This window comes from Streptomyces sp. SCL15-4, from assembly GCF_033366695.1.
Lineage (GTDB): Bacteria > Actinomycetota > Actinomycetes > Streptomycetales > Streptomycetaceae > Streptomyces.
The window spans coordinates 5,859,572-5,971,394 of sequence record NZ_JAOBTQ010000001.1; the positions used below are offsets into that span (position 1 = coordinate 5,859,572).

The 111,823-nt window shown below is 73.0% G+C and carries 108 protein-coding genes, 1 other RNA gene and 2 pseudogenes (1 of these 111 only partly in view); 56 read left to right on the forward strand and 55 right to left on the reverse strand.

Annotation, left to right across the window (positions count from 1 at the left end; all coding sequences use genetic code 11):
• A protein-coding gene (locus SCK26_RS26200; RefSeq protein WP_318203781.1) for a hypothetical protein crosses the window boundary here: on the forward strand, positions 1-64 show its 3' end. 590 nt of this gene lie to the left of the window's left edge; the window shows 64 of its 654 coding nt (coding positions 591-654); its start codon lies beyond the left edge, outside the window; it ends in the stop codon at positions 62-64.
• Positions 65-774: 710 nt separating this feature from the next.
• Entirely contained in the window at positions 775-1,221 is a 447-nt protein-coding gene (locus SCK26_RS26205; protein ID WP_318203782.1) for a hypothetical protein, read from the forward strand.
• A gap of 78 nt (positions 1,222-1,299) precedes the next feature.
• Here SCK26_RS26205 and SCK26_RS26210 read toward each other — a convergent pair whose 3' ends face one another.
• Positions 1,300-1,731 (reverse strand): DUF1992 domain-containing protein, encoded by a 432-nt coding sequence (locus tag SCK26_RS26210; protein WP_318203783.1) that lies wholly within the window; start codon positions 1,729-1,731, stop codon positions 1,300-1,302.
• Between the two features lie 113 nt (positions 1,732-1,844).
• Between SCK26_RS26210 and SCK26_RS26215 the strand changes: the two genes are divergently transcribed.
• Positions 1,845-2,237 (forward strand): hypothetical protein, encoded by a 393-nt coding sequence (locus tag SCK26_RS26215; RefSeq protein WP_318203784.1) that lies wholly within the window; start codon positions 1,845-1,847, stop codon positions 2,235-2,237.
• 18 nt (positions 2,238-2,255) lie between these two features.
• Here SCK26_RS26215 and SCK26_RS26220 read toward each other — a convergent pair whose 3' ends face one another.
• Both SCK26_RS26220 and proP read right to left on the reverse strand, forming a co-directional pair.
• Positions 2,256-2,927 carry an O-methyltransferase gene (locus tag SCK26_RS26220; RefSeq protein ID WP_318203785.1) on the reverse strand — a complete coding sequence of 224 codons (672 nt, stop codon included), beginning with the start codon at positions 2,925-2,927 and terminating at the stop codon, positions 2,256-2,258.
• A gap of 183 nt (positions 2,928-3,110) precedes the next feature.
• Positions 3,111-4,481 carry a glycine betaine/L-proline transporter ProP gene (gene proP, locus SCK26_RS26225; protein WP_318203786.1) on the reverse strand — a complete coding sequence of 457 codons (1,371 nt, stop codon included), beginning with the start codon at positions 4,479-4,481 and terminating at the stop codon, positions 3,111-3,113.
• Positions 4,482-4,881: 400 nt separating this feature from the next.
• Here proP and SCK26_RS26230 point away from each other — a divergent pair, with 400 nt between their 5' ends.
• Both SCK26_RS26230 and SCK26_RS26235 read left to right on the forward strand, forming a co-directional pair.
• Positions 4,882-5,382, forward strand: a complete 501-nt coding sequence (locus tag SCK26_RS26230; protein ID WP_318203787.1) for an RICIN domain-containing protein — start codon at positions 4,882-4,884, stop codon at positions 5,380-5,382.
• Positions 5,383-5,535: 153 nt separating this feature from the next.
• Entirely contained in the window at positions 5,536-5,856 is a 321-nt protein-coding gene (locus SCK26_RS26235; RefSeq protein WP_318203788.1) for a hypothetical protein, read from the forward strand.
• On the opposite strand, the gene SCK26_RS26240 is transcribed toward SCK26_RS26235, so the two are convergent.
• Positions 5,846-6,217, reverse strand: coding sequence for an ATP-binding protein (locus tag SCK26_RS26240; RefSeq protein ID WP_318203789.1), 372 nt, complete (start codon positions 6,215-6,217; stop codon positions 5,846-5,848). The genes SCK26_RS26235 and SCK26_RS26240 overlap by 11 nt on opposite strands.
• A gap of 16 nt (positions 6,218-6,233) precedes the next feature.
• Between SCK26_RS26240 and SCK26_RS26245 the strand changes: the two are divergent.
• A pseudogene (locus tag SCK26_RS26245) lies at positions 6,234-6,335 on the forward strand (XRE family transcriptional regulator); the annotation flags it as partial.
• A gap of 32 nt (positions 6,336-6,367) precedes the next feature.
• Here SCK26_RS26245 and SCK26_RS26250 read toward each other — a convergent pair.
• The 8 genes and pseudogenes from SCK26_RS26250 to SCK26_RS26285 all read right to left on the reverse strand — a co-directional run.
• Positions 6,368-6,559: pseudogene (locus tag SCK26_RS26250) on the reverse strand (DUF1275 family protein); the annotation flags it as partial.
• A gap of 170 nt (positions 6,560-6,729) precedes the next feature.
• On the reverse strand, positions 6,730-7,143 hold the full coding sequence (locus SCK26_RS26255) for a transglycosylase SLT domain-containing protein (protein WP_318199306.1): 414 nt from the start codon (positions 7,141-7,143) through the stop codon (positions 6,730-6,732).
• A gap of 347 nt (positions 7,144-7,490) precedes the next feature.
• Complete coding sequence (locus tag SCK26_RS26260; RefSeq protein ID WP_318203790.1) at positions 7,491-8,321, reverse strand: ECF transporter S component; 831 nt, start codon at positions 8,319-8,321, stop codon at positions 7,491-7,493.
• Entirely contained in the window at positions 8,318-10,000 is a 1,683-nt protein-coding gene (locus tag SCK26_RS26265) for an ABC transporter ATP-binding protein (RefSeq protein WP_318203791.1), read from the reverse strand. The genes SCK26_RS26260 and SCK26_RS26265 overlap by 4 nt, the downstream gene beginning before the upstream one ends.
• Positions 9,997-11,169, reverse strand: a complete 1,173-nt coding sequence (locus tag SCK26_RS26270; protein WP_318203792.1) for an energy-coupling factor transporter transmembrane component T — start codon at positions 11,167-11,169, stop codon at positions 9,997-9,999. Before SCK26_RS26270 ends, SCK26_RS26265 begins: the two co-directional genes overlap by 4 nt.
• Positions 11,156-11,812 carry an SCO2322 family protein gene (locus SCK26_RS26275; protein WP_318203793.1) on the reverse strand — a complete coding sequence of 219 codons (657 nt, stop codon included), beginning with the start codon at positions 11,810-11,812 and terminating at the stop codon, positions 11,156-11,158. Before SCK26_RS26275 ends, SCK26_RS26270 begins: the two co-directional genes overlap by 14 nt.
• Positions 11,809-13,008, reverse strand: a complete 1,200-nt coding sequence (locus SCK26_RS26280) for a prenyltransferase/squalene oxidase repeat-containing protein (RefSeq protein ID WP_318206095.1) — start codon at positions 13,006-13,008, stop codon at positions 11,809-11,811. The genes SCK26_RS26275 and SCK26_RS26280 overlap by 4 nt, the downstream gene beginning before the upstream one ends.
• 330 nt (positions 13,009-13,338) lie before the next feature.
• Positions 13,339-14,370, reverse strand: a complete 1,032-nt coding sequence (locus SCK26_RS26285; protein WP_318203794.1) for a hypothetical protein — start codon at positions 14,368-14,370, stop codon at positions 13,339-13,341.
• Between the two features lie 242 nt (positions 14,371-14,612).
• Between SCK26_RS26285 and SCK26_RS26290 the strand changes: the two genes are divergently transcribed.
• The 5 genes from SCK26_RS26290 to SCK26_RS26310 all read left to right on the forward strand — a co-directional run bounded on the left by SCK26_RS26290 (position 14,613) and on the right by SCK26_RS26310 (position 18,775).
• A complete protein-coding gene (locus SCK26_RS26290) occupies positions 14,613-15,206 on the forward strand; it encodes a helix-turn-helix transcriptional regulator (protein ID WP_318203795.1) in 594 nt (197 codons plus the stop codon).
• On the forward strand, positions 15,199-15,828 hold the full coding sequence (locus SCK26_RS26295; RefSeq protein ID WP_318203796.1) for a hypothetical protein: 630 nt from the start codon (positions 15,199-15,201) through the stop codon (positions 15,826-15,828). Before SCK26_RS26290 ends, SCK26_RS26295 begins: the two co-directional genes overlap by 8 nt.
• The gene (locus SCK26_RS26300; protein WP_318203797.1) at positions 15,828-17,054 is read left to right on the forward strand and encodes an MAB_1171c family putative transporter; all 1,227 of its coding nucleotides are present in this window, start codon (positions 15,828-15,830) and stop codon (positions 17,052-17,054) included. Before SCK26_RS26295 ends, SCK26_RS26300 begins: the two co-directional genes overlap by 1 nt.
• Positions 17,055-17,224: 170 nt before the next feature.
• Positions 17,225-17,572 (forward strand): hypothetical protein, encoded by a 348-nt coding sequence (locus SCK26_RS26305; protein ID WP_318203798.1) that lies wholly within the window; start codon positions 17,225-17,227, stop codon positions 17,570-17,572.
• 144 nt (positions 17,573-17,716) lie between these two features.
• The gene (locus tag SCK26_RS26310) at positions 17,717-18,775 is read left to right on the forward strand and encodes an NAD(P)/FAD-dependent oxidoreductase (RefSeq protein ID WP_318203799.1); all 1,059 of its coding nucleotides are present in this window, start codon (positions 17,717-17,719) and stop codon (positions 18,773-18,775) included.
• Between the two features lie 355 nt (positions 18,776-19,130).
• On the opposite strand, the gene SCK26_RS26315 is transcribed toward SCK26_RS26310, so the two are convergent.
• Positions 19,131-19,754: a TetR family transcriptional regulator gene (locus SCK26_RS26315; protein WP_318203800.1), complete on the reverse strand. Its 624-nt coding sequence runs from the start codon at positions 19,752-19,754 to the stop codon at positions 19,131-19,133.
• Between the two features lie 220 nt (positions 19,755-19,974).
• Between SCK26_RS26315 and SCK26_RS26320 the strand changes: the two genes are divergently transcribed.
• The 3 genes from SCK26_RS26320 to SCK26_RS26330 are packed head-to-tail and all read left to right on the forward strand — an operon-like array spanning position 19,975 to position 23,281.
• Positions 19,975-21,474 carry a glycosyltransferase family 4 protein gene (locus SCK26_RS26320; RefSeq protein WP_318203801.1) on the forward strand — a complete coding sequence of 500 codons (1,500 nt, stop codon included), beginning with the start codon at positions 19,975-19,977 and terminating at the stop codon, positions 21,472-21,474.
• On the forward strand, positions 21,468-22,214 hold the full coding sequence (locus SCK26_RS26325; protein WP_318203802.1) for a class I SAM-dependent methyltransferase: 747 nt from the start codon (positions 21,468-21,470) through the stop codon (positions 22,212-22,214). The genes SCK26_RS26320 and SCK26_RS26325 overlap by 7 nt, the downstream gene beginning before the upstream one ends.
• Positions 22,211-23,281 (forward strand): prenyltransferase/squalene oxidase repeat-containing protein, encoded by a 1,071-nt coding sequence (locus tag SCK26_RS26330; RefSeq protein ID WP_318203803.1) that lies wholly within the window; start codon positions 22,211-22,213, stop codon positions 23,279-23,281. Before SCK26_RS26325 ends, SCK26_RS26330 begins: the two co-directional genes overlap by 4 nt.
• 37 nt (positions 23,282-23,318) lie before the next feature.
• Here the strand turns inward: SCK26_RS26330 and SCK26_RS26335 are convergent, their stop codons facing one another.
• Positions 23,319-23,612, reverse strand: a complete 294-nt coding sequence (locus SCK26_RS26335) for a hypothetical protein (protein WP_318203804.1) — start codon at positions 23,610-23,612, stop codon at positions 23,319-23,321.
• 173 nt (positions 23,613-23,785) lie between these two features.
• Between SCK26_RS26335 and SCK26_RS26340 the strand changes: the two genes are divergently transcribed.
• A complete protein-coding gene (locus SCK26_RS26340) occupies positions 23,786-24,367 on the forward strand; it encodes a hypothetical protein (protein WP_318203805.1) in 582 nt (193 codons plus the stop codon).
• A gap of 85 nt (positions 24,368-24,452) precedes the next feature.
• Here the strand turns inward: SCK26_RS26340 and SCK26_RS26345 are convergent, their stop codons facing one another.
• From SCK26_RS26345 to SCK26_RS26360, 4 genes are all read right to left on the reverse strand, one after another.
• Positions 24,453-25,289, reverse strand: coding sequence for a DUF5336 domain-containing protein (locus tag SCK26_RS26345; RefSeq protein ID WP_318203806.1), 837 nt, complete (start codon positions 25,287-25,289; stop codon positions 24,453-24,455).
• Positions 25,290-25,372: 83 nt separating this feature from the next.
• Positions 25,373-26,305 carry an N-acetylmuramoyl-L-alanine amidase gene (locus tag SCK26_RS26350; RefSeq protein ID WP_318203807.1) on the reverse strand — a complete coding sequence of 311 codons (933 nt, stop codon included), beginning with the start codon at positions 26,303-26,305 and terminating at the stop codon, positions 25,373-25,375.
• 22 nt (positions 26,306-26,327) lie between these two features.
• On the reverse strand, positions 26,328-26,981 hold the full coding sequence (locus SCK26_RS26355) for a class I SAM-dependent methyltransferase (protein WP_318203808.1): 654 nt from the start codon (positions 26,979-26,981) through the stop codon (positions 26,328-26,330).
• Between the two features lie 105 nt (positions 26,982-27,086).
• Positions 27,087-28,832, reverse strand: coding sequence for an MFS transporter (locus tag SCK26_RS26360; protein ID WP_318203809.1), 1,746 nt, complete (start codon positions 28,830-28,832; stop codon positions 27,087-27,089).
• A 216-nt stretch (positions 28,833-29,048) separates the two neighbouring features.
• On the opposite strand from SCK26_RS26360, the gene SCK26_RS26365 reads away from it, so the two are divergent.
• Entirely contained in the window at positions 29,049-29,588 is a 540-nt protein-coding gene (locus SCK26_RS26365) for a SigE family RNA polymerase sigma factor (protein WP_318203810.1), read from the forward strand.
• A 26-nt stretch (positions 29,589-29,614) separates the two neighbouring features.
• Positions 29,615-30,370 carry a hypothetical protein gene (locus SCK26_RS26370; protein WP_318203811.1) on the forward strand — a complete coding sequence of 252 codons (756 nt, stop codon included), beginning with the start codon at positions 29,615-29,617 and terminating at the stop codon, positions 30,368-30,370.
• Positions 30,371-30,405: 35 nt separating this feature from the next.
• Here SCK26_RS26370 and SCK26_RS26375 read toward each other — a convergent pair whose 3' ends face one another.
• Positions 30,406-31,047, reverse strand: coding sequence for a response regulator transcription factor (locus SCK26_RS26375; RefSeq protein WP_318203812.1), 642 nt, complete (start codon positions 31,045-31,047; stop codon positions 30,406-30,408).
• Between the two features lie 47 nt (positions 31,048-31,094).
• On the reverse strand, positions 31,095-32,522 hold the full coding sequence (locus SCK26_RS26380) for a sensor histidine kinase (RefSeq protein WP_318203813.1): 1,428 nt from the start codon (positions 32,520-32,522) through the stop codon (positions 31,095-31,097).
• A 257-nt stretch (positions 32,523-32,779) separates the two neighbouring features.
• On the opposite strand from SCK26_RS26380, the gene SCK26_RS26385 reads away from it, so the two are divergent.
• The gene (locus SCK26_RS26385) at positions 32,780-33,637 is read left to right on the forward strand and encodes a MaoC/PaaZ C-terminal domain-containing protein (protein WP_318203814.1); all 858 of its coding nucleotides are present in this window, start codon (positions 32,780-32,782) and stop codon (positions 33,635-33,637) included.
• 327 nt (positions 33,638-33,964) lie between these two features.
• Here SCK26_RS26385 and SCK26_RS26390 read toward each other — a convergent pair whose 3' ends face one another.
• The gene (locus SCK26_RS26390) at positions 33,965-35,434 is read right to left on the reverse strand and encodes a hypothetical protein (protein WP_318203815.1); all 1,470 of its coding nucleotides are present in this window, start codon (positions 35,432-35,434) and stop codon (positions 33,965-33,967) included.
• 187 nt (positions 35,435-35,621) lie between these two features.
• On the opposite strand from SCK26_RS26390, the gene SCK26_RS26395 reads away from it, so the two are divergent.
• The 3 genes from SCK26_RS26395 to SCK26_RS26405 are packed head-to-tail and all read left to right on the forward strand — an operon-like array spanning position 35,622 to position 38,493.
• Positions 35,622-36,458: a Nif3-like dinuclear metal center hexameric protein gene (locus SCK26_RS26395; protein ID WP_318203816.1), complete on the forward strand. Its 837-nt coding sequence runs from the start codon at positions 35,622-35,624 to the stop codon at positions 36,456-36,458.
• Between the two features lie 17 nt (positions 36,459-36,475).
• Positions 36,476-37,219 carry a zinc ribbon domain-containing protein gene (locus SCK26_RS26400; protein WP_318206096.1) on the forward strand — a complete coding sequence of 248 codons (744 nt, stop codon included), beginning with the start codon at positions 36,476-36,478 and terminating at the stop codon, positions 37,217-37,219.
• Between the two features lie 20 nt (positions 37,220-37,239).
• On the forward strand, positions 37,240-38,493 hold the full coding sequence (locus SCK26_RS26405; RefSeq protein ID WP_318203817.1) for a bifunctional RNase H/acid phosphatase: 1,254 nt from the start codon (positions 37,240-37,242) through the stop codon (positions 38,491-38,493).
• Here the strand turns inward: SCK26_RS26405 and SCK26_RS26410 are convergent.
• Positions 38,465-39,127, reverse strand: a complete 663-nt coding sequence (locus tag SCK26_RS26410; RefSeq protein ID WP_318203818.1) for a bifunctional 4-hydroxy-2-oxoglutarate aldolase/2-dehydro-3-deoxy-phosphogluconate aldolase — start codon at positions 39,125-39,127, stop codon at positions 38,465-38,467. The two genes, SCK26_RS26405 and SCK26_RS26410, sit on opposite strands and share 29 nt — an antisense overlap.
• A gap of 63 nt (positions 39,128-39,190) precedes the next feature.
• Complete coding sequence (gene yaaA / locus SCK26_RS26415; protein ID WP_318206097.1) at positions 39,191-39,973, reverse strand: peroxide stress protein YaaA; 783 nt, start codon at positions 39,971-39,973, stop codon at positions 39,191-39,193.
• A 422-nt stretch (positions 39,974-40,395) separates the two neighbouring features.
• Here yaaA and SCK26_RS26420 point away from each other — a divergent pair, with 422 nt between their 5' ends.
• The 3 genes from SCK26_RS26420 (at position 40,396) to rnpB (ending at position 41,785) form a co-directional block, all read left to right on the forward strand.
• Entirely contained in the window at positions 40,396-40,818 is a 423-nt protein-coding gene (locus tag SCK26_RS26420; protein WP_318203819.1) for a DUF4260 family protein, read from the forward strand.
• The gene (locus SCK26_RS26425; protein ID WP_318203820.1) at positions 40,811-41,332 is read left to right on the forward strand and encodes a TetR/AcrR family transcriptional regulator; all 522 of its coding nucleotides are present in this window, start codon (positions 40,811-40,813) and stop codon (positions 41,330-41,332) included. The genes SCK26_RS26420 and SCK26_RS26425 overlap by 8 nt, the downstream gene beginning before the upstream one ends.
• Before the next feature lie 50 nt (positions 41,333-41,382).
• An RNA gene (gene rnpB, locus SCK26_RS26430) (RNase P RNA component class A) lies at positions 41,383-41,785 on the forward strand.
• Positions 41,786-41,952: 167 nt separating this feature from the next.
• On the opposite strand, the gene SCK26_RS26435 is transcribed toward rnpB, so the two are convergent.
• Positions 41,953-42,474, reverse strand: a complete 522-nt coding sequence (locus SCK26_RS26435; protein ID WP_318203821.1) for an NUDIX hydrolase — start codon at positions 42,472-42,474, stop codon at positions 41,953-41,955.
• Positions 42,471-43,736, reverse strand: coding sequence for a tetratricopeptide repeat protein (locus SCK26_RS26440; protein WP_318203822.1), 1,266 nt, complete (start codon positions 43,734-43,736; stop codon positions 42,471-42,473). The genes SCK26_RS26435 and SCK26_RS26440 overlap by 4 nt, the downstream gene beginning before the upstream one ends.
• 409 nt (positions 43,737-44,145) lie before the next feature.
• Here SCK26_RS26440 and tgmA point away from each other — a divergent pair, with 409 nt between their 5' ends.
• Genes tgmA through tgmC form a run of 3 tightly spaced genes read left to right on the forward strand, consistent with a single transcriptional unit; the run spans position 44,146 to position 46,498 of the window.
• Entirely contained in the window at positions 44,146-44,412 is a 267-nt protein-coding gene (tgmA, locus tag SCK26_RS26445; RefSeq protein ID WP_318203823.1) for a putative ATP-grasp-modified RiPP, read from the forward strand.
• On the forward strand, positions 44,412-45,377 hold the full coding sequence (tgmB, locus tag SCK26_RS26450) for an ATP-grasp ribosomal peptide maturase (RefSeq protein WP_318203824.1): 966 nt from the start codon (positions 44,412-44,414) through the stop codon (positions 45,375-45,377). The genes tgmA and tgmB overlap by 1 nt, the downstream gene beginning before the upstream one ends.
• A complete protein-coding gene (gene tgmC / locus SCK26_RS26455) occupies positions 45,374-46,498 on the forward strand; it encodes an ATP-grasp peptide maturase system methyltransferase (protein ID WP_318203825.1) in 1,125 nt (374 codons plus the stop codon). The genes tgmB and tgmC overlap by 4 nt, the downstream gene beginning before the upstream one ends.
• Here the strand turns inward: tgmC and SCK26_RS38020 are convergent.
• Positions 46,397-46,927 carry a DUF6087 family protein gene (locus tag SCK26_RS38020; protein WP_412080785.1) on the reverse strand — a complete coding sequence of 177 codons (531 nt, stop codon included), beginning with the start codon at positions 46,925-46,927 and terminating at the stop codon, positions 46,397-46,399. The genes tgmC and SCK26_RS38020 overlap by 102 nt on opposite strands.
• Here SCK26_RS38020 and SCK26_RS26465 point away from each other — a divergent pair.
• The 4 genes from SCK26_RS26465 to SCK26_RS26480 are packed head-to-tail and all read left to right on the forward strand — an operon-like array spanning position 46,926 to position 51,192.
• Positions 46,926-47,060: a hypothetical protein gene (locus SCK26_RS26465; protein WP_318203826.1), complete on the forward strand. Its 135-nt coding sequence runs from the start codon at positions 46,926-46,928 to the stop codon at positions 47,058-47,060. The genes SCK26_RS38020 and SCK26_RS26465 overlap by 2 nt on opposite strands.
• A 23-nt stretch (positions 47,061-47,083) precedes the next feature.
• Positions 47,084-49,276, forward strand: a complete 2,193-nt coding sequence (locus SCK26_RS26470) for an MMPL family transporter (RefSeq protein WP_318203827.1) — start codon at positions 47,084-47,086, stop codon at positions 49,274-49,276.
• Between the two features lie 51 nt (positions 49,277-49,327).
• Positions 49,328-50,533, forward strand: coding sequence for a sensor histidine kinase (locus SCK26_RS26475; protein ID WP_318203828.1), 1,206 nt, complete (start codon positions 49,328-49,330; stop codon positions 50,531-50,533).
• Positions 50,530-51,192 (forward strand): response regulator transcription factor, encoded by a 663-nt coding sequence (locus SCK26_RS26480; RefSeq protein ID WP_318203829.1) that lies wholly within the window; start codon positions 50,530-50,532, stop codon positions 51,190-51,192. Before SCK26_RS26475 ends, SCK26_RS26480 begins: the two co-directional genes overlap by 4 nt.
• Before the next feature lie 131 nt (positions 51,193-51,323).
• Here the strand turns inward: SCK26_RS26480 and SCK26_RS26485 are convergent, their stop codons facing one another.
• Positions 51,324-51,869, reverse strand: coding sequence for a DoxX family protein (locus SCK26_RS26485; RefSeq protein ID WP_318203830.1), 546 nt, complete (start codon positions 51,867-51,869; stop codon positions 51,324-51,326).
• Positions 51,870-52,210: 341 nt separating this feature from the next.
• Between SCK26_RS26485 and SCK26_RS26495 the strand changes: the two genes are divergently transcribed.
• Positions 52,211-53,410 (forward strand): serine hydrolase, encoded by a 1,200-nt coding sequence (locus SCK26_RS26495; protein ID WP_318203831.1) that lies wholly within the window; start codon positions 52,211-52,213, stop codon positions 53,408-53,410.
• 306 nt (positions 53,411-53,716) lie between these two features.
• On the opposite strand, the gene SCK26_RS26500 is transcribed toward SCK26_RS26495, so the two are convergent.
• Positions 53,717-54,475 carry an SDR family oxidoreductase gene (locus SCK26_RS26500; RefSeq protein WP_318203832.1) on the reverse strand — a complete coding sequence of 253 codons (759 nt, stop codon included), beginning with the start codon at positions 54,473-54,475 and terminating at the stop codon, positions 53,717-53,719.
• Between the two features lie 106 nt (positions 54,476-54,581).
• Complete coding sequence (locus SCK26_RS26505; protein WP_318203833.1) at positions 54,582-55,592, reverse strand: Gfo/Idh/MocA family oxidoreductase; 1,011 nt, start codon at positions 55,590-55,592, stop codon at positions 54,582-54,584.
• A gap of 163 nt (positions 55,593-55,755) precedes the next feature.
• On the opposite strand from SCK26_RS26505, the gene SCK26_RS26510 reads away from it, so the two are divergent.
• The 5 genes from SCK26_RS26510 to SCK26_RS26530 all read left to right on the forward strand — a co-directional run bounded on the left by SCK26_RS26510 (position 55,756) and on the right by SCK26_RS26530 (position 60,742).
• On the forward strand, positions 55,756-57,063 hold the full coding sequence (locus tag SCK26_RS26510) for a multidrug effflux MFS transporter (protein ID WP_318203834.1): 1,308 nt from the start codon (positions 55,756-55,758) through the stop codon (positions 57,061-57,063).
• Positions 57,003-58,184: a serine hydrolase domain-containing protein gene (locus SCK26_RS26515; protein WP_318203835.1), complete on the forward strand. Its 1,182-nt coding sequence runs from the start codon at positions 57,003-57,005 to the stop codon at positions 58,182-58,184. Before SCK26_RS26510 ends, SCK26_RS26515 begins: the two co-directional genes overlap by 61 nt.
• A gap of 83 nt (positions 58,185-58,267) precedes the next feature.
• Positions 58,268-59,245, forward strand: a complete 978-nt coding sequence (locus SCK26_RS26520) for a small ribosomal subunit Rsm22 family protein (protein WP_318203836.1) — start codon at positions 58,268-58,270, stop codon at positions 59,243-59,245.
• Positions 59,246-59,275: 30 nt separating this feature from the next.
• Complete coding sequence (locus SCK26_RS26525; protein ID WP_318203837.1) at positions 59,276-59,890, forward strand: TetR/AcrR family transcriptional regulator; 615 nt, start codon at positions 59,276-59,278, stop codon at positions 59,888-59,890.
• A 114-nt stretch (positions 59,891-60,004) separates the two neighbouring features.
• Positions 60,005-60,742, forward strand: a complete 738-nt coding sequence (locus tag SCK26_RS26530) for a bifunctional DNA primase/polymerase (protein ID WP_318203838.1) — start codon at positions 60,005-60,007, stop codon at positions 60,740-60,742.
• A 40-nt stretch (positions 60,743-60,782) separates the two neighbouring features.
• Here the strand turns inward: SCK26_RS26530 and SCK26_RS26535 are convergent, their stop codons facing one another.
• Genes SCK26_RS26535 through efeO form a run of 4 tightly spaced genes read right to left on the reverse strand, consistent with a single transcriptional unit; the run spans position 60,783 to position 65,012 of the window.
• On the reverse strand, positions 60,783-61,775 hold the full coding sequence (locus SCK26_RS26535; protein ID WP_318203839.1) for a hypothetical protein: 993 nt from the start codon (positions 61,773-61,775) through the stop codon (positions 60,783-60,785).
• Entirely contained in the window at positions 61,735-62,607 is an 873-nt protein-coding gene (gene efeU / locus SCK26_RS26540; protein WP_318203840.1) for an iron uptake transporter permease EfeU, read from the reverse strand. The genes SCK26_RS26535 and efeU overlap by 41 nt, the downstream gene beginning before the upstream one ends.
• A 3-nt stretch (positions 62,608-62,610) precedes the next feature.
• Entirely contained in the window at positions 62,611-63,861 is a 1,251-nt protein-coding gene (gene efeB / locus SCK26_RS26545) for an iron uptake transporter deferrochelatase/peroxidase subunit (protein WP_318203841.1), read from the reverse strand.
• A gap of 14 nt (positions 63,862-63,875) precedes the next feature.
• Complete coding sequence (efeO, locus tag SCK26_RS26550; RefSeq protein WP_318203842.1) at positions 63,876-65,012, reverse strand: iron uptake system protein EfeO; 1,137 nt, start codon at positions 65,010-65,012, stop codon at positions 63,876-63,878.
• 226 nt (positions 65,013-65,238) lie between these two features.
• On the opposite strand from efeO, the gene SCK26_RS26555 reads away from it, so the two are divergent.
• Both SCK26_RS26555 and SCK26_RS26560 read left to right on the forward strand, forming a co-directional pair.
• On the forward strand, positions 65,239-65,883 hold the full coding sequence (locus SCK26_RS26555) for a PhzF family phenazine biosynthesis protein (RefSeq protein ID WP_318203843.1): 645 nt from the start codon (positions 65,239-65,241) through the stop codon (positions 65,881-65,883).
• Between the two features lie 114 nt (positions 65,884-65,997).
• Positions 65,998-66,198, forward strand: a complete 201-nt coding sequence (locus tag SCK26_RS26560) for a hypothetical protein (protein WP_318203844.1) — start codon at positions 65,998-66,000, stop codon at positions 66,196-66,198.
• Positions 66,199-66,278: 80 nt separating this feature from the next.
• Here SCK26_RS26560 and map read toward each other — a convergent pair whose 3' ends face one another.
• Positions 66,279-67,136 (reverse strand): type I methionyl aminopeptidase, encoded by an 858-nt coding sequence (map, locus tag SCK26_RS26565; RefSeq protein WP_318203845.1) that lies wholly within the window; start codon positions 67,134-67,136, stop codon positions 66,279-66,281.
• Between the two features lie 58 nt (positions 67,137-67,194).
• On the opposite strand from map, the gene SCK26_RS26570 reads away from it, so the two are divergent.
• The gene (locus SCK26_RS26570) at positions 67,195-67,428 is read left to right on the forward strand and encodes a hypothetical protein (protein WP_318203846.1); all 234 of its coding nucleotides are present in this window, start codon (positions 67,195-67,197) and stop codon (positions 67,426-67,428) included.
• Positions 67,429-67,447: 19 nt separating this feature from the next.
• Here the strand turns inward: SCK26_RS26570 and SCK26_RS26575 are convergent, their stop codons facing one another.
• Complete coding sequence (locus SCK26_RS26575) at positions 67,448-68,047, reverse strand: hypothetical protein (RefSeq protein ID WP_318203847.1); 600 nt, start codon at positions 68,045-68,047, stop codon at positions 67,448-67,450.
• 126 nt (positions 68,048-68,173) lie between these two features.
• Between SCK26_RS26575 and SCK26_RS26580 the strand changes: the two genes are divergently transcribed.
• Genes SCK26_RS26580 through SCK26_RS26590 form a run of 3 tightly spaced genes read left to right on the forward strand, consistent with a single transcriptional unit; the run spans position 68,174 to position 70,257 of the window.
• Positions 68,174-69,250: a sialidase family protein gene (locus SCK26_RS26580; RefSeq protein ID WP_318203848.1), complete on the forward strand. Its 1,077-nt coding sequence runs from the start codon at positions 68,174-68,176 to the stop codon at positions 69,248-69,250.
• 37 nt (positions 69,251-69,287) lie between these two features.
• The gene (gene npdG / locus SCK26_RS26585) at positions 69,288-69,992 is read left to right on the forward strand and encodes an NADPH-dependent F420 reductase (protein WP_318203849.1); all 705 of its coding nucleotides are present in this window, start codon (positions 69,288-69,290) and stop codon (positions 69,990-69,992) included.
• Between the two features lie 13 nt (positions 69,993-70,005).
• On the forward strand, positions 70,006-70,257 hold the full coding sequence (locus SCK26_RS26590) for a hypothetical protein (protein ID WP_318203850.1): 252 nt from the start codon (positions 70,006-70,008) through the stop codon (positions 70,255-70,257).
• On the opposite strand, the gene SCK26_RS26595 is transcribed toward SCK26_RS26590, so the two are convergent.
• The gene (locus SCK26_RS26595) at positions 70,247-71,047 is read right to left on the reverse strand and encodes a site-2 protease family protein (RefSeq protein WP_318203851.1); all 801 of its coding nucleotides are present in this window, start codon (positions 71,045-71,047) and stop codon (positions 70,247-70,249) included. The genes SCK26_RS26590 and SCK26_RS26595 overlap by 11 nt on opposite strands.
• A gap of 109 nt (positions 71,048-71,156) precedes the next feature.
• Here SCK26_RS26595 and SCK26_RS26600 point away from each other — a divergent pair, with 109 nt between their 5' ends.
• Both SCK26_RS26600 and SCK26_RS26605 read left to right on the forward strand, forming a co-directional pair.
• Positions 71,157-71,627: a DUF6578 domain-containing protein gene (locus tag SCK26_RS26600; RefSeq protein WP_318203852.1), complete on the forward strand. Its 471-nt coding sequence runs from the start codon at positions 71,157-71,159 to the stop codon at positions 71,625-71,627.
• A gap of 269 nt (positions 71,628-71,896) precedes the next feature.
• Positions 71,897-75,142 carry a BTAD domain-containing putative transcriptional regulator gene (locus SCK26_RS26605; protein ID WP_318203853.1) on the forward strand — a complete coding sequence of 1,082 codons (3,246 nt, stop codon included), beginning with the start codon at positions 71,897-71,899 and terminating at the stop codon, positions 75,140-75,142.
• Between the two features lie 13 nt (positions 75,143-75,155).
• On the opposite strand, the gene SCK26_RS26610 is transcribed toward SCK26_RS26605, so the two are convergent.
• From SCK26_RS26610 to panB, 6 genes are all read right to left on the reverse strand, one after another.
• Positions 75,156-75,977, reverse strand: a complete 822-nt coding sequence (locus SCK26_RS26610; protein WP_318203854.1) for an ABC transporter permease — start codon at positions 75,975-75,977, stop codon at positions 75,156-75,158.
• A complete protein-coding gene (locus tag SCK26_RS26615; protein WP_318203855.1) occupies positions 75,974-76,993 on the reverse strand; it encodes an ATP-binding cassette domain-containing protein in 1,020 nt (339 codons plus the stop codon). Before SCK26_RS26615 ends, SCK26_RS26610 begins: the two co-directional genes overlap by 4 nt.
• An 85-nt stretch (positions 76,994-77,078) precedes the next feature.
• Positions 77,079-77,783: a hypothetical protein gene (locus SCK26_RS26620; protein WP_318203856.1), complete on the reverse strand. Its 705-nt coding sequence runs from the start codon at positions 77,781-77,783 to the stop codon at positions 77,079-77,081.
• Positions 77,784-77,817: 34 nt separating this feature from the next.
• Positions 77,818-78,198 carry a hypothetical protein gene (locus SCK26_RS26625; RefSeq protein WP_318203857.1) on the reverse strand — a complete coding sequence of 127 codons (381 nt, stop codon included), beginning with the start codon at positions 78,196-78,198 and terminating at the stop codon, positions 77,818-77,820.
• 37 nt (positions 78,199-78,235) lie between these two features.
• Positions 78,236-79,771, reverse strand: coding sequence for a zinc ribbon domain-containing protein (locus tag SCK26_RS26630; RefSeq protein WP_318203858.1), 1,536 nt, complete (start codon positions 79,769-79,771; stop codon positions 78,236-78,238).
• A gap of 208 nt (positions 79,772-79,979) precedes the next feature.
• Positions 79,980-80,846 (reverse strand): 3-methyl-2-oxobutanoate hydroxymethyltransferase, encoded by an 867-nt coding sequence (panB, locus tag SCK26_RS26635; RefSeq protein WP_318203859.1) that lies wholly within the window; start codon positions 80,844-80,846, stop codon positions 79,980-79,982.
• Positions 80,847-81,036: 190 nt separating this feature from the next.
• Between panB and SCK26_RS26640 the strand changes: the two genes are divergently transcribed.
• The 4 genes from SCK26_RS26640 (at position 81,037) to SCK26_RS26655 (ending at position 86,269) form a co-directional block, all read left to right on the forward strand.
• On the forward strand, positions 81,037-82,623 hold the full coding sequence (locus SCK26_RS26640) for a DHA2 family efflux MFS transporter permease subunit (protein ID WP_318203860.1): 1,587 nt from the start codon (positions 81,037-81,039) through the stop codon (positions 82,621-82,623).
• Positions 82,624-83,097: 474 nt separating this feature from the next.
• Positions 83,098-83,727, forward strand: a complete 630-nt coding sequence (locus tag SCK26_RS26645) for a TetR/AcrR family transcriptional regulator (protein WP_318203861.1) — start codon at positions 83,098-83,100, stop codon at positions 83,725-83,727.
• Positions 83,728-83,913: 186 nt separating this feature from the next.
• The gene (locus tag SCK26_RS26650; RefSeq protein ID WP_318203862.1) at positions 83,914-84,963 is read left to right on the forward strand and encodes an endonuclease/exonuclease/phosphatase family protein; all 1,050 of its coding nucleotides are present in this window, start codon (positions 83,914-83,916) and stop codon (positions 84,961-84,963) included.
• A gap of 94 nt (positions 84,964-85,057) precedes the next feature.
• Positions 85,058-86,269, forward strand: a complete 1,212-nt coding sequence (locus tag SCK26_RS26655; RefSeq protein ID WP_318203863.1) for an MFS transporter — start codon at positions 85,058-85,060, stop codon at positions 86,267-86,269.
• Positions 86,270-86,315: 46 nt separating this feature from the next.
• On the opposite strand, the gene SCK26_RS26660 is transcribed toward SCK26_RS26655, so the two are convergent.
• From SCK26_RS26660 to SCK26_RS26675, 4 genes are all read right to left on the reverse strand, one after another.
• Complete coding sequence (locus SCK26_RS26660; protein WP_318203864.1) at positions 86,316-88,304, reverse strand: glycosyltransferase family 2 protein; 1,989 nt, start codon at positions 88,302-88,304, stop codon at positions 86,316-86,318.
• Positions 88,305-88,575: 271 nt separating this feature from the next.
• Positions 88,576-88,881 carry a hypothetical protein gene (locus SCK26_RS26665; RefSeq protein ID WP_318203865.1) on the reverse strand — a complete coding sequence of 102 codons (306 nt, stop codon included), beginning with the start codon at positions 88,879-88,881 and terminating at the stop codon, positions 88,576-88,578.
• Between the two features lie 694 nt (positions 88,882-89,575).
• Positions 89,576-89,938: an ATP-binding protein gene (locus SCK26_RS26670; protein ID WP_318203866.1), complete on the reverse strand. Its 363-nt coding sequence runs from the start codon at positions 89,936-89,938 to the stop codon at positions 89,576-89,578.
• On the reverse strand, positions 89,935-90,150 hold the full coding sequence (locus SCK26_RS26675) for a hypothetical protein (RefSeq protein ID WP_318203867.1): 216 nt from the start codon (positions 90,148-90,150) through the stop codon (positions 89,935-89,937). The genes SCK26_RS26670 and SCK26_RS26675 overlap by 4 nt, the downstream gene beginning before the upstream one ends.
• 115 nt (positions 90,151-90,265) lie before the next feature.
• Between SCK26_RS26675 and SCK26_RS26680 the strand changes: the two genes are divergently transcribed.
• Entirely contained in the window at positions 90,266-91,129 is an 864-nt protein-coding gene (locus SCK26_RS26680; protein ID WP_318203868.1) for a helix-turn-helix transcriptional regulator, read from the forward strand.
• A complete protein-coding gene (locus SCK26_RS26685; RefSeq protein ID WP_318203869.1) occupies positions 91,101-91,382 on the forward strand; it encodes a DUF397 domain-containing protein in 282 nt (93 codons plus the stop codon). Before SCK26_RS26680 ends, SCK26_RS26685 begins: the two co-directional genes overlap by 29 nt.
• 95 nt (positions 91,383-91,477) lie before the next feature.
• Here SCK26_RS26685 and SCK26_RS26690 read toward each other — a convergent pair whose 3' ends face one another.
• The 4 genes from SCK26_RS26690 to SCK26_RS26705 all read right to left on the reverse strand — a co-directional run bounded on the left by SCK26_RS26690 (position 91,478) and on the right by SCK26_RS26705 (position 95,251).
• Positions 91,478-91,660, reverse strand: coding sequence for a hypothetical protein (locus SCK26_RS26690; protein WP_318203870.1), 183 nt, complete (start codon positions 91,658-91,660; stop codon positions 91,478-91,480).
• A 144-nt stretch (positions 91,661-91,804) separates the two neighbouring features.
• The gene (locus SCK26_RS26695) at positions 91,805-93,748 is read right to left on the reverse strand and encodes a S53 family peptidase (protein ID WP_318203871.1); all 1,944 of its coding nucleotides are present in this window, start codon (positions 93,746-93,748) and stop codon (positions 91,805-91,807) included.
• Between the two features lie 196 nt (positions 93,749-93,944).
• The gene (locus SCK26_RS26700) at positions 93,945-94,577 is read right to left on the reverse strand and encodes a DUF305 domain-containing protein (protein WP_318203872.1); all 633 of its coding nucleotides are present in this window, start codon (positions 94,575-94,577) and stop codon (positions 93,945-93,947) included.
• Entirely contained in the window at positions 94,574-95,251 is a 678-nt protein-coding gene (locus tag SCK26_RS26705; protein WP_318203873.1) for a DUF3105 domain-containing protein, read from the reverse strand. Before SCK26_RS26705 ends, SCK26_RS26700 begins: the two co-directional genes overlap by 4 nt.
• A gap of 139 nt (positions 95,252-95,390) precedes the next feature.
• Between SCK26_RS26705 and SCK26_RS26710 the strand changes: the two genes are divergently transcribed.
• Positions 95,391-95,837, forward strand: coding sequence for an Rrf2 family transcriptional regulator (locus SCK26_RS26710; RefSeq protein ID WP_318203874.1), 447 nt, complete (start codon positions 95,391-95,393; stop codon positions 95,835-95,837).
• A gap of 7 nt (positions 95,838-95,844) precedes the next feature.
• On the opposite strand, the gene SCK26_RS26715 is transcribed toward SCK26_RS26710, so the two are convergent.
• Positions 95,845-97,029 carry a globin domain-containing protein gene (locus tag SCK26_RS26715; protein ID WP_318203875.1) on the reverse strand — a complete coding sequence of 395 codons (1,185 nt, stop codon included), beginning with the start codon at positions 97,027-97,029 and terminating at the stop codon, positions 95,845-95,847.
• A gap of 307 nt (positions 97,030-97,336) precedes the next feature.
• On the opposite strand from SCK26_RS26715, the gene glnA reads away from it, so the two are divergent.
• Together glnA and SCK26_RS26725 are read left to right on the forward strand one after the other, a co-directional pair.
• Positions 97,337-98,698, forward strand: a complete 1,362-nt coding sequence (glnA, locus tag SCK26_RS26720) for a type I glutamate--ammonia ligase (protein ID WP_318203876.1) — start codon at positions 97,337-97,339, stop codon at positions 98,696-98,698.
• 137 nt (positions 98,699-98,835) lie between these two features.
• Positions 98,836-101,598 carry a P-loop NTPase fold protein gene (locus tag SCK26_RS26725; RefSeq protein ID WP_318203877.1) on the forward strand — a complete coding sequence of 921 codons (2,763 nt, stop codon included), beginning with the start codon at positions 98,836-98,838 and terminating at the stop codon, positions 101,596-101,598.
• Between the two features lie 84 nt (positions 101,599-101,682).
• Here SCK26_RS26725 and SCK26_RS26730 read toward each other — a convergent pair whose 3' ends face one another.
• From SCK26_RS26730 to SCK26_RS26745, 4 genes are all read right to left on the reverse strand, one after another.
• Positions 101,683-104,043 carry an Orn/Lys/Arg decarboxylase N-terminal domain-containing protein gene (locus SCK26_RS26730; RefSeq protein WP_318203878.1) on the reverse strand — a complete coding sequence of 787 codons (2,361 nt, stop codon included), beginning with the start codon at positions 104,041-104,043 and terminating at the stop codon, positions 101,683-101,685.
• A 142-nt stretch (positions 104,044-104,185) separates the two neighbouring features.
• Positions 104,186-105,205, reverse strand: coding sequence for a TolB-like translocation protein (locus SCK26_RS26735; protein WP_318203879.1), 1,020 nt, complete (start codon positions 105,203-105,205; stop codon positions 104,186-104,188).
• Positions 105,202-106,455 carry an MFS transporter gene (locus tag SCK26_RS26740; RefSeq protein ID WP_318203880.1) on the reverse strand — a complete coding sequence of 418 codons (1,254 nt, stop codon included), beginning with the start codon at positions 106,453-106,455 and terminating at the stop codon, positions 105,202-105,204. The genes SCK26_RS26735 and SCK26_RS26740 overlap by 4 nt, the downstream gene beginning before the upstream one ends.
• A gap of 1 nt (position 106,456) precedes the next feature.
• On the reverse strand, positions 106,457-107,344 hold the full coding sequence (locus tag SCK26_RS26745; RefSeq protein WP_318203881.1) for an alkaline phosphatase family protein: 888 nt from the start codon (positions 107,342-107,344) through the stop codon (positions 106,457-106,459).
• 127 nt (positions 107,345-107,471) lie between these two features.
• Here SCK26_RS26745 and SCK26_RS26750 point away from each other — a divergent pair, with 127 nt between their 5' ends.
• Together SCK26_RS26750 and SCK26_RS26755 are read left to right on the forward strand one after the other, a co-directional pair.
• The gene (locus SCK26_RS26750) at positions 107,472-108,353 is read left to right on the forward strand and encodes a DUF72 domain-containing protein (protein ID WP_318203882.1); all 882 of its coding nucleotides are present in this window, start codon (positions 107,472-107,474) and stop codon (positions 108,351-108,353) included.
• A 458-nt stretch (positions 108,354-108,811) separates the two neighbouring features.
• Positions 108,812-111,805 (forward strand): bifunctional [glutamine synthetase] adenylyltransferase/[glutamine synthetase]-adenylyl-L-tyrosine phosphorylase, encoded by a 2,994-nt coding sequence (locus SCK26_RS26755; protein WP_318203883.1) that lies wholly within the window; start codon positions 108,812-108,814, stop codon positions 111,803-111,805.
• The last annotated feature ends 18 nt before the right edge of the window (positions 111,806-111,823 follow it).

A 111,823-nucleotide genomic window follows, 5' to 3' on the forward strand; every position in this document is an offset into this window, starting at 1 on the left:
CCGCTCCCACACCCGTTCGCACACGCCGTGGGCCCTGCACCGGAGCCGACCGAAGGAGAGCTGACCATCATGCGGGACATGACGAGCGGCCCCGGCGACGACCGCCACCGCACCGAACGCCTCTCCCGGGCCCCGGGCGAGGAATGGACACCGGAACAGGACACACCGGACACGGACGAGTCTTCCTCGGGCCGGCGGACCACCAGAAGGCCCCGCTCGGAGGAGCGCCTCCCGGGCGAACCGGGCCGGGCTCCGAGCGCGGGCGAGGCCTGGACCTCGGGGGAGGGCACGAGCGGTACGGAAGGTTCGGGCGGACGGATACCGGGCGGGGAAGCGGCGGCCGGCCGGCTCACCGGCTCCACCGGTCGCGGCCGCGAGGGCCTGACCGGCGACGACCGCGCTCCCGAGGACACTCCGGCGCCGCCTCCGGGCCCGGCGGGCCTGGGCGCGGAGAACACGCGGCGGCCCGGTGGAGAGGCATCGACCCGATACGGACACGCCTCGCCGGACACTCCGGCGCCGCCTCCGGGACCGGCGGGTATGGAAGGGCTGCGGCCGGGGACCGAGGGCAGGGGCTCGGAGAGCGCGCGGAGGACCGGCGGTGAGGGCTTCGGCGATCGTTCCCGGGGCGGCGGCGAAGGCCTGACCGGTGACGGCCGGGCTTCCGGGGACGCACCGGCGCCGGCCGGGGCCGGTACGGAAGGGCCGGGGTCCGGCGACGGGTTCGGGGCCAGTCATCGTGCGGAGCGTGAGGCGATCTCGGAGGAGGACCGGATGCCCGACAACGGCCTGGGCGCGCCCGCTCCCGGCGAGGCGTCCCGGCGCGAGGCGACGACCGCCGACACCCCGGGCCGCGACACCTGGCCCACGGCACCGGGCGCCCCGTCCGGCGACGCGCCCGGCCCGGACACCGGACGCGGCACCTCGGGCCAGGCTTCTCCGCTGCTCGCCGGAGAGGAGGTCCAGGAGTGGGAGCGGCGGCTGCGAGAGGTCGTCGCGGGGTTCGTGGACCATCCGAAGGGCGCCGTGGAGCAGGCCGACCGGACCATGGAGGAGATCGCCGCCCGGTTCAGCGAAGCGGTGGCGCGGCGCCGTCGCACGCTGCGGACGTCCTGGGAGGGCGCCGAGGAGCACGGGCCCGGTGCCGGGACCGACACCGAGCAACTGCGGCTCGCGCTGCGGGACTACCGGGAACTCGCGCAACGGCTCCTGCACGGCTGAACGCGTGAACGGCCAGGGCCTGTCCGACAATTCGCGCCGTCGCCCGAAGCGCGGCGGACGGGAATCGTCAGGCAGGCCCTAGGTCGCGGCCGGGTCCGTGCCACCGGCGGCGGTCCTGCGCTGCCGCCATTCCCGTACGACCTCCTCGACGTCGTACGGCTTCTTGCCCAGCGGCGGCCCGGGCGGCGGCTTGAACATCATGTCGCGGATCCTGACGTTGACGTCCTCGATGAGCTTGCGGGCGATCCGCTCCGAGGGCGCCGCGTACGCCGCCGCGAGCGCGTCCTCCGCCTCCTTGCGCAAGGCCAGCGCGGGCGGCAGGAAGGCCAGTCCTTCCCGGGCCATCTTCCGCTTGACCCACCACAGTTCGTCGTACGTGGAGTCGACCTCTGCCGGCAGCGGCGTCCCGGCCCCGGGCAGCGCCTCGAACTCCCCGCGCCTCTGTGCGTCTCGGATCTGCCTGTCCACCCAGGAGTCGAACGGAACGCCCGGTGGCTTTCGCTCGGTCATGGCCCCATTGTGCCGGACGCCACCGTGCCGGTCGTCTTATCATGCGGCGACGGATGCGGCGGCCCGCCCGCCGCGACGCACCGCCGCACATGGACGTTTCAGGGGGAACGCTCGTGCTCGAACTCACCATGGTCGCCGTCTCCGGGACGGACGCGGGCGCCACGGCCGGCATGACGCTGGCCGAGGTGCCCAGCGCGCCCGGCACCGCGCTGCGCGTCGGCCGGGACGGGGCGGTGTGCCGGCTGGTCACTCCGGAGGACTGGCTCTTCGTCTCCCGCGTCCACCTGGAGTTCCACTGTGCCCCGGACGGCACCTGGCAGCTGACCTGGCTGCGCGGCTCCCAGCCCGATCCGGCCTCCGAGGTCCGGCTCGGCCACGGCCCGCACGTCCGGTCCGTCGGCTACGGCGAGACCGTGCCGCTGCCGCGCGGCGGATCCGGCGAGATCGTGGTCCAGGACCGGTCCGGGCCGCGCAGCGTCAGCGTCGGGTTCTTCCACGAGGCGTGAACCGCACCGGACGCGCGCTCAGTCCTGCACCCGCGCCAGCGCGAAGCCGTCGTAGCCCTTGAGGCCGACCGTCTGGATGGCCGTACCGCTCAGCCGCGGGTGCGAGCCGATCAGTTCCAGCGCGGCGCGGGTGCCGAGCACGTCCGGTTCGGTGCTGCGCGCGTCGGCCACCCGTCCTGCGCGCACCACGTTGTCCAGGATGATCAGGCTGCCCGCCCGGGTGAGCTTGAGCGCCCATTCCACGTAGTGCCGGTTGTTCGCCTTGTCCGCGTCGATGAAGACCAGGTCGAAGGGGGCCGGGTTCTCGTCGGCGAGCTTGGGCAGCGACTCCAGGGCCGGGCCGACCCGCACCTCCACGATCCGCTCCAGCCCGGCCCGGGAGATGTTGCGGACGGCGACATCGGCGTGTTTGGCGTTGTACTCCAGCGAGACCAGCCTGCCGTCCTCCGGCAGCGCGCGGCCCAGCCAGATCGTGCTGTACCCGCCGAGCGTGCCGATCTCCAGCACGTGCCGGGCGCCCTGTGTCAGGGCGAGGAGGTGGAGGAGCTTGCCCTGCGCGGCCGTGACGGCGATCGGCGGCAGCCCGGCGGTCTCGCTGTCCCGCAGGGCCGCCCGCAGCGCCTCGTCGTCCGGTGAGAGATGGCTGGTGAAGTAGTCGTCGACGTCGACCCAGAGCTGCGACCCGCTCATAGCGCCTGCTGCCTTTCCCGAGTGTCTTCCGGAGGCTGTTCCGCCCTGCACGTCCGATGATCCCAGCAGACGGGCCCGAACGGGGGAGTTACCCGGCGGCCGGCGTCCCACGCGGGTACGGCAGAGGCCCGCGGCCGGAAGGAATCCGGCCGCGGGCCTGTGAAGAACGGCGGGCGGGAGCGGTCAGCTGCCCTCGACCGACGGTGCGGAGCCCGGCAGCGGGCGGCCCGCCGACTCCGACATCCGCCAGACGGCGAACCCGCCCACGACGGCGGCGGCCATCATGTAGTACGCGGGCATCATCATGTTGCCGGTCGCGCCGATCAGCGCGGTGACGACGAGCGGGGTCGTACCGCCGAACAGGGACACGGACACGTTGAAGCCGATGGACAGAGAGCCGTAGCGCACCCGGGTCGGGAAGAGCGCGGGCAGCGCGGCCGGCATGGCGGCGGTGAAGCACACCAGCAGCAGGCCCAGCGCGGCCATGCCCAGGCCGACCGCGAGCAGGCTGCCCTGGCGGATCAGCAGCAGGGCCGGGACGGACAGCAGCAGGAAGCCCGCGCAGCCCGCCGCGATCACCGGACGGCGGCCGATCCGGTCGGTGAGCGCACCGGCGAACGGCTGGACGATCATCATCAGGGCCATCACGCCGAGCACGACCAGCAGGCCGTGCGTCTCGTCGTACTTCAGCTCGCTGGTGAGGTAGCTCGGCATGTACGACAGCAGCATGTAGTCGGTGACGTTGAAGACCAGCACCAGGCCCATGCAGATCAGCAGCGCCTTCCACTGGCCCGCGACCATGTCGCGCAGCGGCACCTTGGGCCGCGCCTCGGCCTTCTCCAGCTGCGCGGCGAACGCCGGGGTCTCCTCCAGGCGCATCCGCAGGTACAGGCCGATGATGCCCATCGGGCCCGCGATCAGGAACGGGATGCGCCAGCCCCAGGAGAGCAGGTCCTCGGAGGACAGCAGGGCGGTCATCAGGGTGACCAGGCCCGCGCCGCCGATGTAGCCGGCGAGCGTGCCGAACTCCAGCCAGCTGCCGAAGAAGCCGCGCTTCTTGTCCGGCGCGTACTCCGCGATGAAGGTGGACGCGCCCGCGTACTCGCCGCCGGTGGAGAAGCCCTGCACCAGCCGTGCGGCCAGCAGCAGGAGCGGCGCGCCGACGCCGATCACCGAGTAGGACGGGATCAGGCCGATGGCGAACGTGCCCGCCGCCATCATGATCATGGTGACGGCGAGGACCTTCTGACGGCCGATGCGGTCGCCCAGCGGACCGAAGACCATGCCGCCCAGCGGCCGGACCAGGAAGGCCGCCGCGAAGGCACCGAACGTGGACAGCAACTGCGCGGTGGGGTTGCCGGACGGGAAGAAGACCTTGCCCAGGGTGACCGCGATGTAGCTGTAGACACCGAAGTCGAACCATTCCATGGCATTGCCGAGCGCGGCCGCCTTGACGGCGCGCCTGACCAGTGCGGGGTCGGTGACGGTGACGCTGCGGGCCTTGGCGGTCCGGCGGGTCGTCGGACGCGGGGTGACGGCAGTGGCGGTCGCCAAAACGGGGCTCGCCTACCTTTCGACGGGGACAGGGTCGGGCCCGCCGACGGCGACGATGACGTGCGCGGGGCCGAAAATCGACCATAGGCGGCTTCTGCGGCTTACGTACTGTATGCATTTAGGTGCGCAGTGCAGCGAAACCGCCGGTACGCAGGTACGTCTGCCCCCTCATCCAAGGTCATTCCTGCTGGTCAGTGTGATCCTTATCGCGCCTCCGGCGTGCAACCGGGGCCGTACGGGACCGTAGCGATCCGGACATGTGCCGGTGCCGTAGCCGAGGCTCCACCCGGCTCTGGGGCCGTACCGACTTCAGGTGACGGCAGCCGAGGCGACGCCTCCTCCGGGCCGCCCGCGGGTATGGCTCATGCGGCAGTGGCGGACAAGAGTGAAGGAGTCCTTCGTGAACAAGACCAGGACGCGTGCGGTCGTCGCTCTGCTGGGCGCCGGGCTGCTGGCTTCCAGCGCACTGACGGGGCAGGCGGCGGCGCAGTCCGGGCTGGTGCTGGAGAACGTCGCCAATCCCGGATACGTCCTCGACAACGACGCCGGCCGGGGAGAGGACTCCGGTGTCCTGGTCTACGACCGGCACGGCGGGCCGAACCAGGTGTGGGAGGTGAACCCCGAAGGCGGCAACACGGTCCAGATCGTGCAGCGGATCGGCGGCCGGGAACTGTGCGCCTCCGCCGTGTTCAACGGCATCGCCGAAGTGTCCATGCAGAGCTGTGGCGACAACGGGTCGGTGACGTGGTGGACCCAGATCGCCGTGGGCGGCAACCGCTGGGTCTACCGGAACAGCGCCCAGCACAAATGCCTGGCGGCCATCCGGCTCAACGGTCCGGTCGAACTCGTCGACTGCGCCTACGGGGACCAGGAGCAGCAGTGGATCAAACGCGCCGGGTGAGGTGGAGTGCCGTCCGGGGCCCGGAAGCGTCCTCCTCTTCCTATGGCATGAACTATCACTTGTTCGAGTGATACACCGGACTGATTACTTTATTCTCTCCGTCCGGTGGGATGTCCCCTTCCGAGGGCTGCAACGGAAAAGGGGACACCGCTCATGATCCGCATCGCACGTCTGGCCAGACTCGTCCTGTCGGCCGGCGCGGCGGCCGTACTGGCCGTCGGCCTGACCTCCAGCGCGGAGGCCGCCACCGGGAGGATCCGGTACATCAGCGCCGCCGGACAGGAATTCCAGATCGACAACCCGCCGGACAACGTCTGCCTCAACCTCCGGGTCCGCGCACGGATCCTGGTCAACGAGACGAACAAGACGGTGAGCTACTTCTTCAACGCGAACTGCGCCAACTTCACCGGCAACCTGGACCCCGGCAGGGCGGTGTCCTACCAGAACCCCCTGTCCGTGCGTGTCATCGGCTGAGTTCGTCGCCGGACGCCGTGGGGGCGCCGTGGCACTCGAACCAGACCGTCTTGCCGCCGCCGGCGCTCGGCGACACGCCCCACGTGTCCACCACGGCGTCCAGCAGCGCCGGGCCCCGGCCGCCCTCCAGGTGCGGGAGAGCGGCGTGGCCGTCGGTCACCTCGGCACGCACCCCGGACGCCTCCCGGGCCACGACCACCCGGCAGCGGCGGTCGGGCACGTGCCGTACGACGTTGGTGACCAGCTCGCTCACGCCCAGCTCCACGGCGAACGTCAGCGGCTCCGGGCTCCACTCGCACAGCAGCGAGCGGACGATCCGGCGGATGCGGCGCACGGAGTGCTCGCCGACGGTGATTTCCAAAAGTACCCACCCCCTGGAGTTCAGTCAGCGGGTGGACGCGGCCCTGGGGACGGAGGGAGCGCCGACTCGGCTCGTCGAGCTGGTGCTCCGTAGCCAACTTCCGGCGTGGTTCCGTCGCGAGGACGGCGGCGGTGCGGCGCGGGGAGCGGTGGCCGGTGTCGCCAGGGTCTGCCGGGTCCGGCGGCGGCGCGAGCCCCGGCCGTGCCGGACCGTGATCCGGCCGCCGGTCATCGCGCCCAGCAGGAAGCAGCACAGGGACGTGGCCGTGTGGGGCACGGAGAAGCCGGGGGCGCCGGTGGCGGCGAAACCGAGGATGACGACGTCGCCGGTCATGTTGGGGGTGGGGCGGGGCACGCCGGGGGCGGGGGGCAGCCCGTATGGCGGAGGCCCCGTATATGCGCGTGCCCCCGCCGGGTGGGCGGGGGTGCGGAAGTGTGGGGTGCGGCCGGTGGGCCGCTGTGAGGGGCGGCGGCGATGGTGGTGCGCCTGGCCCCTCGAGGGGTGCTGTCGGCTTAGTACCAGCCGTTGGCCTGCCAGAAGTTCCAGGCCTTGACGGGGCTGCCGTAGCGGGAGTTCATGTAGTCCAGGCCCCACTTGATCTGGGTGGCGGGGTTGGTCTTCCAGTCGGTGCCGGCGGAGGCCATCTTGGAGGCCGGCAGGGCCTGGACGAGGCCGTAGGCGCCGGAGGAGCTGTTGGTGGCGCTGGGGTTCCAGCCGCTTTCGTGCGAGACGATCTTGCTGAAGGCGTTGAACTGGGCGGCGTCCGGGATCATCTTGTGCGCGATCGCCTGGGCGGAGGAGGCCTGGGCCGGGGCGGCGTGTGCCGGGGCGGCGGTGAGTGCCATGCCGGCGGTGGCGGCGGCCACGGCGGCGGTGGTGAGGGCCTTCTTCGGGGAGGCGATGCGGCGGATGAAGGAGACGGACACGGATTACCTCTTGCGTCGGGGACGGGGGTGTCGCTCGTATGGGGTGGGCCGGGGTGGGTGGCTCGCATACGTCGGCGCCGCGGCCCGCTGCGGGGCTCGTGGCGCCTGGCGACGTCGTCCAGATAAGCAGGCCCGGCAGATGCCCGCAATGACCCTCTTTACTAGTGGTGGCCGGATCGGTGAGGAATGCCGGGGATGTGGTGTGCGTCTCAATGTGCAGGTCGGAGGGGGTGCGGGGCGGGGTGAATCGGGCAAAAGGTACTACGGTGCGGGGTCGTAGGTGACGTGCGTCATGTGGGGTCCTTCACCGGCCCGCTCGCGCCGTGCGCCCGGATTCTCGCGCTGGGTCACTGTCCGGGACCCTCGAATGTGACCGCGGTCTCGAAGGCGGCTCGCCGGGTGGCCCGGCGCAGCGCGCGCAGCACCGCCGGACCGAGCGCGAGGGTGAGGACGACCGTGCACAGGGCCCGGCCCAGGTCCCAGCCGAGCGAGGTGGCCGTGCAGTACGCGACGAAACGGGCCAGGTTGGCGGCGACCGGATCGCCGGCGGTGAAGGAGATGCCCGAGGCACCGCCGCCCATGAAGGGCCAGCCGGCCAGGTTCATCACCGTGCCGTAGGCGAACGCGGCGAGGAAGCCGTAGACCGCGAGCAGCAGCAGCTCGCCGCGGCCGCGCAGCCGGACCGGGCCCGGGAGCAGGCCGGCGCCCATCGTGAACCAGCCCATCGCCAGCATCTGGAACGGCAGCCACGGCCCGACCCCGCCCGTCAGCAGGGCGGACGCGAACATCGTCACCGAGCCCAGAGTGAAGCCGAAGCCCGGGCCGAGCACCCGGCCGCTCAGCACCATCAGGAAGAACATCGGCTCCAGCCCCGCCGTACCGGCGCCGATCGGCCGCAGCGCCGCGCCCGTCGCCGCGAGGACGCCCAGCATGGCCACCGCCTTCGGGCCGAGGTCGGACTCCGAGATCGTCGCCGCGACCACCGCGACCAGCAGGATCAGCAGGCCCGCGAAGAGCCACGGCGCGTCCTGGGCGTGGGCGGCGAGCTGTGAGCGGGGCGGGGCGAGGAAGGGCCAGCAGAAGGCGACCAGGCCGACGGCGCCGGTGAGGACGAGAGCGGCGAGGGAGCGCGGGCCGAGGCGGACGGCGTGCGGACGGGCGGGCCGGACGCGGCTCATCGCAGGGCCTCGCGGACCTCGGAGACGGTCAGCCAGCGCTGCGGGGCCAGGATCTTCGTCACCTGCGGGGCGAAGGAGGGCGAGGAGACGACGATCTCCGCCATCGGGCCGTCCGCGATCACCTCGCCGTCGGCCAGCAGCACCACGCGGTGCGCCAGCTCGGCGGCCAGCTCCACGTCGTGCGTCGCCAGCACGATCGCGTGTCCCTCGGCGGCGAGAGTGCGCAGGACGGCGACCAGGCGGGCCTTCGCCGCGTAGTCCAGGCCGCGGGTCGGCTCGTCCAGCAGGAGCAGGGGCGGGCGGGCGGTCAGCACCACGGCCAGCGCGAGCGCCAGGCGCTGGCCCTCGGAGAGGTCGCGGGGGTGGGTGTCGTCGGTGATGTCCGGGAGCAGCTCGGAGACGAGGGCGCGGCAGGTGCCGGGGGCGGCCTGTGCGTCCTCGTCGGCGGCGGCGCACTCGGCCGCGACCGTGTCGGCGTAGAGGAGGTCCCGGGGGTCCTGTGGCACCAGGCCCACGTGGCGGATCAGGGTGCGGGGCGGGGTGCGGTGGGGGGTGGCGCCGCCGACGGCGACCGTGCCGGTGGTGGGGGCGAGCAGGCCGACGAGGGTGCTCAGCAGGGTGGACTTGCCGGCGCCGTTGCGGCCCATGAGGGCGATGGTCTCGCCTTCGGAGACGGTCAGGTCCACGTGGCGCAGGGCGTGGACGCCGTCCCGGTGGACGGAGAGGGAGCGGGTTCGGGCGAGGTACGGGTGGTCGTCGGGCCGGGTGGCGGCGGTGCGGCGGAACAGGGAGCGGTACCGGTGCTGCCGCGGGGCCGGGACGGGGCCGCTCACCGGCGTCGGCGCGGCACGGCGCGCGGGACCGTCGGCCAGGCGGTCGCGCAGGGGAGCCGCCCGGCGGCGGGCGTCTCTGACGGTGAGGGGCAGGGGGGTCCAGCCGGCCAGGCGGCCCAGGGCGATGACCGGGGGGTGGACGGGGGAGACCGCCATGATCTCGGAGGGGGTGCCCGTGACGGGGGCCGCGCCGGGGGACGGGAGGAGGACCATGGTGTCGGCGTACTGGATCACGCGCTCCAGGCGGTGTTCGGCCATGAGGATCGTCGTGCCGAGGTCGTGCACCAGGCGCTGGAGTACGGCCAGCACCTCTTCCGCCGCCGCCGGGTCGAGCGCGGACGTCGGCTCGTCCAGGACCAGCACCCGGGGATGCGGGGTGAGGACCGAGCCGATGGCGACCCGCTGGCGCTGCCCGCCGGACAGAGTGGCGATGGGACGGTCCCGCAGCGCGGCCAGGCCCAGCAGGTCCAGGGTCTCCTCCACGCGGCGCCGCATCACCTCCGGGGCGAGACCCAGCGACTCCATGCCGTAGGCGAGTTCGTCCTCCACGGTGTCGGTCACGAAGTGCGCCAGCGGGTCCTGGCCCACCGTGCCGACCACGTCGGCGAGTTCGCGCGGCTTGTGGGTCCGGGTGTCCCGGCCCGCCACCGTCACGCGTCCGCGCAGGGTGCCGCCGGTGAAGTGCGGGACGAGCCCGCTGACCGCGCCCAGCACGGTGGACTTGCCGACCCCGGACGGACCGGCGAGCAGCACGAGTTCGCCTTCGGGCACCTCGAAGTCGACGCCGGCGACGACGGGTCCGGCGGCGCCCTCGTACGTGACGCTCACCTCCTCGAAGCGGATCACGACGGCTCCCTGGGAGTGACGAAGGCGGGCAGCAGGGCGAGCAGGACGGCCGCGGCGGGCCAGAGCGGGAGGGCGGGGGCGACGAGCGGGACGACACCGGGATGCAGGGCCTCGGGGTCGCGGACCGAGGCCAGCGTCAGCAGCGCGGCCACGGCGGCGCCGGAGCCGGCGACCAGCCAGGCGTGCGCTCCCCACGGGTCGGGACGGTACCGGGTGCGCGGGGAGCGCCGGCCGCCCAGCCGCAGTCCGGCGAGCGCGGCGAGGACTCCGGCGAGCAGGACGGGAAGCCCGTAGGCGCCGCCTTCGGCGGTCAGCAGCCCGTACGTGCCCGCGCACACGCCGAGCAGGCCGCCGAGGGTGAGGCCGGCGGTGGTACGGCGGACGGGGACGGAGACCTCGGCGGTACGGCCGTAGCCGCGGGCCTCCATCGCGGCGGCGAGCGCGACCGAGCGCTCCAACGCGCCCTCCAGGACGGGCAGTCCGACCTGGACCAGGCCCCGCAGGCCCCGGTCGGGACGGCCGCGCAGGCGGCGGGCCGCGCGCAGGCGGCGGACGTCGGCGATCAGGTGCGGCGCGAAGGTGAGCGCGACGACCACGGCCACGCCCGTCTCGTACAGCGCGCCGGGCAGCGACTTGAGCAGACGGGCCGGGCTGGCGAGGGCGTTCGCGGCGCCGACGCAGACGAGGAGGGTGGCGAGCTTCAGGCCGTCGTACGCGGCGAAGAGCACGGCCTCGGCGGTCACCCTGCCGCCGAGCCGGATGCCCTGCGCCCAGTGGGGGAGGGGGACCTCGGGGAGGGTGAGGAGGGTGTGCGTGCCGGGGATGGGGGAGCCGAGCGCCACCGCGAACAGGACGCGGACGAGGACGACGGCGAGGGCGAGGCGGACGAAGGCGGTGTAGGAGCGGGCCCAGGGAGCGGAGGATCGGTGCGTCGCCACGACGTAGCCGGAGGCCGCGAGGAGGAGGGCGAGGAGGAGCGGGTTGGTGGTACGGGTCGCCGCGACGCCGAGGGATATCGCCCAGAGCCACCAGGCACCGGGGTGGAGGGCGGGACGGAACCGGGACGGCGTGGCGCGTGGCGGACGGTGCCGCGGCTGCCCGCAGGCGCGGGGAACCGCGCGGGCGGCCAGGGCGTGGCCGCCCGACGGGCCCGGCTCAGCCGGACGCATCGCGCCGCCGCCGGGACCGCCATATCGCCGCGCCCGCCAGCAGGGCCACCACGCCCGCGCCGATCGGCAGGCCCAGGGACGGGCCGGAGCCGGACGAGCCGGACTCGGACGCACCGGACTCGGCGGCGGGCTTGCCGCCGGTGGAGACCTGCTCGCCGCAGCCCGTGCGCGGATAGCCCGCGATGGCGCACAGCAGGGCGTTGGTGTCGTAGCGCAGGGGTCCCGCCACCGCGGCGAGGGCGTCCGCGCCGGACGCGTCGGACGGCACCCGCGCGCACGCGGTCCGCCGGCCCGGCGGGACCTCGCCGGACGGCGCGTCCGCGCGCGTGCCGAAGTCGAGGACGAGGGCCACCCGCTTGGACCCGGGCTTCGCCGGCGTGTCCGCGCAGATCGTGCCGAAGTCCGCCGTGCCGCGCGGCCGGTTCGCGTCCGCGGAGTCCGCGCTCACGGTGAACCGGAACCCCTGGACCGTACCGTCGTCGGGCCGGACGGAGGCCGGGCCCTGGGTCGCGTACGTCCAGTGGCCGCCGGTGCGCTCCCAGAAGGACCAGTAGCGGTAGCCGGCCGCGCCGGCCCGCCCGGCGCAGGCGAGGAGCAGCAGCGCGGCGGCGAGCACCGGCACGGCACGGCGGACGGCGGTCACGGCTGCTGCTTCTTCCGGCCGCTGATCAGGAAGCCGACACCGATGCTGGCGACCAGGCAGACGCCGAAGATCCACCAGCCCCGGTTCCCGGAGTCCTCCTTCTCCTCCTGCTGCCGGCCGGAGGTGTCCATCCGCGGGGCCGGGCCCAGCGCGTTCAGGGAGCCGACCAGGCTGGTGCCGTTGAAGTCGCCCGGCTGCTCGCCGAGGGCGTGGGCGGCGAGGATCAGCTGGGCGTAGGCGGCCGGACCGCTCTGCTTCGCCCACGGGCCGGCGTTCTTCTCCAGCCAGGCGTACGCCTTGCGGGCCGGCCCGACGCGACCGTCCGCGGCGAGCGCGACGACGGCGTCCGCGGTGTTGCCGAAGTCGGGCTGGTCCTTGGCGCCGGGCAGGGTGGAGTCGAGGTGGCCGGACTTGGCGACGGCCGCCGCGAGGTAGGCGCCGGCGTTGTCGGCGACCTGGGTGCGCGAGGCCGCCTCGACGCAGGTGTCCTTCGCGGGGGCCTTGCCGGCACGGGCGACGAAGCCCTTGCCGAGCGCGCCGAGCAGACCGGCCGCGGTGGCGTCGGCGTTGGGCAGCAACTCGCCCTTCTTGTCCGGCTGGAAGGCGAGGGCGCCACCGCCGTCCTGGTCGCAGGGAACGGACCAGGCGGGAAGGGCGTCGTAGGGGGACTTGCCGGAGACGCGGACGGACGCCGGGTCGGTGCCGGCGGCGGCGAGCGCGCCGATGACGACGGAGGTGGAGTTGGTGTCGCTGGGGTCGCCCGGGTAGTAGCTCCAGCCGCCGTCCTTGTTCTGGACGGACTTCAGCCATCCCACGGCCTTCTCCACCGCACCGCCGTGCCCGCCGGCCGCGGCGAGCGCCTGGACGGCGGCGGCCGTGCTGTTGGTGTCCGGCTTCGGCTTGTCGTCGCAGGGCTTCTCCGGAGCGGCCCGGAACGCGGCGAAGGAGCCGTTCGCGCACTGCTGGCCGGTGAGCCAGTCCACGGCGGCGGAGGCGGGCCGGTAGCCGAGCGTCCGCTGCGCGACCAGCGTCAGGGACTGCCGCCACACGCCGTCGTACGTCGGGTCCTCCTTGCCGTACAGCCCGGCGGGGGCCGCGGTCTTCGGGGACGGGGACGGGTCGGCGGCCGTGGCGGGCGCGGCGGCGGCCAGCACGCCTACGGCGGCGAGAGCCGCGGCACTGCGGCGGACGTTCATGGTCGGCGACTGCCTCTCCTGCGGGGAGCCGGACGGCGCGGGTGACATCCCGGGCGGCTCGGCTCCGTCGAACTCGACGGTGCCGTGCGCGGCGGACCACCGGCGCACGCGAGCCGTCAACGACCCGGCGAAGGCGTCCCGCCCGCTCCGGACAGGCCGGTGACGCGGCGAAGACACCGCCGGAATTGCACCGGCTTCCTCCCGTACGGGTGTGACGACCCCGCCACTTTACCGGCCGCCCCGCGGCGGTCCGCGGGGGCCGTGCGCCCGGCGCCAGGGGCCTGTCCGACATTTCCCGTCTGCCGCGCGACGCGAATGGTCAGACAGTCCCTAGGCCGCGTGGGTGCGGGGCGCCGGGTGGACCGTGGCCGTGAGGTGACGGGCCATGGCGCGCAGGGTGCGGACGCACTGGGCCGGGGTGTCGGCCGTGGCCACCCAGTGGGCGAGGCGGTCGGCGGGGCCGGCGTGCGGGGCCGCCGTCACCGGGGCGCCGGCGCGGGCGGTGAGGACCATGCGCTCGGCGGACGGCTCGTGCGCGGCGGCGGGGTCCAGGCACAGGTGGGTGAGGCGGCCGGTCACGGCCGGATAGGCGAACTGGACGGCCGCCGCCCGCTGCCGGGTCGGCGTGACGTCCGGGAGCCCGCCGGTGGCCAGCGTCGCGGCGGCCCCGGCCAGATCGACGCCGGTGGCCCGTTCCACCAGCAGCGGGATCAGGTCGCCGGGCGGATGCGGGACGACGTCCAGGACGCGGGGGCCGCGCGCGGTCAGCCGTACCGTGATGTGCGCGACGGTGTGGGTCAGTCCGAGGGCGCGTACGGCCCGTTCCACGCACTGGCGCAGGAAGCGGTTGTGCAACAGGCCGTCGTGGGCGTGGACGCTGTGCCGCAGCGGGCGGCGGGCGGGCGGCGGGCCCGGGGTCGTACGGGTCAGCGCGACGATGCGGACCTCGTCGTCCAGGACGACGGTCTCGGCCGACACCACCTCCTCCCCGGTGTCCCCCGGGCCCGCCGTCGGCACCCGGTGCCGGTCCAGCAGGGCTCGTAACGCCGGCGGATCGGCGCAGGTCACGGCCGTCTCGTACGGCAGGCCCGGTAAGCCCAGCCGGGCGGCGAGGCACGCGGCCGCGGGCAGGTACCGCGAGGACCAGGTCAGTACGCCGCCGACCGGATGTCCCCGTAACGCCCCGGCCGTCCCCTCCTCGGCCGGGTCCGCCGCCAGGTGCGCGGCCAGATACGGGCGGGCCCAGGAAGCGGGCGGGGACGGGTCGACCAGGAGGACCGGGTGGGCGGCGGCGACGCGCGCCAGCGGGAACTCGCCGCAGACGTCCCGGCCGGCCCCGAGGAGCACGACGGGCTGGGCCATGGGCCTGGACCTTCCTCGGGGCGAAGGCGATCAGGAGCGCCCCGGGTGCCGCTCCCCCATAGGCGGCACCCGAGGCGGGTCGGATCTTGCTCTCCGTGCAGTGATCCTCACCCACCGCGCCTCGGACTGTCAACGATAGCTGCGTAATTAGGCAGGGAGCCTTGTCAGATCTGGTCGCCGAGGAGGCAAGCTAGTAGCCTCGCGCGCAGCCGGCGAACGGAAAGACACGCAGGGGGGACTCGGTGAGTGACGCCTACGTCGCGCTGGCCGAAGTGCTGGACCGGCTCGGCGAGCTGACCGGACGGCCCGGCCGCCTGCCGGAGGCCCTGGACGTGGCCGGCCTCTCCTACCGCACCGGCATTCCCGTGGGCGTCGTCGTCGACCTCCTCTCCGGCGGCCGGGCCGGCGAGACCGACCTCGCCCACCGGGTGCGCCAGCGGCTGGACTTCATCCGGGAGACCCGGCGCCGCCCGGACGGCAAGCGGTACTCGCTGGACGAACTGGCCCGGATCGCCGGAACCAGCAGGCAGTGGCTGAGCGAGTGGCGCAAGAGCGGCATGCCCAGCCTGGAACACGCCGACCGGCTGCGCCGCTTCTTCGGCCTGCCCGCCGGCTTCTTCACGGCCGACGAACCGGAGGCGCTGTTCGAGGCGCTGCAACCGGTGCTCCAGAGCCTGGAGGCCGAGGCCGACCCGCTGCTGCGGCTGCGCGAGAGCGGCCTGATCCGGCTCGCCGCCCGGGCCCCGCAGATGAACGCCCGGCAGCTCGCCACCCTGGCCGACCTGGCCGAGATGATCATCGCCTCGGAGCGGGCGGGGGACAGCGGGCGTGCCTGAACAGTCCGCCAAGACCCCGTGGACGGCGCGGACCCTGAGGTCGGCGGCGTCCCTGCGGCCCTTCGGCTCTCCCAAGCGCTTCCTGGACCGGCTCGTGCGCGAGACGGTCCGCACCCTCACCCCGCCGACCACTCCCGAGGCGTTCCTGCACGCGCTGTGCGCCACCCTCAGCCCCCGCCTGGACCGACCGGTCAAGCTGCGTTTCGTCGCCTTCCCGCAGGGCCTGGACATCTCCGGGATCACCCTCGCCCGCGAGGAGGACTACATCGTCGTGGTCGAGGAACGCGCCCCGGACCCGCACAAGTTCGTCATCGCCGGCCACGAGATCGGCCACATCCACCACGGCACCCTCGACGTCCACTACGCCACCGGACTGCCCGCCGCCGCCCGCCGGCTGCTCTCCCGCGCCGACGACGACATTCCGTGGGACCGGGTGGTCGCCATGGCCACCCGCTCGCCCGCGGCCGAGGCGGCCGAGGCCGAGTGGGAGGCCGAGGAGTGGGGGCTGCGCCTCGCGGCGAAGTTCTCGAAGGTCGTCGGGCCGGGCGCGGCCGGCCGGATGACCCAGGACACCCTCACCGACCGGCTGTCCTCCTCGCTGGGCAACATCGGCGGCCCCTGATGCGCTGGGACATCTCCGGTTCCTGGGTCGCCTACGCCGTCCCGGCCGCCCTGTTCGCCGTCGCCTTCGTGATCAAGCTGCCGCTGCTGCGGCGCGCCTGGCAGGACCCGATCCTGCGGGCCACCGCCGTGCTGCTCGGCATCGGCACGCTCGTCTTCGTCTCGCTGCCGCCGGCCAACCTGCACCGCATCAACGTCCTCACCGGCGTCCCCAACTTCGCCGCCCTGTGGGTGTGTTCCCTCGCCACCGCCTACTGCGGCGCCTGCCTGTGGCTGATCATCACCTGGCGGGAACCGCCGTCCGCCGCGCGCCGCCGGCGCACCCGCCAGGTCGGGGTGGCGTACGCCGCCGTCATCGCCGGACTGTGCACGACGTTCCTGCTCGGCGACCACCGTGTGGAACGGCTGCGCGACCTCGACACCTACTACGCCGGCACGCCGTGGATGCGCGAGTTCATCCTGCTCTACGTCGTCGCCCACACCGCTTCCGCGCTGGTCGCCGCCGGTCTGCTGCGCGCCTGGTACCGGGAGGTCGAGGACACCTGGCTGCGCCGGGCGGTGATCTTCCTCCAGGAGGCCTACGCCCTCGGGCTGCTCTTCGACGTCGCCAAGCTCGCGGCCGTCGCCGGCCGGTGGAGCGGCCGGGACTGGGACTGGCTGTCGACCTACGCGGCCCCGCCGTTCGCCATTGCCGAGGCGGGGCTGGTGGCCGTGGCCTTCATCGTCGGCCAGGCCGGACCGCTGCTGGCGGAGCGGCGCCGGCTGGTCCGCGACCACCGGCGCCTGAAGCCGCTGTGGCAGACCATGCTGACCATCACGCCGCCCGCCGCGCCCGCCGTCGGCCGGGTCAGCGGCGCCGCCCTGCGCCTGGAGTTGCGCCGGGCCACCATCAACGACGGCCTGCTCAAGCTGGGCCCGTACCTGAGCGAGTCCCGGCGGGAGCGGACCCGGTGCGCGGCGACGGCGGCGGGCTACCCGGAGTCCGTCGCGCGGGGCATCGCGGGGGCGGTGGACCTGCGGTTCGCCGCGGCGGCGCTGCACGCGCCCGACGACCGGCCCGGCCTGCGGCCCGAGGACGGGAGCGCCGGGTTCCCCTGCGTCCCCGACAGCGAACTGCAGAACGTCTCGCACGCGCTGCGCACCCACGAGGCGGCGATAGAGCGCTTCCACCGGCAGGCCCTCGCCGCGGAGGGCCTCGACGCACGGGATCTGGGGGCTCCGGCCTGACGCGCGCCGACGCCACGCGGCGGTGCGAGGAGCCGGTGGCGTCACCGCCCGGCACCGGCTCCGCCCGGCCGTACCAGGCGGCGCACGTCCGGCCGGCCGGCGGTCGGGCCGCCGCCGGTGCCGGAGCTGTCCGGTGGTGCCGGTCCGCGGGGCCCGGCTAGCCTCGCGCCATGGCTGCCGAAGAGGAATACGCGAGGTACCGCGAGGACGCGGAGGTGCTCGCGGCGATCGGCGCGTGCGTACGGGCCGGGGCCGCCCGGATCGACGTACGGCTGCCGAGGGCCGTGGCCGACGCGGCGGTGGCCGCCTGGCGGCGCGAGGAGACCGGAGCTCTTGAGGAGCAGCGGGAGGAGAGCCGCGAGCAGTACGTCCTGCGCGACCGGGCCGCCGAACTCGCCTTGATCGGCGCGGCGATCGCCGAGCGCGGCCGGCCGGACGGCGGGGACGTCGTGGTCGCCCTGGACGTGGAGAGCGCGGGGGCCGCCGCGCGGGCGGCCTCCTGCGACCGGAGCCGGTAGCCGGTCCGGCGCGCCGCACCGCCGAGGTGATCGGAGGAGCAGGCGCCCTTCGTCCCTGTGGCGCGGCTCACACGGCGGTCGTGTCACGGGAAGCCCGGCCTGTCTCGTCCCGTGGGTGACGAACTGCTCCGATGGGAGGCCGAAATGAAGGTTGTGGTGGTGGGTGCCGGGTACGCGGGCGGGTTCGCGGCGAACCGGGTGGCCAAGAAGGTGAAGGACGCCGAGGTCACGGTGGTCAACGCGCGTCCGGAGTTCGTCGAGCGCATCCGGCTGCACCAGCAGGTCGCCGGGACGGGCGCGGTGGCGACGCCGCTCGGCGCGATGCTGCGGCCCGGCATCGCCGTGCGGATCGGCAGCGTGGAGAAGATCGGCGACGGCACGGCGGTCCTGGACGACGGCGAGATCCTCGCGTTCGACCACCTCTTCCTGGCCGTCGGCAGCACGGTCCGGGCGCTGCCGGGCACGGTTCCGGTCGGCACCTGGGAGGGCGCGCAGCAGGCGCGGGCCGAACTCGCCGCGCTGCCCGGCGGAAGCACCGTGACGGTCGTCGGCGGCGGGGCGACGGGCATCGAGACCGCGACCGAGGTGGCCGAGGCCCGGCCCGACCTGCGCGTCCGGCTCGTCGCTCCGGAGGCCGCCGACTGCCTGTCGGGCGGGGCGCGGCGGCGGGCGCTCGCCGCGCTGGAGCGGCTCCGGGTGGAGGTCGTGGCCGACGTCGTGGCGGAGGCCGCCGCGGGCACGGTGCGGCTCGGGTCGGGGCGGGAGCTGGAGTCCGGCCTGACCCTGTGGGGAATCGTGGCGGGCGTGCCCGACCTCGCGGCGCGCAGCGGCCTGGAGGTCGACGCGGACGGCCGGGTCGTCGTGGACGCCTGCCTGCGCAGCGTCACCGACCCGCGGATCTTCGCCGTGGGCGACTGCGCGGGCGTGGCCGGCGCCCGTTTCGGCTGCCAGACCGCCGCGCCGCAGGCCCGGGCCGCCGCCGACGCCCTGGCCCGCCTCGCCGAGGGCCGCGAGCCGGAGCCGTACGTGCTGCGCTACGCGGCCCGGTGCGTCAGCCTCGGGCGCAAGGACGCGGTGGCCCAGTTCACCCATCCCGACGACCGGCTCAAGGACGGCCACCTCAAGGGGTTCACCGCGGTGGCGTTCAAGCGGATGGTGTTCACCGGCACCCGCTACCTCACGCGCAAGGCGGTCGGTGCCTGAGGCCGGGCTGCGTCCGTTGGCAAATGGTCGGAATTGGGTGGTTCCGTCAGCGATTCTCCGGTATATCCTGTAAGCAGCCTACGGGGCGAGTGAGGGAGTCCGACCGGAGTAGCCGACTCAGGCGAGACGCGAAGAGCATCCGCCCGGGCCGACAGCGACGGTAGGGCTGAGAGGTCGGAAGGCAGCGATGCCGGACGACGACCCCTATGACCTGATCCGGGCCATACCGGCGAAGGGAACCCGTCTCGTAGGTTCTTCCGTGCCGACCGGCCGTTTCCCGCCGGTCGGCTTCTTTCGCGCCGGCCGTCTTTCGCGCGGAGTCTTTTCGCGCCCGTGGCTCTTTCGGCGCCGGCCCTCAGGGGCGCGCGGCGGCCGGGTCCGTCAGGTCGATCAGGCGGCACACCGTCTCGATGTCGACCCTCACCTGGGCGATGGAGGCGCGGCCGGACAGCCAGGTGATCAACGCCGAGTGCCAGGTGTGCTCGATGACCCGGACCGCGGACAGCTGCTCCGGAGTGGGGTGCTCCAGGCCCATCGCGTCCAGGATGATCGCGGTCGTCTGCCGGGAGACCTGGTCGACCTCGGGCGAGACGCTGCGGTCGGCGAAGGTGAGCGCCCGGACCATCGCGTCGGCCAGCTGCGGCTCCCGCTGGAGGGCGCGGAAGGCGCGCATCAGGGTCTCCGCGACCCGCTCGGCGGCCGAGTCGCCCGCCGGCGGTTTCTTGCGCAGGGTGCCGTGCATGTGCTCCAGCTGGTCCTGCATGGTGGCGACCAGCAGATGCACCTTGGACGGGAAGTAGCGGTACAGCGTGCCCAGGGCCACCTGCGAGGACTCCGCCACCTCGCGCATCTGCACGGCGTCGAACCCGCCCCGGCCCGCGAGCTGCGCGCTGGCGTGCAGGATCCTGCGGCGGCGGGCCTCCTGCCGCTCGGTGAGGGGTGGGGCGGCCGGGCGCGAGGTGCTGGCTTCCGCAGGCATGGGTCCCGTTCCGTGACAGTCGGTGAGGGGGTCGGCAGGGCTCGTGGCCGGACGGCGTGGCAGGGCCGCGCGCCGTGGCGCGAATCACCTGATCCACTGCTCACAGCGCCCCTACCTGCCGGTAGATTCAGAGCCTCTTGGATGATCAAGTCTGAAACTTGTTCTAGATTAGCGTCCCGTCGTAGTCTCGCGGGACAGTGCAGGCAGAAGGGGGCACGGAGTGACCGCTGAGGCCCGGGAAGCGGGTGCCGATCGGGACCCCGCGGCTGACGGCGAGCGACCGCTCGACATCGCGCTCCTCACCTACAAGGGGAACCCGTTCTGCGGCGGGCAGGGCGTCTACGTCCGGCACCTCTCGCGCGAACTGGCCCGTCTCGGCCACCGGGTGGAGGTCATCGGCTCCCAGCCGTACCCCGTGCTGGACGAGGGCTACCCGAACCTCGCCCTCACCGAGCTGCCGAGCCTCGACCTCTACCGCCAGCCCGACCCCTTCCGCACCCCGAAGCGGGACGAGTACCGGGACTGGATCGACGCCCTCGAAGTCGCCACCATGTGGACCGGCGGCTTTCCCGAGCCGCTGACCTTCTCGCTCCGCGCCCGCCGCCATCTGCGCGCCCGGCGCGGCGAGTTCGACGTCGTCCACGACAACCAGACCCTGGGCTACGGCCTGCTGGGCGACATCGGCGCCCCTCTCGTCACCACGGTCCACCACCCCATCACCGTGGACCGGCAGCTGGAGCTGGACGCGGCCCCGACCTGGCAGCGCCGCTACTCGGTGCGCCGCTGGTACGCCTTCACCCGGATGCAGAAGCGCGTCGCCCGCCGGCTGCCCTCCGTCCTCACCGTCTCCGGCAGTTCCCGCCAGGAGATCGTGGACCACCTCGGGGTCCGCCGCGACCGGGTCCACGTCGTCCACATCGGCGCCGACACCGATCTGTTCGCGCCGAATCCGGCCGTCGCCGAGGTGCCGGGCCGGATCGTCACCACCTCCAGTGCGGACGTGCCGCTCAAGGGACTGGTGTTCCTCGTGGAGGCGCTCGCCAAGGTGCGCGCCGAGCACCCCGGCGCCCACCTCGTCGTCGTCGGCAAGCGCCCGGCCGAGGGCCCGGTCGCCCAGGCGGTCGAGCGCTACGGCCTCGAAGGCGCCGTCGACTTCGTCAAGGGCATCTCCGACGCCGAACTGGTCGACCTGATCCGCTCCGCCGAGGTGGCCTGCGTGCCCTCCCTCTACGAGGGCTTCTCGCTGCCCGCCGCCGAGGCCATGGCCACCGGCACCCCGCTCGTCGCCACCACCGGCGGCGCGATCCCCGAGGTCGCCGGCCGCGACGGCGAGACCTGCCTCGCCGTACCGCCCGGCGACGCGGGCGCGCTGGCCACCGCGCTGAACCGGCTGCTCGGCGACCGAGACCTGCGCACGCGGCTCGGCCGGGCGGGCCGGGAACGGGTGCTGGCGAACTTCACCTGGGCCCGCGCCGCGGAGGGCACCGTGGCCCACTACCGCGAGGCCGTCGACCGCGCCGCCCGCACCGCGCCCTCGACGGGTTCCGCCCCGGGCGGCCTCTCCCACGCTCGGACCGGCCCGCGCGGAGCGACTCCCGCCGCGGCCCCCGTCCCCGGCCGCTCCGCGGCCCCCGCGAGCGTCGCGGCCCCGACCGGCGCCGCGTCCGCGACCTCGCCGAGTGACACCAGCGTCTCCTCCGAAAGCAGGGCCACGTGCTGACCGTCGACTTCTCCCGGTTCCCGCTCGCCCCGGGCGACCGCGTACTGGACCTCGGCTGCGGGGCCGGCCGGCACGCCTTCGAGTGCTACCGGCGCGGCGCCCGGGTCGTGGCCCTGGACCAGAACGGCGAGGAGATCCGCGAGGTCGCCAAGTGGTTCGCGGCGATGAAGGAGGCCGGTGAGGCGCCCGAGGGCGCCACCGCCACCGCCATGGAGGGCGACGCCCTCGCCCTGCCGTTCCCCGACGAGTCCTTCGACGTCGTCATCATCTCCGAGGTGATGGAGCACATCCCCGACGACAAGGGCGTGCTCGCCGAGATGGTCCGCGTGCTCAGGCCCGGCGGCAGGATCGCCGTCACCGTCCCGCGCTACGGCCCCGAGAAGGTCTGCTGGGCCCTGTCCGACGCCTACCACGAGGTCGAGGGCGGCCACATCCGCATCTACAAGGCCGACGAGCTGACCGCCAAGCTCCGCGAGGCCGGCCTGAAGCCCTACGGCAGCCACCACGCCCACGCCCTGCACGCCCCGTACTGGTGGCTGAAGTGCGCCTTCGGCGTCGACAACGACAAGGCGCTGCCGGTGCGCGCGTACCACAAGCTGCTCGTCTGGGACATCATGAAGAAGCCGTTCGCCACCCGGCTCGCCGAACAGGCGCTCAATCCGCTGATCGGCAAGAGCTTCGTGGTCTACGCGACCAAGCCGCACCTCCCCTCGCTCGCCGCAGAGGCGGACGCCAGGTGACCACTCCCCGGACAGAACACCTCGTCCTGCCCGGGGTCCTCACCGCCGGGCAGGCCGCCGCGACCGTCGCCGGCATCCTCGCCGGACAGCGGGAGGACGGCGCGATCCCGTGGTTCCGGGGCCACCACCTCGACCCCTGGGACCACACCGAGGCCGCCATGGCCCTGGACGCGGCCGGCGAACACGAGGCCGCCGAGCGCGCCTACACCTGGCTGGCCCGGCACCAGAACGAGGACGGCTCCTGGTACGCCGCCTACGCCGACGGCGCCCACGACGACGTCACCGACCGTGCCCGCGAGTCCAACTTCGTCGCCTACATAGCCGTCGGCGTCTGGCACCACTACCTCTCCACGGGAGACGACACCTTCCTGGACCGGATGTGGCCGGCCGTCTACGCCGCCGTCGAGTGGGTGCTGCGGCTCCAGCAGCCCGGCGGGCAGATCGGCTGGCGCCGCGAGGACGACGGCACGCCCACCGCCGACGCCCTGCTCACCGGCAGCTCCTCCGTCCACCACGCGCTGCGCTGCGCGCTCGCGATCGCCGAGCAGCGCGAGGAACCGCAGCCGGACTGGGAGCTGGCCGCCGGGGCGCTGCGGCACGCGATCCGCCGCCACCCCGAACGCTTCCTGGACAAGGACCGCTACTCGATGGACTGGTACTACCCGGTCCTCGGCGGCGCCGTGACCGGCGCGGAGGCCAAGGCCCGGATCGAGGCGGGCTGGGACCGGTTCGTCGTGCCCGGCCTCGGCGTGCGCTGCGTGGTCCCGAACCCCTGGGTGACCGGCGGCGAGTCCAGCGAACTCGCGCTCGCCCTGTGGGCGGTGGGCGAGTCCGACCGGGCCCTGGAGATCCTCCAGTCCATCCAGCACCTGCGCGACGCCGAGTCCGGCCTCTACTGGACGGGTTACGTCTTCGAGGACGACACGATCTGGCCGCGTGAGCTGACCACCTGGACGGCGGGCTCGCTGCTGCTGGCCGTGGCCGCGCTGGGCGGCCACGAGGCCACCTGCGCGGTCTTCGGCGGCGAGCGCCTGCCGTCCGGCCTGGACCCGGACTGCTGCGCCTGACCGGTCTCCGCGCCGGCACCGGCACCGGATACACCGCTCAGTACCGGTGTATCCGGCGGGCTATCGCGTGGCCGACGAACAGATAGACCACGGCGGCCAGGCCGTAGCCGGCGACCACGCGGGCCCATGCCTCGTCGAAGGTGAACAGGTCGTGCGACCACCCGGCCAGCCAGGCGGCCGCATCGTGCACGAACCGGACCAGGTCGTTGCCCCGGTTCGCGTCCAGCAGGTACATCAGGATCCACAGGCCGAGGATCAGCGCCGCGATGTCGGCGACGACCGCGACGACCGTCCCGGCCTGGTTCGCACCGTTGCGATATCGAGTGGACATACTCTCCGGATTGCCGCGGTGCGGCTCCTGTAACCCCCGACGCGGCCCCGACGCTTCCCCGAGCCGCCCCCGAGCCGACCCGGACGGCGTCCCCCGAGTGGCGCGCGGCCGCGTCCCGGGCGAACCTGCCTGAGGAACCAGACCGCTCGGGGAGGACACGTCGGGAGGACCCCGTGCCCGTACCGATACGGCGCCTGTTCGTGGCGCTCACCTTGTGCTGCGCCCTGGTGGCCGGTGCCACCGCCTGCGGAAGCAGCCAGCAGAGCAGTACGAAGGACACCTCGGCGGCCCAGGCCCAGGCCCAGGCCGTGCCCGCCGTCGACAGCCCCAGCCCCAGCACGTCCGCCGAACGCCAGAAGTTCGCCAAGACCCGGTTCGTGGCGAACGCGGGTCTCGCCGCCGGCGCCACCTACCAGTGGATCGTGAAGCCGTGGAAGGCGGGCAAGTTCAAGAAGGGCGCCAAGGGCCGCAGGCTGGCCCTGGTCAAGGCGGGCGTCGCCGGCCTCTTCGCCTACAACCGGCTCAAGGCCGCCCAGAAGAACGCCCAGGGCGACCCGACGCTCTCCAAGGCCCTCGCTCCGCTGGGCGCCGGCATCGAGTCCCTGAAGGGCCTCGCGGGCAAGCTCCGCAAGGGCGACGAGAGCGCGGTCGGCCCGTTCGACGACATCATCGGCCAGATCAAGGACGCGGGCAGCAGCGCCGGCGCCCCGGTCAAGCAGCAGGTGCCCTCGGCCGCCGAACTGTCGAAGGGCTAGGTCGGTTCCGGCCCGGGTGGCGTCTGAACGGCAACGGCCCCCCGCCCGGAAGGGCGGGGGGCCGTTGCGCCACGGAGATTCCGGCTCAGCCGCGCTGGATCCCGGAGGTGTCCTGGAGCAGGCCGCGACGGCCGTCCTGGGTCTGCGCGACGAGCGCGGCACCGCGCTGCTCGACGGCCAGGTACCAGGTGCCCGGCGCCAGTTCGGCGATCTGGCCGGCCGAGCCGTCCTCCGCGAACAGCGGACGGGTCACCGGCACGGCGAACCAGAAGGGAGAGAAGTCGGCGGCCGGGGGCTGCGCGGCCGGGGCGGCGGCCTGCGCGGCCGGCTGCGGCTGCTGCGCGTACGGCTGGCCCGGCTGCGGCTGGGCACCGTAGGGCTGCTGCGGCTGGGCGCCGGGGTAGCCGTAACCACCGGGCGGCTGGGCGCCGTAGGGCTGCGGGGCGGGCGGCTTCGGGGCCGGGACCAGGGAGGCCTGGAGCGCGGGGACGAGCGGGGTGGCGACGGCGGCGGCGGCCATCACCAGGGTGGCGATCAGAGCCAGGATCAGCCCCGTGCCGGCATCGGGCGCCTGACTGTCGGAACCGCCGCCGACGTTGTCCAGGCCGCCGACCGGGTCGAAGACGTTGCCCAGCGCGCTCCACGCGGCGAAGACCGCGAACGCCACGCCGAACGCGCCGAGTTCCAGACCCGCGATCTTGCGCGGCTGCGACAGGCCACGGCTCACGACGATGAGCGCCGCGCCGATGATGCCCGCCAGTACGACGCCGAACAGGACCGGTCCGCTCTCCCAGAGGTTCGGCAGGTCGACGCTGTCGGGAAGCCCGTCGTACGAGTAGTTGTCGAGGAACGACGCGATGAACAGCACCACCGCTGCTCCGATCACCACGCCGTCGCCTCTAGTGAGGGAGCGGATATTCACTTCAGGTCCTTCGTAGGTCGTCTCGTCGTCGGTAGACACTACAGTCCGCAAGATCGGGCTGTCCGGCCGGTTACGGCCGCCGGTCACGAATCGCGCAGGAAACTCACGATTCCCTCGGAGATCCCTCGCGCCGCCCGCTGCCGCCACGTTCCGCTGGTCAGCAGGCTCGCGTCCGTGTCATCGCGCATGTTGCCGCATTCGATGAACACCTTGGGAACTGTTGACAGATTGAGACCACCCAGGTCCGTACGCGTGACCAGACCGGTACCGCCGCCGATGTAGTTGGCGGGCGGCTCACCGGTCTCGCGGAGGTAGTCGCCCGCGACCCGCACCCCCAGCTCGTGGGACGGCCCGACGATGGGACGGGTGTCCGCCGCACCGGCGTGCACGGACCCCGGCAGGATCACGTGGAAGCCCCGGTTGCCGGGCTCGGAGCCGTCGGCGTGCAGCGAGATGGCCGCGTCCGCGTGCGCGGCGTTGCCGATCCGGGCGCGCTCGTCCACGCACGGCCCCCAGGCCGGGCTGTCGCCGTCACGGGTCAGCTTCACCGTGACGCCCTGCCGCTCCAGCAGCGTCCGCAGCCGGTGCGCCAGGTCCTCGGTGAACCGCGCCTCCGTATAGCCGTCGTTCGTGGACGTCCCGGTGGTGTCGCACTCCTTGGAGTTCGTGCCGATGTCCACTTGGCGGTTGATCTCGGCGGTGTGCCGGAAGTTGCCCGGGTTGTGCCCCGGGTCGATGACGACGATCTTCCCGCGCAGCGCACCGGAGCCGCCCGGCCGGGCGGCGGTCGACCCGGACACCTTGCCGTCGCCGCCGGGGGAGGCCGCCGGGGCGGGCGCGGACGACGCGGAGGAGGCCGTACGGACCTCACCGCCCGAACCCCCGTCGCCCAGCGCCTCGTACACCACCCAGCCGAGCAGCGCGCCGGGCACCAGCGCGGCGAGCGCCACGGTCAGCGGGCCGCGCCGGGGCCGACGGGGCGTGGAAGCATCGAATTCCGGACCTGTGTACGACACGTCTGCGACTTTAACCGGGGCCTCAGATTCCCGCCCCCGTTCGCCGCAGCACGCGCAGCGAGCCGGTGACGGAGACCTCGGTGAACGCCCCGGAACCGAGGGCGCGCAGGTACACCCGGTAGGGCGCCTGGCCCGTGAACTCGTCCTCGGGGTGCGGGAAGACGTCGTGGACGACCAGCAGGCCGCCCTCGGCGACGTGCGGCGCCCAGCCCTCGTAGTCGGCGCCGGCGTGTTCGTCCGTATGGCCGCCGTCGACGAACACGAGGCCGAGCGGGGAGTTCCAGAGCGCCGCGATCTGCGGGGAGCGGCCGACGAGGGCGACCACGTGCTCCTCCAGGCCCGCGCGGTGCAGGGTCCGGCGGAACAGCGGCAGCGTGTCCATCAGCCCGATCTCCGGATCGACCGTCTCCGGGTCGTGGTAGTCCCAGCCCGGCTGCTGCTCCTCGCTGCCCCGGTGGTGGTCGACGGTCAGCGCGGTGACCCCGGCCTGCCGGGCCGCGTCGGCCAGCAGGATCGTGGAGCGCCCGCAGTAGGTCCCGACCTCCAGCAACGGCAGCCCGAGCCGTCCCGCCTCCACCGCGGCCGCGTACAGCGCCAGCCCCTCGTCCACGGGCATGAACCCCTTGGCCGCCTCGAACGCGGCCATGATCTCCGGCTTGGGGGTGGGGGCAGGCATGTCGGCCTTTCGCTCGTACGACTGTCCAAACCCCGCTTATGCTGCCGCACCCCCGGCCACATGGGTGACAGGGGGTGCGATCAACGTCCCGTAAGAGGCGCAGCCCTATGCGTTCACAGCCTCCCCGGGCAGCGAGAGGTCGAGGTCGACAGCCCGCTCCTCGCCGGAATGCGTGGCGGAAGAGGCGAGCGGCCCATGGCCGGAGGCCTTCGCGGCGAGGACATACGCCCCCTGAGCCGGCACGGCCAGCACATACCGCCCCTCCTCGTCGGAGACGGCCGCTCCCGCCTGCCGCCCGCGCCGGTCGATCAGCGTGACCTTCGCCCGGGCCACCGGAGCACCGTCGGCCCCCAGCACCCGGCCCCGGAAGCCCCGCAGCACCTCCTCGGCCCGCTCCAGCGCGGCGTCCTCCTCGCTGCTCGCCCGCAGCTGCGTGTGCCGCTGCACCGGCCGGGGGCTCTTCGGCAGGAAGAGCGCCAGCAGCAGACCGACGGCCACCGCCGCGGTGGCGATCAGGAAGGACACCCGGAAACCGTGCATGGTCGGGACCGCGACCCCGCCCACGTTGTCCGCGGTGTTGGCCAGCACCATCCCGACGACGGCGCTCGACACCGACGTGCCGATGGACCGCATCAGCGTGTTCAGCCCGTTCGCCGCACCGGTCTCGGACGCCGGGACCGCGCCCACGATCAGCGCGGGCAGCGAGGAGTAGGCGAGGCCGATGCCCGCGCCGAGGATCACGGACGTGACGATCGTCTGCCAGGCCGCGTCCATCAGGCCGAGCCCGCCGCCGTAGCCGATCGCGATGATCAGCAGGCCGGTGATCAGGGTGACCTTGGGGCCGTAGCGGGCGGACAGCCGCGCGTACACCGGAGCGGTGAACATCATCGTCAGGCCCAGCGGGGCCACGCACAGGCCCGCGACGACCATCGACTGGCCGAGGCCGTACCCGGTGGCGGTGGGCAGCTGGAGCAGCTGGGGCAGGACGAGCGAGACGACGTAGAACGCCACGCCGACCATGATCGACGCGAGGTTGGTGAACAGGACCGCCGGACGGGCGGTGGTGCGCAGGTCGACCAGCGGCGCCTTGACGCGCAGCTCGAACAGTCCCCACACGACGAGGACGACGACGGCCGCGGCGAACAGGCCGAGCGTCGTGCCCGACGACCAGCCCCAGTCGCTGCCCTTGGTGATGGGCAGCAGGAGCAGCACCAGACCGGTGGACAGACCCAGCGCGCCGACCAGGTCGAAGGAGCCCCGCGCGCGCATCGGGGACTCGGGTACGACGAGGAGGGTGAGGGCGATGGCGAGCACGCCGAGGCCGGCGGCGCCGTAGAACAGCGCGTGCCAGTCGGTGTGCTGGGCGACCAGGGCCGCGGCGGGCAGCGCGAGGCCGCCGCCGACGCCGATCGAGGAACTCATCAGGGCCATCGCGGAGCCGAGCCGCTCGCGCGGCAGCATGTCCCGCATCAGGCCGATGCCCAGCGGGATCGCGCCCATGGCGAAGCCCTGGAGGGTACGGCCGACGATCATGGTGAGCAGCTCGCTGGTGAACGCGCTGACCAGGGCGCCGATCACCATCACGGAGAGGCTCAGGACGAGCATCCGGCGCTTGCCGTAGAGGTCGCCGAGCCGGCCCATGATCGGAGTGGCCACGGCACCCGACAACAGGGTGGAGGTGAGGACCCAGGTGGCGTTGCTGGGTGCGGTGTCCAGCAGCTGCGGCAGGTCCTTGATGACCGGCACGAGCAGCGTCTGCATCACCGCGACGACGATGCCCGCGAACGCGAGCACCGGGACCACCGCGCCGCCCGCTTTCCGGGTGGGCTGGTCGGTCGTCGTGTCTGTCATGGAGTGAGGCCTTCCACGTGTCATAAGTGCCGGGTAAACCTCGTATGCACAGGCAACTATTCCGTTGCTTCGGGCCCCTAACGAAATCTTGACCGTTCCATGGGTTTCTGACAGTCCGTCACGGTTCGGGCCGTGGATGGAACGCGTTCCAGTTTGTGCGGGCGGGGCAACGGTCCGGAGGGCTCATGGACTCCTTTAGACATCTAGGAGGTGCCCATGGGGGACGGGAAGCAGGCTCGGGACGAGGAGTTCCAGAGCTTCATGGTCGGCCGCTGGCCGCGGTTGATGCGTACGGCATTTCTGCTCACGGGGGAGCAGCACGCCGCCGAGGACCTGGTCCAGTCGACGCTCGAACAGGTCTATACGGCATGGCGCCGGGTCGGTGCCGCCGACGACCCGGAGGCGTATGTACGGCGGGTGATGATCAACGCCCACGCGCGCAGGCACCGCAGGAGGCTCCGGGAGTTCCTGGCGCCGAAGGACGACTCCGGCCTGGTGCGCGAGGTGGCCGACACGGGGGACCGGATCGCGCAGGCCGACGACCGCGGCGCCCTGCTCACGGCGCTCGCCCAACTGCCCGCGCGGCAGCGCGAGGCGGTGGTCCTGCGCTATTGGGAGGACCTGACGGAGACCCAGGCGGCGGAGGCCATGGGCTGCTCCGTCGGCACGGTGAAGAGCAACGCGGCCAAGGGCATCGCGAAGCTCCGCGCCATACCGGCACTGGCCGAGACGGTGACGCACGGGAGGCGGAAGTGATGAGCGGGGACCGGGAGAAGCACGACATGACGCAGACGGACATCGCCCTCCTGCTCGCCGACGCGGCGGACGAGGTCGAGATCGGCATAGCCCCGGTCCAGGCGGTCATCCGCGCCGGCCGGCGGCGGCGCACGGCGCGGCGCTGGGCCGTGGCGGCGGCCACCACCCTGGTGCTGGCGGGCTCGACGGGAGCGACACTGGCACTGACCGGGCTGCCCGGCGCCGACCGGCGGACGCACGTGGCCGCCGGACCGTCCACGCCGGAGGCACGCCATGTGTACCGGCCGCAGCGCACCTCGTTGGGCAGCGGGACGGACCAGGGCGGGGACTGGCGGGTGGAGCTGACCGTATGGGGAGCGCCGCGCGACCGGGCGGAGGCGGCCGGACAGCTGGAGGCCATGCGCAGGTTCGGGTTCGCGCAGACGGTGCTGCCGCCCGGAGCCGCCGGCCTGGTCAACCGGACGTCGTACTACACGAGCCTGTACCTCGGCGGCGACCGCCACCCGAGGGTGCTCGTCTTCGACACCTTCGAGGAGTGGGACCGCGTGTCGGGCCGGGACGTCTCGCTCGGCGCGGTGCCGCTGGGGAAGGAGGGCGCCACGGGTCCCGGCCGTCTCGCGGTGGGCCGGGTCGCCGCGACCGCGCAGCAGGTCAAGTGCACGTGGAAGGAGGGCGGCAGCACCGTGGACCTGCCGGTGAGGGCCGCCGGGGCTCCGGGCAAGTGGTTCCTCTGCCTGGCTCCGGAAGGGGAGGGCGTCAAGGCTGCGGAGGTGATCCAGTAGGAGGCGCCGCCACGGCAGGGGCCGCGCTCACCCCCTCACAGCCACCCCTGCTGCCGGGCCTCGCGCACCGCCTCGGCCCGGTTGCGGGTGCCGGTCTTGCCGATCGCGGAGGAGAGGTAGTTGCGGATGGTCGACTCGGACAGGGTCAGCCGCGCCGCGATGTCGGCGACGGTCGCTCCGTCCACCGACGCCTTCAGCACCTCGCACTCACGCGGGGTCAGCGGATTGGGTCCGGCGCCGAGCGCGGCGGCGGCCAGCGCCGGATCGATCACCGTCTCCCCGGCGAGCACCCGCCGGATCGCCGCGGCCAGCTCCTCCACCGGCCCGTCCTTGACGAGGAAACCGGCCGCGCCGGCCTCCATGGCCCGGCGCAGATAACCCGGCCGGCCGAAGGTGGTCAGGATCAGCACCCGGCACCCGGGCGCCCGCGTCCGCAGCTCGGCCGCCGCGTCCAGGCCGCTCATCCCCGGCAGTTCGATGTCCAGCAGAGCCACGTCCGCGCGGTGCTCGACCGCGGCGTCCACGATCCCGTCGCCCGAGCCCAGCTGGGCCACGACCTCGATGTCCTCCTCCATCCCGAGCAACAGGGCGAGCGCGCCGCGCATCATCCCCTGGTCCTCGGCGAGCAACACCCGGACACGGTGGACGGACCGCTGCTTCCCGGAGGTCTCACTCATGCGGCCAGGGTACGGGGGCACGGGCCTCGTCACCGCGGCCCGCGGTGTCATCCCGTAGGCGTCAACTCGTCGGCGCCGACGGGAAGGACGGCCGCGACCGTGAACCCGCCCCGGGCGGAGGGACCGGCCGTGAGCGAGCCGCCCACCGCCGCGAGACGCTCGGTGAGCCCCACCAGCCCGTTACCGCCCGCACTTCCACCCCGAAAGGCTCCCACGCTCTCATGCGCGCCCTCAGCCCCGCCGCACGTGCCGCCCCCGCCCCAGCCACCCGAGGCGATCCCCAGAACCTCACCACCGGAGGCGAACCCCTCACGCCCACCACCTGTGCCCCCACCACCGGAGACACCTTCCACGCCGCCGCCGACGGACGCGCCGGCCACGCCTCCGCCACCACACGCGAGCCCCTCGTCCCCACCGCCGGAGGCACCCGTGCCGTTGTCCGTCACCGTCAGCCGCACTCGTTCGGCGGCCGAGTCCACGGTGATCTCGCAGCGGGTGGCGTCGCTGTGGCGGACGACGTTGGTGACCGCCTCGCGGACCACCCAGCCGAGCAGCGCCTCGGTCTGCGGGTCGAGCGGCGTCCCGGACTGGCGGACCACCGGCCGCACGCTCGCCGCGGACAGCGCCGACCGGGCCCGGGCCAGCTCGGTGGCGAGGCTGCCCTCGCGGTAGCCGGTCACCGCCTCCCGGATCTCGGTGAGCGCCTGCCGGCCCACCGACTCGATGTCCGCGATCTGCGCCAGCGCCGCGTCCAGGTCGCGGGCGGCCAGCCGCCGGGCCGCCTCCGACTTCACCACGACCACGGAAAGGGTGTGGCCGAGCAGGTCGTGCAGATCACGGGAGAAGCGCAGCCGCTCCTTCTCCACCGCCCGCCGGGCCAGCTCCTCGCGGGCGGCCCGCAGCTCCCGCACCGCCTCCGAAAGACCGAGGATCGCGGCGGTCACCATGCTGGACAGGAACGTGGCATAGGCGATGCCGGTGCCTTCGTCCCAGCCGGCCCGCAGCCAGGAGATCAGCCCCGCGTACAGCGTGAGCAGCAGCCCGGCCCGGCCCAGCCAGGGTCCGCGCAGGATCGCGCCGGTGGCCAGGCCCAGCAGCGGGAAGAACATCAGCCAGTTGCCGCCGTAGCCGAGCGCGAGCCCCGTGGTGACCAGGCCGAGCAGCCCCAGCGCCACCCGGGTGGAGACCGACTCCCGCTTGGCCCGGTCGAAGGCACGGAAGGTGACGTGGACGTAGAGGGAGTTGAAGGCCAGCAGGCCCAGGCCGCCGATCCACGGGTTCGGCGTGTCGCCCTGGATCACATTGGAGATGGACCCCATGCCCAGCAGCAGCCAGGGCAGCAGGGAGAAACCGGTGGGCGGCGGCCCCGGATGGTCGACGCCGGACCTCCTGGCGTCGCGCAGCGTCCGCCGCGCGGCCCGGAAGCGCTCGCGCTCCGTGCGCCACCGGTCCCGCGGTCCGCACCACCCCGTCATCTTCGTCTCCCCCCGGTCGCCTGGTCCTCGCCGTGCGGCGACAGGACGCACAGCGTACGTAGCGAATGTAAGGAACCGGACACCACGTCGGGCAGATGCGGATGTACGGAGAAGGACAGTACGAATGTCACGGCCCGCCGCCCGGGACCGACGCCTCGCCGGGAGCCTTCACACGTGCGGAGCGCTCGGCTATACAGAGGGCGCCGGACTGGAACCCGTTCTAGACCGGCCGTCACCGTCACCGCTCCAGGAGCCCCATGCCCATCGACGCCACGCAGGCCCTCGCGGCCGGACCCCGGGCCGGTGAGATCACCTGGGACCACAAGGACGTACAGCTCTACCACCTCGGCATCGGCGCCGGGCGTCCCGCCACCGACCCCGACGAGCTGCGCTACACCCTGGAGTCCCGGCTGCACGTCCTGCCGAGTTTCGCCACCGTCGCGGGCAACGGCTCGCCCGGGGTGATCAGCGGGCTGTCCATGCCGGGGATCGACGTCGACCTGGCACGCGTCCTGCACGGCGGGCAGAGCATCGAGGTCCACCGCCCGATCCCGGTACGGGGCACCGCCACCGCCACCGGCCGGATCGCCGCCGTGTACGACAAGGGCACGGCGGCCGTCCTCGTCATGCGCACCGAGGCCGCCGACGCCGACGGCCCGCTGTGGACCAGTGAGGCCCGGATCTTCGTCCGCGGAGAGGGCGGCTGGGGCGGCGACCGCGGTCCGGCCGGCCGGCTCGGCCCGCCCGCCGGCGACCCGGACCGGATCGTGGAGCGCCCCGTCCGTGAGGACCAGGCCCTGCTCTACCGCCTCTGCGGCGACTGGAACCCGTTGCACGCCGACCCCGACTTCGCCAGGCGCGCCGGATTCGACCGGCCCATCCTGCACGGGCTGTGCACCTACGGCATGACCCTCAAGGCGGTCGTGGACACGCTGCTCGACGGGGACGTGACCCGCGTACGCGGCTACGACACCCGGTTCGCCGGGGTCGTGTTCCCGGGCGAGACCCTGCGCATCCGCATGTGGCGCGAGGCGGGACGGGTGCGAGTGGAGGCCGGCGCCGTGGACCGGGACGATGCGCCGGTCCTCGCCGACACCGTCGTGGAGCACACCTGAACGGCGCCACTCCCGCCGGCGGGCAGAGAAAAAGGGGGCGCCCGGTCGGACGCCCCCTCCACTTCACTGCCGTCAGGCAGCCGCCTCGGCCCTCTCCTGAACCGGCTTGCGGTGCCGGCCGTGCGGAGCGGTCTCCCTCTCCTGGGCCGCCACCGGGCCCCGGTGCCGACCGCGGCCGGCGGTCTCGGAAGAGCCGGCAGACAGCTGCTCAGTCGTGCTGGTGTCGCTCATCGGACGTATTCACCCCGTCAACATGATCTTCGGTACAGCCGAGCGAGTCTAACCGGCGCACCACGGGCCGAATCCAGGCGTACACGCCGACCGGCACTAGTTCGTTACAAGACGCCCCAGAGGGGCCTCCCGCAAGGGCACGGGCCGCATCGTCACCGGCCCGACGGCCCGCGCCAACGGCGCGGCGGCGGACGGGAGTTCCGGCGGGTCGGGGCTCCAGTTCTCCGTCGCGACGAGGACGCCGGCGCCCGTCGGTACGGCGGTACGGAACTCCGCCCGAGCGGGGCCCCCGGCCACCGGCGGCACGGCCCGGGGCTCCATGGCCACGGCCGCCCCGTGCTCCGCAGGCACGGCGGTCCCGGGCCCTGCGGGTGCGGCCGTCCTCGGGACCGTCGGCGCCGCCGTCACCGGGCCCGTCGGTACGGGCGCCGCCGGCGCGGTGGGCCTGGACGCCGGTCGCTTCGTGGATGCCGGCGGCTGCGGGGCCGGCTCCGGTCGCCGTGCCGTGGTTTCCCGGCCGGATGGTTCCGGCGACCGGGTGTCGCCCCGTGGGGCCGTCAGGTCCGACACGCCGCACGGTGTCGTCCTCGTCGCGTACGGCAGCCGTAGCACCCCGTCCCGCGTCCACACCCCGGCGCCCGCGAGCCAGCCCTCGGGCGCCGGCAGATGCCGGACCCGGCGTTCGGCCGGCCGCCAGGTGCCCACCCAGGTGCCGCGCGCGCCGTCGATGCGCAGGCCCACCGCGCAGTTCTCCGGCATCAGCACCTGCCCCGGCTGGATCGCGAACGGCGTCACCACGCAGTCCGGCAGCAGCAGGCACCGGGGGAACCGCACCGGCAGGGTGCTGCCCAGCACGCCCCAGCCCAATCGTTTTTGCCCGGGTGAGGGCGCGTCGGAGGAGATCAGCAGCAGTCCGCTGTCGAGGTCGGCGAGCAGCAGCCGGTCGTCGCTGTCGTCCGCGATCTCCAGCAGCGGCGAGACCACGCCCCGCTCCAAGTCCACCACGACCGTCTTGGTGCGCCCGCCCAGCTCCCGGTCCAGCGCCAGCAGCCGCCCGGCGCCGTCCAGCCAGACCCCGCCCGAGCAGCGCCCCGGCAGCTCGGCCAGCCGCTCCGGGCCGAACGCCCCGCCCGCCACCCGCCACACCACGCTGGAGCGCGGCCCGGTCGCGAGGGCGTACGCCCGGGCGCCTCCCGGCGCCGGCGGCAGCAGGGCGAGCCGGGTGCCGGGCTCGGGGCACTCCACCGCGCCGAGCGGCAGTTCGCCGGTGCCGGGCCCGGTCGGGTACAGCAGCGCGAACATGTGCCGTCCGGCCGCCGGCCGGTGGATCAGCACCCGGCCGTCCCCCATCGGCTGCACTCGGGTGCCGGGCTCCTCCGGCTGGCCGCCGGGCAGCGGCACCGCGTAGGGCTCCGGGCCGTCCAGGGTCCACCGCTCCGGGAACCAGCAGTCACCGGCGGGCGCGAGCCGGGCCGCGTACGCGCCGTCCGCCGTGATCACGCATCCCGCCTCCGGCGCGCCGTCGGCCCCGGCCGTGGACGGGGGTTCGATAGCACAGACCGTCATCGTTCGGTCACCTCCGGCGACGACGCTAGTTTTGGTGTGCACAGGCGTGTGAGGCGCCCGGGCCCGCTTCACACATACGGGTGGCGCAGAAGCGATTCACCCGAGGAAACCGGGACGGGTGTGCCGAGCGGGGCCAGACCGGACGCATGCGGTACACCCCCGTCGAACAGCCAGGTAGCCTTGGCCCGTGCCCCGTCTGTCTGAAGTCATCGCCGCGCTGGAGAACCTGTGGCCCGCAGAGCGGGCCGAGTCCTGGGACGCGGTCGGCACGGTGGCGGGCGACCCCGACCGCGAGGTCACCCGGGTGCTGTTCGCCGTCGACCCCGTGCGGGAGATCGTCGACGAGGCGGTGCGGCTCGGCGCCGACCTGCTGGTCACCCACCATCCGCTCTATCTGCGCGGCACGACCACGGTCGCGGCCACGCACTTCAAGGGCCGGGTCGTGCACACGCTGATCAAGAACGACATCGCGCTGCACGTCGCCCACACCAACGCCGACACCGCCGACCCCGGTGTCTCCGACGCCCTCGCCGCCGCCCTGGACCTGAGGGTCGTAGGCCCCCTCGTGCCGGACCCCACCGACCCGCACGGGCGCCGGGGCCTCGGCCGGGTCTGCGAGCTGGACCACCCGCTCACCGTCCGCGAACTGGCCGCCCGTGCCGCCGAGCGGCTGCCCGCCACCGCGCAGGGCATCCGGGTGGCCGGCGACCCCGAGGCCGTCGTCCGCACGGTCGCCGTCAGCGGCGGCTCCGGCGACAGCCTCTTCGACCAGGTCCGCGCGGCCGGCGTCGACGCCTTCCTGACCGCCGACCTGCGCCACCATCCCGCCTCGGAGGCGGTGGCCCACAGCCCCCTCGCGCTGCTCGACGCGGCGCACTGGGCCACCGAGTGGCCCTGGTGCGAGCTGGCCGCGAGCCAGCTCGACGAGATCTCCGACCGCAACGGCTGGGACCTGCGGGTCCACGTCTCCAAGACGGTCACCGACCCCTGGACCGCCCACGCGGCGTCCATCAACACCCTCTAGCCCACGGGAGCCCCCAACTGAACGCCGCGCCCGCCGACCAGATCCGACTCCTCGACGTCCAGGACCTCGACGTCCGTCTCCAGCAGCTCGCGCACAAGCGGAAGTCGCTGCCCGAGCACGCCGAGATCGATTCGCTGACGAAGGACCTCACGCAGCTGCGCGACCTGCTCGTGGCCGCGCAGACCGAGGAGAGCGACTGCGCCCGCGAGCAGACCAAGGCCGAGCAGGACGTCGACCAGGTGCGCCAGCGCGCCGCCCGCGACCAGCAGCGCCTGGACTCCGGAGCGGTCACCTCGCCGAAGGACCTGTCCAACCTCCAGCACGAGATCGCCTCCCTCGCCAAGCGGCAGGGCGACCTGGAGGACGTGGTCCTCGAGGTCATGGAGCGCCGCGAGTCCGCGCAGGAGCGGGTGAGCGAGCTGACGGAGCGGGTCGGCTCGGTGCAGGCGAAGATCGACGACGCCACCGGGCGCCGGAACGCGGCGTTCGAGGAGATCGACGGCGAGGTCGCCTCCGTGACGAAGGAGCGCGAGGTCGTCGCCGCGTCCGTCCCGGCGGACCTGCTGAAGCTGTACGACAAGCTGCGCGCGCAGCAGGGCGGCATCGGCGCGGCCAAGCTGTACGCCCGGTCCTGCCAGGGCTGCCGGCAGGAGCTGGCCATCACCGAGCTGAACGAGATCCGCTCGGCCGCGCCGGACACCGTGGTCCGCTGCGAGAACTGCCGGCGCATCCTGGTGCGCACGGCGGAGTCGGGCATCTGAGGAATCCTGGGGGAGCCGGCGTGCGGGAGTTCATCGTCGAGGCCGACGGCGGGTCGCGGGGCAACCCGGGGCCCGCGGGGTACGGGGCCGTGGTGCGCGACGCGGCGACGGGGGAGACGCTGACGGAGGCGGCGGAGTTCCTCGGCGTCGTCACGAACAACGTCGCCGAGTACCGCGGCCTCCTGGCCGGACTGCGCGCCGCGCACGCCCTCGATCCCACCGCGAGGGTGCACGTCCGCATGGACTCCAAGCTCGTCGTCGAGCAGATGTCGGGCCGTTGGAAGATCAAACATCCCGACATGAAGCCGCTGGCCGGCCAGGCACGCTCCGTCTTCCCGCCGGACCAGGTCACGTACGAGTGGATCCCCCGCGACCGGAACAAGCAGGCGGACCGCCTGGCCAACGAGGCGATGGACGCGGGAGCGAAGGGCGAGCAGTGGTCGCCGTCGCAGTCCCGCGCCGACCTGGCGGCGACGGCACCGACAGCCGACGAGACCGCGTCACCTCCCGACGAGACAGCTGCACTTCCCGACGAGACAGCGGCGGCACTTCCCGACGAGGCAGCTGCACTTCCCGGCGAGGAGGACCGCCCGCCCTCCGGCCAGGCGCACTCCTCCGCCCCCGGCTGGAGCGCCGCCCCCGACCTCGGCGCGCCCGCCACCCTCGTGCTGCTCCGCCACGGCGAGACCCCGCTCACCCCCCAGAAACGCTTCTCCGGCAGCGGCGGCACCGACCCCTCGCTCTCCGCCGCCGGCCGCGAGCAGGCGCACCGCGTCGCCGAGGCCCTGGCCAGGCGCGGCACCATCCAGGACGTCGTGGCCTCGCCCCTCGCCCGTACCCGGGAGACCGCCGCGATCGTCGCCGCCCGCCTGAACCTGGACGTCACGGTCGAGGACGGCCTGCGCGAGACGGACTTCGGCGCCTGGGAGGGCCTGACCTTCGGCGAGGTCCGCGAGCGCTACCCGGACGACCTGAACGCCTGGCTCGCCGACCCGCAGGCGCATCCCACCGGCGGCGGCGAGAGCTTCGCCGAGACCGCCGTACGGCTGGCCGCCACCCGGGACAAGCTGGTCGCCGCGTACCCGGGCCGCACGGTCCTGCTGGTCACCCACGTCACCCCGATCAAGACCCTGATCCGCCTCGCCCTCGGCGCTCCGCCCGAGTCGCTGTTCCGGATGGAGCTGTCGGCGGCGTCCCTGTCGGCGGTGGCGTACTACGCGGACGGCAACGCGAGCGTACGGCTGTTCAACGACACGTCCCACCTGCGTCCCTGAGCCCGGCCGCGGCCCGCGCCAGCTCCTCGATCCGGCCCCAGTCGCGGTCGGCCACCGCGTCCGCCGGGACCATCCAGCTGCCGCCGACACAGCCGACGTTGGGCAGGGACAGGTACTCCGGCGCGGTCGCCGGCCCGATACCGCCGGTCGGGCAGAACCGGGCCTGCGGCAACGGTCCGGCCAGCGAGCGCAGATACGCCGTACCGCCCGCCGCCTGCGCCGGGAAGAACTTCATCTCCCGCACCCCGCGCTCCAGCAGCGCGACCACCTCCGAGGCGGTCGACACCCCGGGCAGGAACGGCACCCCGGACGCGCGCATCGCCGTCAGCAGTGCCTCCGTCCAGCCGGGGCTGACCAGGAACCGCGCCCCGGCCGCCGTCACCGCGTCCACCTGCTCCGGTGTGACCACCGTGCCCGCGCCGACCACCGCCTCCGGTACCTCGCCGGCGATGGCGCGGATCGCCTCCAGCGCCGCCGGGGTCCTGAGCGTGACCTCGATCGCGGGCAGCCCGCCGGCCACCAGCGCCCGCGCCAGCGGTACGGCGTCGGCGGCGTCGGCGAGCACCACCACGGGCAGGACGGGCGCGAGATCCAGGACGGAGGGGTCGGCGGCGGAGGGCAGCGGCGAGGTCATGCCCTCATCGTGCCCAGCGGCTGCACCACCCGCAATGAGCGTTGCGCATAGTGCAACGAGCCGTCAGTGGATCTCGTCCACCAGCACGTCCAGCGCCCACGCCCTGCCCGCCTTGCCGGGAGCCTCGGCCTCCACGGTGTAGCCCAGCTCCCGCAGCGCCTCCACCAGCTCGGCGGGGTTCTCCGGCGCGGCGCCGGACGTCAGCAGGCCGCGCACGATCCGGCCCTTCGTCGCCTTGTTGAAGTGGCTGACGACCTTCCGGGTGGGCGCGTGCAGCACTCGTACCGTCGCCGTGCGCCCGGCCGCCTCGCCCTTCGGCTTCCAGGCGGTCGCGTAGGCCGAGGAGCGCAGGTCCAGCACCAGCCCCTCGCCGGCCGCCGCCGGCAGCACCTCGGCCATCGGCGTCCGCCAGTGTCCGGCCAGCGCGCCCAGGTCCGGCAGCTTCACGCCCATCGAGCAGCGGTAGGAGGGGATCCGGTCCGTCACCCGCACCGCGCCCCACAGTCCGGAGAACACCAGCAGCGAGTCCGCGGCGCGCCGCCGGGCGCCGGCGTCCAGCGTGGCCAGGCCGAGGGCGTCGTAGAGGACACCGGTGTAGATCTCCCCGGCGGGGCGGGCGCCGGCCGTGCGCAGCCCGGCGTTCTTCGCGACCTCGCCGCGCAGCCCCTCGCTGAGCCCGAGCACCTCGCGCGCCTTGTCCGGGTCGCCCGAGCACAGCTCGACCAGCTCGCCGAGCACGGCCTCCCGGGCGGCGGTCAGTCCCGGCAGGGACAGCGAGCCCAGCTCCAGCGGGGCGCCCTCGACCGCGTTCGCCTTGCCTTCCGAAGGCGGCAGCAGGACCAGCAACACGTACTCCTCACGTAGACCTCCGCGCCAGGGTACGGCGGTCCCGCGGGTGGCCCGGTCCGCGGGGTTCAGCGCGCCGCGAGGGCCTGGACCAGGGCGCCCGGGTCGTCGGCGTACAGCCGGACCACGCTCACCGGCCTGCGCCGGTACACCGTCGTCGTTGCTCCACCCCCAAGACGATCTCCGGCATACGGCGGACCGCCTCCGTCCGGCCGGGCACGAAGCGCCCGCAACGCCGTGTTGCGGAGTCTTGGTTGACGCACCGTCAGCAGTCCGTCGGGAACCACGCGCGAGGCTCCATGTCGGCCGGCGCGTACGCCTCGCGGGATACGGGCCACCGTGCCAGGGCTTGACGGCTAACGGTGTTAGCCATACGTTCTGGGCCGACCCTGGCGCGCCAAGCTCCCGACCCGGAGGCAGTCATGACCGCCACAACCGGCACGACCACCGTGACGCGGCACTTCCCGCGTCCGGCCCTGCGCCGCGGGGCCTGGCTGGTGTCCGCCCTGTTCTGGTCGGTCCTCGCGGTCGTGGAGGGCGTGCACCACGGCTGGCCGGCCGTGGCCCTCGCGCTGACCTTCCTCGTGCTGCCGGACCTGACCTTCCTGGTGGCGCTCGACGAGGCACCCCGCATGGCCAAGGGGCAGCTGCCGCCCCGCGCGGTGCCGTACTACAACGCCATGCACCGCGCCCTGGTCCCGCTCACGCTCGCCGTCGCCTGCGCCGCGCTCCCGCCGCACTGGCCGGCCGCCTTCGCCGCGCCGTGCGGCTGGCTCGCCCACATCTCCTACGATCGCGTCCTCGGCTACGGACTGCGCACCAAGGAGGGCTTCCAGCGTGGCTGACCGGCTCACCCCGCGGGCACGGGAGATCGTGGCGGCGGCCCGGGACCTCCTGGAGGAGTCCGGACCCGCGCACCTGACCATGCGCACCCTCGCCGACCGCCTCGGCATCAAGGCGCCCTCCCTCTACAAGCACTTCCCCGACAAGCACGCCGTGGAGGTCGAGCTGGTGGCACAGCTGCTGGCCGAGACCGCGCAGACCCTCCAGGCCGCCGAGGCCCGTGCCCCCGGCTCGCTGGAGGCGCTCGCCATGGCCTACCGGAGCTACGCCCTCGCCCACCCCCACCTGTACTGCCTGGCCACCGAACGGCCCCTGCCGCGCGCCGAGCTGCCTGCCGGCCTGGAGGACCGCGCCGCCCGGCCCCTGCTGCGCGTCTGCGCCGGCGACATGGACCTGGCCCGCGCCTTCTGGGCCTTCGCCCACGGCATGGTCGTCCTGGAGATCCACGGCCGCTTCCCGCCCGACGCCGACCTGGAGACGGCGTGGCGGCGGGGGATCGGGGCGCTGGGGACGTAGGGCCGGTCCGCGCGGGGGCAGCCGCCCGGTACCATGGTTCTCACGGCAGACGAGCCGGGCGGACGGCCGCGTGGAGTCCCTTCAAGGGGCTTCCCGAGGAACGTCCGGGCTCCACAGGGCAGGGTGATGGCTAACGGCCACCCGGGGTGACCCGCGGGACAGTGCCACAGAAAGCAGACCGCCCGGCGCTCAGGCGCCGGGTAAGGGTGAAACGGTGGTGTAAGAGACCACCAGTGCCCAGGGTGACCTGGGCAGCTAGGTAAACCCCACCCGGAGCAAGGTCAAGAGGGGACACTCCGGTGTCCCTGCGCGGACGATCGAGGGCTGCCCGCCCGAGTCCGCGGGTAGACCGCACGAGGCCGGCGGCAACGCCGGCCCTAGATGGATGGCCGTCGCCCCGGCCGCCGCGAGGCAACCGGGGAACAGAACCCGGCGTACAGCCCGACTCGTCTGCCGCCTAGGTCTTCTGGCCGGCGAACACACTGGACAGGCGTCCTTTTCCGCGTGTTGACGGACGTCGCTCGGCCCCGGTCCACACCGGTTCGTACCGGATTGCGTGGCCGTGACGTGGCCGTGGAAGCAGCCATGCCTCGGACGCCGGAGCCGGGCGACACGCATTGTCATATGAGGGGCGTGCCGTCGCGAAGGTACAGCGGCCGTCCCGCGTCCAGTGCCTTCAGGGCGTGCTCGAACCGGCGCCGGGTGCGGTCCCGGAGGCGGTCGGCGGCTTCGGTGATCGTGACGAAGGCGGCTTCGGACAGCTCGTCGTCTCGTGGCCGTAGTCGGTCGGCCTGGTCCTGGTTCAGGGTGCCGCCGTCGAAGATGAACGCGAGCTGATCATCCCAGGGACCGTGTGGGGCCACCCAGTCCACCACCAGCAGCCCGAGCAGCGTGACGCGCACGCCGAGTTCCTCCATCAGCTCACGGCGGGCGGTGTCCTCCGGCGGCTCGTTGGCCTCCGCCATCCCGCCGGGCAGATCCCATCCCGGTTTGTACGTGGGTTTCACCAGAAGCACACGGCCGTACGGCTCCCGCAGCAGCACGTCGGCCGCCACGCGCTTGCGGGCCTGCTTGGCGTTGCCCTCCGCGAGGTACGCATTCCACGCGTCGGTGTCGGCGGGATCGGGTGCTGTGGGCTTCATGCGGTGGTGCCTCCCGGGGATGGCGGGATCAGATCGGCCAGCAGGAGCATTCTGGCGCGGTGTGCATCATCGAACCGCGCCAGGTGCTCCCGGACCGGCCGGTACCCCCGGTGCGGCTCCAGCAGCCGGCGTAGCCCGTCAAGCTGCTGCACCACTCGGACCGAACCGAGAGTCGGGCTCGTACTGAGTAGGTCGTGGCCGACGCTCACAGCGGAGTCCAGGTCACCCCGGCGCACGTGGATGTCCACCAGGCTGATCCGGCTGAGAGCCAGGGACCGCGCCCGCCCCGCCTCGCGCAGCGCAACAGCTTGTTCGGCGTGCGACAGCGCCTCGTCGTACTTCTCCAGATCACGCAGGATCAGAGCCGACTCGCCGGCCAGCGCGGCGGTGTCGAACGGGCTCAGCCACGGGTGGTCGGCAGTGGGCGAAGCCTCCAGGCCGCGGTGCGCGGCCTCCAGCGCGTGGGCGGCCGGGGTGCGCTGAGACGCGACCGCCAGCGCACGCGCCCGCATGGTGTGCAGCCGCGCTGTCAGCGCGGGAATCCGAGGCCCCTGCGCGGCCAGCTCGAGCCCGGTCCGCGCCCAGCCGACAGCCCCGGCCGCATCCCCGGTCTCAAGGGCAAGGTGGCTGCTGCTCGCAGCAACGTGCGCGGCCAACGGGAGGTCACCAGAGGTGTGGGCCAGTGCGAGAGCGCGGGCGAAGTGCTGGGCCGCGCGGTCATCATGACCGGAGTCGTGAGCCATCCAACCCGCCATCTCGGTCAGCGCGGCTGCGGCGGCGAATACCTGCGGACCGCTGCCGATGTCGACCAGCCGGGGCGCCACCCGGTCCGACAGGTGCCGGATGACAGCCCCGTACAACCTGCCGCCGCCGGTCTGGCGGTCAGCGCTGCGGAAATGATCCATCGCCACCAGGTCGTCACCGTCCGGCGGCGGCCGGTCCGTGCGCTCGTGCTCGGCGGTCGTCGGCGCGGGCTCCCACGAGCGTCGAGCCAGCCCCAGCAGATGGCCGGGGATGTGGAAGGCGTCGGCGATCTGCTCGAACAGGGTCAGCTTCTCCACCCGGCTTTTGCCGTTCATGTAGTCGTACAGCCGCCCCTGCGTGATGTCGACGGCGGCAGCGATGCGCCGCGTACTGACACCGCGCGCATTGAGCATCCGGAACACCGCCCCCATGTCCCGCTCGGCGCACGCATGGCGCAGCCGTTCATCCCCGAGCAAACCGGCGGCGACCTCCCGCGGGTCCGGTGACAGACGGTCCATCTGCAACTCCCCCGGGTAGCGAATGGAACCGATGCTAAGGCCGACGCCGCTGAGAGGACTCCGCGGTGGAGTCACCTTCTGGAGTCTCCCCATCCCCGTGCCCACGTGTTGACTGACTGTCAGCTGCCGGGAGCCGCACCCGTGAAGGCACCTCGGCGCCGCCCCGCCAGCAGGCTTCTCCCCGAGGCACACGGGCGGGGCTTCCCTCCAGCCACCCAGACCAAGGCGTGACGACGACCATGACCAACGAGCGAGTGAGTCCAGCCGGCGGGCTCGGGCTGGACGCAACGGCCGCCCGCCCAATCCCTGGGAAGGGTGGCCCGACCACCCCCGGCCGAGCCCCGCTCGCCGTCCGGAAGCCGCGGGCGGCGGCCGCCATTGTCGGATCACCTGAGAGAAGAGGAGACTCATGCAGCAGCCATTCACGTCACTGGATCAGGTCAAGCCCTGGGGACTCGGACGCATGCGGCCGTACCCGGCTGCGGCCGTTCTCCCCGCCGCCCGGCCCGTCCTCGACCCGCACACGCAGGTCCCCGCGTGGGTCGGCAACGACGGCGCACCGCTGACGGTGGAGGCCAGGCACAAGCGGTCGGAGACGTCGCAGGAGACGAGCACGAAGACCAGCCTGGACGGCACTCCGGACCAGGGGAGCGACCAGAACGGGGACACCGACTGATGGCTGTGGGTGGGCCGCCCGTCCTCGTTGTCACGCGCCTGGACGACGCGACGGCTGATGAAGTGATCACTGAACTGAACCGGCGTCGCGTGCCAGTGGTCCGCCTGGACCCCGGCGACTTCCCCCGCGAGGTGGCCGTGTCCGGAACCTTCGACAGCACCGGGACCGGTGGCACTCTCGCCACCGCATCCCGGAGCGTCGACCTCGGGAACGTCCGCTCGGTGTACTGGCGGCGGCCCACCCCCTACACCGCCGACCTTGCCATGGACGAGCAGACCGGCCGATGGGCCGTCGGAGAAGCCCGCTACGGGCTTGGTGGCATCCTCGCCACTCTCCCCGGCGCGCACTACCTGAACCACCCATGGCGCAACAGGGATGCCGAGTACAAGCCGGCGCAACTGACCACGGCTGCCGCCTGCGGTTTTACCGTGCCACCCACGCTCATCACCAACGTTTCCGACCGCGCCCGCGCCTTCGCCGCTGAACACGGGCCGGTCATCTACAAGCCGCTCAGGGAAACCGAGTACACGGACGACACCGGCCGCGCGCTGACCGTGTGGATCGAGGACGTCACCCCAGGCCAGATCGACAACCACCTACGCCTCACTGCGCACCTGTTTCAGCAGCGCGTCCGCAAGTCCGCCGACATCCGCCTCACCGCCGTCGGCGACCACCTCACCGCCGTCCGCATCGACGGCTCACCCGGCGTGGACTGGCGCCGCCATTACGACCGGCTCACCTACACCCCCGTGCCCGTCCCTCCAGCCATCGGCAAAGGCGTGCGCGCCTACCTCGATGCCTTCGGACTCATCTTCGGCGCCTTCGACTTCGGTCTGGACCGTGAGGGCGTCTGGCACTGGTATGAGTGCAACCCCAACGGTCAATGGGCTTGGTTCCCCGACCACATCACCGCTCCCCTCACGCACGCCATCGCCGACCGCCTACAGCACGGAGTCCTCGCATGACCGACCCCGCGGACCTGCGCCGCCGACTCGCCGCCGCCGTCCCTGTGAACGACCCGGCTTGGCGCACAGCCCTCGAAACGGTGCCCCGCGAACTCTTCCTCGGCAACGGCCTGTTCCAGTTCGACGGCCGCCGGTGGACCCCCGTGCACCGCGACCAGACCGATCCCGGAAAGTGGCTGGGGATCGTCTACCAAGACACCACCTGGGTCACCCAAGTCGACGGCACCAGCGCTGTAGACGCCACCGGACCCGTCACCGGCCGCCCTACCTCGTCCAGCACGCTGCCCTCCCTGATCGTGCGCATGCTCGACATCGCGGGCATCAGCGAGGGTCACAAGGTGCTGGAGATCGGCACTGGCACCGGCTATTCCACCGCAATCCTGTGTAGCCGCCTTGGCGACAAGAACGTGTACTCCATCGAGTACGACCCGGGCTTGGCCGCCGCGGCGGCCGACCACATCCACGCCGCCGGGTATCGCCCCACCCTGATCACCGGCGACGGCCTCGCCGGACACAAGAACGGCGCCGAATACGACCACATCGTGGCCACCTGCGCCGTCCGCCACATCCCGCCGGCCTGGCTGTACCAAGTACGCGCCGGTGGAACCATTACCACCACCATCAGCGGATGGATGCTCGCGTCCGGACTCGTCCGTCTCACCGTCCAGGACGACGGCACCGCCATCGGCCGCTTCCACACCGACCAGATCAGCTACATGCTCGCCCGCCCCCACGAACGCCCGCCCCGACCCACCTTCCACCAGCATCCCGGCCGCACCCGCGCCACCCGCGTGAACCCGGCACTCCTGGAGAACTGGACCGGGCAGTTCCTCGCTCAGCTCGCCGCACCGTCCGCCGAACTGATGACCACCAGCACGGGGGTGATCCTCGTGGACGTCGCCACCGGGTCGCAGGCGTGGACCGAACCGGCCGGAGGCGGCTGGACGGTGCACCAGCACGGCCCTCTCCGCCTCTGGGATCAGGTGGAAGACGCTCTCACTGGCTGGCAGGACGCGGGCTCACCCCCACACTCCGACCTCGGCCTGACTGTGGACCCGGACGGCACCCAACGGGTGTGGCTCGGAGCACCCGACGGCCGCTCCTGGAACCTGCCGGCCTGAACGCACGTTTGTGCAGGTCATAGCACTGCGGCGACTCTCCTCGGGGTACAGCCCGACTCGTCTGCCGCCTAGGTCTTCGTAAGCGGCCATCGTGGGAGCCGCGACTCGCGGGGCCGGAAACCGTTCTCGGGGTTGGCGCGGCGTCTCGGGCTTCCGATGTCTGCCGGTTCCCGGGCCGAGTCTCGGCGCTGCCTCCGGGGCCGGGGCGGCCTCGGGCCTCGGGAACAGGAGGCGGCGCGCCTCCGCGAGATTCGCCGCGAAGCCGTGCGGCTCCCACAGGTGTCCGTTCCACCGCTGGATCGCGCGGGGTGCCTCGGGATTCAGATGCGATGCCCGCGGGCCGTCGCCGGTCACGAGGGGTACGGCGCGAAGCTGCCCGATCCTCGCGTCCCGGCGCTCGGCCCACTCGGCGAGCGGTTCGTCGTCCATGCCCGGCCTCGCCGGCCTCGGGGCGTACCGGCGGGACACCGACCAGGTCGGCCGGTCCCGCGCCTTCCGCCGTACCGGTGTCCACCAGGTGGTGGACACCAGGTTCAACCGGTCGCCGCTGTCGGTGCCGTAGCTCCCGCCAAGAGCATGGACGGCATGAAGAATCTTCCTGTGCGCATGGCCGGCTGGAGTGCCGCCCACCCCTGGCGGGGCATCGCCGGCTGGCTGGCGTTCGTCGTGCTGTGCCTCGGCATCGGCATCTCCGTCGGCACCAACGCGGCGACCTCCGAGGACTTCCGTATCGGCGAGGCCGGCCGCGGCGAGGCGATCGCCGCCGAGGGCGGGCTCCAGCAGCGGCCCGTCGAGCACGTCCTGATCACCGCCGGGCCCGGCACCGGACGGCTCGACCGGCGTGCCGCCGACGCGGCCGCCGCCGACATCACCGCCCTGATGAGCAGGCTCCCCGAGGTCCGCTCCGTCGCCGGACCGGTGCACAACGCGCGGTACAGCGCCGTACGGGTCACGGTCACCCTCAACGGCCCCGAGCTGGAGGGCAAGAAGCACGTCGAGCCGCTGCTCGCGCAGACCGCCGCCGTACGGAAGGCCCACCCGGGGCTGCGCATAGAGGAGACCGGGTCGCCCTCCATCAGCAAGGGCGTCGAGAAGCTGCGCGGCGACGACCTCTCGCGCACCGAGGTCATCGCCCTGCCGGTCACCCTCGTCACCCTGCTGCTGGTCTTCAGCTCCCTCGCCATGGCCCTCGTACCGCTGCTGCTCGCCCTGTCCTCGATCGTGGCGGCCGTAGGACTGTCGATGGCGGCCTCGCACGTCTTCCCGGACGCGGGCGTCGGCACCAACGTCATCCTGCTGATCGGCCTCGCCGTCGGCGTCGACTACACCCTCTTCTACCTCAAGCGGGAGCGGGAGGAACGGGCCCGCGGCGGCGGCCGGCTGAGCCCGCGGGCCGTGGTCGAGATCGCCGCCGCCACCTCCGGCCGCGCCGTCGTCCTCTCCGGGCTCGCCGTCGCCGTCTCCAGCGCCACCCTCTACCTCGCCGACGACGTCATCTTCTCCTCCATCGCCACCGGCGCCATCGTCGTCACCCTCGTCGCCGTCGTCAGCTCCCTGACGGTGCTGCCCGCGCTGCTCGCCAAGATGGGCATGCGCGCCGAGCGCCGGGCCGAGCGCGGGCTCGCGCCGAAGAAGCCGAGGACGTACCGGGCCGGGCCCGGGCGGCTCACCGCCGCCGTGCTGCGGCCCGTCGCCCGCCGCCCCGCCGCCACCCTCCTGGTCGCGGTCCTCGCGCTGCTCGCCTTGGCCGCCCCGGTCCTCGGCCTGAAGCTCACCGACATGGGCCGCGAGACACACTCCCGTTCCATCGCCGCCATGCGGGTCTACGACCGGCTCAACGCGGCCTTCCCCGAGCTGAAGTCCATGCACCAGGTCGTCGTCCGCGCCGGCGCCGACCGCTCCGCCGAGGTCACCGCGGCCCTGCGCCAACTCGCCGCCGACGTCGAGGACGACCCGCGCCTGAGCGGCACGTCCACCCTGACCACCTCGCCCGACCGGCGGATCAGCATGCTCCAGCTCCAGGTTCCGCACTACGTCAGCACCAACCAGGCGCAGACCTCGCTCAAGGACCTCCGCGAGCGCTACGTCCCCGAGACCGTCGGCGCGGTCAAGGGCGCCGAGACCGCCGTGACCGGCGACGTCGCCCGCTACGCCGACTATCCGGCCCACCAGGAACAGAAGCTGCCGCTCATCATCGGAGCCCTCCTCCTGGTCACCTTCGCCATGACCGTCTGGGCGTTCCGCTCCGTCGTCCTCGCGCTGGTCGGCGTCGTCCTCAACCTGCTGTCCGCCGGCGCCTCGCTCGGCATCCTGGTCCTGGTCTTCCAGCACACCTGGGCCGAGCAGCTGGTCGACTTCACCTCCACCGGATCGATCGGCTCGCGCGTCCCGCTGTTCCTCTTCGTGATCCTGTTCGGCCTGTCCATGGACTACCAGGTCTTCGTGATCAGCCGCGTCCGGGAGGCCGCCCTGCGCGGAGTCCCGACCCGCAGGGCCGTCATCGAGGGCATCGGCAGCTCGGCCGGCGTGGTCACCAGCGCCGCCGTCGTCATGGTCACCGTCTTCGCCAGCTTCGCCGCCCTGCACCTGATCGAGATGAAGCAGATCGGGTTCAGCCTCGCCGTCGCCGTCCTCCTGGACGCCTTCGTCATCCGCATGCTGGTGCTGCCGTCCCTGATGCTCCTGCTCGGCGAGGCCAACTGGTGGCCCGCGCACGGTCCGCGCCGCACCCGCGCCGCCGCCGGACCCGCCCCCCGTCCCCTGGAGACGGTGAGCTGACCGCCACCGCCGCTAGGATTCCGAACACCCTTACGGATGAGGTGAGTCGGCGTGACCCCTTGGCAGCAGCAGCCGAGCGACCGGCTCATCCCGGACCGCGTCCTCCTGTGGAACACGGCGGGCTGGATCCTGTTCGGCCTGCTGCCGACGGCCGGCGGCGTCCTCGACCGGTCGCCGGCCCGGCAGTACTGGATGTTCGGCCTGCTCGCCCTGATCGCGGTGTGCCACACCGTCACCCTCTTCCGGCCGCCGGGCCGGTTCCTGAACCGCCGCGTCCACCTCGGCGTCCTCGCCCTCGTCCTGGGCGCGACCTCCTACCTCCTCGACGGCGGGGCCGCCTTCTACGTCGTGTCCCTGCCGCAGTTCTGGTTCTACACCCGCACTCCTCGTGACGCGGTCGCCTTCAGCGGCCTGGCCGCCGCGCTCACCGTGTTCGGCGGCACCCTCGGCCAGGGCTGGAGCCCGTCCTTCCGCACCGGCAACACGGTGGCCACCGTCGTCGCCTACGCCGTCGGGTCCGGCCTCGCCCTGTGGCTCCACCGCTTCGTCGGCCAGAGCAACGAGCGGCAGGAGCGACTCACCGCCGAACTCGTCCTCACCCAGGAGGAACTGGCCCTCGCCCACCAGCGGCAGGGCGCCGCCGAGGAGCGCGAGCGGATGGCCCGGGAGATCCACGACACGCTGGCCCAGGGCTTCGCCTCCATCGTCGTACTCGCCGAAGCCGCCCGCGCCGCCCTCACCGCCGATCCCGACCGCAGCGCACACCAGCTCGCCTCCATCGAGCAGACCGCGCGCGAGAACCTCACCGAGGCCCGGGTGCTCGTCGGCTCCGTACCGGTCAGCGGCGTGGCACCCGGCTCGGTCGCCACCACCCTGCGCCGCACCCTGGACCGCTTCGCGCAGGACACCGGCCTCACCGTCACCGCCGAACTGCCCGACATCGACCTGGACCAGCGCACCCGTGTCGCCCTGCTGCGCTGCACCCAGGAATCCCTCGCCAACGTGCGCAAACACTCCGGCGCCTCCACCGTCGGCGTCGTCCTCGGCGAGGTCCCCGGCGGCGTCGAACTGGAGATCACCGACGACGGCAACGGGTTCGTCGTCGCGGAGTCGCGCGGTTTCGGTCTCGACGGCATGCGCCGGCGGCTCGCCGAACTCGACGGCGAACTCACCGTCACCAGCTCCCTCGGCGACGGCACCCGCATCCTCGCCACCCTGCCCACACCCGGCCGCGCCGACCCCGAAGGAACCAGATGACCGACACCGACACCGTCACCGACTCCGCCGGCGACCGGATCCGTGTCGTCGTGGTCGACGACCACACCGTGATGCGCGCCGGTGTCGTGGCCCTGCTGGCCGGCGAGCCCACCATCGAGATCGTCGGCGAGGCGGGTGACGGCCGCGAGGGTGTCGACCTGGTCCGGCGGCTCACTCCCGACGTGGCCCTCCTCGACCTGCGTATGCCGGTGCTCGACGGAGTGGCCGCCACCACCGAGATCGTCGCCCTGCCGGTGCCGACCCGGGTGCTGATCCTCACCACCTACGACACGGACGCCGAGATCGAACGGGCCGTGGAGGCCGGCGCCGTCGGCTACCTGCTCAAGGACACCACCCGCCGGCAACTCGCCGACGCCATCCGCTCGGCGGCACGCGGCGAGACGGTCCTCGCGCCCAAGGTCGCCGAACGCCTCGTGGCCCGCATGCGCCGTCCCGAACCCGTCTCCCTCACCGCCCGCGAACGCGACGTGCTGCGCGCGGTCGCCGACGGTCTGTCCAACGCCGAGATCGGCCGCCGCCTGGTCATCGGCGAGGCCACGGTGAAGACCCACCTGCTACGGGTCTTCGCCAAACTCGACGTCAGCGACCGCACCCGAGCGGTCGTCGTCGCCTTGGAAAAGAACCTCCTGACAGGATGACGGTCCCACCCCGCTCCGGGCACCGGCTGCCCGCGCCCACGGCCGCCGGAAACATACGCCGGCCGGTACAAGAATTCCCGGGGTGGTGACGACGGTCGAGGCGTGTGCCCGCGACCGCCCGCCGCGGCCGCTCACTCCTCGAACAGCGTCTCCTGCTCGCCCTCCGCCGTGCGCCGCAGCCGGCGGGCACGGGCCCCGACCACCATGGCCGTCGCCGCCGCCGTCGCGCCGAGCGCGGCCGGGACCATCCAGCCCCGGTCGAGGACGTGCCCGAGAGCGTGGTCGAGGGAGAGGCGGCCGGGGCCGGTGACGGCGAGGCCGGTCGCGATCAGGCCCAGGAGTGCCGCGTGTTCGTAGCCGCCCTCCTGCGCGAAGAAGCCGTTCGGCACGTGCACCGCCGCCGCTCCCGCCATCCCGCCGGCCGCCGACGCGCCCGCCGCCGGGGTCGCGAGGCCCAGCGCCAGCAGTGTGCCGCCGCCGGTCTCCGCCAGGCCCGCCGCCATCGCGCTCAGCTTCCCGGGCACGTAGCCGATGGACTCCATGAACTGGCCGGTGCCCTCCAGGCCGTGTCCGCCGAACCAGCCGAACAGCTTCTGCGCGCCGTGCGCCGCCAGCATCCCGCCGGTGCCCACCCTGAGCAGCAGCAGGCCCAGATCACGTCGGTCGTAACAGGTCACGGTGACTCCCAGCAGACAGTCGGACGGACTTCCCCCGCGGCTCCGTGGCGCCCGCTCCGGGGCCCCGTGACCCCACCCTCGCACCGGCCGCCCCGCCCGGCTCCTCCTGGCTGCCGTTCGGGTGGCGGGCCGGGGACGGCGGTGTGAACCCGACGCCATGACGATCCGGCCGGCGAAGCTCCGCGACCCGGCAGGCCGGTCCTTCGTCCGCATCGTCGACGCGCACGACCGCGAGCACTTCCTCGCCTTGCGGCGCCCGGATTCCGCTCGTCGCGGCGTGATCCGATCCGTACGGCCCTCCGGTCACGGGACATCCGCTCGGCGCGGTGTACCGTCCCCGGGTGCGTGAATGTTCCCGGCTCAGCCGGCGTGCCGTCCTCGGGCTGACGGCCGCCGCCCTGCCCCTGTCCACGGCCACCGGTGCCGCGGCGAGCACGGCCATCGCCATCGGAGGCGAACGTCTGGCCCGTCCCGGTGTCCAGGTGCGCGGCGCCTCGGCGCCGCCCCGGAAACTCACCGCCCGCGCCTGGCTGGTCGCCGACTGCGCGAGCGGGGAGGTGCTCGCCTCGTTCGACGCGCACCGGCGGCTCGCGCCCGCGTCCACGCTGAAGATGCTGTTCGCGGACACCGTGCTGAGGAAGTTCGACCGCGCCCGGCGGTACAAGGTGACCGACGCCGACCTCGCCGACGTCCCGGCCGGCTCCAGTCTCGTCGGCATCAAGCCCGGCATCACCTACACCGTCGAGCAGTTGTGGCAGGGCGTGTTCCTGCGCTCCGGCAACGACGCCGTGCACGTGCTGTCCCACATGAACGGCGGCCTCGCCAGGACCGTCGCCGAGATGCAGGCCAGGGCCGACGACCTCCAGGCCCTGGACACCCATGTGGTCAGTCCCGACGGCTTCGACCACAAGGGCCAGCTCTCCTCCGCGTACGACCTCACGCTCTTCGCGCGCCACGGGCTGAAGGACGCCGACTTCCGCGGCTACTGCGGCACCCGCACGGCCGACTTCCCGGCGGGCGGCAAGAAGACCTTCCAGATCCAGAACACCGATCGTCTGCTGACCGGCGCATGGGGCCTGAAGACATACGACGGCCTGATCGGTGTCAAGAACGGCTACACCAGCCATGCCGGCAACACGTTCACCGGTGCGGCCACCCGGGGCGGGCGCACCCTGCTGGTGACCGTGATGCACCCCGAGGCCGGCGGCAACGCCGTGTACGAGGAGACCGCCGCGCTGCTCGACTGGGGCTTCGGCCACGGGCGTTCGGCCCGGCCGGTCGGCACCCTGGTCACCCCGCTCAGCGAGGGCGGGTCGAGCGCGGACCCGGCGTCCGGGCGGAAGGCGGTACGCGCGGCGGCCGGCGCTCCCGGCTCCATGACCGCCGGCGGCGGCGGCTCGGCCGGGCCCGCCGTGGCGGCCGGCGCCGGCGCGCTCGCGCTGCTGGGAGCGGGCGCGTGGGTGCTGCGCCGGCGCCGGACCCGAACGGCGGCGGCCGAGGGCGGCGAAGGGCCGCAGACGGGGCGGGAGAGGCGGAACTGAGCGGCCGCGGCCGGGTGGTGGCGGCCGGTACGGGCGGGCGCATGCGCCGAGCCGTCGTGTCCGGCCGTCCGTGCGCGTACGTCTGCGGCGGCCGTTCCACCGGTCGGACCGGCCCCGCGGCAGTGCGAGGCGTGTCCCCCCTGCTCCGGTCCGGTGGAACGGCCGCCGTCTCCCCCTCGCAATGGCTCGCGGAACCTGCGCACCCCAAGTGTGAAGTTCCGGTGGAGAAAAGTTGAGCACACGTCAGTAACGTGCGGCAATAGTCCGGACGTTCACGTTCCGCCCGCTCGTGCGGCCGGAGGCGGCTCAGCCGCGGCCGAGGTAGGGCATCGTCGTCGCCAGCACCGTCGCGAACTGCACGTTCGCCTCCAGTGGCAGTTCCGCCATGTGCCGCACGGTGCGCGCCACGTCGGCCACGTCCATCACCGGTTCCGGGGCGACCTCCCCGTTTGCCTGGAGTGCACCCGTTCGCATCCGCGCCGTCATGTCGGTCGCCGCGTTGCCGATGTCGATCTGGCCGACCGCGATCCGGTACGGTCGCCCGTCCAGGGACAGCGACTTGGTCAGGCCGGTCAGCGCGTGCTTGGTCGCGGTGTAGGCGACCGAGTGCGGGCGGGGCGTGTGCGCCGAGACGGAGCCGTTGTTGATGATCCGGCCGCCCTGCGGATCCTGCTCCTTCATCCGCCGGTAGGCCGCCTGCGCGCACAGGAACGCGCCGTTGAGGTTGGTGTCCACCACGTGCCGCCAGGCGTCGTACGAAAGTTCCTCGACCGGGACCCCGCCGGGCCCGAAGGTGCCCGCGTTGTTGAACAGCAGGTCCACCCGGCCGAACCGCTCCACGACCGCCGTGAACAGCGCGTCCACGTCCCCGGGCCGGGACACGTCGGCCGGGACGGCGAGCGAGGCCGCCCCGGGCGCCAGTGCCGCCGTCTCCGCCAGCGGCTCGGCACGCCGGCCGGCCAGCGCCACGGACCAGCCGGCGCGCAGCAGTTCCACGGCGACGGCCCGCCCGATGCCGGACCCGGCCCCGGTCACCACCGCGATCTTCGAGTTCCTGTCAGTCATGACTCCGCAGCGTAGGCGGAGAGTCCGTCATGCGGAATCCGATGTCCGCCATACGGCTAAACGGCCACCGCAGCCGCCGCACGGTCAGACACCCAACGCCGCACGGTCAGACACCCAACGCCGCGTCCCCGGGATACCGCACCCCGACCCGCTCCCGCACCGCGTCCATCGTGCGCATCACCGCGAGCGTCCCCTCCAGCGGCACCAGCGGCGACTCCTTCTCGCCCGCCCGCAGCGCCCGCATGACCTCCAGCGCCTCGTGCCGCATGCTGGTGCGCGGCCCGTCGACGGGATCGGCGGCGAACTCCTCCGGGTCCCGGCCCTCCCGGTGCAGCACGAACCGCTCCGGGTGGAAGAACCCGGAGGGCACGTCGATCCGCCCGCGCGTGCCGGTGACCGACGCGGTGTTCGCCGTAGCGCCGGTGATCGAGCAGTGCAGCGCGGCCAGCGCGCCGCTCTCCCAGGACAGCACGGCCCCCGTCTGGAGGTCGACACCCTCGGGCGAGAGCACCGCGCTCGCGGCGATCGAGTCCGGCTCGCCCAGCAGCAACTGCGCGAACGACACCGGGTACACCCCGAGGTCCAGCAGCGCCCCGCCGCCCAGCGCCGGGTCCCGCAGCCGGTGCGCGGCGGGGAACGGCCCGGCGATCCCGAAGTCCGCCTGCACGGTGCGCACCTCGCCGATCGCCCCGTCCGCCACCAGCGCCTTGAGCCGCCGGACCAGCGGATTGCAGTACATCCACATCGCCTCCATCAGGAAGCGGCCGTGCTCCCGGGCCAGCGCGACCAGTTCCTCCGCCTCGCGCAGGTTCAGCGTGAACGGCTTCTCGCACAGCACGTTCCGGCCCGCCGCCAGGCACAGCCCGGCCGCCGCGCGGTGCGCCGAGTGCGGGGTGGCGACGTAGACGACGTCCACGTCCTCGTCGGCGGCCAGCGACTCCCAGTCGCCGTACGCCCGCTCCGCCCCGAACCGCTCGGCGAACGCCTCGGCCGGCTCCCGCCGGCGCGAGGCCACCGCCACGATCTCCGCGTCCGGGAGATCGACCAGATCCGCCGCGAACGCCGCCGCGATCCCGCCGGTCGCCAGGATCCCCCACCGCACGCTCTGCTCCGCCATCGCCGCCCCGCCCTCGCTCGTGTGTGCCTCGGCAGTCTGTACGAGCTGAGAGCATAGGTGCCGGTCGGGCCGCCGACACCGATGTCCGTGACACCGATGTCCGCGACACCGGTGCCGGCGATCCCGACGGCACCGGGACCCGAGACACGGACAGGAGGGGCAGATGCCGGAGCACGCGGCGACACCGACGCCGGAACAGGACCACCAGTGCGCCGCGCCGCCTCCGCCGGCCGCCGCCCCGGGCCGCACCGGCACCCTCGTCACCCTCCTGCTCGGCGCGCTCACCGCGACCACCCCGCTCGCGATGGACATGTACCTGCCCTCGCTGCCGGAGGTCACCCGCTCCCTGGACGCCCCCGCCGTCACCGTCCAGCTCACCCTGACCGCGTGCATGGCCGGACTCGCGCTGGGCCAGCTGATCGTCGGCCCGCTCAGCGACCGCTGGGGCCGCCGCCGTCCGCTGCTCACCGGACTCGTCGTCTACCTGGCCGCCACCGCCCTGTGCGCCCTCGCGCCCACCGTCGAGACGCTGATCGCGTTCCGGCTGGCGCAGGGCCTGGCCGGCGCGGCCGGGGTGGTCATCGCCCGGGCCGTCGTACGCGACCTGTACGACGGTGTCGCCATGGCCCGCTTCTTCTCCACCCTGATGCTGATCTCCGGGGCCGCGCCCATCGTGGCGCCGCTCGTCGGCGGGCAGATCCTGCGGGTGACGGACTGGCGGGGCGTGTTCGTGGTGCTCACGGTGATCGGCGCGCTGCTCACCGCGCTGGTCTGGCTGCGGCTGCCGGAGACCCTGCCCCCGGCCGAACGGCACCGCGGCGGAACCGGCGAGGCCCTGCGCGCCATGCGCTCTCTCCTCGCCGACCCGCCCTTCACCGGCTACATGCTCGCCGGCGGCTTCGCCTTCGCCGCGCTGTTCGCCTACATAGCGGCCTCCCCGTTCGTCATCCAGGAGATCTACGGCGCCTCCCCGCAGACCTTCAGCCTGCTGTTCGGCCTGAACTCCGTCGGCCTGGTGATCGCCGGGCAGGTCAACGGCAAGCTGCTGGTCGGCCGGGTCGGCCTGGACAAGGTGCTCGCGGCCGGCCTGGCGGTGATCGTGCTCGCCGCGACCGCCCTGCTGCTGATGGCCACCGGTGTCCTCGGCGACACCGGGCTCGTGCCGGTCGCCGCCGCCCTGTTCGTCCTGATGTCCGCGATGGGCATCACCCTGCCCAACGCCCAGTCCCTCGCCCTGCTGCGGGTCCGGCACGCCGCCGGCTCCGCCTCCGCGCTGCTCGGCACCTCCTCCTTCCTCGTCGGCGCGGTGGCCTCCCCGCTCGTCGGCGTCGCCGGAGAGCGCACCGCCGTGCCCATGGCCGTGGTCCAGCTGGCCGGAGCACTGGTCGCGGCGGCCTGCTTCATGGGAATGTGCCGTCCCTGGACGACACGGGAGACCGCCCGTGCGCGCGCGGAGGGAGACGCGAGCTGAGCGCACCGAGACTGCGCGCCGGCACACCGGAACGAGCCGGGCTCGACCCCGTCGGGCTCGGGCACCTGGTCGCCGGGGTGCACGCCCTCACCGCCGGTGAGCGGCCCTGGGCGGCCGGCGCCGTCGTGCTGGCCGGCCGCGGACCCGTGATCGCCGTGGCCGAGGCCGCCGGCTGGGCGGTCCGCTACGCCGGCTACGACCCCAGGACCGGCACCGGCGTCGAACTGCCGCCTCCCGCCCGCGTCCCGGCCACCGTCGACACCCGCTTCGACCTGGCCTCCCTCACCAAGCTGTTCACATCGGTCGCCGCCGTGCAGCAGATCGAGCGCGGCACCCTCGGCATCGACGCCCGGATCGGCGACTACCTGCCCGACTTCCACGCCGCCGCCGAACACGGCGTCACGGTACGGCAGTTGCTCACCCACACCTCCGGGCTGCGCCCGGAACTGCCGCTGTACGACTGCCCGGACGACGCGACACGGCTGGACCTGCTGCGCGCCGAGGCACCGACGGGACCGCCGGGCACGTACCGGTACTCGGACCTGAACATGCTGCTGCTCCAGTCCGTCCTGGAGCGGATCACCGGCCGCACGCTGGACGTCCTGGTACGGGACGGCATCACCCGGCCGCTCGGCATGACCGCCACCGGCTTCGGGCCCTGTCCCGGCGCGGCGGCCACCGAGGACCAGCGGCGGCCGTGGGCCAAGGCCGAGCGGGGGATGCTGCGGGGCGTGGTCCACGACGAGAACGCCTGGGCGCTCGGCGGGGTCGCCGGACACGCGGGCCTGTTCTCCACCGCACCCGACCTGGCCGTCTTCTGCCGCACCCTGCTCGCCGGCGGCTCCTACGGCCCCGCGCGCATCCTCGGCCCCGACTACGTGGAGCTGCTGTTCACCCCGCCCGGACTGGGCTTCGCGCTGGACCAGCCGTGGTTCATGGGCGAGCTGGCGGGGCGCGGCGCGGCGGGCCACACCGGCTTCACCGGCACGTCCCTGGTCCTGGACCCGGCCACCGACACCTTCCTGATCCTCCTGGCCAACACGGTCCACCCCCGCCGCCGGCCGCCCGACAGCGCCCCGAGGGCAAGCCTGGCGACGAGCCTGGCGAGAGCGGTGGTCTAGCCCGGCCGGGACGGCGCCTTCCGGGCGGCGGAACCAGGCGGGCGGGCGGCGGAGGAGGGTGCCGGGCGCCGTAGAATCGCGGGGTGAACGACCCCCTCCGCACGGCCCTGGCCGACCTGCTGGACGGCCTGCCCCCCAAGGAGGTGGCCGCCGCCGTCGACCGCCTGATCGCCAACTACCGCGGCGACACCCCCACCCACGCGCCGATCCTGCGCGACCGCGCCGACGTGGCCGCCTACGCCGCCTACCGCATGCCGGCCACCTTCGAGGCGGTCCGCTCCGCCCTCGCCGCCCTCGCCGACGCCGTCCCCGGCTGGACCCCCGCTCGCCACACCGACGTCGGCGGCGGCACCGGCGCCGCCACCTGGGCCGTCCAGAGCACCTGGCCCGGCGAGCGCGGCGTCACCGTGCTGGACTGGGCCGAACCCGCCCTCGCCCTCGGCCGCCGACTCGCCGCCGCCCACCCGGCCCTGAAGGACGCCCGCTGGCAGCGCGCCCGGATCGGCGCCGACCTCACGCTGGACGACACCGACCTGGTCACGGTGTCGTACGTGCTCAACGAACTCGCCGCCGCCGACCGCGCCGCCCTCGTCGACGCCGCCGCCCGCGCCGCGCGGACCGTCGTGATCGTCGAGGCCGGCACCCCGGCGGGCTACGACCGCGTCATCGAGGCCCGCGACCGGCTCGTCCGGGCCGGCTTCCGGATCGCCGCGCCCTGCCCGCACAGCGCCGCCTGCCCGATCGTGCCCGGCACCGACTGGTGCCACTTCTCCGCCCGGGTCGGCCGCTCCTCCCTGCACCGCCAGGTCAAGGGCGGCTCACTGGCGTACGAGGACGAGAAGTTCTCCTACGTCGCCGCCACCCGGCTGCCCGCCGAACCGGCCCCCGCCCGGGTCGTCCGGCGCCCGCAGATCCGCAAGGGCCAGGTGCTGCTCGACCTGTGCGAGGCCGACGAGCGGCTGCGCCGCAGCACGGTCACCAAGCGCCACGGCGACCTGTACCGGGCCGCCCGGGACGCCGACTGGGGCGACGCCTGGCCGCCGGACGACTCCGCGTCGTAGCCCGCGCCGCCGGCTTGTTACTTTCGGTCCATGGTCAGCAAGCCCGCCCCCGACGCCACCCGCCGCAGCGAGAAGTCCCGCCGGGCGATCTACGCCGCCGCCCTCTCCCTGGTCGCGGAGGTCGGCTACCCGAAGACCACCGTGGAGGCCATCGCCGCCCGCGCCGGGGTCGGCAAGCAGACCATCTACCGCTGGTGGTCCGCCAAGGCGGACGTCCTGCTGGAGGCCTTCCTGGACCTCGCCGAGCAGGCGGCCCGCGCCGCCGGGCACGAGACGGCCGCCATCCCGGACACCGGCGACCTGGCCGCCGACCTCAAGGCGGTGCTGCGGGCCACGGTGGACGAGCTGCTCGACCCGCGCTTCGACGCGCCGGCGCGGGCACTGACCGCGGAGGGCGTCGTCAACGAACAGCTCGGCCGCGTCTTCGTCACCAGGCTCCTCGAACCCCAGCTCCAGCTGTACGTCGCCCGGCTGCGCTCCGCACAGGACGCCGGGCACGTACGGCCCGACGTCGATCCCCGGATCGCCCTGGAACTGTTCGTCTCGCCGCTCGCGCAACGCTGGCTCCAGCACACCGGACCGATCAGCTACGACTACACGGACACCCTGGTCGACTACGCGCTGTACGGCCTCGCGCCGCGCTGACGAACCGACCCGTACCGGTGACAGCCGGCTTCCCGCCCACCGCGACCCCCCGGAGCACGCGAAGATGGGACGATAAGGCATGCTGTCCGCTACACCAGCGAGGCGAGGGGATAGATGAGCGGGACGTTCGGCGGCCGGCCCGGCCGGCAGGGCAAACTCTCCCAGTGGCTGCGCGGACGCCGCCCGAAGGAGGGCGCCGCCGACGGCGGCGGCCGTGAGGCCCTGCTGCTCGCCGCCGCCGGCGCGGGTCTGCCGCTCGCCCCGGCCGCGCACCCCGCGCCCGGCTACCGCTGCTCCTGCGACCGCGTCGGCTGTCCCACCCCGGCCCGGCACCCGGTGTCGTTCGCCTGGCAGACGCAGTCCACCACCGACCGCGCCCAGATCGAGCGCTGGGCCCGGCACCAGCCGCAGGCGAACTTCATCACCGCCACCGGCATGGTGCACGACGTGCTGGACGTGCCGCTGGAGGCCGGCCGGGAGGCCCTGGAGCGGCTGCTCGGCGCCGGGATCGAGGTCGGCCCGGTCGCCGAGAGCGACGACGGCCGCATGCTGTTCTTCACCCTCACCCGGGGCACCCCGGAGGACGAGGACGAGTGGTGGCCCTGCGAGCTGGACTGCCACCCCGAGACGATGGACGAGCATCCGGGCCTGCGCTGGCACTGCCGGGGCTCCTACGTCCTCGTGCCGCCCGCCCGGCTGCCCGGCGACGACGGCCAGCGGGTGCGCTGGGTGCGCGGCCCGGAGCACGCGCTGCCCGACCCGCTGAGCCTGCTGGAGGTGCTCACCGACACCTGCGCCCGGCACGGCGTCGAGGCCGACCACCCGGGCGCGGCCTGGCCCCTGCGCCACTGACCGGCGCCCGGGCCGGCGCTCCCGGCCGGCCCGCCGGGCTTCAGCCGCCCTGCGCGGACGTCAGTCCCTGCACCCGTCCGAGCATCCGCACCGGGCCGCCGCCGGCCGGGTCGAGCACGACCTCGTTGGCGACGGACTCCATCGTCAGGGACTGCTTCACCTCGCCCTCGATCAGGGCCCGCACGTCCTTGTTGGGCACCGGCACGGTGGCGCCGGTGTAGGCGGTCCGCTTCTCGTAGTGGTGCGTGGTGAAGAACACCAGCGCACCGCCGTCCGTGGTGCGCAGCGCGAGCGGCGCGTAGGCGCCGTGGGTGAGGGGCTCGTCGATGAACTGCCGGACCAGGCCGGGTTTCTCGGCCTCTTTCCTGCGGTCCGCGCGCAGCCCGCTGGTGAACCGGCCGTCGGCGAAGGTCTTCCCGCCGTTCTTCAGATAGGCCGCGTACGTCTTGCTCAACGCGTCGGGCCGGACGGCCAGCTCGCCGGCGTTGGCGGGCACGGCCTCGGCCCAGCCGTCCTCGTCCTTCTCGAACTCCGGCAGGGTCCCGGGCGCCACGAGGGTCAGGTAGGCCACCTGCCACCGCTCGTCGAGGCCGTCGCGGGTGAACACCAGCACCCAGCGGGCGTCGCCGCCCTTGTTGCCCCGGGCGTCGGCGACGAACCAGCGGGGCCAGCCGGCCTTCTCCGGGATCGTGATCCGCACGTCCGTCAGGGTCAGCGGGGTGTGGCCCGGGTTCCCCGAGGGGTTGTTGACGTGCCCGGCCTTCAGCCGGGCGGAGTCGATGTCGGCGAGGGCACCGGTGACGTAGGGGGCGTCCGCGGAGCTGTCGTAGGTCTTGTCGGCCTCGTTGTACGCGTCCGTGAACGCGGTGACCACCCTGGCGGCCTCGGCGCGGGTGGCGGCGGGCAGCACCTCGCGCTCCCCGTGCACCACCACGCACCCGCTCGCCGTCAGCGACAAAGCGGTCAGCGACGCCGCTATGAGTGCGTTCCGGTCACGCCTGCGAAGCCGCCGACGGCTGCGTTCCCTGGTCATCGGGCTCCTTCACCTTCCCCTTCCCGGAGGCGAACCCTACCGGGGAGAGGAACAGCGCGAGCACCGGGACCAGATACAGCGCCCACACCGTGATCTGGACGACCGTCGGATCCGGCTGGAAGTTGAACACGCCCTTCAGCAGCGTGCCGTACCAGCTGTCCGGCGGGATGGCACCGCTGATGTCGAACGCCAGGTCGTTCAGGCCCGGCACCCAGTCGGCCTCCTGGAGGTCGTGGAAGCCGTACGCCAGCACGCCCGCCGCGACCACGACCAGCATGCCGCCGGTCCAGGTGAAGAACTTCGCCAGGTTGATCCTCAGCGCGCCCCGGTAGAACAGCCAGCCCAGCAGCACCGCCGTGGCCAGGCCCAGGGCGACCCCGACCAGGGGGCGCGGCGTGCCGTCGGAGGCGGCGTGCACCGATGCCCACACGAAGAGCGCGGTCTCCAGGCCCTCCCGGCCCACGGCCAGGAACGCGGTGGCGACCAGCGCGCCGGTGCCGAGTCTGAGGGCCGCGTCCAGCTTGCCGTGCAGCTCCGACCGCAGGTTGCGGGCGGTGCGCCGCATCCAGAACACCATCCAGGTCACCAGGCCCACGGCGACGATGGACAGCGAGCCGCCGAGGGCCTCCTGCGCCTGGAAGGTCAGCTCCTGCGAGCCGAACTCCAGGGCGCAGCCGAAGCCCATGGCGATGGCGATCGCGACACCGATGCCGGCCCAGATCGGCTTGATCGCGTCCCGGCGGCCGGTCTTGACCAGATAGGCGATGAGGATGCAGACGACGAGCGACGCCTCCAGTCCCTCGCGCAGGCCGATCAGGTAGTTGGAGAACACGGGCTACGCCTCCTTCGAGAACAGCGTCCGGCCCCACCAGTCGCCGGAGGTGCGGACGCCGGGCGGGACCGCGAAGACCGCCGAACCCACGTGCTGGATGTACTCGTTGAGCGCGTCGTGCGCCGACAGCTTGCGCTGGAGCGGGATGAAGCCCTTGCGCACGTCCCGCTGGTAGGCGAGGAAGAACAGGCCCGCGTCGAGCCGGCCGAGGCCGTCGGTGCCGTCGGTGAAGGAGTAGCCCCGGCGCAGGATGGTGATCCCGCCGTTGGAGTCCGGGTGCGCGAGCCGGACGTGCGCGTCCGGCTTCATCGCCTTCAGGAACGGCTCGTCGTGCTCCTTGGCCTTGCCGACCGGGGCGCCCTCGCGCTTGTCCCGGCCGAAGACGTCCTCCTGCTCCTGGAGCGAGGTGCGGTCCCAGGTCTCGATGTTCATCCGGATCCGCCGGGCGACCAGGTACGACCCTCCGGTCATCCACTTCGGTCCGTCGTCCTCGCCGACCCAGACGTGCTTGTCCAGCCGGTCGGTCTCGGTGCCCGCGATGTTGCGGGTGCCGTCCTTGAAGCCGAAGAGGTTGCGCGGGGTCATCGCGCCCGGGGTGGTGGAGGAGGTCTTGCCGAAGCCGAGCTGGGACCAGCGCACGGCCACCTTGCCGAAGCCGATGCGGGCGAGGTTGCGGATGGCGTGCACGGCGACCTGCGGGTCGTCGGCGCACGCCTGGATGCACAGGTCGCCGCCGGTGCGGGAGCGCTCCAGGTTGTCGCCGGGGAACCTGGGCAGGTCGACCAGGGCCTCGGGCCGCTCGTCCGCCAGCCCGAACCGGTCGAACAGCGACGGTCCGAACCCGATGGTCAGCGTCAGCCGGGACGGCCGGAGCCCGAGCGCCTCGCCGGTGTCGTCCGGCGGGGCCTCGGCGAGTCCGCCGTAGGCGCCCTCGCCGACCGGCTCTCCGGCGGTCATCCGGCGGGCCGCCGCCGTCCAGTCCTTGAGCAGCCGGACGAACGCCTCGCGGTCGTCGGTCTTGACGTCGAAGGCGGCGAAGTGCAGCCGGTCCTGCACCGGGGTGGCGATGCCGGCCTGGTGGGCGCCGTGGAACTCCACCGCGCCGCCCGTGCCGTCGGCCACCGGGTCCATGTCGTCGCCGGACCGGGCCATCGCCACGGCCCCGCCGGCCGCGGCGGCGCCGAGCGCGAGCCCGGCACCGCCCCAGCCGATCAGCGCCCGGCGCGACGGAGTGCTCCCCTGGGTTTCGGTCATCGCCCTTCCCCTGCTTACTTCACGACCGCGGCGGCGAGCTTGGACAGCGGCTCGGCGAGCGCGTTCACCGCGTCCGACAGCTCCTTGCGCTGGTCCTTGCCGACCTTGTCGTAGGAGACGAAGTCGTACGACGTCTTGTCCGAGCGGTACTTGTCCAGCAGCGCGTCCAGCGCGGCGAACTGCTTGTCCAGTTCCTTCGTCAACGCCGGGTCGTTCTTCGCGGCGACCGGCTTCAGCAGCTCGTAGGCCTTCTGCGCGCCCTCGACGTTGCCCTTGAAGTCGACGAGGTCGGTGTGGGCGTAGCGGTCCTCCTCGCCGGTGACCTTGCCGGTGGCGACCTCGTCCAGCAGCTCCTTGGCGCCGTTGGCCATGGAGGTCGGGGTGATCTCGGCCTTGCCGACGCGGCTCTGCCAGTCCTTGAGGTCCGTGATCAGCCGGCCGGCGAGCGCCTTCTCCTCGGCGCCGATCTTCTTGTCGTGCCAGAGGGCCTTCTCCAGCCGGTGCCAGCCGGTCCACTTCTGGCCGGCCTCCAGGCCGTCCTCGCGGACGTCCACCTTCGGGTCGATGTCACCGAAGGACTCCGCGACCGGCTCGGTGCGCTCCCAGCCCAGCCGGGACAGGCCGTACGCCTTCTTCGCCGCCTCAAGGTCGCCGTCCTTGACCGCCTTCGCGAACGCCTCCGCCTTCGGCAGCGTCTCGTCGGCCTGGTCCTGGGCGTACATGCGGTACCGGGCGACGGCGGTGTCCAGCTTCGGGTCGCGCCCGGCGGCGGAGCCCGCGCCGGTCACGGTCAGCTTCTGCCGGACGCCGTGGCCCTTCATGCCGGGCCGGCAGGCGATCTCGTAGGAGCCGGCCTTCACCTCGGCGGTGAGCGTGTACTTGGTGCCCGGCCCGATGTTCTCCTTCTCGGAGACGATCCGGTCGTCCGGGAAGAGGATCTCGACCTCGGTCGCCCTGGAGCCCTTGTTCTCTATCTTCAGCGTGACCTGGCCGGCCGGTACGGACTTGCTGGAGGTGTCGCACGTGGAGTCGGCCGCGGTGACCTGGATGGCGTCACCGTCCTTGGCGTCGCTCTTCGAGGTGCAGGCCGAAAGGGCGGTCAGAGCGGCCACGGTCGCGGCGGCGATGACGGTCGGTCGGACGGCTCGCATGCAGGCTCCAAGCGCATTCTCGTATGGTGAGGCTGCCCTAACTTACCCGAGGCTTACCTCACCCGTACCCGTGCGGTCGGTGATTCACCTCTCACACAGGGCGCACGGGCGGCGCACGGACACGGCTTCGTTGCGATGCCCCAAAGCAGGCATCACAGCAAGGCAAAGGAAAGGTCAAAGCGGCCGGTGCGGGCCCCGGACGGCGCCGTGGTGCTTGAATGCCGGGGTGACCGACTACGACGTACTCCGCGTCTTCTGCGGCCCGGACGGCGGATACGGCAACGAACTGGGTGTCGTCCGCGACGGCTCGGTGCTGCCCGGGCGGGACGACCGGCAGGCACTGGCCGGCAAGCTCGGCTTCAGCGAGACCGTGTTCGTGGACGACCCCGAGCGCGGCGTCATCGACATCTACACGCCCACCTCGCGCCTGCCGTTCGCCGGGCACCCCTGCGTGGGCACCGCCTGGCTGCTCGACGTGCCCGAACTCCGCACGCCCGCCGGTGTCGTCGGAGCCCGGCAGGACGGCGAGTTCAGCTGGATCGAGGCCCGCGCCGAGTGGGCGCCGCCGCGCACCCTGCGCCGCTGTCGGAGCGCCGCCGAGGTGGACGCGCTTGCCGTACCGCCGAAGGGGGAGTGGATCTACGCCTGGGCCTGGGAGGACGAGGCGGCCGGCCGGATTCGCGCCCGCGCATTCCCGGGCCGGGACGACGGTATCGAGGAGGACGAGGCCACCGGTGCGGCCGCGCTGCTGCTCACCGACCGGCTGGGCCGGGCGCTGAACATCACCCAGGGCCGGGGCTCGCAGATCCTGACCGCGCCCCAGCCGCACGGCTGGATCGAGGTCGGCGGCCGGGTCCGTCTGGAGCGCTGACGCGCGCGGGTGGCCGGGTGACGGCCCGCGCGTCCGTCCGGGTGGAAGCGCGTGTGCGCGCGCGGGGGAGCGGGGACCTCTGGCGTGACCACTCCGCCTCCCGAGAGGAGCACCATGCGCATCAGATCCGTCCTGGCCGCGACCGTTCTCGCCGTCGCCCTGGCCGGCGCCGGCGCGTCGACGGCAGCCGCCGGCAGCCATGATGACCACAAGGACGACGACAAGGCCGTCTGCAGCCCGTACTTCGGCGGGATCGTCTCGCTGGAGAACAAGATCTTCTGGGGCGGCGCCCACTGCGGCCACTACCTGCGCTGACGCGGACCCGGGTCTCCCTGCCGCATCCGGCGAGGGAGACCCGGTCGGTCCGGAGCCGGCCTCGGTGGCGGGCGGACGCCTCAGGGGAGGGTCAGGATGTCCGCGCCGGTGTCGGTGACGACGAGCGTGTGCTCGAACTGGGCGGTGCGCCTGCGGTCCTTCGTCACGACCGTCCAGCCGTCGTCCCACATGTCGTACTCGTGCGTGCCCAGCGTCAGCATCGGCTCGATCGTGAACGTCATCCCCGGCTGCATCACCGTCGTCGCGTGCGGACTGTCGTAGTGCGGGACGATCAGCCCGGAGTGGAACGCCGAGCTGATGCCGTGCCCGGTGAAGTCCCGTACGACGCCATAGCCGAAGCGCTTGGCGTACGACTCGATGACCCGGCCGATGACATTGATCTGCCGGCCCGGCCGCACCGCCTTGATCGCCCGGTTGAGCGCCTCCCGGGTGCGCTCCACCAGCAGCCGGGACTCCTCGTCCACGTCGCCGACGAGATAGGTGGCGTTGTTGTCGCCGTGCACCCCGCCGATGTACGCGGTCACGTCCAGGTTGACGATGTCGCCGTCCCTGAGCACCGTCGAGTCCGGGATGCCGTGGCAGATGACCTCGTTGACGGACGTGCACAGCGACTTCGGGAAGCCGCGGTAACCGAGCGTGGACGGGTACGCCCCGTGGTCGCACATGTAGTCGTGGGCGACCTTGTCCAGCTGGTCCGTGGTCACCCCCGGCGCGATGATCTTCGCCGCCTCCTCCATCGCCTGCGCGGCGATGCGGCCGGCGGTCCGCATCGCCTCGATGGTCTCCGGGGTCTGCACCTCCGGCCCGGTGTACGGCGCCGGCGCGGGCTTGCCGACGTACTCGGGCCGGCGGATGTTTCCGGGAACCGAACGGGTGGGAGACAGCTCCCCTGGGACGAGCAGCGACTGGCCAGACATGCCAGCGAGTCTAACCAGCGGCCATGGGGGAACATGTCGGTGGCGAGAGGAGCTGTCCATGGCCCTGTTCAAGAAGCGCACCGCCGGCAAACCGGGCGAGTGGTACTACTGCCTGGAGCACAAGAAGGTCGAAGAGGGCCCCGACTGCCCGGGCAGGGACCGCTTCGGTCCCTACGCCTCCCCGGAGGAAGCCCGGCACGCGATGGAGACCGCCGCCGAGCGCAACCTCCAGTGGGAGAACGACCCGCGCTGGCACGACGCCTCCGCCCGCGGGAACACCGAGGAGAGCTGAGCCGGCCGGACCGGCCCGGTCACCACGGTGGCGGCGGCGGGGCCGTCAGGGCCTCCGTGAGGCGGGACAGGCGGTCGCGGAAGCTTCGGCGCGATCTCGACGGGACCGCGTTCTCGCCGGCCGCCGCGCTCACCAGGTGCTGCACACGGTCCAGGTCCAGCTCCGCCCCGTGGGGCACGGCCAGCGCGTCGTGGGCCATCGCGGCCAGCTCGCCCCCGCCCGCGCCGCCCAGCGCCAGCACCGTCACCCCGGCCCGCCGGGCGTCGTGCACCCGCTCCAGCAGCGACGCCGGCTCCTCGGGCGCCACCACCAGCAGGGTCTCCCCGCGCCGCGCCGCCGCGATCCGGCCCGGCCCGACCGCCAGATGCGCCGGATCGGACGGGCGCGCGTGATGCCGTACCAGCGTCGGTGCCAGTTCCGGCGTGCCCGACCAGGCCGCCTCGTCCACCAGATGCGCGGCCAGGTGCCAGGGCTCGTACTCCGGGGTGCCCGCCAGCAGCAGCCCGCCCCCGTGCGCCACCACCGACCCGCGCAGCACCCCCGCGAACCTCCGGGTGGCCCCCAGCCACTCCGTCCCGGCGAGCACTTCCCGCAGCAACGCGACCCGTACGGCGTCCATGGGCCCGCATCCTGCCGCAACGGGTCACTCGTGACCCGGAGTTCACCGCGAATTCGCCCGACCCGGGGATGGGGCGCCCCAGACGCGCCTCACGCGCGCCCCCGTACGCGACCGAGGAGCCGCCCGATGACCGATGTGACCGTCCCCTTCCGCGCGGGCCGCGAGGGCTACGCGAGCTTCCGCATACCCGCCGTCGTCGCCACCCGGACCGGCACCCTGCTCGCCTTCTGCGAGGGCCGGGCCGGCTCCGCCGCCGACCACGGGCACATCGACATCGTGCTGAAGCGGTCCACGGACGGCGGCCGGACCTGGGGCCCGCTCCGGGTCGCCGCGAGCAACGGCACCGACCTCGCCGGCAATCCCGCCCCCGTCGTCCTCGACACCGGCCGCGTCCTGCTCGTCCACGTCCGCGCCGCCGCCTACGCCACCGAGGCCGCCATCCTGCGCGGACAGGTCCCGGACGCCGACGGGCGGCGGGTGTGGGTCCAGCACAGCGACGACGACGGCGTGACCTGGTCCGCGCCCAGGGAGATCACCGGGCAGGTGAAGAAGCCGGGCTGGCGCTGGTACGCCACCACTCCCGGCCACGCCCTTCAGCTGACCTCCGGCCGCGTCCTGGTCCCGGCCAACCACACCCTGCCGCCCACCGGCACCGACACCGGCGCCGAGGCCAAGTACAACGGCGGCCACTGCCTGCTCAGCGACGACCGCGGCGAGAGCTGGTACCTCGGCTACCTGGACGAGAACACCGACGGCTACGTCAACGCCAACGAGACCACCGCCGCCGAACTCCCCGACGGCCGCGTCTACCTCAACACCCGCAACGACTCGCCCTCGCCCGGCAACCGCGCCGACGCCCACTCCCCGGACGGCGGGAAGACGCTCCACAAGCCCTTCCGCCCGCAGGCCGGACTGACCGCGCCCGTCTGCGAGGCCGCCGTCCTTCAGCTGCGCGACCCCGACCTGCTGCTGTTCTCCGCCCCCGCCGACCCCGGCGGCGCCCGCGCCCTGATGACGATCCGCGTCTCCCGCGACGGCGGCACCACCTGGCGCCCGGCGTTCACCGTGGACGGACTGCCCGCCGCCTACTCCGACCTGGTCCGCGTCGACCCGCGCACGGTCGGGCTGCTGTACGAGACGGGCGACTTCGGCGCCTACGAGACGATCACCTTCCGCCGGGTGCCGGTGCGGCGGCTGACCTGAACCGGTGCCCCGGCCTGCCCGGACGTAGAGTCGGGCCATGACCTCTACCGACAGCGCACAGAAGGCCCCCGCCAAGGACCCCTGGGACCTGCCCGACGTCTCCGGGTACACCGTCGGAGTGCTCGGCGGCACCGGACCGCAGGGCAAGGGCCTCGCCTACCGGCTGGCCCGGGCCGGCCAGAAGGTGATCATCGGTTCCCGCTCCGCCGACCGCGCCGGGTCCGCCGCCGCCGAACTCGGCCACGGCATCGAGGGCGCCGACAACGCCGAGGCCGCGCGCCGCAGCGACATCGTGATCGTCGCCGTGCCGTGGGACGGCCACGGCGACACCCTGAAGGCGCTGCGCGCGGAACTGGCCGGCAAGCTCGTCGTGGACTGCGTCAACCCGCTCGGCTTCGACAAGAAGGGCGCCTACGCCCTCAAGCCGGAGGAGGGCAGCGCCGCCGAGCAGGCCGCCGCCCTGCTGCCCGACTCGCGGGTCACCGCCGCCTTCCACCACCTGTCGGCCGTCCTGCTCCAGGACCCGGAGACGGAGAGCATCGACACCGACGTCATGGTGCTCGGCGAGGACCGCGCCGACGTGGAGATCGTGCAGGCCCTGGCCGGCCGCATCCCCGGCATGCGCGGCATCTTCGCCGGCCGGCTCAGGAACGCCCACCAGGTGGAGTCGCTGGTCGCCAACCTGATCTCCGTCAACCGCCGGTACAAGGCACACGCCGGGCTCCGCCTGACCGACGTGTGAGCGGCCGGAGGGCATGGGGGACACTGGTCGGCGAAGCAGTTCCGAGCAGTGTCCCCGACAGGAGCCCCCCGTCATGCCCCGCATCGCCCTCTACGCCCTCGTGGTCTGCGTCCTCGCCGTGGCCGCGGCCGTCGTCTCCTTCGTGCAGGGCAACTGGCTGGGCATCGTCTGGGTGCTGCTGGCGGGCCTGTCGTCCAACATGAGCTGGTACTACGTCAAGCGCGCCCGGGCCGCCTCGGCCCGCGGCACCTCCGTCACGGGTTGAACGAGCAGATCGCCGGGCTGTCCTCCCAGAAGCGGTACTGCGCGTCGCCGCAGAACTGCGAGAAGGTGTCCACGTCCAGTGCGCGCATGACCGCGTCGACCACGTCGAAGAACGCGTCGTTGACCGACGGCAGCCACAGCACCGCGAACACGAACAGCAGCCCGAACGGGGCGAACGGCTCCACCTGCCGCTTCACCTTGTACGACAGCCACGGTTCGATCACGCCGTAGCCGTCCAGGCCCGGCACCGGCAGGAAGTTCAGGATCGCCGCCGTCACCTGGAGCAGCGCCAGGAACGCCAGCGCGAAGCGGAAGTCCGCGGGCACGCCGTCCAGGGCGCCCAGCCAGAACGGCGCCGTGCACACCGCGGCGAACAGCACGTTCGTCAGCGGGCCCGCCGCCGAAATCAGGCTGTGCCGCCAGCGGCCCCGGATCCGGCCCCGCTCGATGAACACCGCGCCGCCGGGCAGACCGATCCCGCCCATGATCACGAACAGCACCGGCAGCACGATGCTCAGCAGCGCGTGCGTGTACTTCAGCGGGTTCAGCGTGAGATAGCCCTTCGCGCCGACCGTGATGTCCCCGCTGTGCAGGGCGGTGCGCGCGTGCGCGTACTCGTGCAGGCACAGGGAGACGATCCAGGCCGCGGTCACGAACAGGAACACCGCGACGCCCGGCTGCTCGGCGAACCCGGTCCAGGTGGCCCAGCCGGTCACCGCCGTCACGGCCAGGATGCCGACGAACACGGGACTGACCTGCCGGTCGCCGGGGCGGGTGGTGGCGGTGGTCATGCATCGGCTCCTGTGGTGACGAGGGACACGGGAAGGGACTCTTGGAAGATCCGAGAGCATACGGGGAAAACGCCTCGCGGTCGCCGCCGGGTTCCTGGAAGGTGGGGGGATGGCACGGACGCGGGTGTTCTACGAGGACTGGCAGACGGAGTGCTGCGGGCGGCCGTTCGCGGTGGGCGACGAGGCGGTCCGGCCGCCGGCCGCCGTGGACACCCGGGAACGACCGGGCGAGTGCTACGGCGCCGAGGCGCGGGGGGAGCTGCACGGCGACCCGGGCCGCCCGGTCACCGGCCGGGTCCGCGCCATCGAGCTGGTGCGCCAGGAGTACGTGGTCCGCGCGGACCGGCGCGCCCGCGAGCGCGTCGACCGCGCCCTCGGCCCGGACACGGGGTCCGAGGGGACGGTCCTGCTCCCGTCCCCGTACCGCTGGGAGGCGGTGCCCGGCGCGCACACCCTTCGGGCCGCCGACAGCTGCCCGAGGCGGTTCCCGTCGCAGGAGCCCGGCCGGGGCCCGGGCCCGCACCGGGTGCACCGCACGGTCGGCGCCCTCGTCACGCTGGAGACCGCCGCCCCGGAGTGAGGGCCGCCGCCCCCGGCCGCCATGGAGTGGCGCCCCCTGCCGGCTGCGGCGCGGGCGACCGTCCTCGGCACCGGTGACCGTCCCGGTGCCCGCCGGGCTTCGTCGGCGGGTGGCGCGCCGCGCCGGCGACCGTCCCTGCCGGCGGTCGTCCCGCGGCGTCCCGCCGGGCTCGCCCGGTGGCCGCCTCCGGCACCCTCCCGCTCCCTCCCGCCCCCTTCCCGTACCCCCCTCCCCACCACCGGGCACCGCCCGCCATCCCTCCGGAGACAATGGACCCCGTGCGTTATCGGCTGCTCGGCACCACCCAGGCGATCCGTCCCGACGGCACGGCCGTCCCGGTCGGCGGGGCGCGGCTGCGTGCCCTGCTCAGCGTGCTCGCCCTGCGGGCCGGCCGGACCGTCCCCGCGGCCGTGCTCGTGGACGAGGTGTGGGGCACCGACCCGCCCGCCGACGCCCCCGGCGCCCTCCAGGCGCTCGTCGGCCGGCTCCGCCGTGTCCTCGGCGCCGGGGCCGTCGCCTCCGTCGACGGCGGCTACCGGCTCACCGCCGCCCCCGACGACATCGACCTCACCCGCTTCGACCGGCTCACCGGCGACGGCCTCGCCGCCCTCGCCGGCGGCGACCCCGCCAAGGCCGCCGCCGTCCTCGACGAGGCCCTCGCCCTGTGGCACGGGCCCGCCGTGCCGGACCTGCCCGACCGCACCGCCGAGGCGGCCCGCTGGGAGACCCGCCGGCTGGACGCCCGGCGCGCCCGGCACGCCGCCGCCCTCGCCCTCGGCCGGGCCGAGCAGGCGCTGCCCGAACTGACCGCGCTGTGCGACGACCACCCGCTGGACGAGCCGCTCCAGGCGCTGCGGCTGCGCGCCCTGCGCGACACCGGCCGTCCCGCCCGGGCGCTGGCCGCCTACGAGGAGGTCCGCCGGCTGCTCGCCGACCGGCTCGGCTCCGACCCCGGACCCGAGCTGCGCGCCCTGCACGCCGAACTGCTGCGCGCGGAGGCCCCGCCCGTCCCGGCCGCCGGCGCCCCGGGCAACCTGCCCGCCCGGCTCACCTCCTTCGTCGGCCGCGAAGCCGACCTGGCGGCCATCGCCGCCGACCTCGCCGGCGCCCGCCTGGTCACCCTGCTCGGACCCGGCGGCGCCGGGAAGACCCGGCTGTCCCAGGAGGCCGCCGAGGCGGTCCGGCACACCGTCCGGGACGGTGTGTGGCTCGCCGAGCTGGCCCCCGTGGACGACCCGGACGCCGTGCCCCAGGCCGTGCTGACCGGCATCGGCGCCCGGGACACCGTGCTGCACGGCGCCGGCGTGGACAGCATGCGCGCCGTCACCGAGCGGCACGACGACCCCCTCGAACGGCTCGTGGAGCACTGCGCCCGGCGCCGGATGCTGCTCGTCCTCGACAACTGCGAGCACGTCGTGGACGCCGCCGCCCGGCTCACCGAGACCCTGCTGGCCCGCTGTCCGGAGCTGACCGTCCTCGCCACCAGCAGGGAACCGCTCGGCGTGCCCGGCGAGCTGGTGCGGCCCGTGGAGCCGCTGCCCGAGCCGGTCGCGCTGCGGCTGCTCGCCGAGCGCGGCGCGGCGGCCCGTCCCGGCTTCCGGGTGGACGACGACCCCGAGGCGTGCGCCGAGATCTGCCGCCGCCTGGACGGACTCCCGCTCGCCATCGAGCTGGCCGCGGCCCGGCTGCGCATGCTGACCCCCCGGCAGATAGCCGACCGGCTGGACGACCGGTTCCGCCTGCTCACCTCCGGCAGCCGCACCGTGCTGCCCCGCCAGCAGACCCTCAGGGCCGTCGTGGACTGGTCCTGGGACCTGCTGGACGCCGCCGAGCGGGACGTCCTCGCCCGGCTGTCGGTCTTCGCCGGCGGCTGCGACCTGGCCGCCGCCGAGGCCGTTTGCGGACCGGCCGCGCTGGACGCCCTCGGCTCCCTGGTCGACAAGTCCCTGGTGGTGGCCGCCCCCGCCGGCGGCGGCATGCGCTACCGGCTGCTGGAGACCGTCGCCGAGTACGCCGCCGAACGGCTCGCCGAGACCGGTCGGCGCACCGAGACCGAGCGCGCCCACCTGGCGTACTACCGCGAACTCGCCCGCACCACCGACCCGTTGCTGCGCGGTCCCGAGCAGCGCGCCGCCATCGGCCGGTTCCAGCTGGAGTACGAGAACCTGCGCACCGCCCTCCGGCACGCCGTCGCCCTCGGCGACGAGCAGGAGGGGCTGTGCCTGATCCACTCCCTGCTGTGGTTCTGGCAGATGCGCGACCAGCGCGTGGAGACCCGGTTCTGGTGCCGGGAGGTCATGGCGCTCGGCCCCGACCCGTTCGCCGAGCCGGGCCGCCGGGCCGCCCCGGTGTGGCAGCGCTGCACCGACACTGTGCCGCCCTATACCGGCGAGGCCCTCGTCGAGGCCCGGCGCGGGGTCCACCTGGCTCATCTGGCCTGCATGGACACCGAGATCGACGCCTGGCAGACCCCCGCGGCACAGGCCAAGCTGCGCACGGTCGCGCAGGTCTACGAACCCGGGCTGCCGCAGACCTGCCGGGTGCCGGGCCTGCTGTGGTTCTTCGCGGTGCTGCTGACCGGCGGCGCCGACCGGCTGCGCGCCATCGTGGACGCCTGCGTGCGGACCTGCCGTCAGACCCCGGGCTTCGAGTGGGAGCTGGCCGGCGTGCTGCACCTGCGCGCCAACTTCCTGTCCAACCGGGCCGCCTGGACGGGCGACGCCACCCGGGACGCCGACGAGTCGCTGGAGATCTTCCGCCGCCTCGGCGACGCCTGGGGTGCCACCGAGGCCCTGGCCGCCCGCGGCGAGGCCAACGAGCGCAAGGCCGCCTTCGACCGGGCGGCGGCCGACTACCGGGCCGCCATCGAGCACGCCGAACTCCTCGGCGCCCGCGCCCAGAAGGCCGTGCTGCGCGCCCGGCTCGGCGGCGTCCTGCTGGAGTCGGGCGACAGCGGGAGCGGCGAGCGGATGCTCCGGGACGTCGTCGCCGGCCAGGACGGCGGCCTGAACGAGGCGACGACGATGGCCCGGCTGCACCTGGCCTCCTGGCTGGCCCTGACCGACCGCACCGCCGAGGCGCGCGAGCAGCTACGGGTGCTGCGCGAGGAACTGCCCGTCGCGCGCTTCGTCATCTTCGACTCCCTGCTGACGTGCCAGGAGGCCCTGGTGGACGCCCTGGACCGGCGGACGGAGCCGGCCCTCGCCGAGGCCCGCAAGGCGCTGCGGCTCAGCGCCGAACCGCTGTCCCAGGCCCTCACCCCGCATCTGCACTCCGTCTGCCTCACCGCCGCCGCGATGGCCCTCGCCGACGGCGGCCGGGCCGTCGACGCCGCCCGCTGCCTGGGCGCCGCCCAGGCGCTGCTGCCGGCCGGCCATGTGGTCGCCGGCGTGGAGCGGCGGATCCACGAGCTGGCCGAGACCCGGATCCGGGCCGCGCTGGACGAGCGGTCGTACGAGGCCGCGTACGCCGAGGGCGGTGGCCTCTCCCTGGAGGAGGCCACCGCCCTGGTCTGACCGGCGCCGAAGGTCAGCTCTTCGTACGGAACTTGTGGATCGCCACCGGGGCCATCACCACGGTCAGCCCGACCGACCAGATGACCGTCACCCACAGGGCGTGCGCGACCGGGCCGCCCTCCATCAGCCCGCGCGCGCAGTCGGCCAGCGCGGAGAGCGGGTTGTAGTCGGTGAACGCCTGGAGCCAGCCCGGCATCGACTGGGTCGGCGCGAAGATCGACGAGCCGAACTGGAGCGGCATCAGCACCAGGAAGCCCATCGCCTGCACCGACTGGGCGTTCTTCATGATCACGCCGAGCGTCAGGAACACCCACATCAGCGCCGAGCCGAACAGCGCGGACAGTGCCACGGAGCCCAGCAGACCGCTCCAGCTGCCGACGTCGTAGCCCACCAGCAGGGCGACCACCAGCAGCACCGCCGTCGCGAACAGCATCCGCATCAGCTCCACCGCGATCTTCGCGAAGAGCACCGAGCCGCGCCCGATGGGCAGCGAGCGGAAGCGGTCCATGACACCGGAGTTGAAGTCCTGGTTGAAGCCGGTGCCGACGCCCTGGGCCATGTTCATGCCCATCATGGCCAGCAGTCCGGGCACCACGTACTGGACGTACTGGTCCTGTCCGCCGCCCAGCGACTTGCCGATGGAGCCGCCGAAGACGTACACGAACAGCAGGGTGAAGACCACCGGGAACAGGATGGCGTCGAACATCGACTCCGGGTCCTGGCGGATCCACAGCAGATTGCGGCGGATCAGCGCGCCGGTGTGCCGCAGATGGGCCCGCAGCGGGATCGGCGTGTCCGCCTTGGCGGCGGCCGGGGAGAGGGTGGCGGTGCTCATACGGCGACCTCCTGGCGGGCGGGCGCGGCGTCCTGCGGGGCACTGGCACGGTGGCCGGTGAGGGACAGGAACACTTCGTCCAGGCTGGGCAGTTCGGTGGTGATGGAGGACAGGGTGATGCCGCGCGCGGTGACCGCGCCGACCACGGCGGTCAGCTGCTCGTCGCTCAGGATCGGCACCAGCAGGGCCCCGGTCTCGGTGTCCACGGTCGTGGACGCCAGTCCGGTGATGCCCAGCTCGTCCAGCATGCCGGCGAGCGGGCGCAGCTGGAGCGGGTCGACCGGGCGCACCCGCAGCGTGCGGCCGCCGACGCGGGCCTTCAGCTCCTCGATGCCGCCCTTGGCGATGACCCGGCCCCGGTCCACCACGGTCAGCTCGGAGGCGAGCTGCTCGGCCTCCTCCATGTACTGGGTGGTGAGCAGCACGGTGACGCCGTCGCCGACCATCGCCTTGACCTCGTCCCACACCTCGTTGCGGGTGCGCGGGTCGAGACCGGTGGTCGGCTCGTCCAGGTACAGCACGGCCGGCCGGCCGATCATCGAGGCGGCCAGGTCCAGCCGGCGCCGCATGCCGCCGGAGTAGGTGCCGGCCGGGCGCCGCGCGGCCTCCGTCAGCGAGAACCGCTCCAGCAGCTCGTCGGCGCGGCCCCGGGCCTCCTTGCGGGACAGGTCCAGCAGCCGGCCGATCAGATACAGGTTCTCCCAGCCCGGGAGCTTCTCGTCCACCGACGCGTACTGGCCGGTGAGACCGATGACCCGGCGCAGCTGCCGGGGCTGGCGTACGACGTCGTAGCCGGCCACGGTGGCCTGCCCGGAGTCCGGGGTGATCAGGGTGGAGAGGATGCGTACGAGGGTCGTCTTGCCGGCGCCGTTCGGCCCGAGCACACCCATCACGGTGCCCTCGCGCACATCCAGGTCGACCCCGTCCAGCGCCCTGGTCTCGCCGTAGTGCTTGACCAGCCCCCGTACGGTCACGGCGGCACGTCCGCCGGCGGGGTTGTCGTCGATGCGTGTCATGGGGAAGACGGTGCCAGGTCCCGCCGACAAACCGCCGACAGGTCGCCGACAGCGGGTGCCGGCACCTGTCGGCGCGGACGGGACGCTACGACACCTGCCGGATGTCGGCGCCGACGAGCTTGCCGCCGGCCACGGTGTAGGTGCCCCGGAACACCTGCACGCTGCCGTCGGACTGGGTCGCCCGGACCTCCGCGGCGACCTCTCCGCCGCCGTTGTCGGTGGCGGTGACGTCGATGCGCGAGGTGGAGGAGAAGCCCGCCACCCAGTCCGTGTAGGAGCCGCCGTAGAGCCGGTCGCCGCCCATGGCCCAGGCCGCCGGGAAGTCCCCCGCATTGAGGTGGTCGTAGTAGGCCGTGACGACCTCGCTCGCGTCCCCGGCCTCGTCCGAGGGCTCGGGGGCCGGGGTGGTCCGGTCGTCGTCGTATCCGCCGCTGCCGCCGCTGCCGCCGTAGTCGGCGGAGTGACCGTCGTCGGGCGTGGTGAACGCGCCGTCGGTCGTCGGCGTGCCGCCCCAGCCGTCGTAGCCCGCGCCGGTGGACACCGAGACGCCGGGGAAGCCGCCCGCCGACGGGGTGCCGGGGCGGCTCGCGAGCGCCACGCCGAGCGTCACCCCGCCGGCCACCAGCACCGCCAGCAGGGCCCAGGGCAGCCACACCGGCAGCCGGGTGGAGCCGACGCGCACATACCCGCTCCCGGCCGGCTGCCCGGCGGCGCGCGGTGCCCCGCAGTCGGGGCAGTCCGGGCGCGCGGCGTCCTCGACGCGCGTGCCGCAGTGAACACAGAAGTCCATGGCCCCCCGCTTTCCTTCTCCGGGCCTCGTGCGTCTACAAGCCGCGGACGGCTTCCTCGATGGTCACCGCCAGCGAGGCCAGCGCGGCGAACCCGGGCACGGCCTCCACCAGCGCCTTCGCGACCCGGCGCAGTTTGCCGGTACGGGGCTCGGGCCCGGCCAGCTCCTCGCGCGCGTCCTCGGCGAACTCCGCCAGGTCCTCCCGCTCCGGGTGGTCCGAGCGGCGCAGCTCCTCGATGAACCGGGCCAGCAGGGCGCTGATCTCCTGCGGGGTCGGCGGACGGCCCCCGGCCCGCTCCGCCGCCTCCTCCGTGACCCGGAAGTCGACGCGCGCATTGCTGCCGCTCGCCACCACCGCGTTCCTGACCTGCGCGTTGCCCGTCGCGATGACGCCGTCGTTGGTACGTCCGTGCATGCCGGTCCCCGTTCGTCCGTTGCGTGTGCGGTGGCTGTCAGTCGGTGTTGGGCCGCGGGATCTTCTTCCAGATGGTCGAGATGCGGGACTTGTCGCCCGAGGCGACCGCGCTCGACTCGACCCTGGCCCCCGCGGTGGCGATGATGCCGTTGTTGATGATGGTCTCCTGACGCTTGATCAGATCGCCCGCGTCGATGTCGTGTTCGACGGCGAACTCCACCAGCGCGTCCAGGATGCGCCGCTCGACGGTCTTGAGGACCATGCCGGAGTCGACCTTCTGGAAGTACCGCCGGTGGTCCGTGGCGGAGGCGAGCTGCCGCACGCTCTTGCGCGCCCCGTAGTCGAACATCCCGAGCCGGGTGATCTGCCGGTGCTGCTTCTTCAGCCGGCCGCGCATCCGGAAGTCCGGGAAGAAGCCCGTGACCGCGCGCCCCGGCGAGGCGATCATCACGAAGGGCGTGCTGGCGAGGGTCTGCAGCGCGATCGAGAGGAACTCGCGCGGCGAGGGGACCGGCATGAGGGAGTCGATGGTGCGGTAGCGGTCCAGCAGCGGGCACAGCACGGTCGGCAGGGCTTCCACGAACAGGTTGGAGTCCGAGCGCACCAGCCGCAGGAACACCGACGTCACCAGCTCCCCGCCCCAGCCCGAGGAGTGGGTGACCAGATAGGCGCGGGCGGTCTCCTCCGGGTCGCGCTTCAGCGCGTCCAGCCGGTCGGCGCCGATCCGCGCCACCGGCCGGCCGAGCGGGTCGGGCAGGAAGCGGGTGTCGCCCAGCAGCGCCGTGCCCTCCACGAAGACCCGCTCCTCCAGCTCCAGGCAGGGCAGCGACAGCTCGCCGACCCGCCGGGCGACATGGGCGTACAGGTCCGCGACGTCGAAGTCGCGCGGCCGCACGCCCTCGCGCTCGGAGGCGGTCACGTCGAAGGTCAGCGACCAGGAGTCGAGTTCCTGGCCGTATCCGGTGAACGGCGAAAAGCCGCTGTAGACGGTGAGGTTGCCGCGTGCGTACTCGTCGATCCGGCGCAGCCGCCGGGCGACCGACTCGTTCGGCGGCGGCGGCGCCTGCGCCGGGTCGAACCGGTCGGGCCGCAGCCGCTGGAGACGCTCGCCGTAGTGCGTGGACAGCGCGAACACCAGGGTCGTCGCCCAGCCGGACAGCAGCATGAGGAACACGGCCAGGCCGCTGCCGGCCACCAGCCAGCCGAGGACCAGCACCAGGAACTCGACTGCCAGCAGCAGGTCCCTGGCGTGCCGGCGCGCGTTGGCCTCGTAGGCGTAGCGCAGCACCACGGGCACGTCGCAGCCGGGGGCCGGGGCCACGCCGAGATGCGGTTCGGCGGCGATGTCCCTGATCAGCGAGTCGGCGTACTGTCGGTCCAGGAAGACGGCGGCGCACATGTACCGGGTCAGGTCCCGGCCGCCGGTCCAGCGGGGCACGGCGAGGCCGGACGCGGGGCGGTCCGTCTCCGGGGCGACGGCGACGGTCAGGGTGGCCCCGCACGCGCCGCAGAAGGCGGCACCCGGCACGGTGGCGGTGGAGCAGTCGGAACAGACGGCTGGTGCCTGGCTCATTGTCTCTCCCCCGAGTGTGAGACGGCCCACACTGTCAAGTGCACCACTGAGCCAGGAACCGGGAAGGCCCCGCGGCGGTTTCGACGCCACTCCGTTACAACTGCCGCTGCGTACAGGCAAGTTGAGGCCAAAGATTCGCGGTGCCGGAAAAGGGGACGGCCCGCCGACGGGGGAAGATCGGCGGGCCGTCCGGTGGTGCCGTGATGGACTAGTGGACGGAGTGCTCCGCCGCCGGGAACGCGCCGCCGACCACGTCCTCGGCGAACGCCTTGGCCGCGCCGGTCATGACCTCGCGCAGGTCGGCGTACTTCTTGACGAACTTCGGCACCCGGCCCGACGTCAGACCGAGCATGTCGGTCCACACCAGCACCTGCGCGTCCGTCTCCGGACCCGCGCCGATGCCGACCGTCGGGATGTGCAGGACCCGGGTCACCTCGGCCGCCAGCTCGGCCGGCACCAGCTCCAGCACCACCGCGAACGCGCCCGCGTCCTGCACGGACTTCGCGTCCCGCAGCAGCTGCTGGGCCGCCTCCTCGCCGCGCCCCTGCACGCGGTAGCCCATCGCGTTGACGGACTGCGGGGTCAGGCCGATGTGCGCCATGACCGGGATGCCGGACTCCACCAGCAGCCGGATCTGCTCGTGCGAGCGCTCGCCGCCCTCCAGCTTGACCGCGCCGACCCCGGCGTCCTTCACCAGCCGGGTCGCCGAGCGCAGCGCCTGCACCGGGCCCTCCTGGTAGGAGCCGAAGGGCAGGTCGCCGACGATGAGGGCGCGCTGCGTGCCGCGCACCACGGCGGCCGACAGCATGGTCATCTCGTCGAGGGTGACGGGCACGGTGGTGTCGTACCCGAGGTGGCAGTTGCCCGCCGAGTCGCCGACCAGGATCACCGGGATCCCGGCCTCGTCGAAGACGGACGCGGTCATCGCGTCGTAGGCGGTGAGCATGGGCCACTTCTCGCCCCGCTCCTTGGCGAGGGCGATGTCGCGGACGGTGATGCGGCGCGTGCCCTTGCCCCCGTACAGCGCCTTGCTGCCGTCGGAGGGCTTCGTCTGGGCAGCCGAAAGCTGCGTCATTGCAACGGCTCCTTACGTCATCTCGAGGCGCCCTGACGGCGTCCCCGGACCGTCTCCATGGTGGCACCTCGTGCCGGGCGGGGCCAGGGGACCCCCCTTGATCCCTTGTGCCGCCTTCCCGTGTAAGGCGTTGGTAAAGAAATTAAGATACGAGACCGTTCCGTATCGAAATGATCGTAGGGTCGGACGCATGACAAGTCCCGTCCCTGCCGCCCGAATACCGGAAGCCGTGCACCGGCGCCGCTGGGCGATCCTCGGCGTGCTCATGCTGGCCCTGCTCATCGTCGTCCTCGACAACTCGATCCTGAACGTCGCGATCAAGACCATCGCGACCCCGGCGCCGACCGGTCTCGGCGCCACACAGAGCGAGATCGAGTGGGCGATCAACTCCTACACCCTCGTCTTCGCCGGTCTGCTGTTCACCGCCGGACTCGTCGGTGACCGGCTCGGCCGCAAGAAGGTGCTGCTCGGCGGCACCCTGGTGTTCGGCATCGGCTCCGCGCTCGCCGCCGAGTCCGGCACGCCGAACCAGCTGATCGCCTACCGCGCGGTGATGGCCCTGGGTGCCGCCTTCGTGATGCCCGCCACCCTGGCCGTCCTGATGAACGTCTTCGAGCGCCACGAGCAGCCCAAGGCCATCGGCATCTGGGCCGGCGGCGTCGGCCTCGCCATCGCCATCGGCCCGATCACCGGCGGCGCGCTCCTCGACCACTTCTGGTGGGGCTCGGTCTTCCTGATCAACGTGCCCATCGTGATCGTCGCGCTGATCCTGATGGCCTGGCTGGTGCCCGACTCCCGCGACCCCAGGCCCGGCCGCCTCGACCCCATCGGCGTCGTCCTGTCCGTCGTCGGCCTGATCCTGCTGGTCTACGGCATCATCAAGGGCGGCGAGCTGGCCGACTTCACCGACCCCAAGGTGCTCGCGGCCATCATCGCCGGCGTCGTCGTCCTGGCCGCCTTCGTGATCTTCGAGAAGCGCACCGACCACCCGTCGCTGGACGTCACGTACTTCAAGAACAAGGTCTTCTCGGCCGCCATGAGCGCCATCGCGCTGGTCTTCTTCGCGCTCATGGGCGTCACGTTCTTCGGCGTCTTCTACACCCAGAGCGTGCGCGGCTACTCGGCGCTGGAGTCCGGCCTGCTGATGCTGCCGCTCGCCGTCGCCCAGCTGCTCTTCGCGCCGCGCGCCCGGCTGGTGGTCGACCGGTTCGGCTACCGGGCCACCACCACCGGCGGCCTGCTGCTGATCGCCGCCACACTGGCCGCGTTCGCCGGCTTCGAGGCCGACACGCCGATCTGGCTGCTGGAGGTCGTCTTCTTCCTCATGGGCACCGGCATGGCGCACATCATGACCCCGACCTCGGTCGTGATCATGCAGGCCCTGCCCCGGGAGAAGGCCGGCTCCGCCTCCGCGCTCAGCAACACCTTCCGGCAGGTCGGCGGCGCGCTCGGCATCGCCGTCCTCGGCTCGGTCCTCGCCACGTCCTACCGCAACGGCATCGAGGACAAGCTCGGCGCGCTGCCGCCGAACCTGCGCGACAGCGCCGCCGAGTCCATCGAGGCCACCCTCGGCGTCGCCGAGAAGCTCGGCCCGCGGGGCGAGGCCCTCGTCACTCCGGCCAACGACGCGTTCCTGCACGCCATGCACGTCACCGCGCTGTGCGGTACGGGCGTCGCGCTGATCGGCGCCGTGGTCACGGCCCTGTTCCTGCCGGGCCGCACACCCGCCGGCCCACGGGACGAGAAGGAACAGGAACTGGTCACCGCGATGGACTGAGCCCCGACCGGCCCGGACACCCCGGGCACGGCACGGCGGGGAAGCGGAGGTTCCGCGCGCGGCTCACGGGGGTGACCGGGGGCCGGGCGCGGTACGGCGGATACCGGGCCGGGCCGGGTGTGCCGCGGCGGACGTCGACGGGCGGGCGCGGCACACCCGGGGAAGCGGAGGATCTGCGCGGTCCACGGGGTGACCGGGAGCCGGGCGCGGTACGGCGGATACCGGGCCGGGCCGGGTGTGCCGCGGCGGACGTCGACGGGCGGGCGCGGCACACCCGGGGAAGCGGAGGATCTGCGCGGTCCACGGGGTGACCGGGGGCCGGGCGCGGTACGGCAGGAAAAGCGGAAACCGGGCCGATAGGCAAACCGGGCCGATCGCGGCGCCACGGCGGATGCCGGGGGCCGGGCGGGGTTCGACGGGGGGAGGAGGCCGCTGCGGGACAATTGCCGCAGCACAGCGAGAGGACGGAACGACGTGAGCCTTGCCGGCAGCCGACCGCGACCGGACGTACCCGCGCGGGGCCGCCCGCGCAGCGAAGCCGCGGAACGCGCGATCCTGGACGGCGTGATGAGGCTCCTGGAGGAGGGCGTGCCCCTCGCCGAGCTGTCCATCGAGCGGATCGCCCGCACCGCCGGGGTCGGCAAGGCCACCATCTACCGCCGCTGGAGCGGCAAGGAAGAGCTGTTCATCGAGGTCGTCCGCGCGGCCGAGCCGCCGGAGCCGGACCTTCCCGGCACCTCCATGCGCGACGACCTCCTCGTCCTGCTGGAGAACCTGCGCCGGCGCGGACTGGCCAACCGCTCCTCGGTCCTGCTGCACAACGTGCACGTCCAGATGAAGTCCAACCCGAGGATCTGGGCCGCGTACCACGAGAACGTCATAGAGCCCCGGCGCCGGCTCGTGCTGGACGTGCTACGCCGCGGGCAGCGCAACGGCGAACTCCGCGCCGACGTCGACGTGGACCTGGCCAACGACCTGTTCGTCGGCCCCATCCTGGTCCGCTCCGTCATGCGCCCCGACGCCGACCTGTGCGAGGACCTGCCGGAGCGGATCGTCGACGTGCTCCTGGCCGGCCTACGACCCGTCAGCTCCACAGCCTCGTAGCACTCGTGTGCGCGTTTCGTCACAGACCCCGCCCGCCGGGGCCCGACCGGAACTCCCGCCCCCGCATCGCACGTCATCGTCTTCCGTACGGCCGTCATGGGACGGCGGGAACGGAGCCGATCATCCCCTAGGGTCGGGAACTACGGGGGACGAACGGTGTGCACGGCAGGCAGTGAGGCAGACGGTATGGCGCAGCAGGCGTACATGACGGAGACGGCGGACGGCGGCTCGGGGCCCGAGCGACCGGGGACCCGGCTCCGACGCCTAGCGCACCGGCTGTTCGCCGGCTGGCGGGGCGACCCGGGCATCTGGCGCCGCGGCGCCGTCCTCGCCGCGCTGGCCCTGCTGCTCGCCCTGGTGATGCTGCTCCACGCGCACATCCCCAACGCGGTGGGCAACCTCGGCAGCCTCACCGAGACCTTCCTGCCCTGGCTGGGCCTGGCCATCCCGGTGCTGCTGGTGCTCGGTCTGCTGCGGAAGTCGGCGACCGCGCTGATCGCCGTGGTGCTGCCGGCGATCGTCTGGCTGAACCTCTTCGGCGGACTGCTGGCCGACCGCACGGGCACCGGCGGCGACCTCATGGTGGCCACCCACAACGTCAACGCGGACAACCCCGACCCGGCCGCCACCGCCACCGACGTGGCCGCGTCGGGCGCCGACGTGCTGGCCCTGGAGGAGTTGCCCGCCTCCGCCGTCCCCGTCTACGAGAAGGCGCTGGCGCCGACCTACGAGCACCACGCGGTGGTCGGCACCGTCGGCCTGTGGAGCAAGTACCCGATGACCGATGTGCGCGCCGTCGACATCAAGCTCGGCTGGAAGCGGGCGATGCGCGCCACGCTGGCCACTCCCGAGGGCCCGGTCGCGGTCTACGTCGCCCACCTGCCCTCGGTCCGGGTGAAGATCGAGGCCGGGTTCACCGCGCGGCAGCGGGACAAGAGCGCCGACGCGCTCGGCGAGGCCATCGCCGACGAGCCCGTGCGCCGGGTCGTGCTGCTCGGCGACCTCAACGGCACCATGAACGACCGCTCCCTCAACGCCGTCACCTCCCAGCTGCGCTCCACGCAGGGCGCGGCGGGCAGCGGCTTCGGCTTCAGCTGGCCGGCGTCGTTCCCGATGGCGCGCATCGACCAGATCATGGTCCGGGGCGCGGAGCCGGAGAGCAGCTGGACGCTGCCGCGCACCGACAGCGACCATCTCCCGGTGGCGGCCCGTGTGAAGCTGGACACAGGCTCGTAACCTGCCGGAATGCCGGACCCGAGAGCGTTTGTTCGACACGGGAACATACTGCGACACTCGTCGTTCCCCCCTTTTCCGCTCTGAAAGGTCCCTCATGCCCCTGGCCCTGCTCGCCCTCGCCGTGGGCGCCTTCGGCATCGGCACGACCGAGTTCGTGATGATGGGCCTGCTGCCCGACGTCGCGGACGACCTGCACATCTCGATCCCCACCGCCGGACACCTGGTCTCGGCGTACGCGCTGGGCGTCGTCATCGGTGCCCCGCTGCTGGCCGCGCTCACGGCCCGCATGTCCCGCCGGACCGTTCTGATCGCGCTGATGGTCCTGTTCGTGGCCGGCAACGCGCTGTCGGCGTTCGCCCCCGGCAACGGCTCGCTGCTGGCCGCCCGCTTCCTCAGCGGCCTGCCGCACGGCGCCTTCTTCGGCGTCGGCGCGGTCGTCGCCACGGCGATGGTCCCGCCGGAGCGCAAGGCGCGCTCGGTGTCCCTGATGTTCCTCGGCCTGACCGTCGCCAACATCGCGGGCGTGCCCGCCGCCACGCTCATGGGGCAGCACCTGGGCTGGCGGGCGACCTTCCTGGCGGTCGGCGCGATCGGCCTGGCCGCGATCGCCTCCCTGGCGTTCCTGATCCCCCGCGACCACGCGCCCGCGCCCGCGGCCGGCCTGCGCGGCGAACTCGCGGCACTGCGCTCCGTGCCGGTCTGGCTGGCCCTGGGCACGACCGTGGCGGGCTTCGGCGCGCTGTTCGCGGCGTACAGCTACGTCACCCCGATGTTGACGGACGCGGCGGGCTACGCGGAGACCAGCGTGACCCTGCTGCTGGCCCTGTTCGGCGTGGGCGCGACGGCGGGCAACCTGCTGGGCGGCCGGCTGGCGGACCACTCGCTGCGCGGCACCCTGTTCGGCGGCCTCGTCTCGCTGACGCTGGTCCTGCTGCTGTTCCCGCTGCTGATGCGGGCGCAGTGGAGCGCGGCACTGGCGGTGGCCCTGCTGGGCATGGCCGCGTTCGTCACCGGCTCCCCGCTCCAGCTGATGGTCATGGAGAAGGCGTCGGCGGCCCCGTCCCTCGCCTCCTCGGCCAACCAGGCGGCCTTCAACCTGGCCAACGCGGGCGGCGCCTGGCTCGGCGGCGCGGCCCTGGCGGCCGGCTTCGGCACGACGTCCCCGGCGCTGGCCGGCGCGCTGCTGGCGGTACTGGGCCTCGGCGTGGCCGGCGCGGCGTGGGCGGTGGACCGCCGGTCCGCACCGCACACCGGCCGGGTGGTGGCCGCGCACCTGCCGGAGGAGTCCGGCGCGCTGCACCACTGACACCACCGCCCCGGCCGAAAACACCGGCCGGGGCAGTGACGCGCGACTAGCGCAGGCGCTGGGCGACCGCCTTGACGAGATCCGTCCGGGCGACGCGCAGGGCCCTGCCCTTCTTGCCCGCGGGGCCCGACTTCGCGTACCAGGGCAGTCCGATCCGGCGCCACTTCGCGGCGGGAAGATCGCGCGGAGGCTGCGGCAGGGCCCACTTCCAGGGGCCGAGGTGCAGGTCGCCGCTCCACAGGCCGGCCGGGAGCTTGGTGACGGGGATGCGTACGACGACCCGGCCGTCCCGGTCGACCACCGGACGGACGGCGTAGGTGTCGCCCTGGTCGCTGGCCAGCGTGACCTTCAGATCGCCCTCGGGGAACTCGGCCAGCGTGCAGCGGCCGGTGATCTCCAGCTCGGTGGGAGCGTCCGCGGCCCAGTGGACGTCGTCGAAGGCGAAACCGGACCGGACCCGGTGCTTCGTCTCGGCGAGGTCGAGGGTGAAGTTGCCGTAGGGGTTGGTGGTGTAGAGCGTGACGGCGCGCGGGCTGCCGTCCACGGTGACGATGCGCGTGGTCGCCTTGCCGGAGACGTCGTCGGCACGCCTGCTGCCGATCCGGGCCTGCTTCGACACGCCCTGGGCGCCGATGATGAGGGAGATGTCCCACAGTCCGGCGTCCAGCGGCTTGCCGTCGGCGGCGGTGGCGACGTCGACGGTCGCCTCGAAGCCGGCGAGGTCGTAGACGTACCGTCCGCAGTCCTCGTCGGCACCGGCGCCGGGCGACGGGACGTGCTTGACGGGCAGCTCGTACTCGACCTGGGTGTTCCGCTCGCGCAGCAGGAGGTAGGTGCTGACGTCGCGGGTCTCGACGCGGTGCAGATAGGCGTGGCCGGCCAGGTGGAGCGTGGTGCCCCGCATCTCCGCCCGGGTGACGAAGTGGCGGACGCCGAGCTGGCCCGTGACGTCGTAGCAGGAGTCGGGGATGTTGCGCTCGGGGTCGCGCAGGAAGGGGTAGCGGGCGTAGGCCTTGCCCTGGACGACGAGCACGGGCGTGGACACCTTCGACTTGGCGAGCTGCCGCTCGAACTCGCCGAGTTCCAGCACCTCGTCGAGCATCCGGTGCCGGACCAGGTAGATGCGCAGCCGGGCCATGGCCGAGAGGTGCTCGTTCATGCCCTCGTGCCACAGCGGCTCGACGATCTCGGCGAACTGGTCGAGGATCTTCTGCTGGTCCTCGCGGGGCTCGCGCCGCAGGTGGTTGAGGAACGCCTCCACCTCGACGGTCAGGTGGCGGTGCGCCAGGTGGTCGCGGCCGGGGCCCGGCGGCACGTTCTCCAGGAGCACGTTGACCATGATCGGCAGGAACCGCAGCCGGGGCTCCGTGCCCCGGGTGCGCTGGGTGATGTTGCCGCCGTCCTCGCGCAGGGAGCAGAACAGGCAGTCGTAGTCCGCGATCACGGAGACGCCCGAGGCGTGCAGATACGCCAGGGCCACGAACTTCTGGTCCTCGCCGACGGGGAGCCCGGTCGGGAAGCGCAGGCTGTGCCGCTCCAGCAGGGAGCGGCGGTACAGCTTCAGCGGGTTGAGGGCCCAGTAGACGCGGGAGTTGAAGACGTCGGTCTTCGGCTGGTTGCGCTTGAACATCGACTGGGGCAGCCGGCGGCCTCCGACGCCGACCATCTTGCCGAGCACGATGTCGGTGCCGTTCTCCTCGGCCATCGCCACCATGCGCTCGAGGGCTTCCGGGCCGATGTAGTCGTCGGCGTCCAGGATGAAGACGTACGTCCCCATGGCGTGGTCGAGACCGACGTTGCGCGGCGCGGAGGGGCCACCGGAGTTCTCCTGGTGGAAGACGCGCAGCAGGTCGGGGTAGAGCTGGCTCAGCCGGTCGAGTTCGGCGGCGGTGCCGTCGGTCGACCCGTCGTTGACGACGATGAGCTCCAGCCGCTCCTGCCCGATGCTCTGCTCGGCGACCGAGGTGATGCAACGTGTCAGATACGGCATCGCGTTGTATGCGGCGACAACGACGGAAACGGTGGGGCCGGGCATGATTATGCGCTCCAAAGAAACCGGTCAGCCCCATTCCATGGAGGGTTCTGTCATCTCCTATGGAGGCATTGCTTGCCTGGGGGACGCTGCTAGGCGGCTGTGAACATATCATGGAATGTCGATGTACAGAAGATGAGATCCTGGTGAAACGGCGAGGGGGTGAGCGTGCTTGCTTGACCAGCCAGAAGGCCGATTTGCCCCAGTATCTCCACGAATCTTCAGCGGTTTTAATTCACGGTGTTTCCCGAGGAAGTGAATTCCGGCTCAGTTTCTAGTCGCCGAGGAACCAAAGAGAGCTTCCCGGCGTCCGCGCGCAGGCTTCCAGGAACTCGGCGAGATCAAGGAGGGCGGCTTCCTGGAAGGGACTGGTGCACTTGTCCGCCAGAGCGGTCACCTCGCGGAGGGCGGCCTGCGCGTCCTGCTCGGTGAACCGGGTGTCCCGATAGGGGTCGATCCGCGAGAGCCGGCCCTGACCGGCCGGGACCAGCGTTTCCAGGGCCAGGGCGAGCGAGTCTCCGTGGCGGTGGGACCGCCGCGTCGTGCTCTGCGGGATGCGCAGCTCCAGCTCTATCCCCATGCGTCCCCCTCGGTACGGTACTTTCCACTGCCTGAGCTGCCAAGGTAACCCGTGTTGCGGTGCGGGGCCGGTCCGCGCCCCCTGGGGACCAGGTGACCGTGGGGCCGCTCGCTTCCCGGCCGGTGTCGGGCTTCCGCGAGCCGAGTCGAGGGCGCTGCGCGTCGCCTTCGGCGATGGTCGTCCGGGCCACCCTTGACACCCCTCGCTCCAGCCCGGGGAAGAAGCGAGCGAGCGGCCCGGAAGAGCGCTGGCCCCGACCGGCACCGGACCCTGAGGCGGGCTGCCTCCCCCTGTCGGCAGAGGTGCGCGCCCGCGCCTCGCCAGCACGCCGGTAGGGCTAAGCGACTGGCGGGCCGGTGGGGTGGTTCGGCGACTTGTGACGGGGGTGGAGGGCGGACGGCTCCCATCCCATGGCCTTGGCGTGGTCGATTTGGGGGACGGGGACTCTGCCGTGGAGGTGCCGGGGGGCGAGGGGGTCAGTTATGGACGGGTGTTCCAAAACCAACCACCGGATGGATCGGCCGACAGGTCGGTGAGGCCCGGCCGCCGTCCGGGGAACCCGAAAGACCCGTGTGGTGTCACCGGCTGGTCCGATGGCGGCCGCCAGCCGCCGAACCGGCCCGGCGTGCAGGCGAGACGCGAACGCGCATTCCTCGCCGACGATGCGGACGCAGTCGACCCCACGGCAACCTCTTCAACTCCTCAGTTCACACCACACCGTCTTGCAGTTCGGCCCCTGCACCACGCCCCAGCACTCGGCCAGCGCGTCCACGAGCGCCAGACCCCGCCCCGACTCCTCCGACTCCGTGGCGCAGAGCAGGACGGGCAACGCGCGCGGGTCAGGATCGGTCACCTCGATGCGGGTACGGCCGTGATGGGCCGCCGTACCGATGACACGTACGGTCACCGGCGTGCCGTCGCCCAAGTGGTCGATGACGTTGGTCAGCAACTCGGTTGCGCACAGACGGACGTCGTAACCGTGGTCGCGGAGCTGGTGACGCAGGTCCGGCGCGGCCTTCGGCGTCGCCAGCAGGTGGAACTCCAGCGACGTCATCATCGGTCCGCCGCCTTCCGCAGTACGGCGGCGAGGGCCCGCGCCGTGGTCGTGTTGCAGTTTCCGAGGGTGACGAGTCCGGGGCCGTACGTCCCGGCGAAGCTCGGCAGGTCGACCTGGAGGGACGGGAGCGTGATGCCGTGCAGGGCGAGGGCGGCGCGTAGTTCTTCTACGCGGAGGGCGACGGTGCAGGGCGCGGGGGAGTGGTCGGGCATGTGGGGGCGCAACCTTCTGTGCGATGTGTGACGAACACCTCACAGACTGTCGCCGTGCTCGCTACCGTGAAAGGGGTTTCGCGTTCGCGATCACGCCAGCGGAGGAGGACGAGCGATGGCTCGCGGCAAGGACATCGACGGTTCGATCAGCGTCCCCACCTTCTACGGCAAGGAGTTGCGGTGGAAGAGGGAGGCGGCGGGCCTGTCGCTGGAAGCGTTCCTCGAGGGCAGCTTCTACGGCAAGACCTACCTCAGCGACATCGAACACGGCGAGCGACGCATGCCACTCGACTTGGCCCGGCATGCCGATCGGGTCCTGGGCACGGACGGCTTCTTCGAGCGCCATTGCGAGGACGTACGCAAGGCGCGGCGGGCTGGGCATGCGGCGTACTTCGAGAAGGTGTTGGAGGCGGAGAAGTACGCCGAGTCAATTGAGGAGTGGTCTCCCAGTACCCTGCCTGGACTGTTGCAGACCGCTCCCTATGCGCGGGCTCTGGTCCAGTCGTCTCACCCGTCGGCCTCCGACGAATGGGTCGAGGAGAAGGTGCGGGCGCGACTCGACCGCGCCCGCCTCTTCGAGGACGACCACTCAGTCCCGGAATACTGGGCCATCCTGCATGAGTCGTTGTTCACCGATGCCATCGTGGCGCCGGCGGACATGGCCGCGCAGCTCGATCGCATCGTGGACCTGACGGAACGGCGCCGCATCACTCCGCAGGTCGTCTCGCGGAAGCAAGGGGCGTATCCCCTGATGGCCGCCTCCGTCATGATCATGTCCTTTCCGGATGCCCCGCAACTGATCTATACCGAGGCGTCCTACAGCGGGGACACCCTCGATGATCCGGCGCTCGTGAAGCAGTACCGCAAGGCATACGATCGGCTCAGGGCCGTCGCGCTGTCACCAGACACGTCCCTCGCCATGATCAAGGCCGCGGCAGAGGATTTCCGAAATGGCAAGCAACCGGATCGACTTGAGTGAAGCTCTCTGGTTCAAGAGCAGCTACAGCAACGGCGATGGCGGCGACTGCGTCGAAGTGGCCGGCGACTTCCCCGGCGCAGCCCTCTGGCGCAAGTCCAGCTACAGCAATGGCGATGGCGGCAACTGCGTAGAGGTCGCCGACAACATCCCCGGCCTCGTCCCCGTCCGCGACTCCAAGCTCCCCGGCGGCCCCACCCTCACCCTCCCCGCCACCGCCTGGACCCCCTTCATTACTGCTCTCAAGACGCAGTAACGAGTGACGCACGCCCACGTGTCGCACGGGTGGCCCTGGACGAACCGGTCAATAGGCTTTGCCTCGTTGCCAGGATTCTTCGGGGTGCCCGAGAGCTACAGCGGTTCCCCGCAGCTGCCGCAGGTGGACTCGCCGTCCTCGTAGATCATGCCGCAGCAGTACCTGGCGTCGCCGTCGGTCCCGTCGTCACCCCACTCGCAGCCCAGCTCCTGATGGATGGCCAGACCCTGCGGGTAGCCGAAGTCGACGTCACAACCGGGACAGACGTACGAGGACACGAACTCAACCTTCCGAGAGGCGACCGACCCGTAGCCGCCCACCATATTCTCGGCGGAAGCGGGTTGTCAGTCTTTCGTTCAGAGCGGCAACAACACCAACGGGGGCGTGAGGCAGAACCCCACGCCCCCGGTCGGCGCAACGACTCAGTGCCGCCGGAACGACTGCACGTACCCGTTCGCCGGCGAACCGACGCCCGTCACGTCGTCGTAGCCCTTGACCGCCGACAGGGAGCTGTCGCGGCCGAGGCTGCGGGCCGAGTACAGCAGGCCGCCCGTCGCGTCGAGGCCGTTGGCGAAGTCGACGCGGGCCACCGCGAGGCCGGAGCCCGTCGGGTTGTCGGTGACGTCGTGGTAGACGCCCTGCTTGCCGTACTTGGCGTAGATCGCCGGGTTGGCGAAGCCGAGGGGCGCACCGCCGCGGGCCTCCTGGGCCAGGGCCTGGACCGCCGCGATGACCGGCGCCGCCAGCGACGTGCCGCCGATGCGGTACTCGCTGTACTGCTCCGTGCCGTCCGGGAAGGTCTGCGTCTGGCCGACCAGGAACCCGGTGTTCGGGTCGGCGATCGCCGCGATGTCCGGGACCACCCGGTTGCCGGCCGCGTTGTTGGCCTTGGCCAGGGAGTCGGGGACGACGCCCTTCTGGTAGTACGGCTGCGCGACCGTCGCGCTCGTGCCGCCGCCCGCACCGGAGGTGAACGCGCCGGGGAAGTTCTCCCAGGTCTTGCCGTCGGCCGACAGCGACGCCTTCTGGGTGCCCCAGCCGGTCTCCCAGAGGTACTTCTCGCCCTTGCCGACCGCCAGCGACGTGCCGCCGACCGCCGTCACCCACGCCGAGTTGGCCGGGGTGTCCACCTGCTTCGTACCGGTGTTGGCGACCTCGTCGCCGTTGTCGCCGGAGGAGAAGTAGAAGCCGATGCCCTGCACCGCGCCGAGCTGGAAGACCTGGTCGTACGCGGCGGCGAGGTCCGGCGTCTGGTTGGCCTCGATGTCGCCCCAGGAGTTGGAGACGATGTCGGCCAGGTGGTCGTCGACGATCTTGCCGAGGGAGTCCAGCAGGTCGTCGTCGTAGCAGGAGGCCGCGCCGACGTACGTCACCTCGGCGTTCGGGGCCACCGCGTGGGCCGCCTCGACGTCGAGGGTCTCCTCGCCGTACCAGCCGGCCGCGCCGCACTCCTCGGTCTTGGTGTAGTTCTTCGGCAGCACCTGGTGCAGCTGGCCGGTCTTCCAGGCCGCGTCGCCGTTCTTCGCCGCGTACGTCGCGGCGTCGTAGGCGATCGTCGGCGAGGCGTACGCGTCCGTGATCGCGACGCGGACCCCGCGGCCGGTGTACGTGCCCGCGCCGTACGCGGCGCGCAGCTGCTTGCCGGTGTAGCCCTTGACCGCGTACGGGATCTTGCCGCCGTAGGCGTCCGGGAGCGTCGTGGCGAGCTTCGAGCCGTAGTACGAGGAGAACGGGCCGGAGCTCTTGAACACCGCGTCGGGAGGCGGGAGCTGGTCGGCGTGGCGCGCCTTGTGCGGTGCGCTGTCCAGGCCGGTGACCGTGAGGACGGCGCCCTTCAGGGAGGCGGGGGCGGAGGCGGTCGCGGCCGGGGCGCGGTAGGTCTTCGAGCCCTTGGCGAAGTCGTGCAGCTGGGTGCCGAAGGCCTTCTCGGCGGCGGCCACGTCACCGGAGACGGCGACGTAGCGCGGGGTGACCGCGGTGACGGTCAGGCCGGCCGACGTCAGCCAGGACTTGACGGCGGCGACCTGCGTCTTGGTGGCGCCGAAGCGGGCTTGGACCTTCTTGGCGCTCAGGTACTTGCCGTAGAGCGGCGAGGCGGGGTCGGACACCGCCTTGGCGTAGGCGGCGAGGCCGGCGGCGTCCCGGCCGGCCAGGTAGACGCGGGCCTTGACCCGGGCGCTGTCCGGGGTCGCGCCCTTGTCCGCCCGGGCCGTGGCCCACAGCGGCTTGGTGCCCTTCAGTACGGCCCGTGCGGGGCTGTCGGCGGCGTGCGCCGCCGGCATGCCCAGCGCCAGCGCGCCGGCGATCATCGGCAGTGTCGCTGCCATGCTCACACCGGCGCGTATGGTGGCGCGGTTGGATCTCATAGAACCCCCTGCGATGCGGTTCGCATGCATGTAGTGGCTGGTGCGTCATGCGATCCGCGCCCGGTCCGCGGCGGTTCGGCCGCGCAATGGATCACACGCTGGGGGTCACTCTTGCGATGAACCGTTCATGCCAGGGGAACGTAGAAGTCAAGAGAAGCTCAAGGAGCGTTCGATTCCGACGATTTGAGCCCTTGTGTCACGAACGGGGCCGTGCGCCCCGCTCCTTGAGCATCCCCGCCATCAGCTCGATCTCCGACCGCTGTGCCTCGACCATGCCCTGAGCGAGCCGCTTCTCCACTCCGACCGCGCACTTGGCGGCACAGCCCTCCGCCATGTGGACGCCGCCCTTGTGATGGGCCGTCATCAGCTGGAGGTAGAGGACCTCCGCCTGCTTGCCGTTGAGCGACCGGAGCCTGTTCAGCTCGGTGTCGGTCGCCATGCCCGGCATCAGCGCGCCGTCCTCGCCGGGAGGCATGTCGCCCATGCCCATCCAGGTCATCGGCGGATCGGCCGACACCTTCGGCAGCCCCCACAGATCCAGCCAGCCCAGCATCATCCCGCGCTGGTTGGCCTGCGTCTGCGCGATGTCGTACGCGAGCCGCCGCACCTCCTCGTCCTTCGTGCGGTCCCGCACGATGTACGACATCTCGACGGCCTGCTGGTGGTGGACGGCCATGTCCCGCGCGAAGCCCGCGTCGGCGGACTCCGCTCCCGGCGTCCGCGTCTCGGGACCGCCGCCGTCCTGGGCGACCGCGTAGGTGATCGCGCCGGCCGCGACCAGCACCGCCGCCGCGGACCCGGCGACCCAGCCGAGAGAGCGCCGGCTCACTTCACGACCCCGCCGGTGCACGAGGCGCCCGGCTCGGGCGTCTGCTTGCCCTGGACGTACTCGGCGAAGAACTTGTCCACTTCCGGGTCCTTGGCGCTCTTGACCGCCACCTGGTGGCCCCAGGCCGACAGCAGCAGCGGGGCGTCCTGCTTCTCGTACGGGCTGATCAGCGAGTACGGCGTGTTCTTCACCTTCGCCGCGAGCGCGTCGACGTCCGCCTTCGGCGCCTTGTCGGTGTACGTCACCCAGACCGCGCCGTGCTCCAGCGAGTGCACGGCGTTCTCCTCCGGCACCGGCGCGGTGTAGACGTCGCCGTTGCAGTTCAGCCACACCGGGTTGTGGTTGCCGCCGACCGGCGGGTGCATCGGGTACGACACCTTGGTCGTGACGTGCGTCCGGGCCAGCTTGCCCGACCAGGTCCGCACCCCGTCCTTGCCGGTGGTGAAGTGCCCGGAGTCGCCGGAGCCCTTGGCGTCACCGCTCGCGGTGGAGTCCTTGTCGTCCGACTGACCGTTCACGAGCACCACGCCGCCGACGACGAGACCGGCGACGACCACCACGCTGGCGGCGATGACGAGGATCCGGTTACGGCGTTCCCGGGCACGCTCGGCGCGCCGCATCTCGTCTATGCGCGCCTTGCGCGCCGCGGTGCTGTTGTTCTTGCCGGAGCCCATGAGACGTGTCCTTTTTGGAGAGGAGCGGGTGGGGACGGTGGGGCCCGCTGATCGTAATGCGGAAAAGGCCGGCTTCCGTAGGGACCGCACAGCACACGGATAATTTGAAGCCAGGATGCGCATTACCTACGCTCGCGGTATGCGGCTGTTGCGCTCCACCGATCTGGCCCTGCGCGTCCTGATGCGACTCGCCGTCGCCGCCGACGCCACTCCCACCACGCGCCAGGTCGCCGCCGACATGGAAGTGCCCTATACGCATGCCGCGAAGGTGGTCGCCGAACTCCAGCACCTCGGCCTGGTCGACGCCCGCCGGGGCCGGGGCGGCGGGCTGGCGCTGACGGAGAAGGGGCGTACGGCGTCCGTGGGCGCGGTGGTGCGCACCTTCGAGGGCGAGGGCGACGTGGTGGACTGCGAGGGCACGCCGGCCTGCCCGCTGCGCTCCGGCTGCCGGCTGCGGGGCGCGCTGCGACGGGCCCAGGAGGCGTTCTTCGCCACCCTGGACCCGGTCACGATCTCCGACATCGTCACCGACCCGACCGGCCCCCTGCTGCTCGGTATCTCACGGGGGCCGGCGGAACGGGACTGAGGCGTTCCTAGCCCCGCGCCAGCCACAGGTCGGGGCCGAAGACCTCGTAGTGGATGTCGGCCGGGGCCACGCCCTTCCCGATCAGCTGGGCGCGGACGGCGCGCATGAACGGCAGCGGGCCGCACAGGTACGCGCGCGTGCCGGGCCGTACGGCGAGGTCCGCCAGGTCGACCAGGCCGGTGCGGGTGCCGGGCTCGGCGTCCCGCTCGTAGAAGAAGCGCACGTCGGCGTCGGCCAGCTTGCCGGCGTAGGCGGTGTGGTCGGCGCGCAGGGCGTGGTCGGCGGGGGAGCGGTCGCCGTGCACGACGGTGACCGGGCCGCGGTGGCCGCCGGCGGCGAGGTCGGCCAGCATCGCGATCATCGGGGTCACGCCGATGCCCGCCGAGGCGAGCAGCAGCGGAGCGGTGTCACCGGCGTCCAGGACGAGGTCGCCGTACGGCTCGGACAGCTCCAGCACGTCGCCGGGCCGCACGTGCGCGTGCAGGTGGGCGGAGACCTCGCCGTCGGGGGTCGCGCCGCCGCGCACCCGCTTGACGCTGAACTGCCGCACCGACTCGGCCGGCGCCCCGGTCAGGCTGTACTGGCGGATCTGCCGGGCGCCGTCGGGCAGGGTGACGCCGACGGAGACGTACTGTCCGGCGCGGAAGGCCGTCACCGGGCCGCCGTCCGCCGGGCGCAGCCGGAAGGTGACGACGTCCGCGGTCTCCTCGACCCGCTCGACCACCTCCCAGCGGCGCGGGCCGGGGCCGCCGCTCTCCTCGTAGAGCCGCTTCTCGACCGCGATGAGCGCGTTGGCCATCAGCCAGTAGACCTCGTCCCAGGCGGCGGCGACCTCGGGAGTCACGGCCTCGCCGAGGATCTCGGCGATCGCGGCGAAGAGGTGCTCGTGGACCACCTGGTACTGCTCGGGCGCCACGCCCAGGGAGGCGTGCTTGTGGGCGATGCGGGCGAGCATCGCGTCCGGCCGCCGGTCGGGGTGCGCGACCAGGTGCGTGGCGAAGGCGGCGATGGAGCCGGCGAGGGCCTGCCGCTGGGTGCCGGCGGCCTGGTTGCCGCGGTTGAACAGGTCCCGCAGCAGCTCGGGGTGGGCGGCGAAGAGGCGGTCGTAGAACCGCTCGGTGATCTCGCCGATGGCCGCGCCGACGGCGGGCAGGGTGGCGCGGACGGTGGCTGCGGACTGTTCGGTCAGCATCGGGACTCCTCGGAGAACTCGGCTGATCATCACGGTAAGAAAATTGGCATCTGAGATGCAAATTAAACGGAGGTGGTGTCGGTCACGAGGGAAGCGGACCGGCCATTACGGATACCGGTGCGAGCAGGCAAGATGGGCGAGAGCGCAGTACACCCGCCGTACGAGAGGCGTTCAGCACGTGGACGCGTCCGCGATCAAGGTCCGCAACGCGCGCGAAATGGTGTTGTGGTGGGATGCTCAGGTGCCCGACCGCCTCCCGCGGTATGGGGGACAGGCGGCCTGACCAGCAAGGATGGGGAAGCGGAAGATGGACAAGCAGCAGGAGTTCGTGCTCCGGACGTTGGAGGAGCGCGACATCCGGTTCGTACGCCTGTGGTTCACGGACGTGCTGGGCTTCCTCAAGTCCGTCGCCGTGGCCCCCGCCGAACTGGAGCAGGCCTTCGACGAGGGCATCGGCTTCGACGGCTCCGCGATCGAGGGCTTCGCCCGGGTCTACGAGTCCGACATGATCGCCAAGCCGGACCCGGGTACCTTCCAGGTGCTGCCGTGGCGCGCGGAGACCCCCGGCACGGCCCGCATGTTCTGCGACATCCTCATGCCGGACGGCTCCCCGTCCTTCGCCGACCCGCGCTACGTCCTCAAGCGCGCCCTCGCCCGCACCTCCGACCTGGGCTTCACCTTCTACACCCACCCGGAGATCGAGTTCTTCCTGCTGAAGGACCGCCCGCTGGACGGCTCCCGCCCCACCCCGGCCGACAACTCCGGCTACTTCGACCACACCCCGACCAACGTCGGCATGGACTTCCGCCGCCAGGCGATCACCATGCTGGAGTCGATGGGCATCTCGGTGGAGTTCTCCCACCACGAGGGCGCGCCCGGCCAGCAGGAGATCGACCTGCGCTACGCCGACGCGCTGTCCACCGCCGACAACATCATGACCTTCCGCCTGGTCATGAAGCAGGTGGCGCTGGAGCAAGGGGTCCAGGCGACGTTCATGCCGAAGCCGTTCTCCGAGCACCCGGGCTCCGGCATGCACACCCACCTGTCCCTCTTCGAGGGCGACCGGAACGCGTTCTACGAGTCCGGCGCGGAGTACCAGCTCTCCAAGGTCGGCCGCTCCTTCATCGCGGGCCTGCTCAGGCACGCGGCGGAGATCTCCGCGGTCACCAACCAGTGGGTGAACTCCTACAAGCGCATCTGGGGCGGCTCCGAGCGCACGGCGGGCGCCGGCGGCGAGGCCCCGTCGTACATCTGCTGGGGCCACAACAACCGCAGCGCCCTGGTCCGCGTCCCGATGTACAAGCCCGGCAAGACCGGCTCGGCCCGGGTGGAGGTCCGCTCCCTGGACTCCGGCGCCAACCCCTACCTGGCCTACGCCGTCCTCCTCGCCGCCGGCCTGAAGGGCATCGAGGAGGGCTACGAACTCCCGCCGGGCGCCGAGGACGACGTCTGGGCCCTCTCCAACGCCGAGCGCCGCGCGATGGGCATCGAGCCCCTGCCGCAGAACCTCGGCGAGGCCCTGACCCTCATGGAGAGCAGCGACCTGGTCGCCGAGACCCTCGGCGAGCACGTCTTCGACTTCTTCCTCCGCAACAAGCGCCAGGAGTGGGAGGAGTACCGCAGCGAGGTCACCGCGTTCGAGCTGCGGAAGAACCTGCCGGTGCTGTAGGCGCCGCTTTCCGTTCCGAGCGGGGCCGACGGTCATCCGACCGCCGGCCCTTCTTCGGCTCGGCCGTGTGCGAGGCGCCCGGCTGTCCCTCCCCGGCGGGCGTCACTATCATCCAGGCCCATCGTGGAGGGGGCTCTATGGACGACCAGTACCGCTCGCTTTACGAGCGGCTGCTCGGCGTGGTCTGGGAAGACCGCGCAGAAGCGGAGATCTACGGCAAGGCCGTGGAACTCTGTCTCGAAGAGCCGGACATCACCAGGCGCCTGGGCGCGCGTCCGGGCGCCAGCGCCGAGGCCATCCGTTCCGCCATGGCCGCCGAGGCCAACGCCACCCGCGCCGTGGAGCCCGCCCGGGCGACCCTGGACACCTTCCGCCGGCAGCTGTCCGCCGCCCGCAAGTCCGACGCCGACCAGGCGGGCCGCCTGCGGGCGATGACCTGGAACTGGCGGACCGGCAGCCCCCCGGTTCTCTGCTTCCTCGCGCTGATGTCCTGGTTACAGGTCAGACCGGGCGCCACGGTCTACGCGACCGCCGCTCTGGCCGCGGTCGCGACCCTGGCCGCGCTGTCGCGCGCCGAGGGCCGGCGCACCTTCGGCCTGGTGCTGGTGTTCCTCTGCCTGGCCCCCGTACAGGCGTTCCGCTCCATGCGGGCCGACCGGGCGGGGAACACGTGGGCGGAAGACCTCCGGGTCAACGGAGTGAAACCGCTGGTGAAACGGGTGCTGGACGCCCTTCTCGGCGACGACCCGGACGAGTTGCTGTTCCCGGACAGCTATGAGGGATTCAGGACCAGCGCGAGCCGTCCCTACTTCGTGCACAGCGTCGGAGCGGAGCAGCTCACGCGCAAAATGGGGCACATGGACGGCGGGACCATCGCCCTCTGCGGTCCCAGAGGTTCCGGCAAGACGACCCTGCTCGAACACTGTGTGACCGAGAACGACTTCTCGGTGATGACGTCGGCGCCGGCCACCTTCGCTCCCCAGGACTTCATCGTCTCCCTGTTCTCCGCCCTGTGCGAGCGCTACATCGAGAGCGAGGGATACCGGGCGCCCGACTTCGCGCGGATCACCACGACCGGGCGGGCCGTGCGGCGCGTGCTGCCCTGGGTGCGGCGCACCACCGGATGGATGTCCTACGCCCTTCCGGCGGTCCTCCTGATCGGCCTCGGCACCTTCGCGGCGATGCGCTCCCTGGAGCAGCGGCACGGACCGTTCCTCACCGCGCAGACGCGGCACTTGCTGGACGGTGTGACCGGCCTCGTGGCCGCCGTCTGGCGGGGCGAGAACATCGGAGCGGGTCTGGCGCTCGCCCTGCTGGGCGTCATGGTCTGGAGGACCAGGAAGAACCGGGTCGTTCTGCGGGCGCTCAAAGACCTCTGGGTGTGGGGCACCGGCGCCATCGGCCTGACGCTGGTGGCCGTGCCGGCCGTCTCCGTGTTCCGCGACCCGGAGCTGGAGCGCAACTGGGACCGGCTCCTGGCGGACGACTTCGCGTTCGTCCTCCTCGCGATCTGCGCCCTGCTGTACGTGTTCTCCGACTCCCGTGACAACGACAGGCACATGTCCGTCGGCCGGTGGGAGATCTCCTACCGGCGGATACACGCCGCCCGGCGTCTGCTGAGCGTGGCGGGCATCGCCTACGTCTATGTCCGTCATGCGGCCCTGCGCGACCTGGTCACCGACGACGACAACCCGGTGCGCGTCCTGTCCGTGCTGACCGGTGTGGCGCTCATCAAGATCGGCGAGTGGAATCCCAAGCCGGGCGAGCCCCGCCTGGTGAGGCGGTGCCGCGATCAGCTGTACCGGCTTCAGACCGTCCAGAGCACCACCTCCACCCTCACTCTCGGCACTTCCCAGATCGTCTCCCTGGGCAGCTCGCACGCGACCGCCGTCACGACCGTTCCGCCGAACCTCCCCGCACTCGTCGCGGACTTCCGCGCACTGCTGTCGGACATCGCCCTGAGCAGGTCCCTGCAGGGAAAGCGGACCGTCATCGCCATCGACGAGCTGGACCGGCTGGGCAGCGACGTGAAGGCGCTCGCCTTCCTCGGCGAGGTGAAGGCCGTCTTCGGCGTCCCCCACGTCCACTACCTCGTCTCGGTGGCCGAGGACGTCGGGGCCGCCTTCGTCCGCAGAGGCCTGCCCTACCGGGACGCCACCGACAGCTCCCTCGACGACGTCGTCCACGTCCAGCCGGGCACCCTCGCGCAGTCCAGGAGGATTCTGCAGAAGCGGGCCCCGGGCATATCGCCCCCGTACGTGGCACTGGTGCACGCCCTGTCCGGAGGCATCCCGAGAGACCTGGTGCGCTACGGCCGCCGCGTCATGGAGACGGAGAAGAAGGCCGGTACGGTCGAGCTGTCGGACATATCCCGGACGCTCGTCCTCGACGAGCTGTACGAGACCCTGTCGGGCTTCCGCGTCCTGCTCGGCCGGCAGGAATGGACCGAGGCCGCGAGTCCGGTGCTGGAGTCCTTCAGGAGGCTCATGGCGCGCCTGAAGTCGGGAACCGGCGACCTGCGCGCCCTGCGCCGGGACCTCACCGATTTCGCGGAAGGACGCCGCCAGTTCGACTTCTCCGGCGGCTTGCCGCCTCTCGGGGCGGAGACCTCCAGACTGCTGGTCGAAGCGTCGGCCTACGCGTATTTCTCGCTCACCCTGCTGGACGTCTTCGGCACGGAGGGTTTCACCCGACGCAGCGAGAGGGCGTTCGCGTCTGCCGACGGGGACCCGCAGCTGCTCGCGGAGGCCAGGCAGGAGCTGGCCGTGTCGCCGTACACGGCCAGATCGCTGCTGCGGTCGGTCCGCCGGGCCTGGGGACTGCCGGTGCAGGGCCGGGCGCACGCGCCCCGCGGAGCCGGCCGCCGCCCCCGGCCCGTCCCCGGGCAGCGGACCCCGTGAGCCCTCCCGGGCCGGGCCCGGGCCCGGGAGGGCCGCAAGGACCGCGACGGCACCCGCCGGCCCGTCACGGCGTCGGTCCCGGCGTCAGTCCCGCAGCAGGCACTCGATCTCGTAGTCGCCCGTGTCCTCGTCGATCGTCACGCCGTGGGTCTCGCTGCGGAAGCCCGGGAAGCGGCGGTCGAAGGTTTCGAGGGCGGTGAGGTAGCGCAGGAGGGGGCCGTCCGAGGCGCCGGTGGACTCGCCGGGCATGAGGACCGGGATGCCGGGCGGGGTCACCGTGACCATCGCCGCCGCCACCCGCTGCGCCGCGTCGGCGATGCGGACGCGCTCGGTGCCGCCGCGTACCAGCCGCTGGTAGCAGTACTGCGGCGGGTGCACCGGCTCCGGCAGCTCCTGGAACGCGGTGTCCAGCAGCTCCACCAGGCGGGCCGAGCGCAGCTCGTCGTGCATCTCCTGGCACAGCTGCCGCAGGGTCATCCCCGAGTAGCGGCGCGGATGCTCGGCGACCGCCTCGGGCAGGACGCGGTCCAGCGGGGCATCGGTGTCGTAGAGGGCCTTGAAGTCCATCAGGGCGTCCAGCAGCGTGCCCCACTTGCCCTTGGTGATGCCCATGGAGAACAGGATCAGCGTGGTGTAGCTGTCCGTCTTCTCGACCACGATGTTCCGGGTGGCCAGGTACGCCGTCAGCACCCGCGCCGGGATGCCCTCCTCGGCCATCTCGCCGGTCGCCGTGATCCCGGGACAGGTCAGCGTGACCTTGACCGGGTCCAGCATGCAGTGGCCCTCGGTCAGCCCGGGGAAGCCGTGCCAGGCCGCGCCCGGCTCCAGCAGCCAGCAGGACTGCTCCCGGCCCAGCAGCTCCGGCGGGGCCTCGTCGAAGGCCAGCCGCTTGCCCGTCGCCGGGTCGGTGACCTCCTGCGGCTGCCAGACGCCGAAGAACCACGGCGGCCGGTCCCCGGCGCTCGCCACCCGCCGTCCCAGCCGCACCATCTCCTGCCGGAACCGGATGGCCTCGGTGACCGCCTCGTCCACCAGCCACTCGCCCTGCGGCCCGTCCATCATCGCCGTCGCCACGTCCAGCGAGGCGATCATCGGATACAGCGGCGAGGTGGTGCCGTGCATCATCAGCACCTCGTTGAACCGGTCGTGCTCCACCGGGGCCCGGGGCGCCGGCCGTACGTGCACCATCGCCGACTGCGACAGCGCGGCCAGCAGCTTGTGCGTGGACTGCGTGGCGAACACCGTCGGCCGGTCGGGGCCGGGGAATGCCGCCTCGTCCACGGACATGCCGTACCGGCCCGCGTACAGCGGGTGGAAGCGGGCGTAGGCGAACCACGCCTCGTCGAAGTGCACCCGGGGCGTGCTGGCCGCGAGCGCCTTCGCGGCCGGTACGGCGTCGTAACTCAGGCCGTCGTACGTGGAGTTGGTGAACACCACGTACTGGGGGTCGCGGGAGGCGGCACCCTCGGCGAGGGGGTGCGCGGCGATCCGGGCGGCGATCGAGTCCGCCGCCAGCTCGGCCGGGGGCAGCGGGCCGGCCAGGCCGTAGCCGTTGCGGGTCGGGATGAGGTAGACCGGCCGCGCGCCGGAGACCACCAGCCCGTGCAGCACCGACTTGTGGCAGTTGCGGTCCACCAGCGCCAACTCGTCCTGCGTCACGCTGAAGTGGCCCACCAGGCGGTTGCAGGTGGAGTCGCCGTGCAGCACGAAGTAGGTGAGGTCGGAGCCGAAGACGCGGGCCGCGTTGCGCTCGGCCTCGCCGATGGGCCCGGTGTGCTCGAACAGCGAGCCCAGGCCCTCCACCGAGATCGACAGGTCGGAACGGAGCAGCCGCTCGCCGAAGTAGTCGTGGAAGGCCCGCCCGGCGGGCGACTTCAGGAAGGCGACGCCACCGGAGTGGGCCGGCGTGTGCCAGGAGTACTCGTGCGCGTCGTGGAAGCGGCGCAGCGCCCGGAAGAACGGCGGCAGCACGTCCTCCCGGTAGTCGCGGGCCGCGCTGGTGACGCGGCCCGCGATGAATCCGGGGGTGTCCTCCAGGGGCCAGACGTATCCGACCACCGTCTCCGACACCCACAGCGGCAGTTCCTGCATGCCCTCCTCGGCGGCCATCACCAGGAACACCGGCAGATCCCGGTAGCGCCGCCCGATGCGGCGCAGTACGGCGGCCCCGCCCGGCTCCCCGTCGACGGTGCCGGCCGGCCCGGCGAGCGCCGCCCCGGGACCGTCGCCGGCCCGCGGGCTCCCGGGCAGGTCCCAGGCGACCAGGGCCGCCGCCAGTCCCGCCTCGGTGCGCAGCACCGCGTCGGCGTCCTCCGCGGTGACGGCCCAGCGCACGCCGAAGCCGTCCCCCTCCACCGCCTCCCGGATCTTCCGCAACTGCTCGGCGGCGGCGCTCTCCGCGCGCGGGTGCTCCGGCACCGCCACCAGGATCCTGCTCTCGCTCATCCCGTGCCCTGCCCTCTCCCGGCGGCCGCCCGGCCGCCGCCCGGCACAGTCTCCGGGGCGGTCCGCCGGGCGGCCGGGCGGCGGCGACGGGAGATCATCCGGATGGCGCACGACCCGGCCCCGCGTCGACGCAAGCGAACGGCTATCCGAGGTACGCCGGTGACACCGCGGCCCGGCTGATCTCGCGTGCCCGGCCCGATCCGTCCGCCGGGACCTGGTACAGGTCGGCGCCGTAGTCGCCGGGCAGGGCGTACACGAGCGTGTGCGCGTCCCGCCACACCGCCTGGTCGTCCACGCTGCGCGGCTCGGCGAGCGCCGTCTCGCGCAGCGTGCGCAGATCGAGCACGTACAGCCGCCAGGGCGCGTCCTTAGGCAGCCCCGCCACCCGCTTCTTGTACGCGACCCGGGTGCCGTCCGGCGACAGCGACGGGCACTCGACGTTGGCGTGCAAGGTGGTGACCGTCCGCGCGCGCAGGTCGCCGCGGACCAGGTACGTGCGGCCCTTCGTCGCCAGCGTCGCGTAGAACGTACGGTCGTCGTCCGCGAACGTCACGCCCCAGAAGTTGACGTCCGCCGCCCGGTAGGCGCGCCCGTCCTTGACGATCCGGAACGCCTCCAGGGAAGGGATCAGCTTCCCGCTGCGGGTGTCCACGACCGCCGTCCGGGTGGAGAAGTCCGTCCCGGCGTACGAGTCGCCGCCCACGAACGCCGTCCAGGCGGCGAAGTGTCCGGTGGGGGAGACGCGGGCGCGGGAGGGGATGCCGGGCACGTCGTAGCGGTGCCGGGTGCGCAGGCCGGCGTTCAGGACCAGCGCGCGGTAGGTGTCCGACACGGGGCCGTGCACGGCCTGGAGGCACACTCCGGTGCCCGCGGCGGCGTAGAAGCGCAGGCACTTGAGCCCGGCGGCGGTGCGCGGCCCGTCCGGATCACCGGCCGGGACGGCCGTCAGCTCGTCCCGGTGCGGCCCCCACGCCAGGTTCCGGAACACCAGCCGCCCGGAGGCGCGCAGCGACACCGCGCCGGACGTGACGCGCGGCCCGCCCGCCTGCGTGTGCTCACGGCGCTCGGCCCGCGCGGAGGCGTGCAGGACGGCGGCCAGCCCGACCGCCGCGAGCACGGCGAGGGCCGCGACGAGGACCAGCACCCGGTTGCGTACGCTCACGCGCCCACCACTCCCTTCGGACGCAGCGTCAGGGCGAACGCCACGCACCCCACGAGCGCCACCGCCGCCCCGGCCAGCGCCGCCCGGTCGCCCCACGCCGTCCAGGCCGCGCCGAACAGCAGCGAGCAGGCGAACCGGGTCAGCGCCTGCCCGGTCTGTACGACGGCCAGCCCGGAGGAGCGCAGCGCCTCCGGCACGCTGTCGGAGGCGGCGGCCATCAGCACGCCGTCGGTGGCCGCGTAGAAGCAGCCGTGCAGGGCCAGCACCAGCCAGGGCAGCGCCGTGCCGTGCCAGGAGCCGAGCAGCAGCCCGTACCCGGCGAGCAGGGCGCCGTGGCCGACGAGGAAGACCGTCCAGCGGCCGACCCGGTCCGCGAGCCGGCCGAGCGGCATCGCCAGCAGCAGGAACGCGGCGGCCGTGCCCAGCGGCAGCAGCGCGAACCAGCGGTCGGGCACCCCGAGCCGGCGCTGGAGCAGCAGGTACACGAAGGAGTCGCTGACCGTGGCCAGGCCCAGCAGCAGCGCGCACACGGTGATCCGGCGCAGGTCGCGGCGGCGCAGCAGGCCGAACGCGGCCCGCAGCGTCGGCCGTTGTCCCGCCGCCGCCGCGCCCCGCCCGCCCGGCACGAACAGCACCAGCACCAGCACGCCCAGCACGGCGACGCAGAAGCTGACGGTGAACACCGCGTCGTAGCCGTCGACGGTGGCCCGCAGGATCAGGAACGCCGCCAGCGGCCCGAGCAGCGCCCCGGCGGTGTCCATCGCCCGGTGCACCCCGAAGGCCCGGCCGCGCGTCGCGGGTGTGCTGGACAGCGAGATCAGCGCGTCCCTGGGCGCCGTCCGCAGTCCCTTGCCGGTCCGGTCGGCGGCGAGCACGATGCCGATCGGGGTGAGCGAGTGCGCCACCAGCAGCAGCGGCTTGCACACGGCCGAGATGCCGTAGCCCAGCCCGGCGACCCACTTGTGGCGTCCGCCGCCGCGGTCGGCGAAGTGCCCGCCGACCAGCCGGACGAGCGCCGAGAACCCGTTGTAGACGCCGTCCAGCAGCCCGAATCCCAACGGTGACAGTCCCAGCCCGCTCACCAGGTACAGCGGCAGCACCGCCGTCACCATCTCCGACGAGATGTCGGTGACCAGGCTCACCGTGCCCAGCGCGAGCACGGTCGGCGCGACCGCCGCACGGCGCCGCCCGGCCGGGGGCCGGACGGCGTCATGAGCGGACGTACTGGCACGGCTGTCCGCTACGTACACGTCAGGACGCCCAGATGCCGGTGATGTCCTTGGCGGAGGCCGCGTTGCCCGCGTGCGTGCTCAGCCCCTGGGTGTCCTCCAGGGTGCGCAGCAGGTCGTAGTGGTTGTACGTGGTGCCGGAGGAGGAGCCGGCGGCGACGGGCTGCCCGTAGAACACCGTCGGGATCCGGTTGCCGCTCAGCCGGTTGTCCTCGTCGAAGGTGACGACGAGCAGGCTGTTGTGGGTCTTGGCCCAGGTCGCGTACGCGCCCAGCTTGTTCTTCAGCCAGGTGTCACCGGTGGACACCGAGCAGTCGTGCATGTCGCTGCACAGGTTCGGCACCACGAACGACAGCTGGGGCAGCGTCGAGTAGTCGGTGGGGAACTGCGCGAACGTCTTGGCGCTGGACGTGGGCACGTTGGAGAACCCGAACCACGGGTTGTGCTTGCGCGCGTAGTCACCGCTGCCGCACGTCGTCGAACCCTGGCTCGGCAGGGTCTCGTTGTAGCTGGCCCAGCTGCGGCCGGCGGCGATCATCTCGGACGCGAGGTTGGGCGCCTTCGAGAAGCCCGGGGTGTAACAGCTGTCGTCGGTGATCCCCTGGGTGGACCCGGAGAACATCGCGAAGTAGTTCGGCTGGCTCGGATGGGTCTCGGCGTACGACTGGGTCAGATCGGCACCTCCCGCCTTCAGCGAGTTGATGTACGGCGCGCTGGACGACCCGATGACCTGGCTGTACGCGTGGTTCTCGAAGACCACGACGACCACGTGGTCCGGGCTGGGCACGGCGCCCGCGGCGTGCGCGGACTCCTGGCCGAGCCCGGTCCACAGCCCGATCGCGGCCGCGGCGAGGGCCGCCGTGGCGGCCACCACGGCACGGGCACGGCGGTACACGGAACTGCCGGACACATCGACCTCCGGAAATGGATGGACGGCTGGCGGTGCGGACAGAGCATGCACACGCCAACAATCCCGCGCCCCACGCGGGCCGACCTCACGGGTGAAGACCCGATGAACGCCGGGTACTTGCGCTCCCATGGCGGACATCCTCATCGGCACCTGCGGCTGGACCGACCCCCACCTGCTCAAGAGCGGCTGGTACCCACCGGGCCACCGCGACCCCGAAAAACGCCTGCGCCACTACGCGACCCGCTTCCCGCTGGTGGAATCCGACTCCCCGTACTACGCCCTGCCCTCCGCCCGCACCACCACCCACTGGGCGGAGCGCACACCGCCCGGATTCCGCTTCGACGTCAAGGCGTTCTCCTTCCTCACCGGCCACCCCACCCGCCCCGCCGCCCTCCCTCCGGACCTGCGCGGCCGCCCCCGCGACGAGGCCCTGCGCACGGAAGTCTGGACCCGCTACGCCGAGGCCCTGACCCCGTTGCTCCACTCCGGCCGCCTCGGCACCCTCCTCTTCCAGTACCCGGCCTCCCTCCACCCCGGCCCCGAGGCCGAGACCTTCATCCGCACCGCCCGCGAACGCGCCCACGGCTGGCCGTTCGCCGTGGAGTTCCGCGACCCCGCCTGGTGGCACCCCGCCCACGCGGCCCGTACGACCGCCTTCCTGAAGGACCTGAACGCCACGGCGGTCGCCACGGACACCCCCGAGGACCGGCACCCCGTCCCCGTCACCACCCCCCGCCTGGCCGTCGTCCGCTTCCACGGCCGCAGCCCCCACTGGCGCACCGGCACCAAAGAGGAGCGCTTCCGCCACACCTACACCGAGCGGGAACTCACCGAGTGGCTCCCGCGCGTCCGTACCTTGGCGGCGGCCGCGACCGAGCTGCACCTCCTCTTCAACAACTGCTGCGCGGACGCGGCCCCGAAGGCGGCCGAGACGATGCGGGAGCTATTGAGCGCGAACGGGCTCCCGCACCAGAGGGCAGCGACGGAGGGGACACCGGCGGGGCAGTAGGGAGGCGGCGCGGACCCGCGGCCGCGCACGGCGGGAAGGGGACGTGGCGGGTCGTGTCCGCCCGCAGCGGCCGGCGAAAAGTCCGGAAACGCACGAGAGACAGGGCGCCGGACCGAGGACAGACACTGCCCGTCGCGGCCCCGACGCCGAACGCACGGCAGGCGCGACCGCGACCACGACGCACCCGCACGGGTCGCCGCAGGCACCGCGCCCCGCCACGACGCGCACGCACAGGCCGCCGCAGGCACCGCGCCCCGCCACGACGCGCCCGCACGGGCCGCCGCAGCGCGGCCACGCACCCGCACGGGCCACGTCCCCACACAGCCAGGCGCCGCACACGAGCCACGCACCCGCAGGCGGCGAATCACCGCCACCCCCACCCACGGCCGGAGGCCACCCCCGCCCCTCCGGTTAGGCTCTGGCCAGGACAACGCTCACCCCTCAAGGAGGCCACGGACATGACGCCGGGGCGCAGCAGCAGCACCTTCACCCGTCTGCTCCGACACGGCTTCACCGACCCCTCCGCCGCCGAACGCCTCCTGGACGGCCCCGAACTGGCGACCGTCCGCAACGACCCGGTCCTCCTCGAAGCCCTCGGCGCCACCGCCGACCCCGACCTCGCCCTGCACGGCCTGGTCCGCCTGCTGGAGGCCCAGCCCACCCCCACCGCCCACCGCGAACTGCTGGACACCCTCGTCGCGGCCAAGCCCCTGCGCGACCGCCTCCTCGGCATCCTCGGCGCCTCCACCGCCCTCGCCGACCACCTGGCCCGCCACCCCACCGACTGGCACGCCCTGGTCACCTACGAACCGCACGACCTCCACCCGGGCGTCACCGAGTTCGAACAGGGCCTGGCCGAGGCCACCGACCCGGTCACGCTCCGCGTCGCCTACCGCCGGTGCCTGCTGTCCATCGCCGCCCGGGACGTCTGCGGCACCACGGACGTCGCCGAGACCGCCGCGGAACTCGCCGACCTGGCCACCGCCACCCTCCGCACGGCCCTGGCCCTCGCGGAGGAAGCCGCCCCCGAGGACGCCGCCGCCTGCCGCCTCGCGGTGATCGCGATGGGCAAGTGCGGCGGCCACGAACTGAACTACGTCTCCGACGTCGACGTGATCTTCGTGGCGGAACCCGCGGAGGACACCCCCGAACCCCAGGCCCTCAGGTCCGCGACGAAACTCGCCTCCCACCTGATGCGGATCTGCTCCGAGACGACGGTGGAGGGCTCCATCTGGCCGGTGGACGCCAACCTCCGCCCCGAGGGCCGCAACGGCCCCCTCGTGCGCACCCTCAGCAGCCACCTCGCCTACTACCAACGCTGGGCCAAGACCTGGGAGTTCCAGGCCCTGCTCAAGGCCCGCCCGGTGGCCGGCGACCCGGCACTCGGCCAGGCGTACCTCGACGCGCTGCAACCCCTCGTCTGGCAGGCGGCCGAGCGGGAGAACTTCGTCCCCGACGTGCAGAAGATGCGCCGCCGCGTCGTGGAGAACATTCCCGCGGCCGAGATCGACCGGGAACTCAAACTCGGCCCCGGCGGCCTGCGCGACGTCGAGTTCGCCGTCCAGCTGCTCCAGCTGGTGCACGGCCGCACCGACCCCACCCTGCGCAGCGGCACCACCCTGGACGCCCTCCGGGCCCTCGCCGCCGGCGGCTACGTCGGCCGGGAGGACGCGGCCCGGCTGAACGAGGCGTACCGCTTCCTGCGCCTGCTGGAACACCGCATCCAGCTGTACCGCCTGCGCCGCACCCACCTCGTCCCCGAGGCGGAGGCCGACCTGCGCCGCCTCGGCCGCTCGCTGGGCCTGCGCACCGACCCGGTGACCGGGCTGATGCGCGAGTGGAAGCGGCACACCACGGTCGTACGGCGCCTGCACGAGAAGCTGTTCTACCGCCCGCTGCTCGACGCGGTCGCCCAGCTCGCCCCAGGAGAAGCCCGGCTGAGCGCGGAGGCGGCCCGGGAACGCCTCATCGCCCTCGGCTACGCCGACCCGGCCGCCGCCCTGCGCCACCTGGAGGCACTGGCCTCCGGCGTGTCCCGCAAGGCGGCCATCCAGCGCACCCTGCTGCCGGTGCTGCTCGGCTGGTTCGCCGACTCCGCCGACCCGGACGCCGGCCTGCTGAACTTCCGCAAGGTCTCCGACGCGCTCGGCAAGACTCCCTGGTACCTGCGGCTGCTGCGCGACGAGGGCGCGGCGGCGGAGAACCTGGCCCGCGTGCTGTCGGCGGGCCGCCTCGCGCCCGATCTGCTGATGCGCGCCCCGGAGGCGGTCGCCCTGCTCGGCGACGGCGACGGCGGCGGCCTCGCGCCCCGGCAGCAGGCCGCGCTGGAGCAGGAGGTCCTCGCGGCCGTGGGCCGCGCGGAGAACGCCGCGCAGGGCGTCACGGCGGCCCGCGGCGTCCGCCGCCGCGAGCTGTTCCGCACCGCGGCCGCCGACATCGTCGGCTCCTACGGCACCGAGACCCACCCCGCCGAGGCCGACCAGGGCGCCCTGGTGGACCGGGTCGGCGCGGCCGTCTCCGACCTCACCAAGGCCACTCTGGCGGGCACTCTGCGCGCGGTCGTCCGGGAGGGCTGGGGCGACACCCTGCCCACCCGGTTCGCCGTCATCGGCATGGGCCGCTTCGGCGGGCACGAGCTGGGCTACGGCTCCGACGCCGACGTACTGTTCGTGCACGAGCCGAGGGAGGGCGTGGCCGAGCAGGAGGCGTCGGCCGCCGCCAACCGGGTCGTCGCCGAGATGCGCCGGCTGCTCCAGCTGCCGAGCGCCGACCCGCCGCTGCTCATCGACGCCGACCTGCGCCCGGAAGGCAAGTCGGGCCCGCTGGTGCGCACCCTGAAGTCGTACGAGGCGTACTACCGCCGCTGGTCCCTGGTCTGGGAGTCCCAGGCGCTGCTGCGGGCCGAGCCGGTGGCCGGCGACGCCGACCTGGGCCGGCGCTTCATCGAGCTGATCGACCCGCTGCGCTATCCGGCCAAGGGCCTCGGCGAGGACGCCGTGCGCGAGATCCGCCGGCTGAAGGCCCGGATGGAGTCCGAGCGGCTGCCGCGCGGCGCCGACCCGAAGCTGCACACCAAGCTGGGCCCCGGCGGCCTGTCCGACGTGGAGTGGACGGTGCAGCTGCTCCAGCTCCGCCACGCCCACCGCGAGCCGGGCCTGCGCACCACCCGGACCCGCGAGGCGCTGGCCGCCGCGCGCGCGGCCGGGCTGCTGTCCGCCGAGGACACGGAGATCCTGGACGAGGCGTGGGTGCTGGCGAGCCGGGTGCGCAACGCGGTGATGCTGGTGCGCGGCCGGGCCGGGGACACCTTCCCCACCGAGCCGCGCGAGCTGGCCGCCGTGGGCCGCTACCTCGGCTACGGCGCCGGCCACGTCGGCGACATGCTGGACGCCTACCGCCGCACGGCCCGCCGGGCCCGCACGGTCGTGGACGACCTGTTCTACGCGGACTGACCCGGGACGGCATCGCAC

Bases quoted from the DNA above. Each gene is read 5' to 3' on its own strand.
- SCK26_RS26205 (WP_318203782.1), top strand. From the start codon at position 775: ATGCCCGACAACGGCCTGGGCGCGCCCGCTCCCGGCGAGGCGTCCCGG.
- SCK26_RS26210 (WP_318203783.1), bottom strand. From the start codon at position 1,731: ATGACCGAGCGAAAGCCACCGGGCGTTCCGTTCGACTCCTGGGTGGAC.
- SCK26_RS26220 (WP_318203785.1), bottom strand. From the start codon at position 2,927: ATGAGCGGGTCGCAGCTCTGGGTCGACGTCGACGACTACTTCACCAGC.
- SCK26_RS26235 (WP_318203788.1), top strand. From the start codon at position 5,536: ATGATCCGCATCGCACGTCTGGCCAGACTCGTCCTGTCGGCCGGCGCG.
- SCK26_RS26260 (WP_318203790.1), bottom strand. From the start codon at position 8,321: ATGAGCCGCGTCCGGCCCGCCCGTCCGCACGCCGTCCGCCTCGGCCCG.
- SCK26_RS26270 (WP_318203792.1), bottom strand. From the start codon at position 11,169: ATGCGTCCGGCTGAGCCGGGCCCGTCGGGCGGCCACGCCCTGGCCGCC.
- SCK26_RS26280 (WP_318206095.1), bottom strand. From the start codon at position 13,008: ATGAACGTCCGCCGCAGTGCCGCGGCTCTCGCCGCCGTAGGCGTGCTG.
- SCK26_RS26285 (WP_318203794.1), bottom strand. From the start codon at position 14,370: ATGGCCCAGCCCGTCGTGCTCCTCGGGGCCGGCCGGGACGTCTGCGGC.
- SCK26_RS26300 (WP_318203797.1), top strand. From the start codon at position 15,828: ATGCGCTGGGACATCTCCGGTTCCTGGGTCGCCTACGCCGTCCCGGCC.
- SCK26_RS26305 (WP_318203798.1), top strand. From the start codon at position 17,225: ATGGCTGCCGAAGAGGAATACGCGAGGTACCGCGAGGACGCGGAGGTG.
- SCK26_RS26310 (WP_318203799.1), top strand. From the start codon at position 17,717: ATGAAGGTTGTGGTGGTGGGTGCCGGGTACGCGGGCGGGTTCGCGGCG.
- SCK26_RS26315 (WP_318203800.1), bottom strand. From the start codon at position 19,754: ATGCCTGCGGAAGCCAGCACCTCGCGCCCGGCCGCCCCACCCCTCACC.
- SCK26_RS26335 (WP_318203804.1), bottom strand. From the start codon at position 23,612: ATGTCCACTCGATATCGCAACGGTGCGAACCAGGCCGGGACGGTCGTC.
- SCK26_RS26355 (WP_318203808.1), bottom strand. From the start codon at position 26,981: ATGCCTGCCCCCACCCCCAAGCCGGAGATCATGGCCGCGTTCGAGGCG.
- SCK26_RS26360 (WP_318203809.1), bottom strand. From the start codon at position 28,832: ATGACAGACACGACGACCGACCAGCCCACCCGGAAAGCGGGCGGCGCG.
- SCK26_RS26365 (WP_318203810.1), top strand. From the start codon at position 29,049: ATGGGGGACGGGAAGCAGGCTCGGGACGAGGAGTTCCAGAGCTTCATG.
- SCK26_RS26370 (WP_318203811.1), top strand. From the start codon at position 29,615: ATGACGCAGACGGACATCGCCCTCCTGCTCGCCGACGCGGCGGACGAG.
- SCK26_RS26375 (WP_318203812.1), bottom strand. From the start codon at position 31,047: ATGAGTGAGACCTCCGGGAAGCAGCGGTCCGTCCACCGTGTCCGGGTG.
- SCK26_RS26380 (WP_318203813.1), bottom strand. From the start codon at position 32,522: ATGACGGGGTGGTGCGGACCGCGGGACCGGTGGCGCACGGAGCGCGAG.
- SCK26_RS26385 (WP_318203814.1), top strand. From the start codon at position 32,780: ATGCCCATCGACGCCACGCAGGCCCTCGCGGCCGGACCCCGGGCCGGT.
- SCK26_RS26390 (WP_318203815.1), bottom strand. From the start codon at position 35,434: ATGACGGTCTGTGCTATCGAACCCCCGTCCACGGCCGGGGCCGACGGC.
- SCK26_RS26410 (WP_318203818.1), bottom strand. From the start codon at position 39,127: ATGACCTCGCCGCTGCCCTCCGCCGCCGACCCCTCCGTCCTGGATCTC.
- SCK26_RS26420 (WP_318203819.1), top strand. From the start codon at position 40,396: ATGACCGCCACAACCGGCACGACCACCGTGACGCGGCACTTCCCGCGT.
- SCK26_RS26435 (WP_318203821.1), bottom strand. From the start codon at position 42,474: ATGAAGCCCACAGCACCCGATCCCGCCGACACCGACGCGTGGAATGCG.
- SCK26_RS26440 (WP_318203822.1), bottom strand. From the start codon at position 43,736: ATGGACCGTCTGTCACCGGACCCGCGGGAGGTCGCCGCCGGTTTGCTC.
- tgmA (WP_318203823.1), top strand. From the start codon at position 44,146: ATGCAGCAGCCATTCACGTCACTGGATCAGGTCAAGCCCTGGGGACTC.
- tgmB (WP_318203824.1), top strand. From the start codon at position 44,412: ATGGCTGTGGGTGGGCCGCCCGTCCTCGTTGTCACGCGCCTGGACGAC.
- tgmC (WP_318203825.1), top strand. From the start codon at position 45,374: ATGACCGACCCCGCGGACCTGCGCCGCCGACTCGCCGCCGCCGTCCCT.
- SCK26_RS26465 (WP_318203826.1), top strand. From the start codon at position 46,926: ATGCCCGGCCTCGCCGGCCTCGGGGCGTACCGGCGGGACACCGACCAG.
- SCK26_RS38020 (WP_412080785.1), bottom strand. From the start codon at position 46,927: ATGGACGACGAACCGCTCGCCGAGTGGGCCGAGCGCCGGGACGCGAGG.
- SCK26_RS26470 (WP_318203827.1), top strand. From the start codon at position 47,084: ATGAAGAATCTTCCTGTGCGCATGGCCGGCTGGAGTGCCGCCCACCCC.
- SCK26_RS26480 (WP_318203829.1), top strand. From the start codon at position 50,530: ATGACCGACACCGACACCGTCACCGACTCCGCCGGCGACCGGATCCGT.
- SCK26_RS26500 (WP_318203832.1), bottom strand. From the start codon at position 54,475: ATGACTGACAGGAACTCGAAGATCGCGGTGGTGACCGGGGCCGGGTCC.
- SCK26_RS26505 (WP_318203833.1), bottom strand. From the start codon at position 55,592: ATGGCGGAGCAGAGCGTGCGGTGGGGGATCCTGGCGACCGGCGGGATC.
- SCK26_RS26510 (WP_318203834.1), top strand. From the start codon at position 55,756: ATGCCGGAGCACGCGGCGACACCGACGCCGGAACAGGACCACCAGTGC.
- SCK26_RS26525 (WP_318203837.1), top strand. From the start codon at position 59,276: ATGGTCAGCAAGCCCGCCCCCGACGCCACCCGCCGCAGCGAGAAGTCC.
- SCK26_RS26530 (WP_318203838.1), top strand. From the start codon at position 60,005: ATGAGCGGGACGTTCGGCGGCCGGCCCGGCCGGCAGGGCAAACTCTCC.
- SCK26_RS26535 (WP_318203839.1), bottom strand. From the start codon at position 61,775: ATGACCAGGGAACGCAGCCGTCGGCGGCTTCGCAGGCGTGACCGGAAC.
- efeB (WP_318203841.1), bottom strand. From the start codon at position 63,861: ATGACCGAAACCCAGGGGAGCACTCCGTCGCGCCGGGCGCTGATCGGC.
- efeO (WP_318203842.1), bottom strand. From the start codon at position 65,012: ATGCGAGCCGTCCGACCGACCGTCATCGCCGCCGCGACCGTGGCCGCT.
- SCK26_RS26560 (WP_318203844.1), top strand. From the start codon at position 65,998: ATGCGCATCAGATCCGTCCTGGCCGCGACCGTTCTCGCCGTCGCCCTG.
- map (WP_318203845.1), bottom strand. From the start codon at position 67,136: ATGTCTGGCCAGTCGCTGCTCGTCCCAGGGGAGCTGTCTCCCACCCGT.
- SCK26_RS26570 (WP_318203846.1), top strand. From the start codon at position 67,195: ATGGCCCTGTTCAAGAAGCGCACCGCCGGCAAACCGGGCGAGTGGTAC.
- SCK26_RS26575 (WP_318203847.1), bottom strand. From the start codon at position 68,047: ATGGACGCCGTACGGGTCGCGTTGCTGCGGGAAGTGCTCGCCGGGACG.
- SCK26_RS26580 (WP_318203848.1), top strand. From the start codon at position 68,174: ATGACCGATGTGACCGTCCCCTTCCGCGCGGGCCGCGAGGGCTACGCG.
- npdG (WP_318203849.1), top strand. From the start codon at position 69,288: ATGACCTCTACCGACAGCGCACAGAAGGCCCCCGCCAAGGACCCCTGG.
- SCK26_RS26590 (WP_318203850.1), top strand. From the start codon at position 70,006: ATGGGGGACACTGGTCGGCGAAGCAGTTCCGAGCAGTGTCCCCGACAG.
- SCK26_RS26595 (WP_318203851.1), bottom strand. From the start codon at position 71,047: ATGACCACCGCCACCACCCGCCCCGGCGACCGGCAGGTCAGTCCCGTG.
- SCK26_RS26600 (WP_318203852.1), top strand. From the start codon at position 71,157: ATGGCACGGACGCGGGTGTTCTACGAGGACTGGCAGACGGAGTGCTGC.
- SCK26_RS26605 (WP_318203853.1), top strand. From the start codon at position 71,897: ATGGACCCCGTGCGTTATCGGCTGCTCGGCACCACCCAGGCGATCCGT.
- SCK26_RS26610 (WP_318203854.1), bottom strand. From the start codon at position 75,977: ATGAGCACCGCCACCCTCTCCCCGGCCGCCGCCAAGGCGGACACGCCG.
- SCK26_RS26615 (WP_318203855.1), bottom strand. From the start codon at position 76,993: ATGACACGCATCGACGACAACCCCGCCGGCGGACGTGCCGCCGTGACC.
- SCK26_RS26620 (WP_318203856.1), bottom strand. From the start codon at position 77,783: ATGGACTTCTGTGTTCACTGCGGCACGCGCGTCGAGGACGCCGCGCGC.
- SCK26_RS26625 (WP_318203857.1), bottom strand. From the start codon at position 78,198: ATGCACGGACGTACCAACGACGGCGTCATCGCGACGGGCAACGCGCAG.
- SCK26_RS26630 (WP_318203858.1), bottom strand. From the start codon at position 79,771: ATGAGCCAGGCACCAGCCGTCTGTTCCGACTGCTCCACCGCCACCGTG.
- panB (WP_318203859.1), bottom strand. From the start codon at position 80,846: ATGACGCAGCTTTCGGCTGCCCAGACGAAGCCCTCCGACGGCAGCAAG.
- SCK26_RS26640 (WP_318203860.1), top strand. From the start codon at position 81,037: ATGACAAGTCCCGTCCCTGCCGCCCGAATACCGGAAGCCGTGCACCGG.
- SCK26_RS26650 (WP_318203862.1), top strand. From the start codon at position 83,914: ATGGCGCAGCAGGCGTACATGACGGAGACGGCGGACGGCGGCTCGGGG.
- SCK26_RS26655 (WP_318203863.1), top strand. From the start codon at position 85,058: ATGCCCCTGGCCCTGCTCGCCCTCGCCGTGGGCGCCTTCGGCATCGGC.
- SCK26_RS26660 (WP_318203864.1), bottom strand. From the start codon at position 88,304: ATGCCCGGCCCCACCGTTTCCGTCGTTGTCGCCGCATACAACGCGATG.
- SCK26_RS26665 (WP_318203865.1), bottom strand. From the start codon at position 88,881: ATGGGGATAGAGCTGGAGCTGCGCATCCCGCAGAGCACGACGCGGCGG.
- SCK26_RS26670 (WP_318203866.1), bottom strand. From the start codon at position 89,938: ATGATGACGTCGCTGGAGTTCCACCTGCTGGCGACGCCGAAGGCCGCG.
- SCK26_RS26675 (WP_318203867.1), bottom strand. From the start codon at position 90,150: ATGCCCGACCACTCCCCCGCGCCCTGCACCGTCGCCCTCCGCGTAGAA.
- SCK26_RS26680 (WP_318203868.1), top strand. From the start codon at position 90,266: ATGGCTCGCGGCAAGGACATCGACGGTTCGATCAGCGTCCCCACCTTC.
- SCK26_RS26685 (WP_318203869.1), top strand. From the start codon at position 91,101: ATGGCAAGCAACCGGATCGACTTGAGTGAAGCTCTCTGGTTCAAGAGC.
- SCK26_RS26695 (WP_318203871.1), bottom strand. From the start codon at position 93,748: ATGAGATCCAACCGCGCCACCATACGCGCCGGTGTGAGCATGGCAGCG.
- SCK26_RS26705 (WP_318203873.1), bottom strand. From the start codon at position 95,251: ATGGGCTCCGGCAAGAACAACAGCACCGCGGCGCGCAAGGCGCGCATA.
- SCK26_RS26710 (WP_318203874.1), top strand. From the start codon at position 95,391: ATGCGGCTGTTGCGCTCCACCGATCTGGCCCTGCGCGTCCTGATGCGA.
- SCK26_RS26715 (WP_318203875.1), bottom strand. From the start codon at position 97,029: ATGCTGACCGAACAGTCCGCAGCCACCGTCCGCGCCACCCTGCCCGCC.
- glnA (WP_318203876.1), top strand. From the start codon at position 97,337: ATGGACAAGCAGCAGGAGTTCGTGCTCCGGACGTTGGAGGAGCGCGAC.
- SCK26_RS26725 (WP_318203877.1), top strand. From the start codon at position 98,836: ATGGACGACCAGTACCGCTCGCTTTACGAGCGGCTGCTCGGCGTGGTC.
- SCK26_RS26730 (WP_318203878.1), bottom strand. From the start codon at position 104,043: ATGAGCGAGAGCAGGATCCTGGTGGCGGTGCCGGAGCACCCGCGCGCG.
- SCK26_RS26750 (WP_318203882.1), top strand. From the start codon at position 107,472: ATGGCGGACATCCTCATCGGCACCTGCGGCTGGACCGACCCCCACCTG.
- SCK26_RS26755 (WP_318203883.1), top strand. From the start codon at position 108,812: ATGACGCCGGGGCGCAGCAGCAGCACCTTCACCCGTCTGCTCCGACAC.